Genomic DNA, 115,343 nt, shown 5'->3' with positions numbered 1-115,343 from the left:
ACCACCCAAGGCGCGAACGATCGTGCGGTCCGCACCGCCAGACGGTGCAGCTGCCAAGCGTTCAGCAGCCCCAACGCGGGCAGGATGCCGGCGCGATAGAGCGATGATTGTAGCCGATCGTCCTCGACATAGACGATGTCGAGTTCGGGATGATCGCGGGTCATCTCGTCGCGGACCCGTGCATGCGCGACCTGCCGCACCCGATAACCCATGGCCCGCAGCTCGAGATGGATCTGCAACGCCTTCAGCGCCTCGCCCCCCATGTGGCGCGAGAGATTGGGCGCAACCAGCAGGATGCGCTTCGCCTCGTCCTCGCCCGGCCGCCGGGCGTCAGCCGACATCAGCCCCGGCCCAGCACTTTGTAGAGGCCGAGTCGCCGGGCGACCCCGCGGGTCCGCAGCTTGTTCTCGAACTTGCCGCGCGGGTACGGCACGAACGGCCTGACCGGCGTCGGTTCGACGTGCGTGCGCGGATCCGCGAACAACCCGTCGCGCTCGGCGTCGGCAAGCCAGTTCTTGGCGGTGCCGCCGGCATGGAAAGCCTTCACCGGCGCGAAATCGATCTGCGCGAGCGTCGCCGATCCGCTCCGCCCCATTCGGCGGGCGAGCCGGCTCGGCACCGAGTTGGCGAAGCAATGCCACGCCTCGGGATCGAGATAGCCACCGCCGACCTGCTCGGCGAGCGCCGCCCAGACGATCGATTCGACGTGCATCGATCGCGCGAACGGACGCGTGTCGATCGTCGTCAGCAACGCTTCGAGTGCTGCCAGATCGAGCGGTGCCCGGAACTGGCAGACTCCGATATCGGTATGGTCCGCCATCGGCACGCCGCGATCATACGCCTCGGTAACCAAAGGCTCGGGCAGCAGGCAGTTTGGACGCTGCCACATCAGCAGCAAACCCGTGGCCGGAGTTGGCTCGAACGCGAAGCGATTGGGAAAATAGACGTCGGGATCGATGATGATCACCTCGTCCCCGATGGCGGCGTAGAGCGCCGGATCGGTAACCTTGCGCCAGCACGGATGGCCGTGGCGGAACTCGGCGACCGCCGGAAACGCCGCATAGCGTTCCCCGGCCAGCGCGTCGGCATGCGCCTGGTCGTGCACCGTCAGCCGGTGACGTCCATCGACGAACAACGGCTCCAACCGCTCGCGCATCGTTGCCGCATCCTCGGCCGAATCGGTCAGGATGGTCAGCGCCAGCGGGTCGACGCTGTTGCGGGCCAGGCTGGCGAGACACGGCACCGCATAGCCGAGCGATCGTACGCCCAGCACGCAGTACACGGTCCGTACGGGCCGTTGGTCGCTCATCCCTGTATCCGCCGCAGTCGGGCCGCACTCGGCCTAGTTGTAGTAATCGGCGTAGGCCTTGCCCTTGCCGTAGCCGAACCCGTAATCGCCCCCCGCAAACCCCTTCACGTAGCGATTGAGGACCGTACCGAAGCACTTGTCGGGGCCGAGCAGCCGCAGCGAATCGCGCACCTGCTTGGCGGTGGTCACCCCGTCCTCGACGACCATGATGTAGCCATCGATATGCTCGCTGACGATCATGCTGTCGTCGTTGGCGAACACCGGCGGCAGATCGCACAGATGGACGACCGGGCCGGGCATCGCGCGCATCGCATCGACGAGGCCCGAAAAGCGCGCGCTCGCCAGCAGTTCGGACGAGCGCACCCGCCGCGCCGCGGTCGGGTAGATGGTCAGCCGCTGCCCTTCGATTCCCCAGGAGAGATCGGCAAGATTATCCGCCGTCCCATCCAAATATTCGGCAGTTCCGACCTCGACCGGAATGTCGAAGCGCTCCGCCACCGATCCGCGACGCAGATCGAGATCGTAGAGGATCGTCTGCATGTCAGGCAGGCGCGACATCGACGCCGCGAGGTTGCACGCGATGAAGGTCTTGCCGACCTGCGGTGTCGCCGACGTGATGCCGATCACCTTGGCGCCGCTGGCAACCATGCGGATGATCTGCGTACGCAGCAGGTTGAACGACCGCGAACGTTCGTCGCGGCCGCGAAAACCGACGATCGTGTCGCTGACGTTTTCGGCCGGCGCGATCGTCGCCGGGGTCGCGCTGATCGTCAACGCGCCGGTGCGCGGCGGCGGAACATAGTTCATCGTTCGTCCTATCCTTAGCCGGCGAGACCGGGCTCGGGGTCGTCGTCGTCGCGGCGCCACGGCAACCGAAACCGACGGCCGCGTGGGTCGAGATTCGGCACGATCACGAGTGGCGGCTTGCCGATGATCTGCTGCAGCGAACCCACGCCGCGGATCGGCTGCATGATCAATTCGAGCAGGAAGGCGAGGACCACCCCGATCCCGAGCCCCGCGGCGATGCCGCCGAGGATCAACACCGGCCGGTTGGGCGAACTCGGCTGATCGGCTGCGACTGGCGGATCGATCACCGACAGGCGCTCGCCCTTCTGCTGCTCGCTGAGCTTGGCACTGCCGCGTGCGCCGATCAGGCTCGTCGCGACCGTCTGATAGTTTGCACGCAGACCATCGGCGCGCGACTGGAGCTGCGCGATCTGCTCGTTCACCGCAGGGCCGCGGGCCTGGGCGGTCATCACCGCACCGGTCCGTGCCTGCTCCGCGCTCTGCGCTGCGGAGAGGTTTGCGATCGCGGCGTTGTTCGATGCGATCTGCTGCTGGATCACCGAACCCGGGTTGAACTTCTTGTTGTTCGTCGCAGCGAAGCGCTTGGCTTCGGCGAGACGCTGTTCGGCCAGGCGGACATCGGGATGATTGTCCGAATAGACTGCCCGTGCACCCGCCAGCTGCGCCTCGGCACCCGCCACCGCCGGATCGCGATCGACCGCCGTCGCCTGCAATCGCAGCTGCGACTGAAGCTGCGCGTTCTCACGCTGGAGACCCGCGATCTGCGACTGGAAGCCGCCACTGCCACCGAGCATCATCGTGTTCGAATTGGACAGGACCATGCCGTTCGCGGCCTTGATCCCCGCGATCTGGCGTTCCAGCGCGGTGATCTGGGTCGACAAGCCGTTGGCCTGTTCTTGCAGGAACTCGACGGTGCCGGTCGCCTGCTGCGCGGTCTGTGCGGCGTCGAGGCGGACCAGCCGTTCGACGAAATCCTGCGCGACGAGCTGCGCCTTTTGCGGATCGGGATATTCGAAGCTCAGCGAAAAGGCGATCGTGTTCGATCCCTTGCCGTTGCCGCCTATATCGGCGCTGACCGGCGAGATGCTGGTCGACGACCGCATCTTCTCGATGATCTCCGACAGCGGCTTGTCCTGCCGCTCCTCGCTGTACAGATTGTTGTTCTCGATCAGCTCGATCAGGTCGGGACGGCTCAGCACCTGCTGGCGGACCTTCGCGATGCGCTTGTCGATCAGCCCGGTCTCGGGCGACCCCTCGACACCGGGCTGCAACTCGGGCGTCTCGACCAGCAACGTCGCGCTCGACCGGTAGGTCGAGGGCAGCAGGAACGCCGCCGCCAGGCCGGCGATCGTGCACAGCACCAGCGGCACGATGATCCACCAGCGCCGCTGCCACAGGATCGACGGCAAATAGGCGATGATCCCGCCGCCGCCGTCGCCGCCGGGGACATCCGTTTCCGTGCCATATGCGTCGTTCATTGACGTCCACCTACCGTCAGCGCGAGCCCGATGCGGCCGCCGAGATCCGCACTGGTCGGTACGCCAAGACCGTTTACGTCGCGATAAAGCGCCGTCGCGAACGCCGACAATCGCCGCGCGAGCTGCTGGTTCACCGTTGCCGATGCGTTGATGTAACCCTGATCGCGGCCCGACGTGTCGGCCGGCGACACCGAGATGCCGTTCGATACCCGCTGGTAGCTGGCATTCGCCGACAGGCTGGTGCGCTCCGCGAGACGATAGGAATAATTCGCACTCACGCTGGTCTGGTTGCGCGCGCCCCCGAAGGCGCTGACGCTCGGCTGACGCGCGACGAGCAGGCAGAAATTTCCGCGCTCGCTCGATCGGCACAGGGATCCGTTCGCCGACGGCGTGACGTTGCTGCTGAACCCGTCGTCGACATAGCTGACACCGACCGCGAGATTGAGCGACCAGCGCTCCGCCAGCAGCCTGCTGTAAGTCACCTGCGGATTGACGAAGCGCGAGCTCGGCACCCGTGCATAATCGACGACCGTGCCCGAAACCTGGAGCCCGACCGAGCTACGCTCCGAAAGGCTGCGCGTATAGCCGGTGTTGACGCCGTAGGAGCGCGAGCTGATCGCCAGGCCGCTGCTGTCCGGATAGGAATTGCGCGACACGTTGGCGCCGAAGTTCCAGCTCGATACTTCGCTCGGCCGGAAGCTGCCGAAGATGCCGGCGTTCAGGCTGTTGCGACGCTGGCGCAGGCCGATCAGCCCGATATCGCCACCGATCACGCCCGGATCGATGATGACCGGGTTCGTCGGCACCGGCACCACTGGCACCGCGCCGGTCGTGCCACCGGTTACGGGGTCGGTCCCGACACCGCCGATACCGCCCGCCCCCGTTCCGATCGTGCCCGGCAGGATCACCGGCGCGTTCGAGAACGCGCCACCCGCGCCGAGGATCTGGCTGTCGTAGCCGGCGAACACGCCGACCGACGTGCGCGTATTGATCGCGTGGTTGGCGCTGACGTTGACGCCGTAACCGTCATTGGCGTCGTAGCCGTTGAAATATTCGGTGCGGTTGTAGAAGCCCGAGATCACGCCGCTGTCGGTGTCGTCGATGATGTCGAGCCGCGGCGTCACCGTCACCTGCGCATTCGCGGACCCCTTGCTGTCGCCGCGACCGAGGAACGGGTTGCTCGAATAGCCGCCGCCCACCGTGACGGTGGCGGAGGGCACCAGGTTCTGCGCCGCGACGGCGCTCGGCAACGCACAGGCGGCGGTCGCGACCGCACCGATCAGAAGATGCTTGCGCACCATTGTCATGGCATGATCACCGTGTCGCCGCTCTGCAGCTCGGGAAAGCCGTTCGCGGCCAGATCGCGCGAGCTCGGATTGCCCTTGATGGCATCGTTCAACCGGACCCGCATCGTCACCAGCGAGCCGTTCTGCTTGCGTAGGATGAGCACATTGGAGGTATCCGCGAACTCGCCGGGGCCGCCGGCCATGCCGACCGCCTCGAGCACATTGACATACTTGCCCGGGGTGAAGACGCCCGGCGACCGGACCTTGCCGATCACCGAGAACTGGAACCCGCTCGGGTTGCGCACCGACACCGTCACCTGCGGCACCTGGTCGCGGAACTGCGCCGACAGCCCCTTGGTGATCGCGGTCTCGATATCGGAAGGCAGCTTGCCCGCCGCCTCGACGCGCCCGACCAGCGGGAAGGAGAAGCTGCCGTCCGGCAGGACGCGGATGCCGCGCTGCAAGCGCTCCTCGCCCCAGACATAGACCTCGATCTCGTCGCCCGGGTTGATCCGATAGGCGGGGAGCTTGTTCGCCCCGCCCTGCTGCGCCACCGCCTGGGGGATGGCAACCAGCGATCCCGTTGCGCTGGCCAGCACCGCCGCGCACGCAATTGCCACCTTCATTGTGTATCCCCCGAAAGCCTACTTCATAGCGGATGTTGCTTTAATCGCGCTGGCTTGCAAAAGCCATATGCTTAGATGCTGCATAGCGGCAATTTCGGGACGCCTGTGGTTTCCAGGATCATCGCCGGACGGTTCGATGCGTCGCCGAAGGGCGGATCGAGACGGCAAGCGACCGAATAACAGGACGATGGCGAGATGACGACCATGACGAAGCCGCGCCGCCGCCACCCGCACATCCGGCTGGCGGCGATCGCGCTCCTGCTGGCAACCACCGGCTGCGCCTCCAAGCAGGAACGCGCGGCGAACGCGATGAACGAAGGCGTCCAGCTCGCCGCGGCAGGGCAGTATGCGGCGGCGGCGGAGAAGTTCAACCTCGCGGTCAGCCTGCGCGACGACATCCCCGCCTTGTGGATCGCGCGCGCGCGCAACCAGGTGCAGCTGAAGGATTACGGCGGCGCCTTCTCCTCGTATCGCAACGCACTCGATCAGGATCGCACCAATCGCGAGGCGCTGGACGCGGTGTCGCAGCTGGCGCTGGCGACCAGCGATCTCGACCTCGCCAAGGACTATGCGACCCAGATCCTCGCGCTCGATCCCAACGACGTCAACGCGCAGCTGGTCAGCGGAACGATCTCCTATCGGCTCGGACGCCTGGACGAGGCGATGACGACCGTCGACAAGACGCTGGCGCAGGACGCGACCAACGAAGCCGCACGCGTCCTGAAGAGCCGGATCCTGCTGCGCCAGGGCGATGACGCCGCCGCACTCGCGCTGATCGCACCGATCTTCGCGGCGGGCGGCGGCAGCCCCGATCTGCGCCGCCAGCTGGTGTCGATCTACGAACGCACCGGCGACGGTGCCGGGCTGGCGCGCGTCGCGCAACGCAACGCCGGCGAGCAACCCCGCGATCCCACCACCCAGATCGAATGGGCGCGCCAGCTGATCCTCACCGGCCGCGTCGCCCCGGCGGCGGGCGTGCTTGCCGCGATCCACCGGATCGATCCGAGCGATGCGACCCGCGCGCTGACCGTTGCGATGCTGCTCGACGCCGACGTCGCTGGCGCGGACACCGCCCGGCTGTTCGCCGGCGCCAATGCCGAGCCGAGCCTCGCGGTTGCGCTGGCGCAGCACGCGCTCGCGGTCCGCGATCCTGCCACTGCGGTCGCGCGGCTCGCGCCGCTCGCCGCGGCGCGCCCGCTCGATGCATCGACGACCGATCTGCACGCCGCCTATGCGCTGGCGCTGGCGCAGATCGGTCGCGGACCCGATGCCGCGCGGCGAGCGGCCGCAATACTCGCGATCGACCCCGCCGAGCCGATCGCGCTTGCCGCGCGCGCGATCACCGCAATCGGCGCCCGCGACTACGACGCCGCGATGCGCGATGCGCGGGTGGTGGCGCGCGACAATCCGGGCTCCGCCAACGCAGTCGCGTTGCTCGCGCAGATCTACCGGCTGCGCGGCGACCAGCTCGCGGCCGAGGCGACGATCAACGGCGCGTACAACGACAACGAAGAGGATTCGGCGTTCCTCGCGCTCTATGTCGCGCAGGCACTGGGCAGCAGCAAGGCCGCGGACGTGCAGAGCGAAGTCCGCGCCTTCACGATTCGGCACCCCGCATCGGTGCTCGCCTGGCGGCTGCGCGCGCAGCTCTGCGCCGCGTTGAAGGATGGCGCCTGCGTCTCGCGATCAAGGGCGCTGATCGCGCGACTTCACGGCCAGCAGATCGCGCTGCCCCCGGTCCCGCCCGAGGAACAGACCGCCGAACGCGATCAGCGGACCGCGGCGTCGCAATGACCCGCTCTGCCCGTCGCGACTATCTCGGAATCGCGTTCGATCCGCTGCCGCTCGACGAGATCGTCGCGACGCTCGACGCGCGCGATCCGACGGCGCGGTTCGCCTATCTCGTTACGCCCAATGTCGATCACCTCGTACGATTGCATGGCGAGCATCGCGCCGATCGCGAGGCGATCTGGGCGGCGTACCGCGAAGCGGACTGGTGCACCTGCGACAGCCGCATCGTTGCAGCGCTGGCCCGCCGCGACGGGGTCGACCTGCCGGTCGCACCGGGTAGCGACCTGACGATGATCCTGCTGACCGAGGTCGCGCGCGCCGGCGACCGGATCGCGATCGTCGGCGGCACCGCGGAGACCGCCGCGGGGCTGCGCGCAAAGCTGCCCGCGCTCGACATCGTCCATCATGCGCCGCCGATGGGGCTGCGCACCGACCCCGCCGCGCTGGCGAACGCGGCGGCGTTCGTCGCCGCGACCCGCGCGCGCTTCACCTTCCTCGCGGTCGGATCGCCCCAGCAGGAATTGCTCGCCGCCGCGATCGCGGCGCGTCGCGATGCCACCGGGATCGGCCTGTGCGTCGGCGCGGCGGTGGAATTCGTAATCGGCGAGCGCCAGCGCGCACCCCGGATCATGCAGCGGCTGAGCCTGGAATGGGCGTTCAGGCTCGCCGCGGAGCCGCGCCGCATGTGGCGCCGCTATCTGGTGACCGGCCCTCGCATCTTCCTGCTCGCACGCCGGCACCGTTACGGAACGGGGCGCAACGAGGGGCGCGCACCGGGCGATTGACCCGGCGCGCGCTCCTCATCGGCCGGCTTACTTCGCCGCTGCGCCACCGCCGACCGCAGCGGTCGGGGTGAAGCCCGGCTGATATTCGATCTTCGCCGCATCGCGGGCCTGCTTGACCTGCTTCTTGGCGATGTCGGACACCGCGTCGCGACGGATCGCCTGGGTGGCGAGCTGCCGCGCATCGTCGCCTTCGAGCGGCTGGACGCGCTTGTCGGCGATCACGCTGACCACGACGCGACCACCCGACGCGAGCACGAATGGCTCGGTGGGCGGCAGTGCGCTGATCTGCTTGATCAGGCCAGGCGGGGTCTGCGCGCTGTCCATCGCGCCCTTCTGACGACCGAACTTGATCCCCATCTGCGTGAGCGTCGTCGCGACCTCGTCCAGGCTGTGATCGGCTTCGAGCGCCTTCAGCTTGGTGCGATCCTCGGGCGCCGGAAATTGGATCTGGTCGAGCGCATAGATGGTGCGCTGTCCGAACATCGCGGGGTTGGCAGCGATATAGCGATCGACGTCGGCGGTCGACGGCACCGGCACGTTCTTGGTGACCTGCTTGCCGAGCATGCTGATCATCAGTTCGTCGTTCAGCCGGCGCTGCTGCTGCAGATATTCCGGATCCTTGTCGATCCCGCGCTCACGCGCCTGCTGGACCAGCAGCTTGCGGTCGATCAGCCCCTGCAGCGCGGCGGCCTGGACCGCCTTCTTGTCGCCACCCTGGGCACCGGCGCGCTGCAGCTCGCCGTTGAGCTCCGACAGCGACACTTCCTCGCCATTGACCACCGCCACCACCTGGCCGGTCGCCGCCCGCTTGCAGCCCGACACGGTCAGTGCCGAAGCCAGAAGCAGGATCGTCAAAGTTTTCGATTTCATAACGGCCTTTCACTAGAACCCATCGTCCACTAACCGGGACGCCGCGGCATGGTCGGAAGTCGCGTATAAATCGTTACAACCCCGCGGGGACATTGGGAAGGAAGTCTGATGCAGACAGTCTATGATTGGGTCACGGTGGCGTTCTTCGCCGGCCTTGTCGTGTTGCTGCTCCAGCGTTCGATCGGGCCCGATGAGAGCCGTGACTCCCTCTATCATTATATAGTTCCCGCAGGCGGTTGCGCGGTGACCAACTATCTCGGCAACAATGGCTACGATGCCTTCGCGATCCTGACCTTCGTCGGCGTCATCGCGTACACGATCTATTTCCTGAAACCCTTCGCGCGGGCCTGATCGGGCCCGTCGATCGGGTTGCGTCGCAAGCGACCCGATCGACTCGGCAGCCGCCGGGCTGCCTCAGTGGGGACCGATCAACAGGGTGCGGGCCTGACGATCGACCGAGCCGACCAGCGTCCGCACGAAATCCTGCAGCGTCTTCATCGCCTCGTCACGATCGTTGCCGATCACCGAAACCCGCGCGAGCATGCCGTCGGGGATGTACCCCTTCAGGTTCGCCTTCGCCATCATCAGCCGCTGGTCGAACCAGCGAGTCGGCACGTCAGGCCCGACGCGGGTCCAGTACAGGATGAACTCGCGCCGCGCACCGCGATCGGCGATCAGGAACCGCGCTGGCAGCGTGAACTTGTCGTTGATCTTGACCTCGGTCGGCTCGTTGTCGAGGATCGCAAAGCCCGACGCGGGATAGCAGACCTCGGGCCGATGGACCTGGAGCCGACCTTCCTGGATGCTGCTATAGGCGAGCACCATCATCACCGGATCGGCATCGCCCGACGCGTAGGTGCGCGTCAGCAGCTGTTCGTACAGCGTGCGCGACAACTGGTCCTCGGGCGGCAAAATCAGCCCCGACGCGGTCAGGTAGCTCCACGGCCCGATCGTCGTCGGGAACATCGCGGTGAACGATTTCTCGGTCAGCCGCGGCATGCTCCGCTTGGGTACATACAATTCAGACAGCGCGACCGTGCCGGCCAGCGCCATGCCGATCATCATCTTGCGCCGCGACAGCGGATCCTGTGCCGACGAGGCCATCAGGCGGCCTCCGTCCGCGATCCGAATCGGTAGAGCAGCGCGCCGACGATCCGGTCGATCAGGAAGATCATCAGCACCGCGACGACGAACATGAACAGCCCCGCGAATTCATGGAGGAATCCCTGCGCCACCGCCTCGCCGCCATAATAGGTCAGCAGCACCAGCATCAGCACCCGGATGAAGTTGGCGAACACCGCGATCGGGAAGATCGCCATCACCAGGATCAGCGTGTAGCGCCAGCTCGCATTGTGCCGCAGGTAGACGTAGAAACTGCCGATCGCGGTCAGGCTGATCAGCGAATTCAACCCTGCGCAGGCGGCGGCGATCAGCAGCTCGAACTGGCCGATATAGATACTGACGCCAGAGGTCGCGACCGGATAGCCGAGCGCCGACAACAGCCCGACCACCGTCTTCGAGATCGCCAGCTTGATCGGCTGGGTGCCGACGTCGATGAAGGTCTCCGGGATCGGGATCAGGAAGATCGAATAGAGGATCGGGAACCACAGCACCTTCAGCACCGGAACTCCGCCGACCGCGTAGAGCACCGCGATGATGCTGAGATAGGCGGCTAGGCCCCGCACCTCGAGCAGGCCGGTGATCCGCGACGCGGCGTAGAGCAGCAGCAGCGGCGCGAGCAGCAGCACGGCGCGCCACGCGGGCGGCGGCACCGCGGCGGCGGCGGCCTGCCGCGCACTGCGCGCGAAGATCCAGATCGCGGTGGCGAATACGATCGGCGCATGCGCGGCGGCGTCGGTGCCCCAGCCGCGCGACGCGAGGTCGAGCAGCGTCGGGATCGCGAGCGCGGCGATGCCGAGCCAGAAGATCGGATTGGCGCGGAACGAATGCCAGATCGCCAGCCCCATCTCGCGCCAGGACGGCGTCGTGACGTCGCGGGCGTCGATCGGCGCGGCGCGCGGAGTCACCGCCGGCGGCGCGTCGGTCGCGGGCGCCATCCCGGACGACTCATCGGTCGCCGTGTTCTTGGTCGGGATGGTGATGTCCATGATCGATGAAGTGACTAGCCCGCAGCGGTTAAGATCGTCCCAAGGGCGTATGGCCGAGGCCGCGTCATCCGCGACAGCAACAAGGACATGCGAGACGCATTGCGCCCGCCGATCCGGCATCCACCCCCTGCCGATCCCATATAAGTCGGCGCCATGCTTGGCAACTGATCGGGCGCAGCCTCGCTCCCGAACCGGGACGGGCCCTGTACCCCGCCCGCCGGCACCTATAATGACGGCGGGAGAACGCGGGAACGGGGGCGGCATGACGAGCGCACGACAGGGCAGCGACGGATCGATTCGGCCCTGGCCCTGGCCCTGGACGCGGCGATTGCGGCTGCGTCACGTGCTCGCCGCCTGGAGCATCGCGGTGGCGCTGGTGCTGCTGTGGCAGTTGCTGGCGTATCGCGGCCTGATGGCGCTCGCCGCGGAATGGGAATTCGACGCGTTCGGGCGCTATTATCCCGCGCTGACCTATCTGCTGTTGGTCATCCTGCTCGGATCGCCGATCCTCTGGCTGCTCCGCGGCCGCGCGGACGAGGACCTGCCCGGCCGCACCTTCATTCGCGCGCTGCTCGGCATCGCGATCGGCTGCGCGGTGGGTAGCGCGATCGCGGTCGCGACGGTGATCGCGCAGCCCGCCGACAGCGGCAATCCGTCCCGCATCGTGATCGGGACACCGAGCGCGGACGGGAAGGTTACCGGCGCCGCGACGCTCGTCGGCGACGTGATCGAGCAGCGGGTCGCCGGATTGAGCGAGAACCTGTTCGTCGCCCGTCGATCGTTCCGGTTCGCGCCGATCGTGTCGCCCGGCAACCGCGGCGGCGGCGAGACGGTGCGCTATTTCGTCGAGATCGACGGCCGCAACACGCTGGCCCGCGCGCGCACCGACGGCGCGCTGCGTGGTATCCTCAAGCCTAAGGCATTGCCCGGCGAGCTGGTCCGACTGTTCCGCTACGCCGGGACCGACGTCGCGCGCGATTACCAGGTGCTGTTCGCCACCCGCGACAGCCTGACCTGGCCGTACCGGGTGATCGCGGTGGAGCTGCTGCTGGTAGCGCTGCTCTGTGCGATCGCGGCGTTCGGACTGCACCTCCACCGCGAGCGACGCCGGCAAGCGGGCGGCAAGATACTGCCGGATTAACCAAGATCCGCCACCTGGATTTCAGGACTGCCGGCTAATCTTTGCCGATGTTGAACATTCTCAAGCCCCTGACCCCCGCCATCGTGGCGATCATCGGCTTCGTGTCGCCGAGCGGCGGCGAGCAACCCGCCCGCGTGACGCCGGCCGTCATCGCACCCGCCGTGGAAGCGTCGTCGGACAACGTAACGCGAGCGCACAAGGAAGCCGACGGCCTGTTCTACGTCATCGCGCACGTCAACGGCACACCGATCCGCTTCGTCGTCGATACCGGCGCGAACGTGGTGGTCCTGACCGGCAGCGACGCGCGCCGTGCGGGGGTGACGAGCGGCGTCGGTTCCGAACGGATCGAGACCGCCGCGGGCGGTTCGACGATGCGCTGGGCGATGCTCGATCGCGTCGATCTGGCGGGCAAGCGCCTCACCGCCACCCGCGCAGCGGTGGTCGAGGACGGGCTGAAGATCTCGCTGCTTGGCCAGAACGCGCTGTCGCAGATGAAGTCGGTCACGCTGGTCGGCGAACGCCTGGAACTGCGCTGACGGGCAGATCTCGTCCGCACGCATGACGCTGCACGCAATTCACGCCGTCATCCCCGGACCCTTCGACTTCGCTCAGGAGAGCCTTGTTCCGGGATCCACCGTCCCGCAGGAGCATGCGTCGTCAATGTCGCGGGTCGGAGGATCCCGGAACGTGTCCGGGGTGACGGGCTTAGTTGATGGCGTGATGCTTCTCGCCGGCGCCTTTCCCAACGGCAGGCAAAATCGTCACCGGCTGATTGGCCGCAGCGTCTTGCCCGGACGCCACCGCATCGCCCCGCCGACCAGCGCGAAGCCCACCAGCAGCATCGTCCAGGTCGACGGCTCCGGCACCGGGGTGACCGGATCGGCGCTCGTGGCCGGGGTTTCGGTCGTCGGCAGCGGCTCGGACGTCTCGAACGGGTCGGGCGAGGTCGTCGGCCAGTCCTCGGGCGGCGGCTGGAGCATCGGCCCTTCCACGATCGGCGGCTGGTAGGCGACGTCGATCGGCGCGGGCTCGCTGCCGGTCGGCGCCGGCACGGTCGCCACGTCGCCCGGGATCGGCGTCGTCGTTGTGGGAGGCTCGGTGCCGGTGGCAGGCGCGGGTGTTTCCGCAGGGGTCGGAGCCGTGGCAGCGGGCGCGCTGCCCCCCGCCCCGCCACCGGCCGCACCACCGCCGCCACCACCCGCACCGCCGCCGACTCCCGAGGCATAACCGCCACCGGTGCTGGCATAGACCGGCCCGGGCAGGCTGCCGACCGGCGCCGGCCCGGACAGGCCCAGCGCGTCTGCCGTGAGTGGCAGCGCATCGATCGGCACCACGGGGCCGGCAAAGCCGTCCTCCTCGGGCATGCTGCTGCCGCCGAGCGTACGGCGGCGCGGAGCGAGCGGCAGGGTTGCGCTGCGCACCGGGGCGAAGTCGCGGGCGAGCACGTCGCGCGGCACCCAGCCGAACCGCTTCAGCGATCCGACCGGCGGCGGCGACAGCGCGAGCGCACCGAACGCCTTCGGATCGCGCGAGCCGTCGACGAATAGCGCGCGTTCATTGCGCGCGACCAACGCCCCCAAGGCGAGGACCATCGCCAACCCGCCAGCCACCAGCAACTGGACGCGACGCTCGCGAAAGCGCAGCGCCACTGTCGTTTCCGTCATGTCGAAACCCCCCGGTTCACATCCATATAGGCATAAGCGCGGCCGATTGGCGCGCGGTTCGCGACAGCCTGCGCCCGCGCGCTTGCTTTTGCGCGGGCGGCCGGCAAAAATGCCACAGCCCGGGCATCCTCGCCCGTCGGCTCGACGTCACGAGCGCGGGGGATGCGATGGGTTCCGGGGTCAGGCTGCCGCGCGCACGGCACATGCTCGCCGCACTGGTGCTGGTGTTGCCCAGCTGCACCGGCACGCCGATCGACGACGACGGCCGTATCGTGCGCGCCACCCTCGCGCTGCTGGCCGAAGGGCGTACCGACGACGAACCGCTCTGCGTCGACGATCGTACCCGTGGCGAGCCGCTCGCGATCTACCGCACGATGCGCGCGCAGGCCGCGGAGGGCGACCGTCATTGGCGCCATCCCGCGCCGCTCCGGGCGCTCGGCCCGGTCTCGCAGCGCGCGTTGTTCGAGGATGCGATCGGCCGCAACCGGCTGCGGATCGCGGAGCCGCAGTCCACCGCGGCGGCGCTGCCCGCGACCGACCAGCGCCGGCTTGACGCCTCCGCGACCTCGCTCGCCCTGGTCGGCCAAAGCGATGCGGTGACGATCGGCGTTGCCGAGGCGGTGCCCGGCGTCTCGGCGCGCTGGTGGCTGTTCAATCGCCTCCGCGCGGGCTGCGAGCGCCGCTACCTGCTGTCGCGGGTAGTGCGATCGGGAAGCTCCGGCTTCGTGACCGTGACAGCGGACCATTGGGGCACGACCTACGCGGTCGAGCGCAACGGCGGGACGTGGCGCGTCGTCGCGCAGTGGAACAGCTGGCTCTACTGATCCGGCGCTATCGGCGCGGCTCAGCGGAGCACCGCATGCGCGACCGCCCCGATCGCGACCCAGGGCGCGACCGTCGCGACCGCCAGGATCGGACCGCGCAGCCGACGGATACGCTGTTCGAACGGATCGAGCGCGGGATCCCCCGCGATGCCGGCCGGAACGGTGCCGAAATCGGCATGGACGATCGTCTCGACGGTCTGCGCGCGCTCGATCTCGGCGACCGCGACGGCGGCGTCGAACTCGCAGCCATAGCTGCTGCCGCTGCGCCGCACGACCCGCGCCTCGCGCCGGCCGATCCCGGAGATCCCGACCGAGATCGCGTCGCCGAGCGACAGCGCCTCGATCGTCGTCATCCGGAAGCCGCCCGCGGACAGGTCCTCGATCAGGATGTCGACCGGGCGCTGGTCCGGCTTGCGCAACGTCGCGTCGAGGCTGACCGGCTGCCGATCGGCGGTGCGTTCGTCCCGGTAGAGCTTTGCCGCCAATGCCATGTCAGTTCCTAAACGCCTCTGCGGCGGTCATGCGCCGGATCAGGTTAGGACGGCGTAAACGTCACGAGGCGCCGACGCCGGCGATCTGCGTCAAATCGGAACAGCAGGCGGCGGCGGAGGCGATCAGCACGGGTGAAACTGGTTGCGGCAGCGCTTACCACATCAGTCGATCATGACGCCCGTTACCATCCCCAAGCCGATCGAATGGACCGCCGAGGCGACGCTGTTCCGCTGCGAGGACGGAACTGACTGGCGCGGCGTGCTGTGCGGCCAGCTCCACACGCTGGTGCAGGCGATCGCCGCAGCGCATGACGATCCCTGGAACTTCTACATCCAGACGGTGGATGGCGCGCAGTTCGTCGGCAACGAGATCCACCTGCTCGCCCGCGACGCCACCAGGCCCCTGCCCGACGGCGATCGCTGACGGCGGGGCAGCGGTTTCGCTGCCCGGTTGACCTGCTCACGTCACCCCGGACCTGATCCGGGGTCCCGCTGAGTCGCACGAGCAAACGCCCGTTGCTTTCGCCGCCAAGCGTCACCCCGGATCAGGTCCGGGGTGACGAAGGAGGGGATGCGGCGCTCCCATTCCATTGATCCCGCACCAAGCAAAAGGGGCCCGGACCATCTCGGTCCGAGCCCCTTTCCATACCCGGATCGTCGCGCTCAGCCGGCGGTCGCGATGCGGCGGACCTTGTCGGTGAAGCGCTGCTCCGACGTGCGGATCGCGCGGCGCATCGCCACCCCGACCAGCGCGAAGCCGGCGAGCATCAGCGCCCAGGTGCTGGGCTCCGGCACCGGTGCGACGGTCTTCAGCGTCACGCCGCCCAGCTTGAAGCCGTCGATCTTGTGGTCCGCATTCTCGAAGTTCGCGCCGATCAGCCAGAAATTGCCCGCCGCGGTGCCGAGATCCAGCGCCCGCGATCCGCTCGACGCGTTGCCGAGCGCGTCGGCGCTACCGGCGAACAGTTTCGCAAGCGCCTTGCCATTGGTGTCGTCGAAGGTCAGCCCCTGGTTCCAGACGCCGGCGAGCGTCCCCCATGCGACCGTCGCATCGCTGTCGGCGACGCGGTTGAGGCCGACCTTGAAGGTATTGAACACCGCCGAGGTGAGCGACACGGTCTGGTCGAACTGCAGCAGGATGAAATCGACGCGGTTCTGGTTGTCGACGACATGGGTGTTGAGCAGGCCGAGTTCGTCGCCCGACGTCACGCCGAGGCCCGAACCGTAAGCGCCGAGAAACGAATCGCGCACCGTGCTGCCGTCCCAGCTCCACGCAGTTGCGCGGACGTTCACCGTCTGCGCAGCGTCGGTGTAGGTGCGCGCGTTGCCGTCCTTACCGATGATCGCAGAGTTGCCCGTGAAATTGATCGTCACCGGTGCGGCGATCGCCGGAACCGCCGTAAAAAGTGCCGCAACCGCGATCGCACCCAACATCTGCTTCATTGTTCGTCTCCCTCTTGAATGATGGAGACCTTATCGAGATGAACGATATGTTCATCAATATCGTATGAACGAGACCTAGTCTCTCCTCGGAACAATAGTTGGTTAATTAACGGCCGTTCATCATCTTCGGTGACGGATATGGTGACTTGGCGGAATGACGGATCGCTAACAATATAGTTAACCCGTTTCACGTCCGATTCGCGAGTTCCTTGTTGATACCGAGCGCAAGCAGCGTCCCGATCGCACCCGACAGCAGGTACGCACCCGCCGCGACCAGCCCGAACCGGCTCGCCAGCACCAGCGCGACCAGCGGCGCGAAGCCCGCGCCGACCAGCCAGGCGAGGTCCGACGTCAATGCCGCACCGGTATACCGCCGCGCGGTCGCGAAGTTGGCGGCGACCGCACCCGACGACTGCCCGAAGGCGACACCGAGCAGACCGAAGCCGACGATCATGAACACCACTTCGCCGATCTCGCCGCCATCGAGCAACTGCGGTGCGAAGCCGCTGAACACCGCGATACCCGCGGCCGATGCGCCGAGCACGTAGCGGCGCCCGACCCGATCGGCGATCAGCCCCGACGCGATCACCGCGAGCACCCCGACGAAGCCGCCGATCACCTCGATCACCAGGAACCGCGCGACCTCTTCCTTGGTGAACAGATACACCCAGGACAGCGGGAACACCGTGACCATGTGGAACAGCGCAAAGCTCGCGAGCGGCGCAAAGGCGCCGATGACGATGTTGCGCCAGTCGCTACGGATCGTGTCGACGACACGCGACGGCTCGAGTTCGCGGCTCTCGAACAGCGCGGTATAGTCCGGGGTCGACACCATTCGCAGCCGAGCGAACAGTGCGACGACGTTGATCGCGAAAGCGACGAAGAATGGATAGCGCCAACCCCAGCTGAGGAAATCCTCGGGCGACAAGGTGGTCACGAAGAACGCGAACAGCGCGCTCGACACGATCAGCCCGAGCGGCGCGCCGAGCTGCGGGATCATCGCGTACCAGCCGCGCTTGTTCTCGGGCGCGTTGAGCGCGAGCAGCGAGGCGAGTCCGTCCCAGGCGCCGCCGAGCGCGATACCCTGCCCGATCCGGAACAGCGCCAGCAGCACCGCGGCCCAGCTGCCGATCGTCTCGTAGCCCGGCAGGAACGCCACCGCCGCGGTCGATCCGCCGAGCAGGAACAGCGCGATCGTCAGCTTGGTGCCGCGCCCCAGCACCTCGTCGACCCGCAGGAAGATGAGCGACCCGATCGGTCGCGCGATGAACGCGAGCGCGAAGATCGCGAACGAATAGAGCGTGCCGGTCAGCCGATCGACATAGGGGAAGATCAGCGCGGGAAAGACCAGCACCGACGCGATCGCATAAACGAAGAAGTCGAAGAATTCCGACGTACGGCCGATCACGACGCCGATCGCGATTTCGCTCGGCGCGATGTCGCCGTGCCGCGCGTTGATGGCCCGCGCGTCGCGTTCGGCATTATGGGAGGCGGTCTTGGCGGTCATCGGTCACGTCTTTCTCAACGCCCCGGATCCTGGGCAACGCGGATCCGCGGCTCGCGAACAGTCTATGCCCTCCCCGGCGCGCCGTCGACATTGGACAAAATGTCCACTGTCGCTGCACCGCAGCAGAGCCTAATTACCGCTCATGCCAGCCATCGGTTCCCCTTCGCGCCTGTCCGCCGCCGTCCGCGCTATTACGGTGCTCGCCTTGGCCGCCTCGCTCGCCGGGTGCGACATGGTGGTCATGAACCCGATGGGTGACGTCGCGCTGCAGCAGCGCAACCTGGTGATCATCGCGACGGTGTTGATGCTGCTGATCGTGGTGCCCGTGATTGCGGCGACCGCGCTGTTCGCGTGGCGATATCGTGCGAGCAACGAAACGGCGCGCTACGAGCCCGATTGGGATCATTCGACCCAGCTCGAGCTGCTGATCTGGGCGGCGCCGCTGCTGATCGTCATCTGCCTAGGCGCGGTGACCTGGACCGGCACGCATCTGCTCGATCCCTATCGGCCGATCGGTCGGCTGTCGAAGGGGCGCCCCGTTCCCGCCAACACCAAGCCGCTCGAGGTGCAGGTCGTTGCGCTCGATTGGAAGTGGCTTTTCATCTACCCCGAATATGGCTTCGCGACGGTCAACGAGCTTGCCGCCCCGGTCGATCGTCCGATCCGGTTCAGGCTGACCTCGTCGTCGGTGATGAACGCCTTCTACGTGCCGACGCTTGCGGGGATGATCTATTCGATGCCGTCGATGGAGACCAAGCTCCACGCGGTGATCAACAAGCCCGGCAATTACGAGGGCTTCTCCGCCAACTACAGCGGCGCTGGCTTCTCGCACATGCGCTTCCGCTTCCACGGGATGGACAATGCCGGCTTCAACGCCTGGGTCGCGCGCAATCGCGGCGCCGGCGGCACGCTCACCCGCGCCAACTATCTGCAACTCGAACGTCCGAGCGAAAAGGTGCCGGTGATGCGCTTCGCCTCGGTCGCGCCAGGCCTGTTCGACGCGGTGGTCAACCAATGCGTCCGTCCCGGAACTACCTGCATGGCGGACATGATGCGCCATGACGGCGGCGACACCGCGGCGATGAAGCATAGCGAAGAAAGCGGCACTCCCAAAACGCCGCAACCGCAATCCCCGCTGACCACCGGCAATGCCGGCGGCGCACCGCCTGCCAGTCCGGCGCAAGCCAAGCAGCGCAGCCCGATGGCGCCCGAGAAGTCCACCGTCCCCAAGCAGAACGTTCTCTAGATGGCCGATATCATGCAAGCCCCCGCTTCCCTCGCCGTCAGCCCCATCTTCGGTCGGTTCACGATCGAATCGCTGCCGCTCCACGAACCGATCGTCGTCGCCACCTTCGCGGCGGTCGCGCTCGGCGGAATGCTCCTGCTCGGCGCGCTGACTTACTTCAAGCTCTGGGGCTATCTGTGGACCGAATGGTTCACCAGCGTCGATCACAAGAAGATCGGGATCATGTACATGATCCTTGGCCTCGTCATGCTCGTCCGCGGCTTTTCCGACGCGATCATGATGCGGATCCAGCAGGCGATGGCCTTCAACGGGTCCGAAGGCTATCTCAACGCCCACCATTATGATCAGGTGTTCACCGCGCACGGCGTGATCATGATCTTCTTCGTGGCGATGCCGATCGTCACCGGGCTGATGAACTACATCGTCCCGCTCCAGATCGGCGCGCGCGACGTATCGTTCCCGTTCCTCAACAATTTCAGCTTCTGGATGACCGCCGCGGGTGCCGTGACGATCATGATGAGCCTGTTCGTCGGCGAATTCGCGCAGACCGGTTGGCTGGCGATGCCGCCGCTGTCGGGGATCAGCTACAGCCCAGGCGTCGGCGTCGACTATTACATCTGGGCGTTGCAGGTGGCCGGCGTCGGCACCCTGCTGTCCGGGGTCAACCTGATCGCCACGATCGTTAAGATGCGCGCGCCCGGCATGACCATGATGAAGATGCCGATCTTCTGCTGGACCGCGCTGTGCACCAACATCCTGATCGTCGCCGCCTTCCCGGTGCTGACCGCGGTGCTCGGGCTGCTGTCGCTCGATCGCTACGCCGGCACCGCGTTCTTCACCAACACGCTCGGCGGCAACCCGATGATGTACGTCAACCTCATCTGGATCTGGGGCCATCCGGAGGTGTACATCCTGATCCTGCCGATGTTCGGCGTGTTCAGCGAAGTCACCTCGACCTTCGCGGGCAAACGGCTCTTCGGCTACACCTCGATGGTCTACGCCACGATGGTGATCACGCTGCTCGCCTATCTCGTTTGGTTGCATCACTTCTTCACGATGGGATCGGGCGCGAGCGTCAATTCCTTCTTCGGCATCACCACGATGATCATCTCGATCCCGACGGGTGCGAAGATCTTCAACTGGCTGTTCACGATGTACCGTGGCCGCGTCAGGTTCGAGCTGCCGATGATGTGGACGATCGCATTCATGATCACCTTCACGCTCGGCGGGATGACCGGCGTGCTGCTCGCGGTGCCGCCTGCCGACTTCGTGCTCCACAACTCGCTTTTCCTGGTGGCGCATTTCCACAACGTCATCATCGGCGGCGTCCTGTTCGGCGCCTTCGCCGCGATCAACTATTGGTGGCCGAAGGCGTTCGGGTTCGTGCTCGACCGGTTCTGGGGAAAGGTGTCGTTCTGGTGCTGGGTCAGCGGCTTCTACTTCGCGTTCATGCCGCTCTACGTGCTCGGCCTGATGGGCGTGACCCGCCGGCTGCGGACCTTCGACGATCCCAGCCTGCAGATCTGGTTCATCATCGCCGGCTTCGGGGTGTTCCTGGTCGCGCTCGGGATCGCCGCGATGTTCATCCAGTTCTTCGTCAGCATCCGCAATCGCGAGGGGCTGCGCGACGCGACCGGCGATCCGTGGAACGGCCGCACCCTCGAATGGTCGACCTCGTCGCCGCCGCCCGACTACAACTTTGCGTTCACCCCAGTCGTCCATGATGGCGACGCCTGGGCGGACATGAAGGGGCGCGGTTACAAGCGCCCGATCGACGGCTATCGCGACATCCATATGCCGAGCAACACCGGCGCCGGGGTGATCCTGGCCGGTCTCAGCGCCGCCTTCGCGGTCGGCATGATCTGGTACGTGTGGTGGCTCGCGGGGTTGAGCTTCGTCGGGATCCTGGTGGTCGCGATCGGGCACAGCTTCAACTACAAGCGCGACCATCACATTCCGGCGGCGACGGTCACCGAGACCGAGGGCAAGCGCACCGCCGCGCTCACCGCGGGAGCCGCCGCATGAGCGCCGTCGCCGACTATGATCGCGACCTCTTCCACCTGAAGGAGGAACCGCATCATCCCGAGGGGTCGAGCACCATGCTCGGCTTCTGGATGTACCTGATGAGCGATTGCCTCATCTTCGCGATGCTGTTCGCGACTTACGGGGTGCTCGGCACCAGCTATGCGGGCGGTCCCGGCCCCCGCGAGCTGTTCGATCTGCCGCTGGTCGCGCTCAACACCTCCATGCTGCTGTTCTCGTCGATCACCTACGGCTTCGCGATGCTGGCGATGACCGACGGCAAGCGCGGCCAGATGCAGGGATGGCTCGCGATCACCGGCCTGTTCGGCGCGGCGTTCCTCGGCATCGAGCTCTACGAATTTTCGCACCTGATCCACGAGGGCGCTGGGCCGCAGCGCAGCGCGTTCCTGTCGTCTTTCTTCACGCTGGTCGGCACCCATGGGCTGCACGTTACCTTCGGGCTGATCTGGCTGGTTGTGCTGATGGTCCAGGTCCAATTAAAGGGGCTGATCCCCGCCAACCGCCGGCGGCTGATGTGCCTCAGCCTGTTCTGGCACTTCCTCGACGTGATATGGATCGGCGTCTTCACCTTCGTCTACCTGCTGGGAATGCTGCGATGAGCACCGAAACGCATGATCGCCACGTCGCCGATAGCCACGATCACGCGCATGACGACGAGGAAGCGCACGGCTCTCGCAAGGGCTATGTGATCGGCTTCCTGCTATCGGTGGTGCTGACCGCGATCCCGTTCTGGATGGTCATGACCAAGCCGCTCGACGGCCAGGCCACCGCGCTGATCATCATGGCCTTCGCGGTCGCGCAGATCCTGGTCCACATGATCTACTTCCTCCACATGAACCGTCGGGCGGAGGGGGGCTGGTCGATGATGGCGCTGCTGTTCACGATCGTCGTCGTCGTGATCTCGCTCAGCGGATCGCTGTGGGTTATGTACCACATGAACGCCAACATGATGCCTGCCCAAGACATGAGCCAGATGGGGTGACCGCGCGCGCGCGCGCCGCGATCGGGCTGGCGTGGCTGCTGGCGGTCGCGGCGCTGCTCGCGCTTGGCACGTGGCAGGTGCAGCGGCGGGCGTGGAAGCTCGATCTGATCGCGAAGGTCGAGGCGCGGATCCACGCCCCGCCCGTCCCCGCCCCCCGTACTGCCACCGGCGACGACGCCTATCTGCGCGTCGTCGCGCGCGGCACCTACCTCGCTTGTAGCAACACCTTCGTCCAGGCGTCGACGATACGCGGACCCGGCTGGTGGGTGCTCACCCCGCTGCGCGAAACGACGGGCATCACCGTTCTGATCAATCGCGGCTTCATGCCGACACGCACCGCCCCGCCTCCGCCCGGCCCGGTCACCGTCACCGTCACCGGCCTCCTCCGCGTCAGCGAACCCGGCGGCGGCTTCCTGCGCAGCAACGATCCGGCGCGCGACCGCTGGTATTCGCGTGACGTGACCGCGATTGCCGCCAAGCGCGGAGTCGCTCCGGTCGCGCCCTATTTCATCGATGCCGACGCCTCCCCCAACGCGCCCGGCCAGCCGGTCGGCGGGCTTACTGTCGTCCAATTCGCGAACAGCCATCTGGTCTACGCGATCACATGGTACACGCTGGCCATCATGGCCGCTGCTGGCTTCCTATATTGGCTCCGCCTGACGCATGCGGAGGATGCCGCGTGATCGGCGACCTTCCCGCGCGCGCCGGGCACGACAACATGCTCCAGCTCGTCCAGCTGCGCTGGCTGGCGGTCGCCGGGCAGCTGGCGACGATCCTGCTCACCCATTTCGCCTTCCGCATCGATCTGCCGCTGCCGCCGATGCTCGCGGTGCTGCTCGGCCTGGTCGCGCTCAATGTCGCCAGCATCGCGCTGCTGCGGCTGCCGCGGCGGATTACCAATGCCGAGCTGTTCGGCGCGCTGCTGCTCGACGTCGCCGCCCTGTCGGCGCAGCTTTACCTCAGCGGCGGCGCGACCAACCCTTTCGTCTCGCTGTTCCTGCTGCAGGTCGTGCTCGGTTCGGTCCTGCTCGATCGCTGGTCGACCTGGGTGATCGTGGTCGCGACCAGCCTCGCCTTCGCGGTCCTCACCTTCGCCTATCGCCCGATCGCGCTGCCGCCGGGCTTCGGCGTGACCCTGTTCAGGCTCCACGTCCAGGGCATGTGGGTATGCTTCGCGCTGGTCGCGGTGCTGCTGGTGCTGTTCGTGACCCGGATCAACGGCAACCTCCGCGCGCAGGACGCCCGCCTCGCCGACATCCGCCAGCAGGCCGCGGAGGAGGAACATATCGTCCGCATCGGCATGCTCGCCTCGGGCGCCGCACACGAACTCGGCACCCCGCTGTCGACGCTGTCGGTGATCCTCGGCGATTGGCGGCGGCTGCCGACGATCGCGCGCGACGCGGAGCTTCGCCAGGAACTGGAGGAGATGCAGGCCGAGGTTCAGCGCTGCAAGGCGATCGTCACCAGCATCCTGCTGTCATCGGGCGACGCCCGTGGCGAAGAATCCGCAGCGACCACCGTCCGCGTCTTCCTCGACCGCGTCGTCGCAGACTGGCGCGCGGCGCGTGGCCACGCCAAGGCGGATTATGTCGACGCGTTCGGCCCCGACCTGCCGATCGCGTCGGACATCGTGCTGCAGCAGGTGGTCTACAATTTGCTCGACAACGCGGCCGAGGTGTCGCCCGATTGGATCGGCATCCGCCTGAGCCGCGACGGCGACGAGCTCGTCTTCACCGTGAACGACAGCGGTCCCGGCTTCGCCGCCGATCAGCTCGCCAACCTGGGCAAGCCCTACAACAGCACCAAGCCGCGACTTGGCGCCGGGCTCGGCCTGTTCCTGGTCGGCAACGTCATGCGCAAACTTGGCGGCAGCCTCGTTGCGCGCAACCGCGCCCAGGGCGGCGCGGAGGTGACGCTGCGCCTGCCGCTCGCCTCGATTGCGCTGATGGAGCAAGACGATGGCCGATAAACCGACCCTCTTCATCGTCGAGGACGACGCCGCCTTCGCGCGCACGCTGCAACGCTCGTTCGATCGTCGCGGCTACGACGTTGCGGTGGCGGCGAGCCCGGCCGATCTCGACCTGCTGTTGGCGAAAGGGACGCCCGACTATGCGGTGGTCGACCTCAAGCTCGCCCAGGCTTCGGGCCTGACCTGTGTACAGACGCTGAAGGCCGCCGATCCCGGCACGGTGATCGTCGTGCTGACCGGCTATGCCAGCATCACCACCGCGGTTCAGGCAATCAAGCTCGGCGCCACCTCCTACCTCGCAAAGCCCGCCAACACCGACGACATCGAACGCGCCTTCGGCATGACCGACGGCGACGCTGGGGTGCCGATCGAAGGGCGCCAGACGTCGATCAAGACGATGGAATGGGAACGCATCAACGAAACCCTGGCGGAGACCGGGTTCAACGTGTCGGAGACGGCGCGGCGTCTGGGGATGCACCGGCGGACGCTGGCGCGAAAGCTGGAGAAGCGGCAGATCAGTTGAGGAAAACTCTCGTTCCAACCTCCGTCATCCCGGCGAACGCCGGGACCCATGGACGCGCGGAGCAAGCGTCGGTGCACGACATTCGAGTTCACCGCAACCATGGGTCCCGGCGTTCGCCGGGATGACGAGAGAGGAAAGCCCCCTCAAGCCGCGATCGCCGTCTCCACCGCCAGCATCGCCGCGATCCGGCTGCCGTCGATCGGACGGCTGAACAGATAGCCCTGGATGTTCCCGCAGCCCTCGCCGCGCAGGCAGGCGAGTTGTTCGGTGTCCTCGACGCCTTCCGCGGTCGTCTCCATGTGCAGCGCGTTCGCCAGGTCGACGATCGCGCGGACGATCGCGGCGGCGCTGGGATCGTCGTTGATCGCGCTGATGAAGGACCGGTCGATCTTGATCTTGTCGAACGGGAAGCTGCGCAAATAGCTTAGCGACGAATAGCCGGTGCCGAAATCGTCGAGCGCGACGCGAATGCCCATCGCCCGCAACTTGTGGAGCAGATCGACGACCGGCCCCTCGCCTTCGAGGAACACCGACTCGGTGATCTCGATCTCGAGCCGCCCAGGATCGAGCCCGCTGCGCGCGAGCGCCTGGAGCACGATCGCCTGGAATCCCGAATTGCGGAACTGCAGCGGCGAGACGTTGACCGCGACGCGGATGTGCCCGGGCCAACTTGCGGCCTGGTGACACGCCTCGTGCAGCGCCCATTCTCCCATCGCGATGATCAGCCCGGTCTCCTCGGCAATCGAGATGAAGTCGTTGGGCTGGACGAGCCCCCGGAGCGGATGTTCCCACCGCATCAGCGCCTCGAACCCACCGATCCGGTCCGCCTTCAGGTCGAACACCGGCTGGAAGTTGAGGACGAACTGCCCGCAGCGGATCGCCTCGCGCAGGTCGAGCTCGACCTGGCGGCGCTTGCGCGCGGCGGCGTCGAGCGCGGGTTCGAAGAAGCGGAACACGCCGCGCCCGTCCTGCTTGGCGCGGTACAGCGCGAGATCGGCGTTCTTGAGCAGCTGATCGGCGTTGTCGCCGTCGGTCACCCCGATGGCGATGCCGATGCTCGCGGTGGTGACGACGAGATGCTCCCCCGCCACCACCGGATCGCGCAGCGTATCGAAGATCGCCTGAGCCAGCGCACGGGGACGATCCGCGTCGAAGCGGCCCGAAAGGATGATCGCAAACTCGTCGCCGCCCAACCGTGACACCAGCGCGTCTGGCGCCAGCCGCGACAGGATGTCGCCTACCCCGACCAGCAGCGTGTCGCCGACCGGATGACCCAGCGTGTCGTTGATCACCTTGAAGCGATCGAGATCGAGGCACAGCACCGCCACCGCGCCGTCCGCGCGCAGCACCGCGGCGAGCGCCTGGTCGAGCGCTTGGCGGAAGAACGCCCGGTTGGGCAGCCCGGTCAGCGTGTCGTGGAACGCGAGATGGGTGATCCGGTGCTCGCGCTCGACGATCCCCGCAGACATCCGGTTGAAGCTCGCCGCGAGCCGGCCGATCTCGTCCTCGCCCTCGACCATCGCGGTGGCGCGGCTGCCCTCCTCCAGCGATCGGGCGGCGGCGTCGAGCGCGGCGATCGGCCGCGCGATCCCCGCCGCGAGCCGGCGGCTGCCGACGATCACGAGCGCCAGGCCGAGCAGCCCCGCGCCGCCGACCCCGATCTGTAGCGGGACGAACGGCGCGAGCGCGGCATCATAGGGGTAGCGGATCAGGATTGCGGCGTGCGGCAGCACCTCGATCCCTGCCAGCGGCTTGACGAGCGCGAACGCCCTGCCCTCCGGCAGATCGAGCGTTTCGAGCGTGCGGCCGTGCCGCGACTGGTGGATCAGCGCATCGATCGACCGATCCGACGCGATCGATCCATCGCTCGACGCCCAGCGCCCGCCGCCGCGATCGTACATGACGGTCGCCACCAGCGGGATCGCGGATAGCCGTTCGAGCGCCCGCATCTCGGCGGCGTCGACGCGGATCGCGAGCACCACCCAGCCGACCTGCATCGGCGCCATGATCGGCGATCGCACCAGCCGGTAGACCTGGTTGCGGACGACCACCACCGCGTCGCGACGTTCGTCGAGCGCGGCGAACTTGCGCGCCGCGCCCGCCAGCGGATCGCGCCGCCCGAGCACGCTTCCGTCCTCGACCACGACATAGGCGGCTTCGACGCCGGCGCGGTCGCGGATGTTGGCGAGCGCCGAGGCGATGGTCGGCGCGTCGCCGCTGGCGACCGCGGCGCGGAAGCCGAAATCATGCGCCAGCACGTCCGCTGACGCGGTTAGCGACTGCGCCTTCAACGCCCATAAACGGTCGTAGACGCTGCCGCTGGTCGCGAGTTCGGCCCGCACCGAATCCGCGGCATAGGTACGGATCATCGCCTGCGCGACGATCGCGAGCATGATCAGCGCGACCGCGAACAGCGCAGCGTACAGCACCGCCAGCTTGGTGCGCAGATGCCGAAAGGCCGGATAGCGCCAGCGCATCAGCGGTGCAGGGCGAACACGGTCGCGAAGCCCGACGCGCCGACCGCGATCGGCTGGCTCGCGGTCCCGCCCGGCGCGCGGATCGACGGATGCCACACGGTGACGCGCGCACCGCCCACGGGCACATTGGCGATCGACACCTTGCCGGCGGCATCGGTCAGCGCCGCGAACGGCGTCGCGGTAACGTAGACGAAGCCGCTCATCGAATCATGGATGTTGCAGCCGAGCGCGACCACGCCCGGCTGGTCGAACGTCACCGATCGCGTCTCGTCGCGGCCGTAGAGCTTGAGGTCGATCTTCTTCGGTTTCGAAAACGAATAGACGTGGTGTCGCACCTTGTCTCGGTTCGGAAACGCGACGACCGCGCCGACCGGCACGATCAGGATGTTCGGCTCGAACTGGATATTGCGCTGCTCGATCTGATACGCCGCACGCGGCGAAATCGTCACTGGCACCGGCCGCGCCGCGTCGACCGTGACCACCGCGCCGGCGAGCGGCCGGCCGTCGATCCCGCGCACCTCGATCGACACCGTCGCGGCATCGGCCACCGCGGGCGCGGCGAGCAGGAACAGCGATAGTGCGCAGCGCAACGACATCGTGCAGGGCTAGCGCGCTAGTCTTTCGGATCGATGAAGACGCAGCGTTCCCCGGCCGGCACCTTGGAAAACCCGGCCTTAACGCTTGTCGCGTAGTGCGAGCGACGATGTCGATACGCTGCCCGATGCGCCTGATGGCGCTGTTCCTGACGATGCTGGCGCTGGCCGCCCCCGCCATCGCCGGGGAGGCCCGCGCGGGCGGCAAGCTGCTGCTCACCAACGGGGTCGCAACGATCGAGGGCAGCTCTGGCGGCGGCGTCGCCACCTGGGCGCTGATCGCGGGAAACGAGAGCGCGGACGGCGTCGGCGGCTCCGCACACGTGACCGCGATCGCGCTGCCCGATTATGGCTGGCGCAGCTACGGCGCCGCGATCGGCGTGCGCGATCGGCTCGAGTTGAGCTACGCCCGACAAAAGCTCGACACCCGCGCAGTCGGCGCCCGGCTCGGCATCGGCCGCGGCTACACGCTCGATCAGGACGTGTTCGGCGCCAAGCTGAAGCTCGCCGGCGACGCGGTCTATGGCAGCTCCTATCTGCCGCAGGTCGCGATCGGGGTGCAGGTGAAGCGCAACCGTGACGCGCCAATCGTTGCGGCAGTCGGCGGGCGCAGCGCCAAGGGCACCGACGTCTATCTCGCCGCGACCAAGCTGCTGCTACGCCAGAGCGTCATGATCGGCACGACAGTGCGCTTTACCAAGGCCAACCAGAACGGGCTGCTCGGGTTCGGCGGCGATCGCGGCGCCCGACGCACGATTCAGGTAGAAAGCTCGATCGGCTATCAATTTTCGCGCCGGCTGGTGGCGGGGGTGGAATACCGCTCCAAGCCTGACAATCTGGGCTTCGCGCGCGAGAACGATTGGAAGACGGGCTTCGTCGCCTATGCGATCGATCGTCACCTCACCGCCACCGCCGCCTATCTCGATCTAGGCGCGATCGCGACCGCACGGCACCAGCGCGGCGCCTTCTTCTCGCTCCAGGCCGCCTTCTAGGAACCCGCCGATGTCGCTCGCTTCCCTGCTACTGTTGCTCGCCCAGGCCACCCCCGCCGAGGAACCGGTCGCGCCCTATGCGGTCAGCGACGCCAACGCGGGCGCCCGCCCCTTTACCGGCAACGGGATGGCGACGGCGTTCCACGGCCAGGCGGGGATCGCGCGGATCGTCGACGATCTGGTCGCAACCAATCAGCGCGATCCCCGGATCAGCGACATCTTCAAGGGCCAGGACCTCGTCAGGCTACGCCGCGTCCTGAAGGAGCAGTTCTGCTATCTGCTCGGCGCCGGCTGCGGCTATACCGGCCGCGACATGACGGCCGCGCACAAGGACATGGGCATCCAGGCCAACGACATGAACGCGCTGGTCGAGAACCTCCAGGCGGCGATGCACCGCGAGGGCGTGCCGTTTGCGAACGCAAACGGGTTCCTCGCCAAGCTGGCGCCGATGCGCGGGCACATCGTCACCCGGTGACGGTCGGCTTCCCGCGCAACGCGGCGTCGAGCCGCTCCGCGTCGAGCGCCCCTTCCCACCGCGACACGACGACCGTCGCCACCGCGTTGCCGATGAAGTTGGTGAGGCTGCGGCATTCGCTCATGAAGCGATCGACGCCGAGGATCAGCGCCATGCCAGCGACCGGCACCGACGGCACGATCGACAGCGTCGCCGCCAGCGTGATGAACCCCGCCCCGGTCACGCCCGCCGCGCCCTTCGAACTGAGCATCGCCACGCTCAGCAGCAGCATCTGTTCGCCGAAGCTCAGATGCACTCCCGTCGCCTGCGCAATGAACAGCGCGGCGAGCGTCATGTAGATGTTGGTGCCGTCGAGATTGAACGAATAGCCAGTCGGCACGACCAGCCCGACGATCGACTTGGGGCAGCCGGCCTGCTCCATCTTCTCGATCAGCGACGGCAGCGCGCTTTCCGATGAGGACGTGCCGAGCACCAGCAGCAGCTCCGCCTTCAGATAGGCGATCAGCCGAAAGATCGAGAAGCCCGCCAGCCGTGCCACCGTGCCGAGGATCACTGCAACGAACAGGAACGACGTCAGGTAGAAGGTGCCGACCAGCGCCGCCAGGTTGGCGAGGGTGCCGACCCCGTATTTGCCGATCGTGAACGCCATCGCCCCGAACGCCCCCAGCGGCGCCGCCTTCATCACGATCGATACCAGCTTGAAGAACACGATGGACGCATCCTCCAGCAGGTCCAGCATCCGCGCACCGCGGTCGCCGATCAGCGCCAGCGACACCCCGAACAGGATCGACACGAACAGCACCTGCAGGATGTTTCCCTCGGTCAGCGACGACAGGAACGTGTCGGGGATGATCCCGGTCAGGAAGCCCGTGAGCGTGCTCTCATGCGCCTTGGCAGCATAGTCGGCGACCTTCGACGCATCGAGCGTCGCGGGATCGATATTGAGCCCCGCGCCCGGCCGAACGAGATTGGCGACCGCCATCCCGACGAACAGCGCGAGCGTCGAGAAGAACAGGAAATAGGCGAACGCCTTGCCTGCGACCCGACCCACCGAGGCGAGGTCGCGCATCCCCGCGATGCCGGTGACGATGGTCAGGAAGATCACCGGCGCGATGATCATCTTCACCAGCTTGATGAAGGCATCGCCGATCGGCTTCATCGCCTCGCCCGTCGCCGGCGCGAAATGCCCCAGCAGCACGCCGGCGAGGATCGCGACCAGCACCTGGAGGTAGAGGTGCCGATACCAGCGGGTCGGCGCGGGTGGGGGCGCGGCAGGATCGGCGATCGGCAGCATCATCGTCAGTCCATCCTCTACGCAAGCGACGCTCCCGACGTCCGCCAGCGCGCGCCGGAATGCAACCCGCGCCGGCGCCTTACCCGCGAGGCTTGGCGACCTGGATCATCTCTCCCCTGTAGCCGGTTGCCGCCTGCGCGCCGTCGCTGCCGGTCGCGGTCTGCCCCTGCGCGATCCACTTCACCCGCAGCGTCCGCGTCGCCGGCATGCCGTCCCAGCCCGCGCCTTCGCGCTTGCCGATCGTCACCGTGCCGGTGCGATCGTCGTAGCGGATCGGGATGCGCGAGAACGCACCCGTCTTGTACGCGGTCGATCGCCCGTCGTCCTCGTAGAGCGAGAAGCTGCCATCGGCGCCGGTGTAGATCGCGATCGTCAGCGGCGCGTCGCGACGCTGGTCGACATATTGCGTTACCGGCCCCATCGGCACGATCGCCCCGGCGCGAACGAACAGCGGCAGCCGCTCGGCCGGCGCCTCCACCGTCGCGGCGGCCCCGCCCGGATAAGCCTTGCCGGTGTCGAAATCGTACCACGGGCCGGTGCCCGGAAAATACACCTGCCGGCTACGCGCCCCATAGGCGGTCACCGGCGCGACCAGGAACGCGTCGCCGAACAGATACTGGTCGTCGATCCGTCGTGCCTGCCGATCCGCCGGGAAGTCGGCGGCGAGCGCGCGCATGATGCTGCCGTCCTTCATATAGGTGTCGGCGCCGACCGTGTAGATATACGGCATCAACCGGTAGCGGAGCTCGTCGTAGCGGACCATCGACGCGCGCATCGACGAGCCCGCCGGGCTGATCTCGTAGATCTCGCGATACGGATATTCGCCGTGGCTGCGGAACAGCGGGCTGAACGCGCCGAACTGGAACCAGCGCAGGTTGAGCTCGCGCCATTCCGCCAGGTTCGCCGCGGTCGGCGTCTTGGTCGAGAACCGATCCTCGAGCGCGAAGCCGCCGATGTCGTGCGTCCAGTTGGGAATGCCCGACATCGACGCGTTGACGCCCGCCGAAATCTGCGCGCGCAGATCGTACCAGCGGCTCGCGACGTCACCCGACCAGATCGCCGCGCCATAGCGTTGCAGGCCCGCGAACCCAGACCGGGTCAGCAGGAACGGCCGCACATCCGGCTTGTACGCGGTCCAGCCATCGTAGAAGGACTTCGCGTTCATCAGCGAATAGCTGTTGAAGAACTTCGCAGCGGGACCCATCGCAGTCGGCCCCATCGCGTCCAGCCGCTCCTCGATCGACAGGTTCGAATGCGGATCGGGCTCCGACGCGTCCGCCCACCACGCGTCGGTGCCGAGCTTCGCCAGCCGATCCTCGATCTGCTTCCAGAAGATGCGCCGCCCGTCCGCCGAATAAGGATCGTAGAAGGTGCTGGCATAGCCCGGTCCGACCCAGTCCTTGTTCCCCTGGCGCAGATTGCCGGGATAGACCGCCCCCGCCGCGGCCAGCTCCTTGTAGTTGTCGGTGGTCGGGTAGAATTTCGGCCAGACCGAGATCATGAAGTTGGCGTGATCGGCATGGACGTCGGCGATCATCTTGCCCGGATCGGGGAAGCGGGTCGGATCGAACCGGTGGCTGCCCCATTCGGGATCGCGCCAATAGCGCCAGTCGAGCACGATGTTGTCGAGCGGGATCTTCAGCTCGCGGTAGCGGTCGACCACGCCGGTCAGTTCGGCGGCGGTCTCGTAACGCTGTCGCGACTGCCAGAAGCCATACGCCCATTTGGGCATCATCTCGGACTTGCCGGTGACCTGCCGATAGCCCGCGATCGCGGCGTCGATGCTGCCGCCGGGGATGAACCAGTAATCCTTGGCTTGCGCTACGTCGCTGGTGAACCACACCGAGTGGCGATCGGCATCGGGCAGCGGATCGCTGTGGAAGAACGCCATGTAGCCCGCGTTCGGCTCCCATTCGATCCGGATCGCGACCGCCTTGCCGCGCACCATCGGCAGGTCGAAATTGGCGTACCAGGGATTCCAGTTCTGCCGCCAGCGATCGAGCACCAGCTTCCCGTCGGCATAGACCTTGTAGTAGCTCGATCCGTAGAGCTGGAACTTGTGATTGCCCGTCACGGTCGGCATCACGTCGCCAGACCATACCACCGTCTGCTTCTGGACGGCATTGCCCGCGGTGTTCTGCCCGCCGGTCGCCGCGACCGTCCGCGCCTTCGCCGCCTCGGGCCATTTCGACTGATCGTTGATGTATTGATAGTCGATCGTCGCTTCCTGCCGGGTGACCGCTGCCTTGCCGTCGAGGAAATACTCCGCGCGCCAGCCGGGCTTGCCGCCGCTCGTGACCTTCATGCCCAAGCCGACGAAGTCGTAGGGCTTGGGATTGCCGAAGCGGGTGAAGGAGTTGTTGTCCCACAGCAGCCCGTAGCCGCGGGTCGACACGACGAAGGGCACGCCGATGTCCATGTTGTGCTGCGCGAGTTCGACGTCCTCGCCGTTGTAATCCATCTGCGAATTCTGATGCTGGCCCAGGCCGTACAGCCCCTCGTCGGTGCCGCGGTTGAACTGTTGCGAGACGGTGGGCGACGGCTTGCCCTCGACCCGGGTGGACCCGAATGCGGTGGGTGCGGCTTCGGCGAGCAGCGCCTTGCCGGTCGGGTCGGTGAAGCGGACCAGCCCGGTCGCCAGCGCGATCTCCGCGATCGCCTTGGCGGTGCGTACGCGCACCTGTCCCTTCGCCTCGGTCACGTCGAATGGCCCGGCGGCGGGCGGATCGGCGACCATCAGGCTCGGCGTCGGCGGGCGCTGCGATGCGCCCTTGGGCGTCGCGACCACGTGCATGATGCCGTCGCCATGGACCCGCAGCTCGACCGTCGCCGCGCTACCCCCGGCCGGCGTGACGACGACGCCGTCCGCGGTGCGCTCGAACCGCTGCGCGTCGGCCGCACCGATCGCGGTGCCCGCCAGCAGCAGCGCCGCCGTCGTTCTGATGATCATCATTCTCTCCGAACCCATATTAGCGGTAGTTGCCCATGGTGACCTTCAGCACCTGCGGTCGATCGACCAGGTTGATGCCGTAATCGGTCTGGTCGCCGTTCCAGATGCGGCTCGTCACCCAGCGGCCATCGACGAAGCCGCCCTCCTCGACCCTCACGACGATGCCGTTCGCCGCGGCATCCGCAGCGCCGAAGTCGACGCGGACATGATCGCCGATCAGCAGGAACTCATTCTCCGACAGTTGCGCCACCGCCAGGCCGCCGATCGACTCCTTTGCCCAGGGCACCGGATCGGACTTCAGCCACGTCCAGTCGCTCATCCCGAACTGCCACGCCGCCCAGCTCGCCTTGATCGTCCACTTGCCCATCCGGGTCGACTGCGGGGTCGCGTCGTCAGGCTTCGCCATCCCCCAGGTCGGCCGCTCGAACGCGATCCGTGCCCAGTCGCGCATGATCGACCCGATCATGCCGTAAGCCAGCGCGAGCGGCTCCAACGTCGCGTCGCTGAGGTCGCGCGCGCCCAGCGGATAGTTGAAATAGCCGCTCGCATCGAGGCCGAACGGCGAATAGCCGATCGCGCCGCGCCCGAGCGCCGCATAGACATAGCGGTGGAATTCGCGCGCGTTGCCGATCTCCGGCACCATCAGCGCGTTGTCGGGGCGCGCATATCTGTCGAGATACTGCACCACATTGGCGCTCGCCCGGTCGTAGATGTCGGGGGCCGCGAAATCGATGTGCGGCGCCGCCGCCTTCCAGATGTCGAGCACGTCCTGCTGCGGCCCGCCGCTGGCGACGCCGTTTGGATCGGGGACGTTCGACGGCCCGGCCAGGCTCGCATTCACGTACATCGGCAGCGGCTTCACCGCCTTGCCCGCCGCCGCGATCGCATCGACATAGGACGCCACGTACCAGGTGTTGAACGCGCGATCGGCCTGGGCGCCGAACGCCTGCGACCAGGTGCCGCGCTTGCCGACGCGCCGGGCGAGCTGTGCCGGCAGCTGCTGCTCGAACAGCCGGGTCGCCGCCGCCGAATAATCGCGCGGGTTGCGATAGCTGCCGGTCTCGTTCTGCGGCTGGACCAGGATCACGGTGTTCTGCGGATCGTGGTCCCGCAGATATTCCATGACCTTCACGAACGCGCGGGTATCCGCCTTCAGCGTCTCCGCCCCGTGCGCGCTCAGCACGTCGTGGTTCTTGCCATCGCGCGTCTTCATCCGTGGGAACCGGCGGTTGTCCAGCTTGACCCAATCGGGCGTGTACGAAAGCGACGTGTTCTTCCACGTTCCGAACCAGAGCAGCACCACCCGCTTGTCATGCTGCCGCGCCTGATCGAGCAGCGATTGCAGGAACGACAGGTCGAAGCGTCCTTCCTGCGGCTCAACCTGCTGCCAGGCGATCGGCACCTCGACCGTGTTGGCATGGACGCGGTCCAGCACCGGCCACGCGGTCTTGAGGATCTCGGGATAGTTGGTCGAATTGTTGACCTGCCCGCCGAGGATCGTGAACGGCGCCCCGTCGACGATCAACGCGTGCCGTCCGCCGCGGGTCTCGATATGCGGGATAGGTGTCGCGGTCTGCGCCGCCAGCATCTGCGGGACCGTCGTGGCGAGCGTCGCCGCAAGAAGGATGCGTCTGATCATCGTGTCGTGTCCTCCGGATCACCGCCGACGGGATCAGGAAAGATCGCGTGCGATGTTCATTGGCGCGACGTGTTTTCACCAGAGATCGTGTCGATGCAAGCGCCACGTTCAGCCGCAGCGCGCTCGACAGCGTCGCCGCCTGCACAAGGATTCCGACGACGACTGGAAAATGGTGCGCCCGGAACGATTCGAACGTCCGACCCTCAGATTCGTAGTCTGATGCTCTATCCAGCTGAGCTACGGGCGCCTCTTGGAGGGCGGCTATTAGAAGCCAGTTCCGGATCGCGCAAGTGCGTTGCGCGACATATTATGCGGGCGTAGGCGGAGGGCATGTTCAGGCACGCCCCCCTATTCGCAACCGCGTTCCTCCTGCTCGCCGGGTGCGCCCGCGAACAAGGCAGCTATCCCTCGCTCGCGCCGCGCCCGATCGAAAAGCTCGGATTCGCGGAGCCGGCGGCAGCCGCCCCCGCCGTTGCCATCGCCGATCCGACCCTAGAAGCGTCGCTCGCCGCGATAGCGAGCCGACTGAAGACGGTCGGCACCGGCTTCGACGCCGACGCCGCCAAGGCGCAGGCGGCGGCGCGCCGCGCGAAAGGCCAGTCGGTCGGCAGCGACTCTTGGCTCGACGCACAGGCCGCGTTGGCGGTGCTCGACGACTGGCGCGCGCAAGCCTCGACGATCGTCACCGATCTCGATTCGCTTGCATCGGCACGCGCCGCGCAGCTCGCCCCCGATTACCCCGCCCTCGCCGCGCTCCGCGACCGCGCGCAGGCCGAGGTGGATCGGCAGGCCGGGCTGATCGAGTCGGTCCAGTCGGCGCTCCCAGACGCCTGACGCGCGCCTACTCCTTGGGCGCGGCACGATCCCGCCAGGCGACGCTCTTGCGGAGGATGCGCGACAGCTGCTCGATCGAATAGGGCTTGTGCAGCAGCTCGAACCCGTGGGTGCCGTTTTGCGCCAGCACGTGGCTATAGCCGCTGGTCAGCACCACCGGCAGCCCGGGGTGACGCTCGCGGATCCGCGCCGCCAGATCCATCCCGCTCATTCCCGGCATGACCACGTCGGAAAACACCACGTCGAACCGCGCACTGTCCGCCTCGAGCTCGTCGAGCGCGGCATTGCCGTCCGACGCCAGCACGCTGTCATAGCCGAGCTGCTGGAGCGCGTCGGTCGCGAACTGCCCGACCTGCTCGTTGTCCTCCACCACCAGCACGCACAGCCCGTCGCCCTGCGTCGATCCGCGCGGCAAGTGGTCCGGCCCCGGCTCGGCGGCGATCTCAGTCGCGCGGGGAAGGTACAGCGTGAAGGTCGCGCCGGCACCGAGCTGGCTGTCGACCCGAATATCGCCGCCCGATTGCTTTGCGAAGCCGATCACCTGCGACAGCCCGAGCCCGGTGCCTGCGCCGACCCCCTTGGTCGTGTAGAACGGCTCGAAGATCCGAAAGAGATCCTCGGGCGCAATCCCCGCGCCCGTATCGCTCACGGTCACCGCGACGAAGTCGCCGACGACGGGCGCGTGGCCGCGGATCGCGGGGATGCCCGATACCAGCCCGACCCCGATCGTCAGCTTGCCTTCGCCGGCCATCGCGTCCCGCGCGTTGATCGCCATGTTGACGATACTGGTGTCGAACTGGCTGCGATCGGCAAGAATGGTGCAGGATACGCGCGGCAGATTGACCGCAAGGTCCAGCCGCGAGCCCGCCAGCGTCTGCACCATCTCGGCCAGCCGCCTCAGGCTCTCGCCGACGTCGAAGATCTCGGGCGTCAGCGATTGCCGCCGCGCAAACGCCAATAACTGTCCGGTCAGTCGTGACGCGCGCTCCGCGGTCTCGCCGATCGCGGATACGTAGCGCTGGCGGCGCTCGGGGGTCAGGTCGTCGCGCGCCAGCAGCTCGACCGACCCACGGATCACGGTAAGCAGGTTGTTGAAGTCGTGCGCCACCCCGCCGGTCAGCTGCCCGACCGCCTCCATCTTCTGCGCCTGGCGCAACTGCTCCTGCGCGGCTTCCAGCGCCACCGCCGCTTCCTTGTCGGCGGTGATGTGGCGGCCGCTGGCATAGACCAGCCCGCCCTCGGGTGCCGCGACCCAGGAGATCCAGCGATAGCCGCCGTCGGCGTGACGGTAGCGGTTCTCATAGGGTTCGAGCTCGTCCGCGGTTGCGATCGCCAGCGCCTGTTCGCTCGACGGGTGATCGTCGGGGTGGATGAAGTCGAGATAGCTGCGCCCGACGATCTCTGTCGCGCGATAGCCGAGGATGGTCTGCCAGGCGTCGTTCACCGCCTGGAACGAGCCCGACGCATCGAGCACCACCTGCAAATCGCGCGAGTTCTTCCACGCCCGGTCACGCTCGCGGGTGGCGCGTTCGACGCGTTCCTCCAGCGTCCGGTTGAGCTCCGCCAGCGCCATCGCGGCGACGCGCCGGTCCTCGACGTCGGTGTTAGTGCCGACCCAGCGCACGATCTCGCCGCCCTCGTCGCGCAGCGCCACCGCGCGCGCCAGATGCCAGCGATAGGTGCCGCTGTGATGCCGCAACCGGAACTCGGTCTCGTAATCTTCGCCGGTCGCCAGCGCACGACGCCAGCGTTCCAGCGCCGGCTCGACGTCGACGGGATGGACCAGCCGCGACCAGCCGTCGCCGGCCCATGACGATTGGCTGCTCCCGGCGTAATCGCTGGCGCGGCCGTTCACCCAGTCGATCAGCCCCTCGCGGGTCGCCGACCAGACCTGGTTGGGCACCGCCTCAGTGAACGCCCTGAACCGCGCCTCGCTCTGGCCGAGCGCACGGGCCGCCTCGCGCCGGTCGGTCACGTCCTGCACAACGCCGACGAGGCGCACCGCGCGCCCGTCGGCATCGTTTTCGAACTCGGCACGGCGCGCGATCCAGCGGGTCTCGCCGTCGCTTGCGCGCCGGATGCGATATTCGGTGACCAGTTCGATGGTGGCGTCGCTGCGCGCGCGCGCACTGGAGATTCGCCGTACGTCCTCCGGCAGCACCAGCGCCTCGATCGCCCCCGCCGCCAGCGTCGGGCGCTCCTCCAGCCCGAAGATCCGGCAGAACTCGGGGGATGCGGTGAGGACGTTGCTCGCGACGTCGATCGAAAACACGCCGACCCCGCCCGCGCTCTGGGCGCGTAGCAGCATCTGCTCGGACTGGCGAAGTACCTCGGCAGTGACGTGCTCGGCGGTACGATCGCGCAGCACCTTCACGAAGCCGAGCAGTTCCCCCTGGGCATCGCGGATCGGGGTGGTCTCGCCGCTCGCCCAGAACCGCTCGCCCGACTTGCGGATCCGCCACCCCTCGCCGACGCCGCGCCCCGCCGCGGCGGCGGCGCGCATCTCGAACGCCAGCCGGTCCGCGGCGCGATCCTCTTCCGCGAAGATGCAGGATGCCGATCGCCCGACCATCTCCGCCTCGGTCCAGCCGAGGATCGCTTCGGCGCCCGCGTTCCAGCGGGTGACCTGCCCGTCGGGATCGAGCGCGATGATCGCGTGGTCGGTCGCGGCGTCGAGGATCTGGCGGTTCCAAGCCTCGCTACGGCGCAGCTGTTCACCGGCCGCCTGAGCGTCGGTCACGTCGGTACCCTCGACGAAGATCGCGATCACCGCGCCGTCCGCGGCGCGAACAGGCTGATAGACGAAATCGAGGAAGCGGCGTTCGGGTCCGGCGCCGCCGCCGCGATCGAACAGCAGCGGCACCGCCCGCCCGACATGGGGCTCGCCGCTCGTGAAGACGCGTCCGAGCAGATCGAGGAATCCTTGGTCCGCGACCTCCGGCAGCGCCTCGGCGACCGTACGGCCGATGACCGCGCGGTCGCCGATCAGACGCTGATAGGCGGGGTTCGTCGCGACGAACCGATGATCACGCCCGCCGAGCACCGCTGCGAAGCTCGGCGATTCGGCAAACAGAGCATGAAACTTGGCTAGCTGGTCGGAATATTGCGCGCCGGTACGGCCGGGATCTTCCCTCTCGAACATGCTAGCGGATTAGCTGCATGCGACATCGCCGTCGAGCGGTTCGGAACGGTCGCAAGATGCGAAGCCGCCGGCTCATTGGTCGAGCGAGAAGATGATCGGCATCCGCACGCCTTCGCATGCCAGTGCGCCCTCCGGCCGGAACGAACTGGAAAATCGCACGATCTTGGCAACGCCGACCGCAGCGTCGTCGAAGACGAACGGCGGATAGGAGATCGTCGCGCGCTGCGCTGCGGTCCTGCCGTCCGGTGTGACATCGGCTTCGGCCATTACCCAGCCCTCGAACCCCAACGCCCGCGCCGCCATCGGATAACCGCTCGACTGCGACCCGGTCGACCGCCGTGCCGGACTGAGCCCCAGTTGCGCGCATTGCTCGCCAGTCAGGCCGGTCCGCCCGAACGCCTTCTGCGCGCCTGCAAGATCGCCCTTCGCGGCCAGCACATTGGCCTGCCCGAGCAATGCCGCAATCCGCAGCGGATCGGTCGGCGCCAGCGACGGATCGTCCGCGACCGCCGCTTGCAGCGCTGCAGCATCCGGCGGCGGCGACGATTTCTCACGCGGCGCCGCCAACAACAGGCGTACCGTGTTGGCGCTTAGCGCATCGGCGGCGAAACCCGGTTGTGTCAGCAGGGCGCGCAGGTTGCCCCGGTATTCGTTGGTGCTCTGTGCGCTAGCCTTGAACACCGCAAGAAGATTGCGGACGGGTGCCGTCGCGCCCGCCGCAGCGGCGGCAGCGACGGCAGCGTCGAGCAGCGGCGCGCCCTCTTCTTGGTCGACCACGCCATTGACGTAGAGCGCAAGCGCCGCCCGCGCGATCCGCGCCTGATCCCCCGCCGCGCGCGCTCGGTCGAACTCGGCGCGCTGCAACGGCAGTGCCGCCGCGTCCGACAGGTCGTCCCACGGTGCGGGGCCTAGCTTGTCCACGAACCAGGATTGCGCCGCCTCGCTCAACGGCGCCATGATCCCGTTGCTCTGCAGCGCCTTGCTGCACCGCAACTCGACTCGGGTAGCATAGCGGAAGAAGGCCGGGATCTTGGCCACCGTGTCCGTCCGCCACGACCAGCCCTGCACCGCACCGGCAAACGCAATGGCCGCGCGACGGCCCCCAGTCGCGTAGATCGGGTAGACCCCGGCCACACGCCCGTCCTTCTCGATCGAGAACTCGACGATCGCCATGTCCGCGGGGGTGAGACCGCCCTCGCCGCACGCCGGCGCGGCCATCACCGCCGCCCGGCCAAACGGCGCATCTTGCATCCGGCCCGCGCCGGTATAGGCAAGGTACAGCCGTGCATCGTCGGCGCGCTTGTTCAGCAACGCTGCGATCGCAAGGTCGGATCGGGTGGCGACGTCGGCTGAACTGACCGTCGTCGTCAGCCCGCCGCGCTTCGCGAGGCTGTCCTTCAAAACGGTATAGGCCTCGGGGAAGCGTCCTTCGTTGAGAAGGACACGCGCATATTGGCTCTGGACGATGGCGAGGTCCTTCTTACCATAGCCAGTATCCTGCACCGCCAGCCCGCGCGCTTCGTCGGCGGCGGCGAGCGCGCGGCCGTCATGGTCGAACATCGTGACCTGCGACAGCCGCAGCAGCGGCACGATGCGCGCGCTGCCCTTCACCGCAGCGGCGGCGGCCTGATACTCCTTGATGGACTCGTCATAGTCGAGCCGTGAGGCTGCGGCGTCGCCGATCGCCAGGTGCCCCGAAGAGACGTCGCCCGCAAAGCTTTCGCCTTTGGCTTCGAGCGCCGGCAAACCGCGCCTGATCGCGGTGACACCCTCGACGGTACGCGCAAGGCGTACCAGGCAGCGCCCCTTGCGGACATCGACCGCAGCGCCGAGCAACGGATTGCGCTTGCTCGCCGGCGTGCCTTCCAGCGCCTCGAACGCGGCGACGGCGTCGACGCAGCGCCCGGCCTCGACCGCGGCGGAGGCGGCGTCGAAGCGCTGCTGGTTCGTCGTCGCCGCCGCCGCCGCCGGTCGAGCTTCTTTCGTCGACGTCGCTTGACCTGCGGCGACCAGCGCGAGCAACGTTGCGATCATGATTTCCCCCATCTTTCGATCAAAAGACCACGGCCGACGCCCGATGTCGAGGGGGTGGGCGCATCGCATCCTACGGGCGCGGCGTAGTTTTTTCTGGCTTGCGCTGGCGACGCTCGGCGCAGCGGATCAGCGGCAGGAGAGCATCGAGCTTCCGCCCGGCACGTTGCTGCTGCTGGTCGCGCCATGGTGCGCGCCCTGCTGGGGCGAACTCGCGCATGTCGATGCGCTGGCGAAGGCCGCCGCCCCGCTGAACCTGCGCGTCTTGACGATGGAGGACAGCGCCCGCGCCCGCGCGATGACAGCGGGCCTGCCGCCGGAACGCCAATGGACACCGCGCGCCGCCGATCGTGCCAGCGTCCGCGCCGCGCTCTGGTCGGTAACCCCCGGCTTGCCCTTCAGCGTCGCGACCGACGCCAAGGGCAGGATCTGCGCCCAGCATGGCGGTGGCCTCACCGAAGCACGGGCGCTGCTGCTCGTGAAGCAGTGCGGGTGATCCCCTCGATCATGACGGTCTTTTTCACCGCCGACACGCATTTCGGTGATCACCGCACGATCAACGTATCGCGGCGCCCTTTTGGCAGCGCCGCGGCGATGGACGAGGCGCTGGTCGCGCGCTGGAACGCCGTGGTCGGTCCGTGCGATATCGTTTGGCACCTGGGCGATGTCGCGCGGCGACCGGCGCACGTCGCGAGCCTGCTGTCGCAGCTGAACGGAACCAAGCACCTGCTTCGCGGCAACAACGATCCCGACGAGAGCGCGGCCGCATACGGCTGGGCGAGCGTCCGCGAGTATGCCGAGATCGATCTTGACGGGCGCATGCTGGTGCTCTGCCACTATCCGTTCAGAAGCTGGAACAGCCAGCATCGTGGCGCGATCAACCTGCACGGACATAGCCACGGACGGCTGAAGCCAGTTCCGCGGCAGTTCGACGTCGGCGTCGACGTCCACGACTTTGCGCCGGTCACGCTCGACGCGCTGCTCGGCTGAACCGTCGCAGCGCCACGCAACCCCAACGCTCCTCGATCATTCAACGCGCTGAGAAACGATCCGGAGACGCACGATGAAGACCCGCAAGCTCGGCAGCCAGGGACTGGAAGTATCGGCACTCGGCCTGGGGTGCATGGGCATGTCGGACTTCTACGCCGGCCGCGACGAAGCAGAGGCGGTCGCGACGATCGACCTCGCGCTCGATCGCGGCGTCACCTTTCTCGATACGGCGGACATGTACGGCCTAGGTGCGAACGAGGAGCTGGTCGGCCGCGTGGTGCGCGAGCGGCGGCAATGGGTGGTGGTCGCCACCAAGTTCGGCATCGTCCGCGGGGAGGACGGCAGTGCGCGCGGCGTCAACGGCCGCCCCGATTACGTCCGCAAATCCTGCGACGACAGCCTGCGTCGCACCGGGCTCGACTTCATCGACCTCTATTATCAGCATCGTGTCGATCCCCAGGTGCCGATCGAGGAGACGATCGGCGCGATGGCGGAACTCGTGGCCGCGGGCAAGGTCAAGTATTTGGGCCTGTCGGAAGCAGCGCCCGAGACGATCCGGCGGGCCCACGCGGTGCATCCGATCACCGCGTTGCAGACCGAATATTCGCTTTGGAGCCGCGACCCCGAGGACGCGATCTTGCCGACCGTCCGCGAACTCGGCATCGGCTTCGTGCCATACAGTCCGCTCGGCCGCGGTTTTCTGACCGGCGAGATCAAGACGCCCGAAGACCTCGCCGCCGACGACACCCGCCGCAACCATCCCCGCTTCCAAGGCGAAGCGTTCGCGCGCAACCTCGATCTGGTCGCCGCGATCGGCACGATGGCCGCCGACAAGGGCTGCACCCCAGCGCAATTCGCGCTCGCCTGGGTGCTGGCGCAGGGCGACGATATCGTTCCAATCCCCGGCACCAAGCGCCGCCGCTATCTGGAGGACAATCTCGGCGCGCTGGACGTGACGCTCGGCGAGGACGATCTCGCCCGCATCGACGAGATCCTGCCGCCGGGCGCGGCGACCGGCCCGCGCTATCCAGCCGCGAACATGGCGGCCGTCAATCGGTGAGGATCAGCCGCTGAACAGGCGGATGAAGTCGGCCGGCGGCGGTGCCTCCGGCCAGCTCGGGACCGCGTCCGATATGGTGACCCAGCGTTGCCGATAGGTGGTGAAGATGTGAGCGATGCAGACGATCTCCTCGGATCGATCGAGCGTTCCCGCCCGTACAACCGCGACGCCCGGCCGTCGCGTGTTGGTGTTGTACAGGCGCGTGTGGCAGGTGCCACAGAAGCGCTGCGTCGAGGTTCGATCCTCGGTGACGATCTCGTAGGTGATGACCGGCCCGGTGACGGCGAGCGCAGTTTCGGCGACGAGCGCCTGTAGACTGAAGGCGCTTCCCGACCATCGCTGACAGACGTGGCAATGGCAGGCGTAGACCGCTGGCAACGTGTCGATCTCGATCCGGTAGTTGCAGGCGCCGCACCGGCACCGTCCCTCGATCGCCATCGCTCGTTCTTCCCGTCGGGTGGATGATCTCGCCTTGAGAGATGTTTATAGGCCGTGGGTTTGGTGGGGGACAAGCCTTGCTCTTCTCGGAGAACAGGGCGTTTGCGACCCCGCCCACTCCCCCGCTCCTCAAGGGAAGAATTAAAGTGATTCCTCCCTCGCCAGGGAATGCGAGCCGAAGGCTGACGAACGGGAAATGAGAACGGGAGCCTTGGTAAGCCCGCCCCCTATCGCAGCTTGTCCACATTGATCGACCGGTTCCGCCCGCCCCGTTTCGCCGCGAACACCGCACCTTGTGCTTCGGCGAGGAACAGCTCCCGACTGTCGCCGCGTTGCAGTGCCGCCGTGCCGCAGCTTACCGTCACCGACAGGTCGTTGGCGCCGCCGAAGGTGAGCTGTGCCACGCGGGTGCGCAGCCGTTCGGCGCAGGCCATCGCCTCGTAGGAGGTGGTCGCCGGCAGGATCACCGCGAAGGTGTCGCCGCCCAGCCGGCCGACCACGTCGCCGGTGCGCAGCGAGCCCCGAAGACAGGAGGCGACGCGTTCCAGCACCTGATCGCCCATCCGCCGGCTGCGATCGTCGTTGATCGCGCGGAAATTGTCGATCGCGACCACGACCAGCGCACAGGGTTCGCCATTCTCCTGAGCAAGCGTCAGGTTCTTCTGGAGGGCATCGTTGAAGCCCTGCCGGGTGAGCACGCCCGTCGTCTGGTCGCGCACGCTGGCGCTTCTCGCCTCCAGTTCGCGCACGACCAGTTCGGCGAACTGCTTGAGCAGCTCGATCTGGTCCTCGTTGAAGGTACGTCGCTTGACGTCGATCACGCAAAGCGCGCCGAGGTTGAAGCCGTCGGGGGTTTCCAGCGGGACGCCCGCATAGCTGCGGATGTTGGGCGTGCCCTTCACCAGCGGGTTGTCGGCGAACCGCGCGTCGGCCCTGGCGTCCGACACGATCAGCACGTCCCTGCCTTGTATCGTGTGGTTGCAGAACGCGTCGTGGCGCGACATCTGCTTCATCTCGAGGCCTTGAATCGCCTTGAACCATTGCCGGTCCTTGTCGATCAGCGACACCGCGCAGATCGGCACCTGCAGTACCGATTTAACGAGACCGGTGATCTTTTCGAACGCCTGTTCGGGTTCGGTGTCGAGCACGCAATAACGCTTTAGCGCGGCGATGCGGCCTTCTTCGTCGTTCAGCTGAGCGTTTTGCACGTGCCTTCACTCCCCAAGATGTTGATGTCCGCACACAGGCGTTCGACTTCTTGCTCCAGCCGGCAGACCGGCACCGCTTCGTCGCCGCCGGCGACGCGTGCCTGGATGAAGCTGGCGTCGCTCCCGCTGCCGGCCCCGCCACCGGCGCCGCCGCTGCCCCCGCCCCTGCCGCCCGCGCGTGGCGGCATGTCCTGCGCGACGGCACGAACGATCGTGTCGAGCTGGTCGACGATGAAGCCGGTCGAGCATTCGTCGCCGGCGACAATCAGGATCGATCGGGTGGCGATCCGCACCGCAGGCACCCGCGCCGCCGCGACCGCGCCGTCGCCGGGATCGTCCGCGACCACGCCGACGCTGCTCAGATCGACCAGCGCCACGGGCTTGCCGGCATGGCTGACGAACCCGCAAAGCGGCGAGGCGGGGGATGAGACGCCGCGATGACTGGCCGGCAGCGGGACGATCTGGCTGATGTCCGACAACAGGCAGGCCCGCCTTCGCGTACCGGTGCGGAACACCAGATAGGATTGCTGCTCCGCCCCGCGCCCCGACGCGCCCCTGCCCGCCGATCGCGACGGATCGGCCGCGGGGGCATCGGGCTTGCGGTGGGTCAGTGCGGCGATCATCCGCAGCGCCTCGTCCGCGACCAGCGCGGTGGAGGACAGCAACAGGCTCTGCCCGCCGCCGCCGTCGCCGACCGCGCCGGTGAACAGCGGCAGCCCGTCGCCCATGCCCGCGGGGAACGGCCGGATGTCGCGTTCGTGGACCGGCATGATCCGGTGGACCTGGTCCGCCTTGATCCCGAGCAGTTGGTCGTCGCCCATCCGGACGATCACTACCAGCGTACTCCGCCCGTCGCCGGCGCGCCCCGACAGGCCGAGCAGCGCGATGTCGTCGATCACCGGCACTTCGAGATCGAGATAGTCGACGACACCGACCCACTGGTCACCGACCCCCGGCGCGGCGCGCACCTGCGTGCCGGGCACGGTCGCGACGACGAACGATGCCTCCAGCGCCAGATCCGCGCCGGCGACGCTCAGCACCAGCAGCCGGGTCTGCCCGACCAGCATCGCGTGTCGCTCGGCGCGCGCGATCTCGCGGACCCGCGGCACGCCGGGCAGCGCGAGGATCGCGGCGATGTCGACCATCCCGACCAGCCGGTCGTCGAGCGCGAAGCTGCTGGAGACCACTTGCCCGCCCTTCGCTTCTGCGAAGAGATAGGGCTGGATGTCGCCTGCGCGAACGCTCGTCAGTCCCGACACCGCATGCACGAACAGCCCGACCAGATCGCGATCGCGGCGCAGGACGACTACCACGCCGGGGCCCGCCCCGGCTTCCTCGAAGCCCAGCAGCCGCGCGATGTCGACCACCGGGATGACCTGCCCGCGGACGATCACCGATCCGGCGAGCGCCTCGGCATCGGCGAAGGCGGGCTGCAGCCGATCGGGCAGCGGCACGACCTCGCGGACGTGATCGGCCGGCACCGCCAGGTCGCGTCCGCAGAGCCGGACCAGGCCGACATGGATCGCGCGATCGGGTGGAACGGGATCGTCGGGGCGATATTCGGCCGCCGCGACGATCGAGGTGACCGCGTTCACGCGGCGACAGCGTGGGTGGAGCTCACCATGTCAGCGATGATGTCCGACACCTGGATCGAGACGCCCTCCTGTACCGCCGCGGATTCGGAGATCTGGTGGATCGATGCCGCGGTGTCCTGGACGCTGCGTGCGATCTCCTCGAACGCGTTGCGCGCGCTGTGCGACCGGTCGGTGCCGGCGGCGACGCGGGCGCTCGATTCCTCGATTAGGTCGGTGATCTCGGTCGCGGCCTTGGCGCTGTGTTCGGCGAGCTTGCGCACTTCCTCGGCCACGACCGAGAAGCCCACTCCCTGTTCGCCCGCGCGCACCGCCTCGATCGCGGCATTGAACGCGAGCAGGTTGGTCTGGCTGGCGAGCTCCCCGATCACGGTGACGATCTTGGCGATCTGCTTGGACGACTTGCTGATCAGGTCGATCGCCTCGATCGCGTTGTTGATCGCGTCGCTGCCGTCGCGAGCGGCGTGCTGGGTCGCCGCGGCCAGTTCCGCGGCGCCGCTCGCGCCGGTGGTGATCGCCCGGATCGAATCCGCCAGCTCGGTGATCTTCGCCTGCATCTCCTGGCTCTTGGCGGTGACCTTCTGCTCCAGCTCGACCTGCATCGTCACGTCATAGGCGTGCTTGATGACCCGCATCGGCTTGCCGGACAGATCGAGGATCGGCCCGTAGCTCGCCTGAATATAGACGTCGCGACCGAACTTGCCGACCCGGTGGAACCGTCCCGAATGGGTCTTTCCCTCGTTAAGGTTGCGCCAGAAGTCGCCATATTCGCGGCTCTTCAGATAGGTAGAGTCGCAAAACATGCTGTGATGCTGGCCGACGATCTCGCGGAGCGTATAGCCCATCACGCTCAGGAAATTGGTGTTGGCGGTCATGACGTTGCCCGACAGGTCGAACTCGATCGTCGCCTGGCTGCGATCGACCGCGGCGACCTGGCCCTCGAACTCGGCGGTGCGCAGCCGTTCGCTGGTAACGTCGACCGCGAACTTGACGATCTTGACCGGCTTGCCCGCCAGGTCGAGGATCGGGTTGTAGGTCGCGCGGATCCACACGGTCTTGCCGCCGCGCCCGACCCGCTTGAACTCGCCCGAATGATATTCGCCGCGCGACAGCGTGTTCCAGAAATCCTGGTACTCCCGGGTCTGCACGACCTCGGGCTCGCAGAAGATACGGTGATGCTTGCCGCGCACCTCCTCCAGCGAATAGCCCATGATGTCGAGGAAGGTCGGGTTCGCTTCCAGCACATTGCCGTCGAGATCGAACTCGATCACCGCCTGCGCGCGTCCGATCGCCTCGATCTTGCCGCGATAGTCGTTGTTGATCCGCCGTTCGGTGGTGACGTCGAGCGCGTATTTCACGACCTTCCACGGCTTGCCGTTGAGGTCGAGGATCGGGCTGTAGCTCGCCTGGATCCAGCAATCGCCGCCGCCCTTGGTGACCCGCCTGTATTCGCCCGAGTCATGCTCGCCACGCGACAGCTTCTGCCAGAACCGCAGATAGTCCTGCGACCCCGAATAGCCGGGATCGCAGAACATCCGGTGATGCTGGCCGACCACCTCCTCCGGGCTGTAGCCGAGCAGCTGGCAGAAATTGTCGTTGGCGCCGAGGATGGTGCCGTTCAGGTCGAACTCGATCACCGCATGCGACCGCGAGATCGCGAGCACCTTGCCCTCCGCCTCGGCCGCCGCCTGCCGCTGCGCGGTCATGTCGGTGGCGTATTTGACGATCCGGGTCGGCCGGCCGCGCAGGTCGAAGATCGGGTTGTAGGTCGCCTGGATCCAAACCTCGCGACCGCCCTTGCCGAGCCGCTTGAAGGTGCCGCTATGCACCTCGCCGCCGCCGAGCTTGTCCCAGAAGACGTCGTATTCGCCGCTGCGGCCATATTCGGGCGTGCAGAACATCCGGTGATGCTTGCCGGTGATCTCCGACAGCGCGTAGCCGGTAATGTCGAGGAAGATGTCGTTGGCGGTGATGACGTTGCCCGACAGGTCGAACTCGATGATCCCCTGCGCCCGGTCGATCGCGTTCAGCAGGCCCTCGTGGTGCAGGCTCTCCTGCTTGGCTTCGGTGACGTCCATCGACAGCGCGATGACCTTGGTGACGACGTTGTCGGTGACGACCGGGTAGTACCGTCCGCGCAGCCACAGCTCGCGCCCGCCGCGCCCGATGCGCTTGAACTCGCCGTCCTTCGCGTCGCCGGCGCGAAGATCCTGCCAGAAGCCGCTGTAATCGGTGCTGGCGGTGTAGCTGGGTTCGCACAGCATGCGGTGGTGACTGCCCACGATCTCTTCCTGCGGGTAGCCGGTCAGTTCGAAAAACAGATCATTCGCGCGCAGAATCTCGCCGTCCGGCGCGAACTCCACCACCGCGTGCGCATGCTCTAGCGCAAGCCCCAGATGCGCGAGGTTCGCCTCCGCACCAGATTTCGCCTGATCGTCCGCTGGAAGTGGCTTGGTCATAGGTCGCGTCTTCCCCTTGGCAAATGGACCGGTAAGGAACCTTCAGGTTCCATCCGGTACGCCCAGTCATCATGGGATGTTCGACGCCCGACCGGTCACTAAAAGGCGGGAAAATGGTAAATATTCGCAGGATGGGGCGGGAGCGGGTCGGAATCGGCCACCGATGATCCAGCATCGTGTTCGTGCGACCATGCAAACTGTGCGTGTCTTTGGATCGTCGCGCGGTTCGTGCATGAAACGCGGATGGTAGCTGCAACTTCCGATCAGATCTCCACGTCGCACGGCCCGGTCCAAGGCGTGCGCGAAGGTGATCTCACCGTCTTTCGTGACGTTCCTTACGCCCGACCCCCGATCGGTGGAGGGCGGTTCGCCGTTCCGACCGCGGCGGAGCCTTGGATGGAGCCCCGGTCGGCACCGCGAAACCAAACCTCCGCGCCACAGCGGACGCGGGCCTTGCCAGGGCTCGACGTCGCGCCGTTGATCGGGACGGGGTGGTCGGGGGATCACGATTACCTCACGCTCGACATCTGGCAGCCTGCGGCCGCCACTGGCGCGTTGCCGGTATTGGTGTTCATCCATGGCGGCGGGTTCGTGGTCGGCAGCAAGCAGGCGTCGGTGCAGGACGGCGCGAGCTTCGCGCGGGACGGCATCCTCTACTTGGCGATCAACTATCGGCTCGGTGTCGAGGGGTTCCTGCCGATCCCCGGGGTGCCGACCAACCTGGGATTGCGCGACATGATCGCAGGGCTCGAATGGGTGCGCGACAACATCGCCGCGTTCGGGGGCGATCCCGCCAATGTCACCGTCTTCGGCGAGAGCGCGGGGGGCATGGCGATCGCGGACTTAGTGACGTCACCGCTTGCCAAGGGGCTGTTCCGGCGCGCGATCGTGCAGAGCGGGCATGGCGGCATGACGCGGCACGTCGAGGTTGCGCAGCGACTGGTCAAAAAGCTCGCCAAGCTGCTGGGCGTTTCCCCCGATCGTGCCGGGTTCGAGAGCGTCGCGCCGGGGGACCGGTTGCTCGATGCGGTGGAGAAGGTGTCGCTACCGACGACGCGGCTCGACCTGCGCGGAGCCGACGGCCGCGAACCGGTCTTCGGGATCAGCCGATTCGTCCCGGTCCATGGCGACGACGTGCTGCCGGTCGAGCCTCTCGAGGCGCTGAGGCAGGGTGCGGGCAGCGAGGTCGACCTGCTGATCGGCAGCAATGCCGAGGAGATGAACCTCTATCTCGTGCCAAGCGGGGTGCGGAAGAAGGTCGGCAGGTTCCTCGCCTGGTTCGTGCTGCGCAAATCCCAGCCGCGTGCCTGGGCGGTGCTGAAAGCCTATGGGCTGGGCAAAGGCGGCGGCACTGCGGGAGACGTGCTCAATCGCGCGCTGACCGATCTCGTATTCCGGTGGGCGGGGCGGCGATTTGCGGAGGAGCATCGCGGACGAACCCATGTCTATGAGTTCGAATGGCGCTCGCCACGGTACGACGGGGAGCTCGGCGCGGCGCACGGCATGGAGCTGCCGTTCGTGTTCGACAGCCTCGCCACCTGCACCGGCGAGGAGGGTCTTTGCGGGACCGCACCGCCACAGGAGCTCGCGACGCGCGTGCACCGGATCTGGGTCGACTTCGCGCGCGACGGGTGGCTGCCCTGGGAGCCGTTCGATCGCAACACGCGGATCGTCTACCGGCTGGCGGCCGGCGAAGCGCGGTTCGAGCCGCCGATGCCCGCCGCCGCGTTCCTTCCCTGATCGGAGCATCGCCATGTACCTCGACCGCCTTCGCCTGGATGGACGCAGCGCCTTCGTCACCGGCGGCGCGCAGGGCATCGGCTATTGCTGTGCCGATGCGCTCGCCGAAGCCGGTGCCCGGGTCACGATCGCGGACCGCGATGCCGACGCGCTCGGCGTCGCGATCGAAACGCTCCGTGCCAAGGGCCACGCGATCGAGGGGGCGATCCTGGACGTGATCGATTCCGCCGCGGTCACCCGGATCGCCGAGCAGGCGGGCGCGATCGACATCCTCGTCAACAATGCGGGGATCGCACGCAGCGAAACCGCGGCGGAAGATGTCGAGGACGAACACTGGCTCAACGTGCTCGACGTCAATCTCAACGGCACCTTCTGGTGCGCGCGCGCTTTCGGGCGGCACATGCTCGCCGCGGGCAAGGGCAGCATCGTCAACATCGGCTCGATGTCGGGCGTCATCGTCAACCGGCCGCAGCCGCAAAGCTATTACAATGCGTCGAAGGCAGCGGTGCATCAGCTCACCAAGAGCCTCGCGGCGGAATGGGCACCGCGAGGCGTCCGGGTCAATGCGGTGGCTCCGACTTATATCGCGACCCCGCTCAACGCCTTTGCCGACCAAGAACGCGAGATGTACAAACGCTGGATCGACGGCACGCCGCAGGCACGACTGGGCCAGCCACAGGAGGTGGCATCGATTGTGCACTTCCTCGCTTCCGACGCCGCAAGCTTGATGACCGGCAGCATCGTCATGGCCGATGGCGGCTATAGCTGCTGGTGATCGGCCAACCATCCGTGCCGATCTGCATAGTCGCGATACCTTTCCGATAGGTCATCCTCAGCGCATAACCTTTCTGACAGGTGGGCAGAGACCCATCCGCTTCAGAGAGGATCACCCCATGCGCCTTCAAACCCTGCTCGCCACCTCCGCCGCGTTCGCGCTGATCTCGCCCGCAGCGGCGATCGCGCAGACCACGGAGGCGCCCAACGTCACCGACACCGCGCCGCCGGGACAAGCAACTGGCGCGGCGCCGCAGACCGGTGATCAGGACATCATCGTCACCGCGCGCAAGCGATCGGAAACGCTCCTCGACGTGCCGATCGCCGCCTCCGCGATCAGCGGCAACACGCTGACCGAACGCGGGATCAATTCGGTCCGCGAAGCCGCGGCGCTGACACCGGGCCTGAACATCGCGAGCGACGGAGCGGGCCGCGCCTTCGTGTCGATCCGCGGCGTCGGCGTGACGCTGGTGCAGAGCGTCCAGCCGGGCGTCGGGCTGTTCATCAACGGCATATACCAGCCCAACACCTCCTACCTGAACAACCCGCTGCTCGATGTCGATCGCATCGAGGTCCTGCGCGGACCGCAGGGCACGCTGTACGGCAAGAACACTCTCGGCGGCGCGATCAACGTCATTACCCGCCAGCCGTCCAACGCGATCGAGGCGCGCGGCAACTTCAGCTACGCCGGACCCGACGACAGCTTCCTCGCATCGGCGTCGGTCGCCGGGCCGATCATCAAGGACGTGCTGCAGGTTCGCATCGCCGCCGGGCATCGCCAGCAGGACGGCTTCCTGCGCAACCGACTGCTCGGCACCGATGCCAGCCCCTTCAAGACCGATTCGCTGAACGGCACGGTCCGCTTCATCCCGACCGGCGACGTCGTGCTGACGGTCAATGGCTATTACGACTGGGTGAAGGGCGCCAACACGCCCTATGCGCGGGTCACCGGCCCGACCGACTATTCGCGCAACGTGCAGTTCAACACGCTGTCGCGGGTCGAATTCCGCTACCGCGGCGTTAATGCGCGGCTCGAGACGCCCATCGACGCGCTCAATTCGAAGTTCACGCTGGTCGGATCCTACGACGCGCGCAACAGCGTCTCGCCCAACAGCGACGCCGACTTTGGTCCGCTCGACATCGCCCGTGCGGTCGGCACCGATCAACTGCGCACCAAGACCTTGGAGACCCGGCTCGACACCGAACTCGGCAGCACGCTGAGCACGCTGATCGGCCTCTTCTACAGCCGCGAGACCACCGGCGCGACCGACACGACGCGGATCATTCCCGCCGGCATCACCCGCTTCACCAAAAGTGCGACGAAGGCGGACACCTACGCCGCATTCGGCACGATCTTCTGGAAGCCGACCTCGGCCTGGGAGGTCGCGCTCGGCCTGCGCTACGATCACGAGGATCGCCGCGCGGCAGGCGACGTGACGCTGGCGGCGGGCGCGCTGACGCTGCCGACGACCTTCAGCAACGCGCAGCTGAAATCCAATCAGGTAGAGCCGCGGCTGTCGATCACCCGCCATTGGTCGGACCAGTTGATGACCTATGCCTCGGTCGCGCGCGGCTATCGCGGCGGCGGCTTCAACGCGCCGACCGCGCCGATCCGCCAGTACAAGGGCGATTCCGCCTGGACCTACGAGATCGGCTCCAAATACGTCTCGCCGAACCGCGTCCTCAGCCTGTCGGGCAACGTCTTCTACAACGACTATTCCGATTATATCGGCCTCAATTCGATCGCGCCGGCGACCGGCGGCGGTCTGGTCACGGTCGATCTCAACAGCGGCGACGTCGAAAGTTACGGCGCCGAACTGGAGGGGACGCTGCGTCCGGTGACCAACTGGTCGATCAACGGCAGCGTCACCTACGTCCATGCCCGGCTGACCGACTCCTCGCCCTATACGCTGGTGACGGGGCGGACGCTGTCGTCGGACCGGCTGACCTTCCAGCCTGATTTCACCGGCAACATCTACACCGACTACACCATCCCGCTCGGTGGCACCGACACGCTGACGCTGACCGGCGGGGTCGTCGCCAAGGGCAGCCGCCTCGCCGCGACGCTCAACCAGACTACGCCGACCTTCCTTAAAGGCTATGCGCTCGTCAACGCGGCGATCACCTATCGCAGCGGCCCGCTCGAGATCGCGGCGTTCGCCAACAACCTGCTGCAGAAGGACTATTTCGACGCCTATATCGAGAAGACGACGCTGGCACTCGCCGGGCTGCCCGCGTCCGATCTCGGCATCATCGGCGATCGCCGTCGCATCGGCGTCCGCCTCGGCTTCCGGTTCTGATCCGATGCACCTCGGCATGCCCCCAACCCGCCCGCTGCTCGATCCCGCCTTTGTCGAGGCGCTGACGACTCGCTTCGGCACCAGCCTGCATCTGTCGGACGCGATGCTCCGCCAGCACGGATCGAACGAGGCGCATTTCGATGTCGTCCTGCCCGACGCGGTGGTCTTCGCACGATCGACCGAGGATGTTGTCGATCTCGTGCGGCTATGCGTCGACGCCGGTGTGCCGATCGTTCCGTTCGGCGCTGGCACCTCGATTGAGGGCAATGCGGTGCCGGTCCGCGGTGGCGTCAGCGTCAACCTGGGCGAGATGAACGAGATCGTCGCAATTAACGCCGAGGATTTCGACTGCACCGTCCAGGCCGGGTGCCGGCGCGAGCAGCTGAACGAGCATCTGCGCGATACCGGGCTGTTCTTCCCGATCGATCCCGGCGCCAACGCGACGATCGGCGGGATGGCGTCGACCCGGGCGAGCGGCACCAACGCGGTGCGCTACGGCACGATGCGCGAGGCGGTGCTGAGCCTCAAGGTGGTGACGCCCGACGGCAAGGTGATCACCACCGCGCGGCGCGCGCGCAAATCCGCCGCTGGCTACGACCTGACCCGCCTCTACGTCGGCAGCGAAGGCACGCTGGGCATCATCACCGAGGTGACGCTGCGGCTGCACCCCATCCCCGAGACGATCTCCGCCGCGGTCTGCGGCTTCGCGACGCTGGAAGGCGCGATCACCACCGTGGTCCAGTCGATCCAGGCAGGCGTGCCGCTCGCGCGCGTCGAGATCCTCGACGACATGCAGATCAAGGCGGTCAACGCCTGGTCTAAGCTGACGCTGCCAGAAGTGACGACGTTGTTCTTCGAATTCCACGGCTCGCCCGGTGGCGTCGCGGAGCAGGTCGAGATGGTCGGCCTGCTCGCCGCCGAAAATGGTGGCGGTACCTTTGCCTGGTCCAACCTGCCCGAGGAACGCGCGAAGCTGTGGAAGGCGCGGCACGAAGCCTATTATGCCGCGGTGGCGCTGCGCCCCGGCGCAGTGGGCTGGGCGACGGACGTCTGCGTGCCGATCAGCCGGCTGCCCGAATGCATCACCGAGACCAAGCGCGACCTGGCGACTGCGACGATCCCCGCGACCATCCTGGGGCATGTCGGCGACGGCAATTTTCACGTGATCTTCGCGATGGACCCGATGTCCGCGGATGAACTCGCCGAAGTGAAGGCGATCAACGCCCGGCTGGTCAAGCGCGCGCTGGCGATGGACGGCACCTGTACCGGCGAACACGGTATAGGGCTCGGCAAGCAGGATTGGCTGGTCGAGGAGCTCGGCGACGCGGTGGACGTGATGCGCACGCTGAAGCGCGCGCTCGATCCGCGCGACCTGTTCAATCCCGGCAAGATCTTCAGCCTGTGACGACCGCAACGCCGCCGTTCGCCCGCTCGCTGCTGCCGCTGTTCGCGCTCGCGCTGGCGATGATGCTGGGCTTCACGATGCTGGGTTCGTTCGGCACCGTGCAGGAAGGCGCAAAGACCGAGCTGGGGCTGAGCGACTATACACTGAGCCTGATCCAGGGATTGAGCGCGGCACTGCCGCTGGCGCTGTTCTCGATCCCGATCGGGATCCTGGTCGATCGACACAACCGGGTGCGGATCATGATCGCGCTGGTCGCGGTGTTCGTCGCCGGCACCGTGCTGACCGCGGTCGCGGGCAGCGTCTCGCTCTTGTTCGTCGGGCGGATGTTGACCGGGATCGGGACCACCGGCGCGCTGACCGCGGCGCTATCGCTCAGTGCCGACCTGTGCCCGCCCGCTCAACGCGGCCGTGCGCTGCTGGTGGTCAATCTGGGCAAGTCGCTGGGCCAGGCGATGGCGTTCGGGCTGACCGGCGCCCTGTTCGGCCTGTTCGTCCATGGCGGCGCGCCAACGTGGTTCTGGCATGCCGCACCGTGGCGCAGCGCGCACCTAGCGCTGGCGCTGCTCGGGGCGCTGCTGACGATCCCGCTGCTCTGGCTGCGCGAGCCGGCGCGACACGAGGTCGCGGCGAGCACGCATGCGCCGTTCCGCGTCGTCGCGGGCGAGCTCTGGAGCCGGCGCGCCTTCCTGCTGCCGTTGTTCATGGGCCAGGTCAGCGTGGTCATGGCCGATGCGGCGGCGGCGATCTGGGCGGCGCCGGTGCTGTCGCGGAGCTTCGGGCTCGGCCCGGACCAAGCCGCGATCTGGATGGGGCCGATGATCTTCTTCGCCGGGTTGATCGGCGCGGTGATCGGCGGGCTGTCGGCGGACTGGGGGCAGAAGAGCGGGCGCCAGGGCGGATTGCTGATCGGTGCGGTGATCGCAGCGGCGGTCGGCGTTCCCGCTGCGCTGTTCCCGGTCGCGCCGTCGGTGCCGTTGCTGGGTGCGGCGCTCGGCGTTTTGCTGCTCTGCGGAGCGGTGACGGGCGTGGTCACCTCCGTCGCGCTGACGGTGCTGATCCCCAACGAGCTGCGCGGGCTGTGCATCGGTGCCTTCATCGCGATCGCCGGGCTGATCGGCTTCGGCGTCGCCCCCACCCTCGTCGCCGCGGCGAGCAGCCTGTTCGGGGGCGAGACGCACCTCGATCAGGGGCTGGCAACGGTGGGGGCGGTGACCAGCACGATGTCGCTCGTCGCGTTCTGGGTCGCGATGCGTCGGGCACCAGCTTCAGCAGTCGAAGAACCTATCTGAAAGCTATTGCAAAGCTATCCGATAGGTATATGATCCGCAGAACGGGAGAGGGATCATGAAGACGCGGATCGACGTATCGCCGGAAATGGTGGCGTTCATCGGACCGGGACCGGTGCCGGCGGGGGATTGGCCGCACCGCTCGATCGGCTTCGGCTACCGGCTCGGCCGCGCAACGATGGCGTTCCATCCCAAGCCGAGGCCCGGCGACGATCTGGCAGGCGCGGACATCGTCTTCGTGGTCATGCAATCGGCCTGCAAGCGCATCTTCGGCACCGTGCCCGCCCAGCTCGCGACCTGGCATTTGCCGAGCGAGATCCGCGTCATCGCGCAGGCCGTCGAAGACTGCCGGACCGGTGGGATGGCGGGCACCACGCTACGTGCCGCCAAGAGCATCGAACTGCTATGCGTCACCTTCGAACGGATGCTCGACGGCAGCCTGATCCCCGCCGACGGCGCCGGCGCGCTATCCGCCATCGAGGCCGAGCGGATCGCCGCGGCGCGCAGCCTGATCGACGACCATTGGCACGAGAAGCTGACGCTCGATTCGATCTCACGCGCCTGCGGGATCAATCGCGCCAAGCTGACCCGCGGCTTCCGATCGATGTTCGCGATGAGCGTCGCGGATGCGATCGCCGACCGGCGGCTCGGCGGGGCACGGCAGATGCTGCTCGCGACCGATCTGCCGGTGTCGTCGATCGGCTATCGCTGCGGCTATCTCAACAACGCAAGCTTCACCCGCGCCTTCTCGCGCCGGTTCGGACAGGCGCCGAGCCAGCTGCGCAACGCCCGGCTGGCGGCATGAGCACGCCGCTTGCCGGATCGCTGGTCGACCAGGCCGTGCGCCGGGTCCGCGACCATATCAGCACCCGCGACCTGAAGGTCGGCGACACGCTGCCGGGCGAAGGCCATTTCGCGACCGATCTCGGTGTCAGCCGCGCGGTGATGCGCGAGGCATTCGGTGCGCTTGCGGCGCTCCGCGTCATCGACGTCGGCAACGGCCGCAAGGCCCGCGTCGCGGCGATCGACGGATCGGTGATGGCGGCGTCGATCGACCACGCGGTAGCCACCGCGCAAATCACCACCGCCGACGTCTGGGACGTTCGCCGCACCCTCGAACTGCGCACCGCCTCGCTTGCTGCGAACCACCGCAGCGACGACGACGCGCGCGCGATCGTGCATCACGCCGCGCAGATGTCGATGCATGTCGACGACCTCGACCAGCTGATCGGCCACGATATTGCCTTCCACCAGTCGATCGCACGCGCCGGCGGCAACGCGCTGTTCCACCAGATCGTGCGTTCGTTCGAACAGCTGATGCGCGTCGCGGTGCCGACCGCATGGCATACCCGCGAGACCGTCGACCAGCGTCAGGCGGTCTTCGCGATCCACCGGGACCTCGCCACCGCGATCGCCGACCGCGCCCCGGACGCCGCGGTGACGCTGATGGAGGCGCATTTCGACAAGTCGATCAGCGACGTCTTCGACACGCTGCCGCCGCGGGGGTGACGGCGGGGGTTTTTACGCGGCGTTAACCAAGCTCTCCCATAGACGAGCGTACAAGCTTGGGGGGACACGCGGTTGGAACTGCAACACCGGCAATTCGCGCTGACGCCGGCGATGGCGCCGCAGGTTCCCGACGTCTCGATCGTCATGCCATGCCTAGACGAAGCCCAAAGCCTGCCGCATTGCGTCGGCAACGCGCTGGAGGCGCTCGCGCGGTTGCGCACCGAGCTCAACCTCAGCGGTGAGATCGTCATCGCCGACAACGGCTCGACCGACGGCAGTCAGGCGATCGCCACGATGCTCGGCGCCCGCGTGGTGCCGATCGCCCGCCGCGGCTACGGCGCTGCGCTCGGCGGCGGCTGCGAGGCGGCACTCGGCCGCTACATCGTCATGGGCGATTGCGACGGCAGCTATGACTTCACCGAGGGCGTCGCGATGGTCGCCAAGCTGGAGGGCGGGTTCGACCTCTGCATGGGAAGCCGCTTCAGCGGCGGGATCGCCCGCGGCGCGATGCCGTGGAAGAACCGCTACATCGGTAACCCGGCGCTAACTGGCATCCTCAACCTGTTCTTCCGGTCCGGCATCAGCGACGCGCATTGCGGTCTGCGCGCGATCCGAAAAGACGCCTTCCAGCGGTTGCGGCTGACCGGTAGCGGAATGGAATTCGCCAGCGAGATGGTCATCAAGGGCGCGCTGCTGAACCTGCGCACGACCGAAGTCCCCGCAACGCTGCTGCCCGACCTGCGCGGGCGCCCGCCGCATCTGCGCCCGTGGCGCGACGGCTGGCGACACCTGCGCTATCTGTTCATGCTATCCCCGACCTGGGTGTTCGGCGTTCCCGGATCGGTCGCCCTCGCGGCCGCCGCGGCGATCCTGCTGGTGGCCGCGCTGCATTCGCTTGGGGTGCTGCAGACGGTGCCGTTCGGCGAGAGCTGGATTGTGATCGGCGCGCTGCTGGCAACGGTCGGGCATATGGCCGGCGTGATGGCGATCGCCTCGCACATCCACGGCGTGCGTGCGGGATACCGGCTGCCCAAGCCGTGGCTGTCCAGACGGCGGCGGCTGCTGACCCTGGAAGGCTGCGTGATCGGCGGCCTTTCGATGATCGGCACCGCGATCGCGACGATGATGGGAGTGGCGGTGTATTGGGGGGCGGCCAGCTTCGCCGCCCTGCCTTCGATCCTGCCGGTAGCACTTGCAGGGGTCACCGCGGCGATCGGCCTGCAGACGCTGTTCGGCGGGTTCCTGCTGGCGGTGATCGGCGGCAACGAAGCCAGCTTCCTCGGCGATGGCGGCGAGCGCCGGGCGTGACCTTCTTCATCCGCCGCACCCTCCGTTACACCCTGGTGTCGATCGGCTGCGCGCTGCTGCACAACGTGGTCCTGATCGTCATGGACGCGTCGGGGGCGAGCGTGATCGGATGTCAGGTGGCGAGCGCGGCGATCCTGCTACCGGTCGGCTTCATCCTACAATCGCGCATCACCTTCGCCTCCGAACGCAGCTGGCGCGGCTTCTTCCGCTATGCCGCTGCGCTATTGACCAATTTTCCGGTCGTGCTGGCGGTACTGTGGCTGGCGCGGGATCAGGCCGGACTGTCGATGTGGATGGCCGCGCCGATCTCGTCCGTCGTCCTGTTCTGCTGGAATTACATGACCAGCACATGGGCGCTGGCGCCGCGAGCAAAAGGACTTCCCGCCCATGTCTGAGCCAGTGCGCATCGGCGTCATCGGCCTCGGCTGGGTCGGCCAGGCGCGTCATCTGCCGACGATTCGTTCCGACCGACGCTTCCGGTTGGTGGGCGTCGCCGACCGGCGAGGCGAGCGGGCGCAAGCCGTCGCCGGGCGCATCGCCGGCCTCCGATCCAGCGAGGGCTCCCGCCTCGATCAGATCGACTGGATCGGCGATGTCGACGCGGTCAGCATCGCGACCGCCCCGATGGCACATCATGATCTGGTGCGCGAAGCGCTCGATCGGGGCCTGCACGTCATCACCGAAAAACCGTTCGCGATGTCGGTCGGCGAAGGCCGGGCGATGCTGGCCGACGCCGAGCGTGCACAACGTTGCCTCGCCGTGGTCCACAATTTCCAGTTCGCGCGGTCGATGCAGCGTCTCAAGCACGATCTGTCAGAGGGCAAGCTCGGCGCCATCCGTGGGCTGCGAGCAGTCCAGCTCGGCAATCCCGCGCGCCGCTTGCCGACCTGGTTCGAAACCCTGCCGCTCGGACTTTTCTATGACGAAAGCCCGCATTTGCTCTATCTGCTGTCGACGATCGCCGGCGACCTGTCGCTGGTGAAGGCGGTCAGCGCGGAAAGCCGCAGCGGCAGCAGCACCCCGGCCCAGATCGACGCCTGGTTCTCGGCGCCCGACGCGGACTATGCGATCACGCTATCGTGCAACTTCGAATCCAGCCTGTCGGAGTGGTATGTGGCCGTGCATGGCGAGCACGGTGTCGCCATCGTCGACATCTTTCGCGACATCTATCTGTTGCTGCCGAACGACGGCGGCCACGGCGCCCGCGAGGTCATCCGCACCAGCGCGAGCGCGACGTTCCAGCACTGGTGGCAGCACATCGCCAGCGGCATTCCTCACCTCGCGGGCAAGCTGCGCTACGGCAATGACGAGGTGTTCGGGCGCTTCGGCCGCGCCGTCGCCGGCGACACCGCAGCGCTGACGCCGATCGCCGCGACGATGGCCCAGCGCATTCTCGAGTTGCAGCATGCCATCATCGATGGCCGCGAAAGGGTATATGCATGAAGATCGACCAGGAACTGCTCGGCGACTTCGTTTCACGCTATCCCGCACAACCGGCGACGGCCTTCTGGCGCGGCATCGAGATCGATGTGCTGGCGAATGCGGATATCCCCGCTGGCCTCGGGCTCGATCTCGGCTGCGGTGACGGCATCCTGACCGACATCCTGTTCCAGCGTATCGGCCGGATCCCTAATCTGGTCGGCATCGATCCCGATCCGCTGGAGACCGCTGCCGCGCGCAGATACGACTTCTATGCGCGGCTGCACACCGTAGGCGGCGACGCGATCCCGGAGCCGGATGCGACGTTCGATTACGTCATCTCGAACTCCGTGCTGGAGCATATCCCCAACCTCGAGCCGGTGATCCGCGAGGTCGGCCGGGTGCTGAAGCCCGGTGGGCGGTTCTTCTACACCGTCCCCTGCCCCGCTTTTCACGACAATCTGGCGGGGTCGATCTTGCCCGGCGCCGACCGCCGAGACTATCTCGCCAAACTGGACAAGCGACTGGCGCACTTCAACTATTTGACCGTCGACGATTGGCAGGAGCTGTGCGGTCGTCACGGCATGCACGTCGACAGCATCACCGGCTACCTCGGGGAGAAGGCAACCCGCCGCTGGGAAACGCTGTCGCGGATGACCGGTGGGCTTCTGCATTCGCTGAGTTTCGGCCAACGCCGGCCGATCGAGATCCAGCGTGCGCTGAAGCTGCGCGAACTTCAAAACCGCGGTGGCTTGCCGCGTCCGCTGGCATCGGCGATCTCGGCGGTAATCGGCGCGGGTCTCAACGGCGAAGACGATGCCACGCAACCGTCGTGCCTGCTGGTGGTAGGCCAGCGCCGATGCGCATCCTGACGGTATCGGCTTTCTACGAGAGCCATGGCGGCGGGATCGAGATCGTCGCGGGTGCGATGGCGCGGGCGCTCGCCGGCCGTGGCCACCAATGCCGCTGGGCGGCTGCCGGGTTCGACGTTGCGCCCGCCGACGCGACGATCGCTGCGGTGCCGCTGCCAGCGTCGGATCCGCTCGAACGATTGACCGGGCTACCCTTTCCGCTTCCGCACCGCGGTGCCTGGGCTGCGCTCGAACGCGAGGTCGTCGCCGCAGACGCGGTGATCGTCCATGACGCGCTCTATGCGAGTTCCCAGCTTGCCGCGCGGTTCGCCCGTCGCCATCGCAAGCCGTGGCTGCTGGTCCAGCACATCGGAGTGATTCCCTACACCAACCCGCTGCTGCGGTTGGCAATGGGCACGGCCAACCGGCTGGTCGCCCGACCGCTCGTTCGGCGAGCACCGCAGGTCGTCTTCATCAGCGATCTCGTGCGTCGATACTTCGCCGCGGACGTGCAGGAGGGGCGGCACGGTCTGCTGTTCAACGGGGTCGACCACCGGCTGTTCCATCCGCCCGAAACTGGGGAGCGCCCTTCATTGCGGCGACAGCTGGGCATCGCCGAGGAGCCACGCCAGCTGCTCTTCGTCGGTCGCTTCGTCGAGAAGAAGGGGCTGGCGACGATGCGCGCGCTGGCGGCCGCGCGACCGGATTGGGAGATCCGGCTGGTGGGCGGCGGCCCGATCGATCCGGTGGCTTGGGGCCTGCCGAACGTCCGCGTGCTCGGCCGTCGATCCCGCGCCGAGCTTGCCGAAGTCTATCGCGCCTGCGACGCACTGGTCCTGCCGTCGGTCGGCGAGGGTTTTCCGCTCGTCGTCCAGGAGGCGATGGCCTCCGGGCTGCAAGTCTTCTGCGGGATGGACAGCGCGGGCGCCGATCCCGCCGTCCAGGGGATGCTGCACGGCGTTCGCGTCGATCCCGCCGACGCTCCCGGTACCGCGGCGCGGTTCGTCGACGCAATCGCGGCCGCACCGAATACCGTGCAGCACGATGCGGCCGAGCATGCCCGCCGGCACTATGATTGGGATCGAAACGCCGAACGGCTCGAGCAGCGGCTGACGCAGCTTACCGGCTGACCCGCGGCCCTCAGCGCCGCACCGGCCTCACGCATTCCCGGCCGATCAGCGTGGCGACCCGGCGGTCGAAGCGGGGGCTCTTCTCGGGCAGATCGAGCGCGAACCCGGCCGCGTGGAAAAAGCCGTGATGGATCAGGGTGACGGTGCCCCGGTCACACAATCGGATCAGTAGCACCGGCGTCATCCGGTCGCTTGCGAAGGTCAGCGGTCGGTTCGACAGATCGGGGCGATTGTTGACCTGATCCACCGCGCTACGCGGCTCTTCGGTATCGATGATGGCGAAGTCGGTCGACTGCCGTTCGATCAACGTCGCCAATCGGGCATAGGGCTGCACGAACAGGTGCGTGGTGACCAGCAGCCAGGCGATGATGGGGACGGTTCCGATCGCCAAGGTTGCCGCCAGCCCATCGGCCCGCGGCCGATCGCTTCGTGCCAGCTCGCAATAGCCATATCCCGCCAGCAACAGGATATTGCCGAGCACGCCGTGCAGATAGCGATAGCCCCAGCCATGGCCCTGATACGGCAGCAGGAACGCCATCGCCCCGATCGTCAGCATCAATCCCGCGAAGAGCGCCAACGCGACGCCATCCCGCCGCCGCAGCGCGGGTGTCGCCAGGATCATGAACGGAACGACGTACGCAGCGTTCCAGCCCACGCTGCGCAACAGGTTATAGATCATCAGCCCGATCGTGCGGGGATCCCGATCCAGCAGCAGCGGCACGACCCGCGTCGCCAGGAAACTCCCTGCCCCGCCGGTGCTGCCGCCGCTGCTCGCGGTCAGCCCAGCCGCGGCCACCACGATCTGCGGCCATTCCAACCAGAACAGCAACGCGGCCGCATAGACCCCTGCATAGAGCGCCGACAGCGCCCGTCGGCGCCGGATCAGCAGCAGCACGACGAAGGGGGCCGCGAAGAACGGGTGGAACACCACTTGATGGATCCCGACCGCGATCGCCCCGACCAGCATCGCCAGCGCGTGGCTCCACCAGCGATCGCGCAGAAAAAGCAGCAGCCATGCCAGGTTCAGGACGAGGTGCGCGGTCATCGCATAGCTGGTCATCGCGTTGACGAGGATCTGGGCGGAGAGGACGTAGCCACCCACCACCACCCATTGCGCGCCGGGGAGGTCGGCAAACAATCGTCGGGCGACGCGCTGGAGCAGGATGAGGCCGATGCCGGCGAGCAGTGGATCGAGCAGAGCCGGATCGGCGATACGGCCGAACGCCGCGCGGGTTGCCGCGTTCACCGGCATGTATGACGACACCAGCGCCGCGTGGCCCGGCACGTCGAGCAGGAAGTCGGGCACCAGCGCCGGCACGAAGTCGCGCCACTGCGCCGCCAACGGCATCGACAACCGGCCACTCCCGTAGACCGCACCGTCGAACGCGACCATCAGCTCATCGCGGGTCAACGGGAAGTCACCCATCACCGCATAGGTGCCCCACCATAAAAAGAGTGCCAGCGCGACGGCCGCCGCGATCACGCCCGACGCGCTCGGCGGCGTCGCGGGAAGACGCCAGTGCCGGCCGAACCGCATTGCGACGAGCCACAGTGCCAGCATCCCGACACCCGCCTGCGCATCCTGCACGACGAAATACCGTCGCGTGACGATCATTTCCTGCGGCGCCGCCAGGATTGCGAGCACGACGGCAAGGCAGATTGCTGCTCGCTTCAGCGCCGCGTTCGCCGGATCGAATGGGCTGGACCTGATAACGCTGACGGGCATGTGTTCAGATAAGCAAAAACGAGAAATACTGCCGGTGTCGTGATTGGGGCCTTCGTGCAGGGGCCCCCAACTTCGAGCTTCGGGTGCAAGTAACTAGCCCATCGACCACCAAGGCAACCACGGAGATGGCGATTGCCCAATATAGTGGCGTCAACACTGCAACAGCTACGATGTGCTTGGCTTTCATCATGTCACCCATCGTGCCATCGACCGGCAAGCGCAACGAGCTTGAACACGCTAGCGGCTTTCCAAAAAGGCTCATGTCGCATCTAGTCGGCGCACGCCTTGGTGACAAAGGGAGTGTCCGCATCTGGGCGGAAGCGGACTGGCCGCTTTCGGGCCCGGCTTGATCGTGTCGTACAATGCTGAATTTCTAACGTAACGTTTGTCGCGGCTTCTGCGGCATACGGACCGTTGAGTCTGATGGTTCGCAGCCGCTCTTCGATGGTGGTACGCTGGATCGATGACCGCAATCTACGAACACCTCTCCGACTTTTTCAAGGCGGTGATTGCCGAGGAAGTTCTGCTTCCGGGCTCGGCTTCTGCCGACACGAAGATGCGGCAGCTCATTGCGCTGACGCAGAACAGCAACCTGTCAAACCGGGACTGGGCGACGACGCTTTCAGGATCGGAAGAAGCTGACACGCCCGAGATACGGCAGGCCCTGTTATCGGCCGTATTGCTCGACCTGTAATGAAACGACCGGCAGTCTAGCGCCTTGCCGATCGCCTCGGCGATTACACTTGCGCTGACGCCCTCCTCCAACGCCGGTTCATCGGCTCGGCGCGTGACCGATCTTGTGATCCGCCCAGGCGATGAAGTGGTTCATGTTCGGGGCGTCAGTGTGGCCACCCTCATGTTGCCGCCAGGCGAGCTCACCGTCGAGCAGGTCAGTGCCCTGAGGCGGCAGCATCGCCGTGCTGTAATCGTGGCCGCGGCCCAGATCGTGCGCGCCGAGCAGCGTCCACGCGCGACCGGCGGCGATGGTCGCCATGTAGCTGCCCTGCTGATCAAGCCAGTTCGCGTCACCCTTCTCAGGCACTCCATAGCTGACGAAGGCGAGCCGCGGTGCCACCAAAGCCAGCAGCTCGTGCGCGTCCACCGGCAGATCGGCTGCCGTCTTGCGGCCGAGCCGTCCCCGTTCGGTGCCGTATTGGAGGAAGTTGCCTGCCATCCAATGGTAGCCACCGGTCCCCGTCAGATTTTCAACCGCCTCGCCGAAATTGCGCCGGTGTGGTTTGACGCCGCCCTCCCCTGACGACCCAATCAGAACCATCGCGAAGCGCTCGTCGAACGCAGCCGTTACCAACGCCGCCTTGCCCCAGCGCGACACGCCTTCAATGCCGACATGCGAGACATCGACCTCCGTACGGGTGCCAAGATAGTCGAGCAGCCGGCTCGCCCCCCAGCCCCAGGCACGCAGCGCCCCCCATTGCTCGGGCGTGCGCGGCGCACCTTTGTTGACGAGGCCGATGATCCCCTCGCGCAGCCCGGCGCCGGTATCGGGCTGGATGCTGGCTGTGTCGAGCAGCGCGACACCCCAGCCGGCGGCGATCAGCTTGGTCACCCGGTCGTCGTCAGGTGGCGGCGAGAAGAAGCCGCCCGGCTTGACGAACTCGAACCCAGGATGCGCGGCAAAGATCGAAGCGAAAGAAGGATCACGCGCGATCAACGTCGCCTTCAGCGCGCCGTCGAGCCGCGCTGCCTCCGTGGCGCTGGGCTGGGTGGGCGACGGATAACGTGCCGGTCCGAACATCACCAGCAACGGCACGGCGGCCTTCGCGTTGGCCGGCAGCAACAAGGTCACGCGGATATCGACCGCGATCGCCGGCGTCGCACGATCATCGACATGGCCGACAAGCTGCTCCGCCACCACTGGCCCGCCGCCGAAATACTCGTGATCTGTTGTGTCGATCCGCCAGGTTACGCTGGGTACGCCCGGTGGAATGCGGCCATAGACATCGCGTTCGAATAGCCGAATCAGCTCGGGCCGACGCTGTTGCCGCCACATCGCCGCGGTTGTCACCGGGCGGCCATCCGTCATCTTCAGTAGCTCCGGCCAAACGGGAAAAGGGTTCGCCTTCCCCGGGTCATAATTCGCCGCATCCGGCGCGATCGGATCGCCGTTCGCTCCAGGGCGCAGCTGCGTAATACCCAGCTGGTGCATCATGTCGGCATGATCCTGCTCCGCCGTCCAGGGCTCCGCCGCAAACGATGTCGCAGCCAAAAATGCCGTGAACGCTGCACCACAGACACGCCTGCCGATCATAGCCGCCTCTTCGTCGCTGCATCGATGCCTGGTACTGGCGATGCTACCCACAGCTATCGTACAGCGCGCATCAAGCGGCAAGCGTGAGCGTTGTCAGTCACGCGGCGACTGGATGCCGTAGATGCCAACCGTCGGCTCGCGACGCGGTCGTCGAACGGTCAGAGGCCGCTGCGACCCACAATCCGCCATTCAGGGCGTGACATGCCCTTCCCTACACCGGTCACTTGTTCATCTCGGTTTGACGACACGTTGAGGTCACTGATGGGCAAGCTGAATTAAGCGGGAGGGCGAGCTTCAGATAGCCAGCACGGAGGTGGCCATCCTGAGTGGAAGACATCGCCGTTGCAGTAGGTCGCACGGGCTGGCTGCTCACCTAGAACGAACGTTGCGGCTTTGCTCACGCTCAAGCCGGCTCCAGCGTGCCTCGATAGGCTACGATCATTCCGATCAGCGGCACCACTATCTCGACGTTGAAGGCGAAGGTTCCGTCCTGGTCCATCTCGAAGCTGTCGCCGCGCGGCAGGAGCCAGTGCGGCATTGGCATCCCTGCTAGTGACCAACGCCTCGGGACGAACAGGAGGCGTCCCTCCTCGATCACCAACGCGAGGGCGAACGAGGCGACGCCGAACCGCTCCACCAACAGATGCTGGTCCTTACCGGTGCCGCATGTCTGCTCGGACGAGAAGGATTTGCCTCCAAACGTCCGCGTCCAGCGCTCGACGCCGTCCGATCGACCAAAGGTGACGGAGACGGGCACGCTCGATTCGGCCCGGGGAAAGCCGATCAGCGCCGCGACCAGCCTCGCCAACGGATTGCGACCACGTCGGATGCTGGCAACCCCGTTCCACCGGTCGCTCTCGGTGCTGTCATGCAGTTGCCGGACGCGGGGCGGCAGGTCCGTGAACACCGGACCCAAAATTTGCCGATATAGCGCGTCAGCGGGTTCGTTCTGCCGGAAGCCGGTAACGATGCGGCGTCCGGCAAACAGCGCATTGTAGTCGGCAAGCTCCAGCGCCCGAACGCCCGAACGTGCGCCTGCCGCGGGACGCTGGCCCGCCAACAGCTTGCGGACGATCGCCTCCACCGCCATCGATGGGATGAAAGGGCCATCATCGCCTTCGGCCAGGAGGTGCCAGCTACGCTCGATCGACTTGCCGTTCGCGGTGCCTTCGGCGCGAACGAACATGCCGCCGCGATGCTCGCCGAACCGCATCCTGTTGAGCACGGCATAGAACAGGCGGGAGAACGGAACCATCGTTGGGAGACGGAACCGTGCCCTTGCTCGCGCCAGAACATTGAGGACGCGGTGCAGGATCTCGGGGACGGGCCCGGCCCCCATCCAGATGTCGGTCATCGTCGGGTATTCGGGTGGGATGACCTGCAGGTCAGGAACGTCGACCAGCGAGAAGTGGATGTTGCGCAGCGGCAACCGGCCGGGCACGGCAACGGTGTAGCGCATGCTTTCCGCCAGTCCGGTGCCGAACGCCGCCTTTCCCCCTCGCTGCAGTTTCACCGGCGCGCCGGCATAGCCGATCACCGCGCGCATGACATTGAGGCCGATCCCGGCATACGGCGACGGCGCGATACCTCCCTCGACAGAGGTAATGTCCATCGTCTTCGTCATTTCGCGGAGAACAGCCGCGGTGAGCACCGGAAAGCTGCTGACTCCCGAAAGCGCAAACACACCCGCCGTCTTGGCCCTTTCCTTGAATTCCGGCACGCCGACGACGAAATCGGCGGCGTCGGCGAAATCCAGATAGTCGACGCCGGCATCGATACAGGCCGAGATGACCAGGTAACCATCATTCCCGTAATCCTGGAACGGTCCGGATGCGTCGACGATGAGATCGGGACGCTGGGCCTGCAACCCCGCGACAATGTCGGCACGGTCGAGCGCAAGTGGATGCACGCGTGCCTTTCCCGTCCATGCGGCGCAAAATGCCTTCGCACGACCAAGGTCACGACCGCAGATGCCAAGATCGATTTCGGCGAGATCGGACAGCAGCGTGGCCAGTCGACCGCCAAACACGCCATAGCCGCCCAGGATCAGAATCCTCATCGGCGCGACCAGCTCAGCGTGTTCACAACAGCCTGTCTCGAAAGTGCGGTGACGGCACCCAACATGTCGCCCGTTTGCCGAACAGGCGATAGCGATTGCGCGCTACCCAGCGGTACACGTAATCGCGAAGAAAACCCGGCACTAGCCGCAAGACGCTCAGGATGCGCCAGGGCAGACCGAGGCCTTCATAGATGGCAAGCACAGCGTCACTGTCTTGGCGAACCCGACTTCCCTCAATCAACAGAATGCTGATCGGGTGACGCGGGTCCATCCCGTGCTCACGGTACAAGGCCGAACCAAGCTCGCCCTGCATAGACGCCAGGCGAAATATTCCGGCCTTGTCATGGCTCAACACGAACTGCGCATTGGTGGAGCACAGCACGCATTCAGCATCGAAGAGGATGATCGGGCCGCCTGATGGGTTGAGCATCCCGCCTCACTAGTTGAGTTCGCCGTAACTTTCCATTCGCAGCGATCCTGCGCCACAGCACCGGATGAGCCAAGGCTTATACAAAGGCGAATTGCCCGCCTCGGCCGACGAAGATTGACGATCGCATCCCGGAAGCCGCTTTCCGGAAGCCTGTTCGTGCTTCCGCTGTGACCCATGATCCGTCATTCGCGGAGCCATTGCGGGCGCCCATCGCCAAAACTTAACCATCGTCCAAGGCTTGCCTGGAAGTTGCGGCTTGTTCACCATAGGGGCATGGCCTTCCTTGACCGATCGTCACGAAATTGGGGCGCGCTCGTAGCGACCGTCTGCGCGATCCCAACAATGTTTGTCTGGGTGCTTGTTGAGATGGTGGGCGGCAGCCTGGCTTGTGAAAGCATTGATGGGCCATGCGCAGCGACTCTCGCCGTTTTCTTTGCTGGTGTCGTAGCGATTGGAGTGATCGGATCCACTCTAGGCTGGACGATCAACTGGATCGTTAAATTGGCACGTCGCGGCCGCTAGCTAAGCAAGCGTCGACACAGGACCAGAAGCCGAGCTCCCTTCCTACCACCCCTGCCCACCATCTACGCCTGCCAAGACAGCTTCGGTCGCCGCACATGGTCGCCCTGAAAGGGTCCTGCCCGTCAGCCTTAATAAAGAGGGGGTGTCAGCCTGATCAGCACGCTGCAATGTTAATTCCACCACGTGGAAGCTCGTGACGAAGTCGTGGCGTTAGTACCAAACGGCGGTCCTATACTTGAAGATATACGCTCGACCAAATTGGTGATGCGGCAAGCCTTTCGATCGTTCATCTTTTACATCAAAAGGAATGAACTTCTCGCCTACATCTGCGACGTCGAGTTTCTGCCTCCGAGATTCGGTCGCCACTTCGTAAAGATCGTGTAGCGAGGTGACATCCGAGCGAGCTGGGAGAAATGACACTCGCGGTCCTGCGAGCGGTGCTGGTTGCTTCGACGCGCCGCCGTTCGCGCTCCGCAATTGGAGCTGAACAATGCCGTTTATTTCCGTTAGCGAAGCCAATGCCCGTCGTGCCAAAGCAGCCGCAGCAGCCCAGGTGGATCAGCAAAATGCGACACCGCTCCCAAACTCATCAAACCGAGATGGAGAGCCAAACCAATCGTCTGAACCTTCCTCCATGCAGCCCGCAAAGCGTCGCGGCCATGCCCTCAAGAGTGATGACGGAAAGTGGCTGCCAACCGGCCCTGGACCTGGCTGGTGCAATCCGCCGCTTGAAAGCCGATTCCAGAAGGGCGGCAGAGGCGAGCCCGGCCGACCCAAGGGATCCGTCAGCCACGATCGCGTGATGAAGAAACTCCTCGTGCAGAAGCGCACCGTGCGTGTCGATGGGAAGGAGACGAAGATCGCGGCTCACGAACTAATTGTCATGACAACGGTAAAGGCGGCTGCCGAAGGCAAGGACCGCGATGCCCGCAAATACGTGCTTAGCGAGGCAGCGAGGCTGTTAAGCGAGGGCAAAAACCGCGCCTGCGCATCAAGCCTCTGAGCTCAACGCCAGTGATGCGCTTTCGCTCGCAGAGCTTCGCCTTGAAATCTGAGAGGACGTGCTGCGCGAGCTGAGTAAGGAACAGGGAGGTGAGCAATGATCTCTCCCGCTCTCCTGCACAAACAAGCCTTCAAGTACTTCGTCCGTGCAGTCTTTCGCCAACTTCATCCCAATCAGCCGTCATTGGAACTCACCTGGTACATGCAGGCGATGTGTCACGCGCTTGAGCAAACAGCCTCGGGCGCTTGCCGGCGTCTCGTCATCAACGTGCCTCCACGGCACGGCAAATCGATCACCGCCGCCGTTGCGTTTTGCGCCTGGATCCTTGGCAAGGATCCGTCGGCCAAGATCCTGGTCGGCACCTACAATGAAGACCTTGCCCGGCCTCATGATCGTCAGCTGAAATCGATGATGGAGAGCGCAGAATACCGCGCCGCGTTTCCGGCAACCGTCATCGATCGCAAAACCACGCGCCAGCTCGAACTGCGCACCACCGCTGGCGGCTTCAGAATGGCAGTGACAACAGGCGGAAGCGCAACCGGGTTTGGCGGCGATTACATCATCCTCGACGATTGCATGAAAGCGCAAGATGCGGGGAGCGAAGCAGAGCGGATCAGGGTTCGGGATTGGTATCGCGGAACCATCGGTACACGCCTCGACAACAAGGGCGAGGGCGTCATCATTTCGATTCAGCAGCGGCTGCACGAGGATGACCTCACGTCCTAAATTCTCGACGCGGGCGCCACCCACTTGAACCTCCCTGCGATCGCGCAAAAACCAGAGCGTATCTTGACCGGCCTGAGCAGCTATCATGACCGCCAACCTGGCGATCTGCTTAATTCGGAGCGCGAGAACCTGGAGACGCTGAACGCGCTTAGTCGCGAGCTTGAGTAATCTGTTTTCGGGCCACAATGGCTGCAAGACCCATGACCACCTGAGGGTAACATCGTTCGGCTTGAATGGTTTTCGCGATACGACGCGATGCCGGAGCGGCACCGCTTTATCAAGGTCGTACAAAGTTGAGATACGGCGTTCAGCGCCGAGCCTGGAAGTGCGTATTCTGCCTGTACGACATGGGGGTATTGCGAGGGGCGCTGGTATCTGCTCGAAGTTACACGCGAGCGTTTAGAGTATTATGATCTAAAGCGACGATTCATCAGCCTCTACCGCAAGTGGAAGCCTGACCGCGTCTTGATCGAAAAGGCATATAGCGGCGAGGCGCTCGTGCAAGATCTACGGGCCGAGGGTCCGTTCCAACCAATTTTGTGTAAGGTGAGAGGGTCCAAGGAAGAGCGTCTGCGCGCGCAAACTGGCCAGATGTAATCGGGTAAGATCGTGCTGCAAAAAGAGGCCGTCTGGCTCGAGGAATACCTACCCGAACTTTATGGTGCACCTAGTTGCCGGTATTGGGACCAGGTTGATAGGTCCACCCAGTTTCTTCATTATGCGCAGACACGACAGGGCTGGATCGATCAAGACGTCGACTCGGTGAGCGGTCGAGAGCTGACGATCAGACGACGGCAGTCGATCAATCGGCGATAATTGTAGGATGCCAAGTGCCGCGGTGTGCGATTAGGCGCGGCATGCTCAAGCGGCGGGACGTGGCGGTCGCTACCCCGATGTGATGGCGGTGACGACCACCTTGCGAACATTTAGAGCCTGTTTGCCGCCGTCCGCAACCTGCCACCCATTCATACCGGTTCCGCCCACCCGCCTGCCGCTAAAGCGGCATCTCGTTGCCGAAAGGTTGAACGGCAAAAGCGACCAAGCATGCAGTAAGACGTCGCAAAATTGCCTCTGAATTTGCCGGTTCGGCGGGCGATATTTACGACACCGGCGTCACCTGACGATTCCGCGCTCGTCCGTTGTGCAAATATCAGCACATTTGTCACCAGCTTGCCACAGATGTGGCAGTACTAGATCATTGCGGGAAGGTACGAGCTCTTGCTACCTAGCTGACGCCCGCTTTCCACCGGATGCTGGCATCTCTCTCATGGACACTACGCAAAATATTACGTGTTTCACATGGACCAAGTGGAACTCTGATCTTGGGGTCGAAGATCTTTTCTCCACGATCGCGTGTATTCTTGTGGTGTGACATACCGCTAATATTGCTCTGCCTCTAGTCTATCACTTTGGGCAGTCAATGGTTCGCTTGGGTCAGCGCGCTTGTTATTTGTAGGCCGCAACAATCGCCTATCGAGTCGACGATTTGCGTGAATGAAGTCACTGATAGGCTGGCGGTTCCGACTAGCAGCCCGTCAACGCCTACCACGCGGCCGATCAACCCCGCGCTGGCCGCATTCACCGAACCACCATAGAGGATCGGGATCGGGTCTGCCTCACTGGGATACAAGGCAGAAAGCGTGGATCGGATCGCGTCCGACATTGCATTGATCTGCTCGTCGGAGGGCCTGACGCCGGATCCAATCGCCCATACGGGCTCGTAGGCGATGACAATCGATGTTCCGGCAAGTGGGCGCGGCAACACGCTGCGAAGGCTTTCGCGAACGGCCTGCTCAGCGACGCCTCTCGCCCGCTGGTCGGCTGTTTCGCCGCAGCAGACCACCACCGTCAGCCCCTCATCGGCCGCGCGCAGAATACTGGCCGCGAGCGCGGCGTCCGTGTAACCGCTTCGCGAGCGCTGCTCGCTATGCCCCAATATCGTGAAGCGCGCGCCCGCGTCGCGGACCATCTCCGCGGATACGCTGCCGGTATACGCGCCGGACACCGCCTCATGAACCTCCTGGGCTCCGATGATCAGGCTGGGTGCCGCGGCATGCGCCGGGGCGATCAACGTGTGCGGGACCGCTATCCCGACTCCTACGTCTCGCGTCTGGTTGGCGAGCGTTGCGACCGCGGTCAGTATCGGCAACATCGCCTGAGTGCCGTTCATCTTCCAGTTGCCGATTAGGAGCTTGCCGCCCCTGCCGGTGACGTCAAGCCAGCCTGGCGTCGCGCATGCGGGAGCGGCTCCGGCGTTCACGTTCTACGGATCGCCTCGGCTTCGGCCGGGTCGAGCAGCCGTGGCCTCTCGTTGCGCAGCAGGAGCATCAGTCGGGCCGTCTGCTCCAACTCCTCGATCGCCCATCCCGCCGCTTCTAGAGACTGATCCGCCACGACGGGCCCATGGTTGGCGAGCAGAATCGCACCGAATGCACCGTCCAGCGATCGCAGGGCGTCGGCGACCCGCGGATCGCCTGGTCGGTAATAGGGAACCAGTGCTGTACGGCCAACCCGCATCAAAGAATACGCGGTAAGCGGCGGGAACACATCCGCATCATTGATGCCGGGTAGCATCGACACCGCCACCGAATGAGTGGAATGCAGATGAACGATCGCCCGTGCCGAACGCCGCGTCCGGTAAACCGCTTCGTGAAGCGGCATCTCCTTGGTGGGAGCTGGACCTTCGATCAAACGTCCGGAGACATCGAACACGCTGAGCGCGGCAGGATCGAGCGCCCCGAGAGAAACGTTGGTCGGTGTCACGATCATGCCGCCGTCATCGAGCATCACACTGATGTTGCCCGACGCCCCGTGCGTGTAGCCGCGATCGAACAGCGAGCGTCCTACCTTGCAGATTTCCTCGCGAATCGATGAAGGGTTCATTGACGGCCCTCGATTACAGCCAGCGCATCTTTGAAGAAGTCCTCGCCACCAAAATTTCCGGATTTCAACGCCAGTGCCAAGTCGCCCGCATAGAGCAATGGCACGCCGGGGGCGATAGATCGTCCGACCGAGAGAGGTCCGGGTGCAAGTCGTTCGACGACGGCACCCGATGTCTCGCCTCCCGCCACGACAAGGCGCCGCGTCCCCCGCGCCACTGCGTCCGCTGCCAGATCGGCGATCAGTCTCTCGACCATAGCGGCGACTATCCCGGCATTGCTCTCGTCACGCGTCAATCCGGCGGGGGCGACGGTCGAGTAGATCAGCGGTGCCGCAGCGGCGTGCCGCACGGCGAAGGCGCGGGCCTCCTGGTCGACCGGTTCGCCTGCCATCAGACGCTCCACGTCGATCGCATGGGATGGCGCGTCGGTCGCGTATCGCGCCACCTGGGCGTTGGTAGCTGTCGAACAGCTACCCGCCAACAGGATGGCTGGGCCGCTCACGATGCGGTCGTCCGCGACGGCCGCTCCGATCATGCCAGCTTCGCGAAAGTTATCAGGCAGGCCTTGCGCGATCGCGGAACCGCCAGTCACCAACGGTGCGTCCCGAACGGCACGCCCGATCGACCGGAGGTCCATGTCGTCGATCGCATCCACGACTACCAGCCCCTTGACCTCGTCCAGCGCGCGTCGCACCGCATCGGCACCTTGTCGCACGGTCGCGAGCGCAACATGCGCGATCGCCCCGCGCGACTGTGCCGCGAGCCATCGGCGGATGTCGCTGTCGGTCATCGGGGTCAGCGGGTGGTGGCGCATCCCGCTCTCAGAGAGTAGTTGATCGCCGACGAACAGATGCCCGTGGTACAGCGTGCGCCCGTTGGCAGGGAAGGCTGGACAGACCACGACGCCGCGCGCGCCCAGCGCCAGCGCCAGTGCTTCCGCCACCGGACCGATGTTACCCTGCGCCGTCGAATCGAAAGTCGAACAATATTTGAAGAGGATCTGACGGGCTCCCGCGGCACGCAGTGCCTCAAGCGCCGCAAGCGATCGAGCCACCGCTTCGGCTACGGGAACCGACCGCGTCTTCAACGCGACCACGCCGGCATCTTCGCGGCACGCGGCCACGTCTTCGATCGTCGGCAGCAGCGCCGTCCGCATCCCAGCACCAGCAAGTATGCCGGCAACGTCGCCTGCCCCGGTGAAATCGTCGGCGATGACTCCCAGGATCATGCCGCCACGCTCCATGCCGAGATCGCTTCGGCGACGGCTTGGGGCGCTTCGAGTGGTAGGAAATGCCCGGCGTCCCGGATCATGGTCAATTTGGCATTCGGTCCGCTGGCTGCGGTAACGTAACGCTCATGGGGACAGAAGCGATCGTTCTCGCCGGCCAGCACGAGCAACGGAACGGGCGAGTTCTGGGCGACGCCGCGCAGGTCCGGACGCGCGATGTTCATCTCGGCCTGCATCGCATGTGCATCGTGCCCCGTCGCAACCGCCATGTCACCGACGAGCTTGCAGATGGATGGATCGTCACTGTCGCTCCACGACGGCCAATGCTCCGCGACGTATTCCGCCATGCCTTTTTCCTGAGCCTCGGCGACCCGCGCTCGGCGAAGTGATGCTGCCTCGGGTGCGTCGGGATGCGCGTTGCCTGCGATCAACACCACGGCCTCTAACCGCGCTGGCGCCCGCCGCAACATCTCCAGGACGACGAACCCGCCGAGAGAGAAGCCCACCCCTATGAAGTGCGGCGGTGCGGCGGCGAGCGCCTCATCCGCCAGTGCTTCAACCCTGGCGTGGCGTCCAAGCTCGACAACCTGCGCGCGCATGGATGGAAGACGGGCGCGTAGCGGCCCGAACAATCGCCCGTCACACAGGGTGCCGGGCACCAGCACCGCGTCGCCGATCACCGCTCCACGGATCCGCGCGCCTGTGTCACCGCCCTCATCATCGCCGCCCGCAGCAGGGCTGCGTCGTTGCCAGGGGTGACTAGATCGAAGCCCTCCTTCACCCGGCCCGCCGCCGCCGCGCCGTCGCTGCAGAAGATCCCGGCGATCAGTCCGGCCGCGACGGTTTCCTCCCGAATGTGCTCAATCGCGTCGCGGACGATCGGCTCGCGTGTTTCGTTGGCGGGGGCGTGACCCAGAGCGAGCGCAAGATCGTTGGGTCCGACGTAGATGCCGTTCAGACCCGGCGTCGCGAGGATAGCGTCGAGATTCTCGAGCCCTTCGCGGGTTTCGATCATCGCGAGCACCAGGATCTCGCGATTGGCGCCGGCCAGGTAATCGGCACCACCGTACAGCAGGCCGCGCGCAGGACCGAACGATCGGCTTCCCTCGGGCGGGTACCGACAGGCGGCGACCAACGCACGCGCGTCGGCCGCAGTCGAGATCATCGGACAGATGATCCCGTAGCTGCCTGCATCAAGCCAGCGCATTATCTCGGCGGCATCGAGCGCAGAAGGCCGCACGAGTGGAATGGCCGATGTCGTCGATATCGCCTGAAGCATCGCCAGCGCAGTCTCGAAGCCGACCATGCCGTGCTGCGCGTCGACGGTCGCGGCATCGAAACCCTGATGGGCGATGGACTCGGCGGCATAGGCCGATCCGATTGACAGCCAGGCGTTGACGATCGGCTTGCCTGCGGCCTTAAGGCTACGAAGCGAGTTGGTGCGCATCGCTCAGGCAGCTGGCAGGAGCGCGACGGGCGCGAGGTATCCGTTCGGATCGTGAGCGATCCCTGCGGCCCTCGCGGCGACGACGATGTCGGGGTGCCAGTCTATTACCGGTCGCGCATCTCCTGCGGTCGTCACGCTGACGAGAACCTCCCCGCGCTTCGACGCGCACAACGTGCGCCAGCAGTCCGCGGGGATCGAGAAGGTTGCCCACGGTTCGGCCACAGCCGATGTCGCATCGTCGTCTAGGCCAAGCTCGACCTCAAGGGCGCCTTCGCGAACGATCAGCACCTGCTTGGAGGCGAGCCGGAATGGCCCGACCTGGGCGCCCGCTGGTATGCGCAGCCATTCGAGCGTGAACCCGTGGGGGTTTGTGATCTTGGCCTCGGCGTTGCGGTCCTCGGACATGCCCGCGCCGATCACCGGCGCAAGCATGCTGGAGTGCCCTGGCAGTACGTGGTCGAGGAGCGCGTGCTCCGACCAGACTAGTTCGTCCTGCGTGACCATCCGCGCGCGCATGTCGTCAGGCGAATAGGCCCGCATCGTCGCGATCACCTCCGACGAGAGCGGCACGATGAGATCGTCTCCGCCGGGCTTGGGCGCTCCCAAAGCCGTATCGACCATCATGTTGTCGCGGGTGAGATACAGTCCGTGAGCCGCAGCGGTCTCCAGGATGTTCGGGTGCCACACCACGCCACCCGACTCGTCGCGGCCGAGCAGCGTGAAGATCCAGCTGTCGTCGGGTCCTGTGTTGGTGAACCCGCGGAAGATCCAGGTCGGGATGGACAGGACATCGCCTGCTCTCCCGGTGATCTCGCCATCACGACCGTCCGGTCCCCAGCGGAACACCCATTCCCCGCGGTACACCATGAACACCTCGGCGGTGTAGTGCATGTGCAGATTGTTGGTGACCCCGTGGGGCATCGCAGCGACACCGAGGGCGAACCCATGCGGCTCGGCCAGATTGACGAACTGCTCGCTCGACTGGGTCACGCCTGCGCCAATGATCGAGTAATTGACCTTGCGGTCCGATCCCGGGATCTTGCAGTCGATGAAGGCCAAGGAGCAAGGCACGAGGTCCTCGTACCGGATCAGTCTGTCCGCCGCGACCGGCACGCTCGTGTTCATTCCAGCTCCGACCTCTCCGGTCGCCGCACCGCACGACAACCTTGCTAGGAACTATCAGTGCATTCGGATGCACACAAGCCGCGTCGTTCCAAAGATAGAGGAATGACCTATATGCTGCTGCGGAGGCGGGAACGGTGATGGCGCGCAGGTCGACGAAGATGACGGAGGAGCGGCCTACATCGGGCGTGGGCACGACGGTGACGTCGTACGATGTCGCGCGGCATGCAGGCGTCTCGCAATCGGCCGTTTCACGCTGCTTCACGCCGGGGGCGAGCGTATCGCCGCGCACGCGCGATCGGATCATGAAGGCGGTCGACGCGCTCGGATATCGGCCGAACATGATCGCACGGTCTTTGATCACGAAGCGCTCGAACTTGATCGCCGTGATCGTCGCCAACCTTGGGTTCAATCCGGAATTCACCGGCACCCTCAGCCGCCTCTTCGCGGCGCGCGGCCTCAATCTTCTGTTCTACACGCTTGATCGGGAGGACGATGCCGACAGGGTGATCGAGCAACTTTGGCAATATCGGGTAGACGGCGTCGTCAGCGCGGCGCGCCTTTCGGAACGCCACATCGAGCAGATGACCAAGCGGGGCGTGCCGGTGGTCTTTCTGAACCGGGTCTACGACACGATCCCGGTCAACAGCGTCTGCTGCGATCAGGCCGAAGGCGAGCGGTGGCTGGTCGATCGACTATGGGCGGCCGGACATCGGCGCTTCGGCATCGTCGCGGGCCCCGACGCCTCGATCGTCAGCAGGCAGCGTGTGACTGGAGCAAGCGACCGATTGGCGACGCTCGGTGGCGATCCGCCCCGGCTCGCAATCGGCGACTTCACGTACGATGGCGGCCGCGCCGCCCTGCGTGCTCTTGCGGTAGGGGGAAGCGGCATGCCCGAGGCGGTCATCTGCGCCAACGACATGATGGCGCTCGGCTGCATCGACGAGGCCCGTCATGGATTTGGGCGACGGATCCCTCAGGACCTTTCCATCGTGGGCTTCGATGGCTCAGCACCGGGTCGATGGGCCAGCTATGATCTGACGACCGTTCGCCAACCTACCCACGTCATGATCGAGGCGGCGATCGACATGCTCGTAACTCGCATAGAGGATCCCTCCACGCTGACTGAAAAGCGGGTGTTCTCTGGCGAGCTGGTGATTGGCGGCTCCGCAACTATCGCCTGACGCTTGACGGCTTCCCCGCTTCGCCGCATTCGGATGCAACATGCCGAAGGATAGCAAATGACCGTCTTCGATCCGCTCGCCGACCTTGACCCTTCCGCTTATGCGCCGTTCCGCGACCCTCGCGACTACATCCTGAGCTGGACCGACCAGATCTGGATCGAGAAGGGTCTCGGCCGTCTGGGCGAGCACTATGCCGACGACATCAAGGTCCACACGGCGTACGGCGAGACCTACGACTTTGGCCATGTTCTGATGAACAGCGTTCAGAAGATGAGTGCCTTTCCCAACGGCGGCGGCGGATCGGGCGAGGACGTCGTCTGGGAACAGCGCGGTCGTGGCGGCTTCATCAGTTCGCACCGGGTGCTGAAGACGGGGACTCATCTGGGCTATTGGAACTACGGTCCCCCGACGGGCCGCAACTGGGTGTCGCGGACGATCGCGCACTGTCTCGTGCAGGACGGCAAGGTCGTCGAGGAGTGGCTGGTTCGCGACGAGTACGCGGTGCTCCAGTCCCTCGGGATCGATCCGGAGCAGGTCGCCGCCGACATGGCGAGCGCTTCTCCTGTCACCGGCGAGACGATGGCGATCGCGGACGACGCCGGACCCTTCGCCGGTCGCTACCCCGACCCCGCCCGTGTCGGCGTGTCGGGGGCCCGCCCGGAGCGGTTCGATGACCTGTGCAACATGATCGTCGCGATGTACGACGAGGTCTGGAACCGCCGCCGCTTCGACCGTGTGCCGGCGTACTGCGATCCGAAGGTGGTCTGCCACACCGTCAGGCTGCACCGTGCGCAGGCCATCGATGCCTACCAGCAGCAGATCATCGATCTGCTCGCCGTGTTTCCCGACGGACGCATCGAGGTCCGCGACCTGGTAGTCTGTGACTCCCCGGAGCTCGGCACCCGCATCGCGGCGATCTGGGTCCTGCACGGAACGTATTCGGGCGTGCCGCTCTACGGCCCCCCCACGCGGACGCCGGTGAAGGTGCTCGGCGCGACCCACTTCGAGATGCGTGACGGGCGCATCCTGCGCGAATGGCGCCTGTTTGACGAGATCGCCGTCATGGCGCAGATCATCGGCGCGCGCGGCGCGTCGGCGTAGCTCATCCGCAACCGGGGCGCCCTCGACGAAGGCGCCCCTCTTTCCCCCAATTACGTCATCAGAAGTTGAACTTGAGGCGAACACCGTAGTTGCGCGGGAGCCCCCAGTTCGCCTGCTGCAGACCATCTCCACCGGTCTGCGTACGCTGGTTGAGCATCTCGTCCTCGATGTTCTCGACGAACCCCTCGAGGCTCCAATTACCCTCAGCGGGCGAGAAGCCGACGCGAACGTCGGTCTGCGTGAAGCTCGGCTGGAACCCCGACCTGTCGTAAGGAAGCCCGCCGTGTGCGAAGTAGGAGTCGCTGTAGCGCATCTGCACCTGCGGAGTGATCGTCCCGAAGCCGACATCCAGCGCGTAGCTGGTCGCGACGGAGAAGGTGAACTCGGGCGTGTAGGGAGGGCGCTGGCCGCGGAGGTCGATGAAGCGGTTGGCCGGCACCGCGCCGTTGAAGACCTGGAAGCCGCCCGGCAGGTTGATGCCGAAACGCCCGTAGACCGCATCGATGTACGAACCGCCGAACGAGATCCGCCAGGCTTCGACCGGTAGCAGCGCGCCTGACACCTCAACGCCGCGGGCCTTCAGCACGCCGCCATTGGACGATAGCGTGATGAACGAGCCGACGTTCGCTGGGTTCGGTATCTGGAAGGTGGTCGCGAGAGCCGAGTAGCGGACATCGTACACCGCGACGTTCAGCTCGGCTCGGCGTTCCCAGAAGCGGCTTTTCAGGCCGCCTTCGAAGGAGCGGGACTTCTGCGGCTGGGTGACGGTGCCGTTCTGGTTCATGACGCCCGACAGGAAGCCGGTCGACGCGGTGCCGTAGAGCAGCACGTCATCTGCGACGTCGAACTCGGCCCCGGCCCGCCAGGTCACGTTGTTGAACTTGGCGCGAACCCGGCTCCGGGCGGTCGCGGTGAGATCGTTGTACGGGAAGACGGCCGTGGGCTCGTCGGGCGGGCTGGCCGGGTTGATCGGCCCGACATAGGCCGCGTTGCCGTTCAGCGCGCGCTTGGTCTCGGTATTGTAGCGAGCGCCTCCGATCACGCGCAGTCGGTCGGTGATCGACAGGGTGGCCTCGCCGAATGCGCCGATGTACGTGCTGGTGATGAACTGGGTGTTGTTAGACGCCGAGTTGATGACGTTGGCGAGCGACACCAGCGGCGTGCCGATCTGCACCGGCAGAACGACCCCGTTGGTCGATGTCGCCGTGGGCCGTGCCGCGAGATTGTCGAGCGTGTGCCGGAGCGAGGAATAGGAGAACAGGATCTTGTCGGTCGAGTAGTAGCCGCCGACCGTCGCCTGCAGCGGCCCCTGCCACTTCGATTGCAGCTGGACTTCCTGCGAGAAGGACTCGTTGTTCTCTTCGACCCATTCGCGTCCATGCGGGTTCGCGCTGTAGTCGGAGTCATTGCCCAGCAGCGAGGTGAAGTTGGTGTAGGAAGTGATCGACTTGAGGCCCACCGGCCCCAGATCTGCGTTCCCCTCCAGCGTGATGTTGGTCTCGCGCAGCCGGTCGTCGTTGACGAAGTCGCGATACACGGTGCGCTTGTCCTTGTTGGACAGCCCCGCCTTGCCATCGATGAGGTCGAAGCGCGGCGTACCTCCCGAGCCGCGGCGCGGGTTCTGGCAGTCGGTCACCGGTCCTAAGGGATCGGTCAGGCCGTTCACCGCCGTCGTCCGGCACGCCCCCTGGATCGCGAACATGCCGGCCGGATTGCCGTTCTCGCGAATGTGCGTGACCCGCAGAACGAAGCTGACGTCGTCGCTCGGCTTCGCCAGCATCGAGCCGCGTAGCGACAGCGTGTCTGCCTGCCCTAGATTGCGGCCGATCAGATTCTTCACCCAACCGTCGCTGCTCTGCGTCAGGAGCGCCAGGCGCATTCCGAACTCGTCGCTCACGCCGTAGTTCACGACGCTCTCGTTGCGGAAGTCGTTGAAGCGGCTGTACCGCGAGTCGACGGATCCCGTGATGCCCGGTTTCGAGAGGTCGGGTCCGTTCGTGTAGAGGTTGATCGCACCGCCGAGCGTGTTGCGGCCATACAGCGTGCCCTGCGGCCCCCGCAGGACCTCGATGCGTGACACGTCGAAGAAGGCGCGCGACTGCTGCGATGCGCGCGGCTTGTAGACGCCGTCCACGAAGACGCCGACGATCGATGTGTTGTCGGCGAACGTGCTGTTCGAGTTCGCACCGCGCAGCGCGAGCTTGGCGTCGTTGCCGCTCTTGGCGAACACGATGCCAGGCGCCAGTTGCTCGAGGCGGGAGATGTCGTTGATGCCGGATCGGGCGAGATCCTCGCCGGTCAGCGCCTGCACGGTTCCACCGACGTCCTGGACGCTCTGCTCACGGCGGTTCGCCGTGACGATGATGTCGCCCAGACCGACCTCCGCTCCGTCTCCCGCATCCGCTTGCGGCTGCGGTGGCTGAGGGTCCGTCGGATCGGTGCGTGGATTGGGCTGCACCGAGGTGCCGCTGGTCGGCCCGACTACCTGTGCTGCCGCCGGTATGGTCCACAACATGGCAATCGTGAGCAGACTGACGCCGCTAAGACCTTTGCTCGTGCAGATCATGAGCTTCCCCTGTTATCCAAGGCCGCCATTCCGGCCGTGTCCCTCCCGATTTTGTAATCCGAATGCAATATTGCGGCAAGCGTCTAAATAGCGATACGTCCAGCTTCCCTCCTCAGCCGAATACGCAAGATCCACACTGCCGGCGTACGCCTAGCGTGGCTCGTCACCAATCAGAAAGAAGATGCTTGCATCCGCAATCAGCCCAACGCAGGTTGATTACGAAGGGGTTGCCGAATGCCGACGATCGTTCAACGGGAGGTTCTCCCGCTGCGTGCGGAAGATCTCTCCTTGCCGCGGCGGTTGGCGGCTTTGGCGTATCTGGCACTCGCCTACATCTTCTACTCGTGGGCATGGAACACCGTGGATGTCCTCCGGCCATACATCGCGGCTGACCTGAGGCTGACGCTGACCCAGGCTGGATCGCTCTACAGCGCCCAGGCGCTAGGCGCCCTGATCGGCGCGGTGGTCAACGGGCAACTCGCCGACCGCTTCGGCCGTCGCAACGCTCTGATGGTCGTGATGGTCGGATACGGCACCCTGCTGATGCTCGGCACGGGCGTGAGCAGCTATCCGCAGATCCTCGCGCAGCGGCTCGTGCTCGGCTATTTCACCGGCTCGATGTACCCGATCACCGTCGGGATCTACGCCGGCCTGTTCGCGACAGGGGTGCGCGGCCGCGTCGCCTCGGTGATCATGGGCTCCTCCTACCTGGCAATCTCCCTCCTCGGCGTCGCGTCGAGCGCGATCTTCGATCGTGGCCTGGACTGGCATCTGCTGCTCTGGGTCGGAGCGATCCCCGTCGTGTTGTCGCTGGCGGCGCCGCTGATCGTGCCGAACGACCGTGCGCTGATCCCCTACGGCGGCGCACCGACGACGTCGACGGCCAAGGGTAAGCTGCCCATCGGCGAGCTGTTCTCGGCCCGGTATCGCCGACAGACGATCATGTTGACCATGGTCTCGGGGTTCAACTTCTTCGCCTACCAGGCGTTTAGCGGCTGGGCGACGACCTACCTGAAGACCATCCGCGGCTTCACTGATTCGGCGATCGGCGTGTCGGTGACGTGGATGTTCGCGGGCAGCGTCATCGGTGGCTTCTTCTGGGGTTGGGTGGGCGATCGCTATGGTCGCCGCGCGTCGGCGGTCGGCTTCTTCATCGCCGCGGCGCTCATCCTGGTCTACCTCTACGCGCCGATCAGCGCGGCGACGCTCAACGTCGTCGCCTTCGGGTACGGCGCGTGCCTGGCGTGCAGCGTGGTCTGGGGGCCGTGGCTCGCCGAGCTCTATCCTGCCCATCTGAAGTCGACCGCGGCATCGATCTTCAACTGGGGACGCGTGTTCAGCTTCTTCGCCCCACTGATCACCGGGCAGATCGCCGAGGCCTTCGGCCTGGCCGCCACGATGACGATCGCCAGCGCCGTCTTTTCGATCGCCGCGTTGATCTGGCTTTCGCTGCCCGAGACGCTGAACCGGGGGGATACGACCTCCCCTGCAGCTGAAGGACTGCCTGCGACGTGAGCTCCGACCAAAGCATCCTCACCCTGTCGTGCGAGGACGGCATCGGCATCGTTGCGGCGGTGTCGGGTTTCCTCGCTAGCCGCGGTGGCTTCATTCTCGAGTCGCAGCAGTTCGCGGATCTGGCTACCGGTCGATTCTTCATGCGCGTAGCCTTCCGGCAGGGTGACACGGGCCTGGATGCGCTGCGCCTCGACTTCGCCGCCGTGGCCGATCGTTTTGCCATGGAGTGGGCCCTCACCGATGCAGCCGCGCCGATGCGAGTCGTCATCGCCGTCTCGAAGTTCGGCCACTGCCTGAACGATCTGCTCCACCGCTGGCGAACCGGGACCCTGCCCGTCGAGATCGCCGCGGTCGTCTCCAACCACGAGGACTTCCGATCGCTCTGCGAGTGGCACGGGCTCCCATTCCACCACGTACCCGTCAACAACGGAAGCCGCGAGGCGCAGGAGCAGCGGATCTTGGACCTCATCTCGGAGGAACGCGCCGAGCTGCTGGTGCTGGCCCGCTACATGCAGGTGCTGTCGCCCGAGCTGTGTCAGGCGCTTGCCGGCCGCTGCATCAACATCCATCACAGCTTCCTGCCGAGCTTCCGTGGCGCCAAGCCTTATCACCAGGCGCATGCCCGCGGGGTCAAGCTGATCGGCGCCACCGCGCACTTCGTGACGCCCGACCTGGACGAGGGGCCGATCATCGAACAGGCGATCGAGCGCGTCGATCATGCGACCACCGTGGAGACGATGGTGAACACCGGGCGCGATGTGGAGAGCATCGTGCTCGCACGCGCGGTGACCTGGGCCGCCGAACGTCGCATTTTCATGAACGGCGGCAAGACGGTCACTTTCAGGCGCTGACCGGATCAGTTCTCGACGAGATCGTCCGCGACCGCGCGTAGCAGATCGATGATGTAATCGTCGTAGGAGCGGGCATGACTGATCCGCCAATCATCGCCGCGCCGCCACAGCAGGATGGTCACCTTCCCGAACAGTGTCCGCGTGCAACCGCCATCTGGCACCGCGTCGAGATCTAGCGGGCAGCCCCCGGCGAGGAGGCCGGTCGCGCCGGGACCCGATAGATCGAGCGTACTCGATCGATCCGAGATGTCGACCAGGGAGTACGCGACCGGCGCCGCGCCCAAACGCGAGATCACGTCGGTGCCGGTGCCCGCCGGCCCTACCAGGAGCCACTCGTCGGGGGAGAGATGCAGCGAACTCCAGCCCCCCGTCTTCGCGCTCGTCAGGGTGACGTCCGTCAATTCGACGCCGCAGCAGTTCGCCAGCGCCGCGCGGTCGCCAGGATCCCCGTGGAGCAAGAGTTGAGTGTCGGCAGGCGGCCGGCGCAAACGTGTCGCGCCGAATGACAGGATCGGTTCAGACATCGAGACGTGCTCCCGCCGGATCGTACAACACCGGATCCACCACTTCGGCCTCGACGGCTTCGCTACCATCCACGACCGCCAGCCTACTGCCGATGCGCGAACGCCCGCCACGCACCATCGCGAGTGCGAATGGTCGACCGAGCGTCTCGCTTGCATAGCTCGATGACAGGTGTCCGATCGATCGTGATGCGTCGACCGGATCGACGACCTGTGCGCCCTCGTCGAATGCACGACCATCGACGCTCAGCAACGCCACCAGCTGCTTGCGTTCCGGCGCGCTCATCGCCGCTCGCATCAACGAGCGCTTGCCGATGAAATCCGGCTTCTTGGTAGCGACCATCTTCCCCAGGCCGACGTCGTCCGGCGTGGTCGTTCCGTCGGTTTCCTGCCCAACGATGATGTAGCCCTTCTCCGCCCGCAGGATGTGGGCGGCTTCGGTGCCGTAGAGCCCGCCCTCATGCTCGGCTAGTCGGGTCGCGAGCAGGTCCCAGATCGCAAGCGCACGACTTGCCGGGACATTGATCTCGTAGCCGGTCTCTCCTGTGAAGCTGACCCGGAACAATCGAACCGGCACTCCCGCAATTACTGCCTCGCGAACGGACATGTGCGGGAAGGCCTCGGTGGAGAGATCGAGGTCCGTCAACGACGCCATCAGCAGCCGGGCCCTCGGGCCAGTGATGCCGATTACGCCATATTGCTCGGTCGTGGAGGTCAGCCAGACCTTCAGCTCCGGCCATTCGGTCTGGCGGAAGTCCTCCATCGTCGACAGCACCGAGGCCGCCCCGCCGCTAGTCGTGGTGACGTGGAAGCGGTCGACCGCGATCCGGGCGACGACGCCGTCATCGGTCACGAAGCCGTCCTCGCGCAGCATGAGCGCATAGCGGCAACGCCCAATCTCCAGCGTCGAGAGGCGGCCCGTGTAGATCAGGTCGAGAAACGCTGCCGCGTCTGGGCCGACGACCTCGATCTTACCTAGCGTCGACGCATCGAACATGCCGACCGCCTGCCGCACCAGTCGGCATTCGCGCGCGACCGCGGCCGCCATCTCCTCGCCGTCCGCGGCGAAGTAGCGCGCACGCTTCCATTGGCCGACGTCCTCGAAGACCGCACCGGCTTCGATCGCGCGGTGGTGCATGGGCGTCTTCCGCACGGGATCGAACAACGGTCCGCGGGTGAATCCCGCGAGCGTGCCGAAAGTGGTCGGTGAGTATGGAGCCCGAAATGTCGTGAGTCCGGTTCCCGGGATCGTCTGGCCCATCGCCTGGGCCGCGATCGCAAGCGCGTTGACGTTCGACGTCCTCCCCTGGTCAGTCGCCATGCCGTTGGTCGTGTAGCGCTTGATGTGCTCGACCGACCTGAAGCCCTCGCGCACCGCCAGCCGGATGTCCTTGGCGGTCACATCGTTCTGGAAATCGACGAATGCCTTGCGTCGCGCGCCTTCGCGGTGACGATCGGGTTCAGCCGGCCCCTGCCCAACGTCCTGACGATCGACCGCGCGAGGCGCATCGGCGACCGACCCGCCACCCGCCTCCCAACCTCGCCTAAGGCATTCCGTCAGCGATCCGCGGCCCTCGCAGGCCCCCGCCGATACGAGCGCCTGGGTCGTCGCACCCGGAACAAAAGCGGCGAGATCCTCATCCCAGGTCACCTTCCCGCCGGATTGCGAATGCAGGTGGACACTCGGCGTCCACCCGCCGGCCATCAGGACCGCGTCGCAGCGCATCCATCGTGGTTGCCCAGCTGCCGAAGACGCCAGCGCGATCCCAGTGATCCGCAACCTGCCGCGCGTGTCGACCGCGATCATGCCGGGCAGTACGGAGAAGCCGGCTTCTTCGGCAGTCGCGAGCAGATCAGGCGCGATTTCCAGCCGCCTATCGGCGACCGTGACCGTCGCTCCCGCGCGCGCGAGGTCGGCCGCTGTCCTGTAGGCGCTGTCGTGCTGCGCGATGATGACCACGGATCGACCCACCAGCACGCCTTGCCGATGCAGGAAGCTGGACGCTGCCGATGCGAGCATCACGCCCGGCCGATCGTTGTTCGGAAAGACGATCGGACGCTCGATCGACCCGATCGCCACGACCACCCGAGCCGCGCGGACCATCCATTGACGTTCGCGGGTCCGCGGGCCGCCCGCATCCGCACACCGCTGGGCGAGCGTCACCAGATTGCCGAGACCGTAGTGAAACGCCGTGGTGCGCGGCAGCAGCCTGACCCTCGCATCTTCCAGACGGCGCCGGGCCTCGGAGATCCATTCTCCCGCAGGGATGCCATCGATCACCGCATCGGGCGCGTCGCGCATCCGACCGCCGAACGTCTCCCCCTCGTCGCATAGCATCACGCGACCGCCTGCGGCCGCGGCTGCCAGTGCGGCAGAGAGGCCGGCGGGGCCGGCCCCGATGACCAAGGTCTCGCAATGCGCCCAACGCTGCGCGTACCGGTCGGGGTCTGCCAACTCTGGCGGTCTGCCGAGCCCGGCGGCGCGACGGATGACGGGTTCGTATATCTTGGCCCAGAAGCAGCGCGGCCACATGAAGGTCTTGTAGTAGAAGCCTGCTGGGATGAACGCGGACGCCACGTCGTTCGCCGCACCGATGTCGCGCCTCAACGACGGCGATCGGTTCTGACTTTCGATCACCAACCCCTCAGCGATCGGGACCAGCGTCGCTCGCTGGTTCGGTTCGAAACGGCCGGGACCACGCGTGACGCCGACGAGTGCGTTCGGCTCCTCGGTACCTGCACCAAGCACACCGCGTGGACGATGATATTTGAACGACCGCCCCATCAGGTGGATGCCGTTGGCAAGGAGCGCCGAGGCCACGGTGTCGCCGGGATGCCCCTCGATGCGCTTGCCGTCGAAGGCGAATGCGATCGTGCGGGATCGGTCGATCAGGCTGCCGCCGCCGGCAACGCGGTACCCGTTCATATCTCACCCCCTGCCGCTGCACGCGCGTGCCCTGCAGGATAGGTGTCGATCATCCGATCGCTCAGCGTGTCACGAACGACGTTGAAGAACTGCCCACAGCCGTGCGTGTGTCGCCAACGCTCGGCATGTTCGCCCCGCTTGTTGTCGCGCCAGTAGAGGTAGGCCGCCCACGTCAAATCGTCGCAGTCGGCTTTGGGGCGCACCATGTGGGCCTCGCCGGCATAGCGGAACTCGATCTCGGCACGAGTTCCGCAGTGAGGACAATCGATCTGGAGCATGGCGCCGTCCTAGTGCGCGACGGCGGCGGCTGCCGCCTCGTCGATGAGCCGGCCGCTGGCATAGCGGTCCAGCGAGAAGGGTGCTGCGATCGGATGAGGTTCACCGGTGGCGAGGTGATGTGCGAACAGGTGCCCGGAGCCCGGCGTCGCCTTGAACCCGCCGGTCCCCCACCCGCAGTTGACCAACAGTCCCGGAACCGGGGTCGCCGACAGAATGGGGGAGCGGTCCGGCGTCAGATCGACCGTGCCGCCCCAGCTGCGCAGCATCCGCATGCGCCCGAACATCGGGAACATCTCGCATATCGCCTCCACCGCCAGTGTCAGCTGGTGGACGCCACCGGTCTGGCTGTACGAGGGGTACTGATCGGCCCCCGCGCCGATCACCAGCTCTCCCTTGTCAGACTGGCTGACGTACGCATGCACCGTGTTGGACATGACGACGCATGGCAAGCACGGTTTGACGGGTTCGGACACCAGCGCCTGAAGCGGGTGGCTCTCGAGCGGCATGCGGACGTCGGCCATATCCATGATGGTGCTGGTCGCTCCGGCGGCGGCGACCCCCACCTGCCGGGCACCTACATAGCCACGACTGGTCTCGACGCCCGCGACCGACCCCGTGGCGTCACGACGGATCCCGGTGACCGCACAGTTCTCGATGATGTCGACGCCCATCGCCGACGCGGCTCGTGCATAGCCCCACGCCACCGCGTCGTGACGCGCTGTCCCGCCCGACTTCTGCAAGGCCGCCCCGAGGATCGGGTAACGCGCCCGCGTCGAGATATCGAGCGGCGGGCAGAATTCCTTCGCCTGATCTGGGCTCAACCAGACGTTGTCCACGCCGTTCAGGCGGTTCGAATGAACGTGCCGCTTGGTGATATGCACGTCGTGTAGGGTGTGCGCGAGGAGCATGACGCCACGCGGACTGAACATCAGGTTGTAGTTGAGCTCGCTCGACAAGCCCGGCCACAGCGCGAGCGCATGGTTGTACAGCGCCGCGCTCTCGTCAAAGAGGTAGTTGGACCGGATGACGGTCGTGTTGCGGCCCGTATTGCCGCCGCCGATCCATCCACGCTCCAGGACCGCGACGTTGCGCACGCCGTGAACCTTGGCGAGATAGTATGCGGTCGCGAGCCCATGGCCGCCGCCGCCGACGATGACGACGTCATAGGCTGCTTGGGGCTCGGGCGACCGCCATTGCCGGTCCCAGTGGCGATGCCCACTCAGCGATTGGCGAAGCAAGTTCAGTCCGGAAAACTTCATCCCTGTTCCTCCGACAAGATCTTGGCCGAAGCAGATGAGGGCGACTTGCACGCCGCGGACATTTTCTGTCATTGTTGGGACATGCCGGAAACACCCTCACTTTCGGTCGGCATCGTTCCGATGCCCGACTTCACGATGCTGGCGCTGTCCGCCTTCGTCGACACGTTGCGCCTCGCCGCTGACGAGGGCGATCGCAGCCGCCAGATCCGATGCCGGTGGCGCGTCATGAGCGAGCAGGGACGACCGGTGCGCGCGAGTAACGGCATCGTCATCGATAGTGACGGCGGATACGTTGCCGAGACGTTTGACTATGTGGTCGTCGTTGGCGGGACCCTTCACCGCGGTCCCGAGATCGGCGACGAGACCAGGGCCTATCTGCAGAGCGTGGCAGCTCGAGGCATGCCGATGATCGGCTTGTGCACCGGGAGCTTCGTGCTGGCGCGATTGGGCCTGATGAACGGCCGTCGAGCGTGTGTCAGCTGGTTTCACAAGGCTCAGCTCGAGGCCGAGTTTCCGGAGTTGCGGGTGATCGCCGACGCCCTTTACGTGCTTGATCGGGATCGGATCACCTGCGCTGGAGGTACGGGCGTGATCCATCTCGCGAGCCATCTGATCGATCGACATCTTGGGGCCGGCGAGGCAGCAAAGGGCCTGCGGGTCATGCTTGAATCCGGATCGCGGGCCGGAAGCTCGCCACAGCCTCCCCCCGCGCTCGAAGGCTTCGGCGCGGTGGCCGACCCTCGCGTCCTACGGGCGATGCTCGCCATCGAGCAGACCCTCGCCAGCCCGATCGAGCTTGAGAAGATCGCCGAGACGGCGGGCGTCACGACCCGCCAGCTGGCGCGACTGTTCCAGCGCGCGATCGCGATCTCGCCTCGTGCCTTCGCGGCTCGTCTGCGAGCCGAGCGCGCCCACCGGATGGTGGTCGGCGGGCGTGCGTCGATGACCGCGGTCGCAATTGAATGCGGCTATTCGGATGCCTCTCATTTCGCCCGTGCCTATCGTGGCCGTTATGGGAGAAGCGCCACCACTGCACGTGCCGAGGCGACGGATCGAGCCTCGCTCTGAGCTGGGAGTCGACCGATCGGGCGCGATCGTGAAGCGCACTCCATCTAAGCCTCGCCTCAGTCGATCAAACGCGACATCCTTCTACTTGCGGATACGATCAAACCACGGCTCGCTAGCGGGGCCACCGCTGCCTGCAGACGGTTTCCTGGAAGCTGCCCGGTGTATTCGCATCGGAAGCGATGGATCAGCCGATGGTAGGCTGCATGTACGCAGGTCCATGTGAGCCGAGCGCCAGCCAAGGCGAACACGCTGCCTTCCACCAGTAAGTACCGACCCGCTCGCTTGCGCAACCATCTGAAGGAACGACCAGTCACCTGGTCTGAGCGCCCCTGGGTCGCGACTATCGACAGTTCACAAGCTGGTCTGCCGTGGAAATCGTGGGGGTCTTGCCACGGCGGTGGGCGGCAGCTGAGCTGCGGTTCGCAAGTCACAAGACGTGCCTGATCACGCGTGGGTTGGCCATAGGCGGGCCGCACCGCGCACGCCGGATGCGTCGCCCCAGCGGGACCGTGCTATCCGACCCTCCCACTGATCGGAGAAGGCGTAGCGGTGGACGACGTCGGGTAGCCCGACGTAGATTTCCGGCACGTTGGACATCCCGCCGCCGAGCACGATCACGTGGGGGTCCAGTAGATTGACCGCCAACGCCAGCGTACGTCCGAGCCGGTCGACATAGATGCTCAATGCGTCGCAGGCAGCGGCATTGCGGGCGCGTGCCGCAGCCACGATCTGCGGTGCGGTTAGCGAAAGGCCCTATTCCGCGGCCGCGGCTCGGGCGAAGCCGGTGCCCGACACCCAGCTTTCGACGCAGCCCGGAAGTCCGCACCAGCATGTGGCAGGATCAGTCTCCGCACCGACCGGCCAAGGCAGCGGTTGGTGCCCGATCTCGCCAGCTACGCCGTGCGCACTGTCATGGACCACGCCTGCCAAGGCGATGCCGCCACCAACGCCTGTGCCAACCACTAGCGCGAACACCGTGCGTGCTCCTGCGGCTGCACCGTCCTTCGCCTCCGATACGGCTAAGCAGTTGACGTCGTTGGCGATGATTACCGGACGCCCCAGCGCGGCCATCAAGTCAGCTCGGAACGGGCGGCCATTGAGGTACAAGGAGTTGCTGTCGCGCATCAGGCCGGTCCGGGGCGACAGCGGGCCCGGGGCACCGATGCCGATCGTAGCTGGAGCGCCGCTCGCAGCGTCCCCTTCCGCGACCAGCTGTGCGATCGCTCCGATGGCAGACCTGTAGGATCCGGGATTGGGAATGCGTTGCTGCCAGACCTCCCGCCGGTCGGGCGTCAGCAGAATGGCTTCGATCTTGGTGCCCGCAAGATCGAGGCCGACCGCCAACGCTGGTCTTGATCCGGAGGGCATTACGGAATCCTGCATCGATCGTCTCTCTCGCTTATGCATCGATGACGCCTTGACCATGAGGCGCGCTGGCAGATTTCGTGCGATCAGGTGATCGCAGGTATTCCGGTCATTGTGACGAGCTGGCGGGTGCCGTCGTATGCGACAGTTCTTCCCGCATGCCCGCCTTTCCCATCGATTATCGTCACCTCAAACCGCTGCAACGGCCGCATTCCGGGAAATCGTCCGACGCGTTCGCCGATGTCCAGGGTCGATGAGGCATCGTTCCACGCGAGCGAGACCCTCATCGATTCGCCATGCAGATGGCCAGCTCCGTCGCCCGCGTCGTCGTACAGAAGAAAGGTCCCGTCATGACCGGCGTAGATCCGGAGCTCGATCGCGTCAGCCAGGCCGCCGGTCCGATCGCTTCTCGGCGCCAGCGGCAGGATTGCGCCCGCGCGGACGAAGAGGGGGTGGGTCGCTAGTGGCGTCGCGATCCGCGCGACATCGCCGCCCTTGAAGCGGATGCCGTTTCTGAAGTCATACCAGTCTCGGCCAGCAGGTAGGGCTACCACCACTTCCGCGACCTTCGGCAGACGCTGCCGTGCGCGGATCGATGGCGTGATCCACTCCAGCCACAGGCTGACCGCATCCGCCGTGACTTGGCGCTGCTCCAGCGTAAAGTCATAGGCGCGCCCCGCGACGAGATCGACGTCGAAGCCGTAGAATGCGTCGCCTTCGTGCCCGCGGAATGACACGCCGCCATTCGCGCCATCGGCGACCGACGTGCCGGAGTCACCCTTCACCACCGTCTTGCCGTCGAACATGAAGTGTATGGCACCCTTGCCGATGAGGCTGATGCGCGTGGGCCCGCTCTCCTGCGCGACGATCCTTCCCGTCCAGCGCAGCGAATAGGGCTTGCCCGCAAGTGCCGAGGGCAGATCGCCCGCCCAGCTCATCTTGATATCGTCGGTCAGTCGCTTCGATACGAAGCGATCGAAGTCGGCGCCTTCATAATATTCGACCGTCGCGGCAGGGGCCAAAACTCCCTGGACGGCGCTATTCGGCAGGAATTCCTGAATGTTCTCGCTGGCATGGAACATCGGTCGATCGACCACGCGGACAAGGAGGTCGCGCCCGAACGAGAACGTCGCGGGCTGATCGCGCACGTCGGCATCGTCCGGATAGTCCATCGCCAAGCCGCGGAGCGGCGTGTCGCCGTCATGCGCGGCTGCTGCCGCGAGCGAGTAGATGTAGGGCATCAACGTGTAGCGCAGCCGCAGAGCGCTCTCCAGCGCATCGTAATAGGGATCGCCGGGTGAGCCGAACTGCCACAGCTCGCGCGGCACATGGGTGCCATGCGCACGAAACACCGGCAGAAAGGCGCCGAACTGGAACCAGCGAACGTACAATTCCTTGTACGCCGGATCGCTCAGCGCGTCGGGATAGCGGTGGAAGACCAGGAACGCGCCGATGTCGCAGGTCCACCACGGATTGCCCGACATGCTGAAATTGAGGGCCGCGGTGATCTGGTTGGTCAGCGTCCCCCAGCTGGCGAAAATGTCGCCGGACCAGGTGATCGCGCCGAATGCCTGCTGACCTGCATAGGCCGAGCGGCTGAGGATGACGGGGCGCTTTGCCGGCGAGTCGCGCCGCATCGCCTCGCTCAGCCCTTTCGCCTGATACCAGGAGAAGGTCAGCAGGTTCTCGTCGATCGGACCGGCGGTGATCCGACCATTGGCGGCATAGCTGGCGCTGGTGCCGTAGCGTTCCCCGGTGGAACGCAATTCGGGCTCGTTGCCGTCGGTCCACAACCCGTCGACGCCGATGTCGATCAGGCCCTTCTTGATCGCTCGCCAGTAGATCTGCCGCGCCGCCGGAGAGGTGACGTCGAACACCTTGCCGCCGGACCAGTGATCGCCCGGCAACACGTGATTACCCGCCGCCATGTCGCGGTAAAGCGTCGTGGCAATGCCGAAAGCGGGCCAGATCGACGCGACCAGATGGACGTCCGCAGCATGGACGTCCTGGATCATCGCGCGCGGATCGGGAAAGGCTGTCGGATCGAACTTCATCCCGCTGAAGTTCGCGTTGCCGCCCCAATATTTATAGTCGAGCACGATCGCATCGAGCGGCAACCCGCGGCGGCGATATTCCTTAACGACCTCGATCAGGTCGACTTGGCGCGCATAGCTCTCCTTGCTCTGCCAATATCCATAGGCCCATCGCGGCAGCAGCGACGCTGCGCCGGTCAGTGCGCGATAGCCGCCGATCACCGCATCCATGTCCTGCCCGAGGCATATATGGTAGCGGATCGCCTGCCCCGCGACGGAGTGGTAGCCGAGCCGGTCGCCCCGCGACCGTAAATAGGCCGCAGTGCCCGTATCCCATAGCAGGCCCCAGCCGCCGCTCGAGATCAGGAACGGGTTGACCGCATCGCTGTTGGCCTGCGCCAGGAACACGTCCTTGTCGCGGTATTCCGCATGCGGCTCGCGGAACTGACCGAGGCCGTGCAGCCGCTCGCGTCGGCCGATCCGAAAGCCCTGCCGCCGACTGGTGACGACGCCCTCCAGGGTTACAGGCGCTTCGTCCTCGGCGATCCGGCGCTCGCCCTCCGGCGTAAGGAAGCTCAGCCGCCCGGTGCGCTTGTCCAGCGCGACGACGATGCCGTCTGCGTGTGCGCGCAGAACCTGCGCATCCTCGTCGAAGCGGATCCCGCCGGGCAGCGGCAACTGCGCCGCGAAGTCGAGACCGGGACGGATCGAGCTGGCGGTCGGCTGCCGCAAGACGCTCGCCACCCCTGGATGAGCGATACGGACATGCGTCGCCTCCGGCCCTGCGATAACGGTGAAGCCGTCGGATCGCCGGACGATCCGATCGATCGGCACCGGCGAAGACGCGGATACCGGCACCGTCGCGCCCGTCAGCGCACCCGCGGCAGCGGCTCCGGCGAGCAGGTCGCGACGGGTCGGCTGAATGGAGTCGTTCATTCGCATCCTCCGGGCCACCGGCCGGCCCATGGCTTCTACTACCCGAAAATGCCTGCCGGCCTCATTGCGAGACCGGCAGGCCAGTAGTGGCTCGGGGGGAGCCTACCACGCTCGAGGAGGTCGAGCGGGGATCAGTTGCGGATGCGGATGCCGAAGGTCAGCCGCCGCTCGAAGATGTTCTGCTGGTAGTAGAGGTTCTTGAACTGCGCATATTGCTCGTCGTTCGAACTCGTCAGGTTAGTGCCCTGTGCGAACAACGTGACGTCGGGCGTCAGGTCGTAGCTCGCCGACGCATCGAGATACCCGACCGGCCGGGAATAGATCGCCAGCACGTCGTTGTCGGCGACGCCATTAACGGACTGCAGGCCCGCGAAGCGCTTCGAGCGCCAGTTATAGGCGACACGCGCCTGCACCGCGCCCTTCTGGTAGAAGCCGATCAGGTTGTACTGATACTTCGAATTGTCCGGCACCGGCAGTTGCTTGCCGAACAGGTCGTTGTTCGAGCTCTCGCTGTCGGACAAGGTGAAGTTCGCGTTCGCTCCGAAGCCGCTGAGCAGACCGGGCAGAAAATCGAATTGTTGCTGGTAGCCGAGTTCCAGCCCCTTGATCTTGCCACCCGTGCCGTTCCCGGTCGTCGAGATCGAACCACCCGCGCGGACCACGCCATCCGCATCGGCGATCGGCTGGATGGTGTTAATCGACTGCGGGAACGACTTGATGTCGAACAGGAACACCGCGGCGCTCAGCAATCCGCCGCTGCCGAAGTAGAACTCGTACGAGGCGTTGTAGGTGTTCGCCTGGTAGGGCTCCAGGTTGGGGTTGCCGGAATTGCCCTGCAGGAAGACCTGCAAGGTCGAAGGCAGGTCGGGGTAGCGCCCGTTGTTGGCGCCGTAATAGAGCACCTGCCCCGCACCGAGATCAAACAGGTTGAGCTCGCCGACGACCTTCGCGGCGGCGAAACGCAGCTTCTGGCGATCGTTGATGTCGAGCGTCAGATTGGCCGAGGGCAGCCAGCGATCGATGTTCTTGCTGGTGACGTTGGTGCCGAGGTTCAGGAACACGCCGTTGTAATTGCCGCCGGTGCCGATGAAGCGGTTCGGATCGGTGGTGTTGGAATAGACCAGCCTGCGGGTCGTCGTGTAGCGCAGGCCGACGTTGCCCGACAGGCCGAACGAGCCGAGCGCGCCTTCCTCGGTGCCGAAGTTGACCTGCCCATAGGCCGTGCCGGTACGCTCCTTCACCCGGAAGCTGCGGGTCGGATCGTTATACGCCTCGTTGCCGGGGTAGAGGCTGTTCTGGAACGCCAGCGGCTCCGACATGACGTTCGGATCGAGGGCGGGGATGCCCGCCGATGGCACGCCGCCGAAGATGAAGTTGTTGTAGTTGCGCACCGAGCTGCCGAGCTGCGCGAAGCTGTAGATCGGCAGCACCGACCGGCCCTCGATCGCCGGGTTGCCGGTATGGCCGATCCCCGCATCCTTGAAGAAGTAGAGATCGCCCGGGCCGCTGAGGGTGCCGAGCCCGTCGACGGTGACCGGCGCCAGCAACTTGTATTCGGAAACCGCGATGTCGCGGGTGTTGTAGCGGATGCCGACGTCGACCGACTTGATGAAGCCACCTACGGTGTAGCTGCCGTCGGCGCGGAACGCGTCGGTGTTGGCGCGGCGTTCGTCACCGTAGCCCCAGGTCGAGAACAGCAGCCAGTTGGCCGGATTGCTCACGTCGGTGCCGAAGCCCAGCGTCGGGTACTTGGTCGTATAATCGATGCCAACGTTGACGGATTGGAAGCCCGCGGGGTTCTGGAAGCCCGTGCACGCCGCCGGCGCGGGCGTGGCACGGCAGGCAGCGGTCGTGCCGCGCGTGATCGTCGGGCCGGTCACGGGCTTGGAATCGGCCTGCGAGGAGTCGGATGATCGGCGCGCGTCGCCATGCACCCACCGAACGGTGCCCTTGAACACGCCTTCGTTTTCGTAGGTGAGCTCGAGATTGGTGTTGTAGGTCCGCGACCGGCTGTTGGTCGCCAGGCTGTTGGCGGCAAAGCCCGGCAGCGCGAAGTTGCCGACCGTGACGACGCCATTGGGATCCACGACCGAACCCGTCTGCAGGGGGCGCGGCGCATATCCGCTGTTGAGCTGGATGTTCACCGCGCGGATGCTGTCGTCGAGCTTGGTATAGGCGACGTCGCCGGTCAGCGTCAGCCGATCGGTCAACGCATATTGGGCGGACCCGTTGATCCCGTAGCGCTCGCGCTCCGTCGTCCGGTTGGAGCTGCTGACGACGGCAGGCTGGTAGACATAGTCCTTGTCGGCGAACTTGTTGCTGTCGGTGATGTCGCCGTCGCCGCGCAGGTCGCGGCCCGACAGCACATCGGTCGACACCAGCCAAGAATTCCCCGTGTCGATACCGATGTTGGCGAGACGCGCCTTTGAATAGGAGCCTGCCACCAGCAGCCCGAAGCGGCCGTTCTGATAGCCCAGCAATCCGGAATAGAGCTGGTTGAACTTCTTGACCCGCGAGCCGTACGCGCCTTCCGCCGATCCGGTGACGGTCAGCCCCTTCTTGAGGTCGAACGGACGGCGGGTCTTCAGGTCGATGATGCCGCTGACGCCGCCTTCCAGCTGGCGCGCGCTCTGCGACTTGAACACGTCGACACCCGAGAACAGCGTCGGCGGAATGTCGGTGAAGTTGGGCTGCGCATTGTCGATGCTCTGGCCACCGAGGAACTGCTCGCCATTGAGCGTCACCAGAACCTGACCGAGGCCCCGGACGTTGACGCTGGACCCCTCGCCGGCCGACCGGCCGATCTGGATGCCGGGCACGCGCTGAAGCGAATCCGCGATGGTCGCGTCGGGGAGCTTTCCGATGTCCTCGGCGACGATGCTGTCGACAATCAGCGCGGAGTTGCGCTTCAGATCAACGGCTGCCCGCTGCGCACCGCGGACGCCGATAACGACGATCTCGCTCGTATCGCTCGCATCCGCGGTCGCGACATCCTGCTGCGGCGCCTCTGACGCCGCTGCTCCTGCCGCGGGCTTGGTTCCGGGTGCTGGTTGAGTCTCGATTCCGCCCTGTGCGGCGCCCGAGGTCTGCTCCTGCGCAAACGCCGGCGACGCCGTGATTATGGTCAGCAACGAAGCCGCTGCTAGCGATCGCGTGCGGACTCCGAACCTTAAACCAAGGCGATGGATCATTTCCTGCTCCTCATAATCGTCCGCTCGTGACCGGCGGATCGATTGCGTTTCACCGCGGCATGTCCGCGATTGCTGCGCTACAGTTTGGCCCTGACCGACGAGAGGAGAGATCCACACAACCACGGTTAGTAGCTGCGGTGCTCTCGCCTCGAAGGCCGTCCAGCTGCTGGCGACGGGAGCGCTATCAACTGCGTGAGGAAAGCAGTCAACTAATTAAAGCAATATGTATTAATTATTAGCCGGGGCTTGTCGAATATGGCGCTGCGGCTTTTGCCGAGCCCCAGGCCGGGTTCGGACGCGGCCCCATCGTGTACGATAAGATGCCTCCACCCTGCAGCATCTCTCGCGAAAGCCACGGCTGATCGTGCACCTTGCCGTTGAACCGAGCGGACTGGATGTAGATGTTCTCGGGGCTATTGTTCTGCGCCTGGATCGTCAGCGTCTTGCCTCCCGGCATCGTGAGCCGGACCTCGCGGAACAGCGGGCTGCCGATCGCGTATTGGCCGACCGCCGGCGTGACCGGGTAGAAGCCCAGTGCTGAGAAGACGTACCAGGCCGACGTCTGGCCATTGTCCTCGTCGCCGGGGTAGCCGTCCGGGGTCGCCGAGTAGAGCTTCCTCATAATCTCACGGACATGGTACTGCGTCTTCCACGGCGCACCCGCCCAATCGTACAAATAAGGCATGTGCTGGATCGGCTGGTTGCCATGGGCATACTGGCCCATGTCCACGATCTGCATCTCCCGGATCTCGTGGATTGTTTCCCCGTAGTAGCTATCGTCGAAGATAGGCGGCGTCACGAAGATCGAATCCAGGCGCCTCACAAACGCCTCGTCGCCGCCCATCAGGTCGGCGAGGCCGCGCACGTCCTGCATGACCGACCAGCTGTAGTGGAGTGCATTGCCTTCGGTGAACGCGTCGCCCCACCTGTAGGGATTGAACGGCGTCGACCAGCTGCCGTCTTGGTTTCGGCCGCGCATCCACCCGCTTCGGGCGTCGTAGAGCTTGCGGTAGTTCTGCGCGCGCGCGGCGAAGAGCTTCGCGTCCTCGGTCTTGCCGAGCGCTGCGGCGAGGCGTGAGAGCGAGAAGTCGGCAGTGGCATACTCGAGCGTCCGAGCGGCGCTCTCGTTGATGCCGACGTCGTAGGGTACATAGCCGAGGCGGTTGTAGTGCTCGACGCCCTCGCGGCCGACTGCACTGATGACCTTGCCCCCCTTGTCGACTGGCCGGCCCTGCGAGGTCGTCGCGTTCTTCACCAGCGCCTGGTACAGCGTCTCGACGTCGAAGCTGCGCACGCCGTTCAGATAGGCGTCCGCGATTAGGTTGGCCGAGTTCGACCCGATCATCACGTCGCGATGTCCTGGGCTCGCCCATTCGGGAAGCCAGCCGGACTCTAGGTAGGTGTTGACCAGCCCCTGCATGATCTCGCCATCGCGCTCCGGGTACATGAGCGCGAAAAAGGGGAAGACGGCGCGCCACGTGTCCCAGAAGCCGTTGTCGGTGTAGAGGACACCGGCGTGCACCTTGCCGTCATAGGGGCTGTAGTGGACCGTATGATGCTGCGCATCGACCTCGTGGAACATGCGCGGGAACTGCAGCATGCGGTACAGGGCCGAATAGAACACGCGGCGGTTGTCGAAATTAGGATCCTTCACCTGGATGCGATCGAACTCGCGCTGCCAGATCGCCTTCGCCTTGGCCTTCGTTCGATCGAAGTCGTCGTCGCCGATCTCGGCCCGCAGATTACGCTCCGCCTGATCGTGACTGATGAAGGACGAGGCGACCTTCACGTTGACCGCTTCGCCCTTGCGGGTCTTGAAGCTGACGACTGCACCGACATGATCGCCTTCGCGGGTCAGGAGCGCGGCTGCCTGCCCAGTGTCGTCCCAGGTTCTGCTTACCGCGAAGTCGTGATCGAATTCGGCGACGAAGTAGTTGTGGAAGTTGTTCGGGACGCCGCCGTGATTGTTGCGGACGTACCCAGTTATCCGGCGGCGCGTCGGATCGATCGACACCTTCGATCCTCCCGCATAGCCATCGAGGATGATGTGCGCGTCGTCGGCTTGTGGGAACGTGAAGCGGAATTGCGCCGCCCGCTCCGTCGGAGCGACCTCGGCGCTGACGTCGTAGTCGGCGAGGTAGACCTTGTAGCTGTAGGGGTGGCTCTCCTCGGCCTTGTGGCTGAACCAGGAGGCGCGCTCGTCCTCCTTCACCTTCAGCAACCCGGTCGTCGCCATCAGCGAGAGGGCGGCATAGTCGTTCATCCACGGGCTCGGTTGGTGGGTCTGCTTGATGCCGTTGATCTTGTTTGCGTCGTAGGTGTAGCCCCAGCCGCTCCCGGTCTTTCCCGTCACCGGCGTCCAGAAGTTCATCCCCCAGGGCACGGCCACGGCCGGATAGGTGTTGCCGTACGACAAGGTGTAATCCGAGTCGGTGCCCATCAGCGGATTGACGAGATCCACGGACGGCGTCGGCCGCTCCTGCGCCGACGCCGCCTGTGCATCGATCGGCGTGGGTGACATCAGCGCAGCGCTTGCGATCACCGCCACCATGGCGCGCAGTGCGTCTCTGGAATTGCTGGTCAAATCGCCGTTCCTGCTGATTGCCTCTTGCGTCACTTCGGGGGGGTGCCTGGACCAGCAAGTGGGTGCGGCCTCACGCCCTGATCGGTCATCACCACGGGTTCGATATGCCCGTCAGCCGCGAATACCAGCCGGTCGATCGCGATTTGCCGATGTTCACCGCGGTCGGTGCCGAGCGGCCGGCGGTGGTAGACGATGTACCAGTCGTCGGTCCCCGGCACGTTCACCACCGAGTTATGTCCAGCGCCGCGAGCAATCCGCAGGTCCTGCGACAGGATCTTGCCCATCGGCTTGAACGGACCGGTCGGGGTCGGCGCCGTTGCGTAGCCGACGCTGTAGTCCGGCCCGGTCCAGTCCCCCTCCGACCACATGAGATAGTAGACGCCGTGCCGCTCGATCATGAACGAGCCCTCAACATAGCCCGGCGGCGTCACCTCCTTATACGTCGTTCCATCCGCGGACGGCACCGGTCGTGTCAGGTCGGCGCTGAGGCGCACGACGTTGCAATGCTTCCAGCCGCCATAGAACAGGTAGACCTGTCCGTTCCGGTCACGAAAGGCGAAAGGATCGATCGGCTGCGCACCGTTGTGAAACGCGCCGATAATCGGCTTGCCGAGGGCGTCACGGAACGGGCCGCCGGGATAGTCGCTGACGGCAAGTCCGATGCCGCCGCGCTCACGGTCGCTCTGGATGTCGTTGGCGCTGAAGAACATGTAGTAGCGCTTGTTGGCCGCCAGCACCGAAGGAGCCCAGATCGCGTAGGCTGCCCACGCGGCGTTTTGCACGTCGAAGACGTGCTCGTGCTTCGTCCAATGCACCAGGTCGGGCGAGGAGAAGGCATTGAAGAACGTCTGCATCTTGTAGGAGGGTCGTAGCGAGCCGCGCTGCCGCGCCTCTTTCTGCTGCGCCGAGAAGCGTTTCGAGACGTCGCGCTTGGCACCATGATCGGAATAGGTGGGGTATAGCCAGTAGCGCCCAGCGAAGATGCGGATCTCGGGATCGGCATACCAGCCCGCCACCACGGGATTGGATGCGGCGGTATGGGTCGACATCAAAACGGCGACCGCTGCTACCGATCTCAATGCAGCTCTCATCAAGGCTCTCCTGATCGCGTGACCCCATTGTACGTTGCGTTGAAGCCTTGCGCGAGAACAAGCGGATATACCGTTAGTTCTGGCCGCTTGGATGTCGCCGCCCGGTTCAATGCGCAAGCGGGCGGCGGCATGGCGGTGATCCGGCGGAGCAGCGACTTCTTGCCGACGCTGCCGTGTGCCGCGCGAGGGTGAGCGGAAGCGTTTCGACGACCTCGAAGCTGATCGTCATGCGCCCTGGCCCATGTTGCAGGTCAGCCCACCGTCGAGCGTGAAGGTCGATCCCGTCGCGTAGCTGCCGCTCGCTGATGCAAGGTAGAGCACGAGTTGCGCTACCTCGTCAGGCTCAGCGGCACGCTTCAGCGGGATGCTCGCGACCTGCTCCGCCAGCTTTTCGGGATCGTCGATCGCGTCCTGGTTCATCGGCGTCAGCACCATGCCCGGCGCGACATTGTTCACTGTGATCCCGCGAGCGGCGAGCTCCAGCGCGAGGCAGCGCGTCAGATTGCGCAATCCACCCTTGGATGCGCAGTAATCGGCAGCGCCCGACCGCGGCAGATCCTCGTGCACTGAGCTGATGTTGATGATCCTGCCGGCGGCATTGACGCGCCCCGGATGAAGGCACGGGCGCACAAAAATGGACCGATCAGATTTGTGCGAAGCACCGCCTCGAACTGTGCCAGTTCCATGTCGGCAACCGGGATGCCGGAAGCATCTACTCCAGCCGAGTTCACTAGGATCGTCGCCGGACCGAAGGCCGCCTTAACCTGATCGAACGCCGCCGCGACCGCGTGCTCGTCCCCAACGTCTGCCGCGGCGGCGATCGCCCGCCCGCCCGCGGCCTCAATGGTTGCGATCATGTCGTGAGCGTCGGCGTCGATCTCCTGCACCAGGATCGCCACCGCAGCACCTTCGCTTGCGAAAAGCTTAGCGGTGGCAGCGCCGATACCGGAGCTTCCGCCCGTAACCACTGCGACTGCGCCGTCCAACTTGCCCATCCGATCGATCCTTTCGTGATGCACGCGCACGTTGCGCTGCTGTGCCTGCACCACGAATTCGGGCGAACGTTGCCGGCGGTTACACCGCCGCGGTTACCAGCGCAGCAGGCGCGGGCCGAGCAATGCGCCAGCAGCGGCGGCAAGGCCGATACCCAGCGTGTACCAGGTCAGCACGAACAGCGCCGACACCTCCGGACAGTGCAGACAATAAAGCGTCGCCGCCCAGCAACCGGCGGCCAACCCGGCGGCGCCGCCCGCCGCGGCCAGGCGGGTCGGCGCAAGACGCCGGAACGACCACAGCAATCCGACGAAGATCGGCGCAGACAGCATCAGCACCAGCCAGGGGCACTTCTTCCAGGTCTTGCCGAGCCACATCGCGAGCCAGTCGCCGGTCGGTACGTGCGCCATCTCGGCGGCGCTGACGATCGCCAATACCGCGAACGGGATGATCAGCGGCCAGAATCGACGCAGCTTCACGGGCTCGGGTCTTCCCAGCCGCCGCACCAAGATGAGCGCCCCGATACCGAGCGAGATCGTATATGCCCATTTTACCCAGAAGGCGGCGCCACGCATCGCGAGGCCGAGATCGTGACGAAAGCCCAGTGTGATCGCGATCAGGAGCAGGGTCGCCACGCCACCGCCAAGGATCCCCGTCAGCAAGCGGCGCCCCATCGCGCGACGCGCAACCGGCTTCAAGTCGGCCGCGAGGGAGGCGATCAGCGTCTCCATATTCATCGCAATTGCCCCTGAATACGGGCAACCAGCGCTTTCAATCCGCGGTGGACCGACACCTTGACGTCAGATTCGCCGATACCCGCCGCCGATGCCGCGTCGGCGATGCTGCCGCCTTCGAGGCGTGTCTGCCGGATCAAGCGCGACTGCTTTTCGGGCAGGTGCTGGAGCAATCGGTCGATGTCCATGCGTGCGCCGGCTTCGGCCTCGAAACCCGGCGAGACGAGCAGATCCTCGACCTCCTCGATCGGGCACGTCTGCCGGGTGCGGCGAAAATGATCGATCATCTTGTACCGCGCGACCGCGAACAGCCAGGCGGTGAACGCCCGTTCGCGGTCATAGGTTATGCGACGCGTGTGCACGGCGATGAGGGTCTCCTGCACCAGATCTTCGATGGCGTCGGCGTCGCCGACACGGCGGCAGTAGAATGCACGCAAGATCGGCACCAGCGCGCGTAGCAGCGCTGCATGGGAACTCGCGCTCCCGTCGAGGCCATCCACCATCCATGCCCTGAGCTGGTCTTCGCTGGCCCGCATTCATGCTCCTGACGGTTCATTCGTGCAGAAAGCTGCTTCGGTTACACCATTTGGGTGATCCGCGCGAAAGCCGTCCCGACGACGCTCGTAACCGATCGCGCCGCGATCGCGAATGCTCATCCATGAAACGGATCATTCCTTGGCCAGCGATGCTCGCCGCCGTTGTCCTCGCCGCTGCCGTGATCGGCGTTGCGCAAAGGACGGCCGCGGTTAGTGCCGCCTCTTCCGCACTTCAATACGACGCGTCCGGACGCCTGATGGTGCCGCGCAACTATCGCGAGTGGGTTTTCCTCAGCGCCGGTATCGACATGCGCTATGGCGACGGCACCGCTCCTCCGACTGATCACATTTTCAGCAACGTGTTCGTGCCAGAGGCTGCGTACCGGGCGTTTCAGGCGACCGGCACCTGGCCCGATCACACGGTGTTGATCCTGGAGAACCGGACCGGTTCCACTAAGGGCTCGATCAACAAGGCCGGGCACTTCCAGGCAGGCCGGCTGGGGCTGGAGGCGCATGTCAAAGACGTCACGCGCTTGCGCGAGGGGTGGGGCTTCTTCGCCTTCGATGGCGAGCAGCCGAGCCAACGGATCGATGACAAGGCCGATTGCTATTCCTGTCATAGGGCAAACGCAGCGGTCGATACGACCTTTGTGCAATTTTACCCGACGCTGCTGCCGACCGCGACGAGGCACGGGACGCTCAGCCGGTCTTACCTCGCCCACGAGCGACATGATGCCGCGGCTCACCGGACCGGGGTGTCAGGTCGATAAAAGCGCGATCGTCTGTAACCAAAACCGGCGCCGGAACGAACCTTCTTCAACAGCGAGGCGACCGCGCCCGCTCACTTGAGAGGCCGACACTGATGCTCGATCTTCGATCTCGCGCGCTGAAGCTGGCGGCGTCCGGCGCAATGGCAGTTCTTGCCGGCTGCGACTCCGCCCAGGCGGGCGCAGCCCCCGGTGGATCCGCTGCTCACCCAATCGTGCTCGAACTGTTCCAGAGCCAGGGCTGCTCGTCCTGCCCCCCGGCCAACGCCGTGCTGAACGGTCTTGCCGATCGGCCCGACATCCTCGCGTTGTCGTTCGCGGTGACATACTGGGATCAGCTCGGCTGGAAGGACAGGTTCGGCTCGCCGCGCTTCACCGCGCGACAGCGGGACTATGCCGCCGCAGGCCGCGGCCAGGTCGCAACGCCGCAGTTGATCATCAACGGCGCTCACTCGATCGTCGGCAGCAACGGTCGCGAGGTCGCAGCGACCGTCGCGAAGGCCGGGGCGCCGCGCGGCGGCCCGCAGATCGACCGGACGGGCAACGGCGTCCGGCTTGGCGCACTTGCGACTGGGTCGCGCTCGACCGTGTGGCTGGTTCGCTACGATCCCGGCACGCGCAACGTCCCGATCAAAGCCGGCGAAAACGCCGGGCGGACGCTCCCCCACCGCGATATCGTCCGCGAGCTGGTGAAGCTCGGCGACTGGAGCGGGTCGACAGCCTCCTATCGGCTGCCGGCGCCATCCGAGGGGGGTCTCGCGAGCGCCATCCTCGTTCAGCAAGGTTCGGGCGGGCCGATCACCGCCGCTCGCCGGATCTGACCCTCATCACCCGGCCGACGACGTCGCGGCCACTTTCCATCACGACGCCATACCCAAGGAACCGACCGATGCGCCTCTCCACCCTGCTTGCTCTATCCGCCCTGTCACTCGCCGCTGCTGCTCCCGCCGTCGCGCAAGACGCGATGATGAAGGACAACATGAAGTCCGGATCGATGATGAAGATGTCGGCCGCGGACACGAAGAAGATGAAGTCGTGCAACGCTATGTCGCACGACAAGATGATGAAGAACGCCGGCTGTGCCAAGATGATGAAGATGCACCCCGAAATGATGAAGCACGATGCCATGATGAAGGGCAGCTGACGCCACTCCCCGACGTGAGGCGCCGTTGGCGTCTCACGTCCGACCCGCTTCGAACGCGAAGGGACGCGCTTCATGGCCTTTCAAGCAAGCATAGCGCCACAGGGCGGCGATCTGGTCTACCGTCAGCGTCGTCCCGTACGGCTGTGGCATTGGCTGAACGCCTTGTCTGTCATTGTCATGCTGATGAGCGGCCTGATGATCTTCAACGCTCATCCGCAGCTATATTGGGGCCAGTACGGCGCCAACCACGAGCGACCATGGTTGCAGATCGGGAGCACGGACGATCGCGGGTTCTTGCGCCTCGGTCCGATGACCATCCCGACCACGGGCGTTCTTGGCATCTCGAAGGGAGAAGAGCGGGCGTTCCCCGCTCTTGTCACGATCCCGTCCGGCTATGACCTGGCAAGCGCCAGGCAGTGGCACTTCGCTTTCGCCTGGCTTCTGGTCGTCCCCGGCATCCTGTTCTGGCTGTGGAGCTTGATAGGTCGGCATCTCCAGCGCGATCTCGCGCCCACCGTCGACGAACTCAGGCCACGCAATCTGTGGCGGGACATCAAGGACCACGCACGCCTGCGCTTCCACACCGGCGAGGCTGCACGGCGCTACAATATTCTGCAAAAGCTGAGCTACCTCGGTGTGCTGTTCGGACTGCTGCCGGCAATGGTGCTGACCGGGCTCACCATGTCGCCCGGCATCGACGCCGCATGGCCCTGGCTACTCGACCTGTTCGGCGGTCGCCAATCGGCGCGTTCGATCCACTTCATCTGCGCCGGCCTGCTTGTCGGCTTCATCGTCGTTCACTTGTTGATGGTCCTCCTCGCAGGTCCCTTCAACGAGCTGCGCTCGATCGTGACCGGCTGGTATCGCTTGCCCGAGGAGAAGCCGCGATGACCATCCTCACTCGACGTCGGCTGATCGGATCGATTGCCGTCGGTGGCAGCGGAATGCTGCTGTCGGGATGCGATCGTATCGTCGCATCTCCTGCCGTGCAGCATGTGCTTGGAGTGGGCGAAAGCCTCACGCTTGGGTCTCAGCGCCTGCTGATGGACCGCGGGGCGCTCGCGCGCGAGTTCGCCGCCGCTGACATGTCGCCGGTGTTCCGCACCAACGGCAACACAATGCCCGGCAGCGACACGTACCAGGCGCACGTCGCTGACCACTTTGCCGATTGGCGCCTCGTCGTCGATGGTCTCGTCCGGCGACCGCAAGCACTCTCACTCGCCCAGATCCGGGCGATGCCGGCGCGGACGCAGATAACGCGGCACGACTGTGTCGAAGGGTGGAGCGCGATCGGCAAATGGACCGGTTTGCCCTTGAAGCTCCTGCTCGACGCCGCCGGGCTACTGGCTGCAGCGCGCTATGCCGTATTCCACTGCGCGGACGACTTCGACGGAGACCCATATTACGAGAGTATCGATCTAATCGACGCGTATCATCCGCAGACGATCCTGGCTTGGGGCATGAGCGATCAATTGCTGAGCGTCGGCCACGGCGCCCCGTTGCGTCTCCGGGTCGAGCGGCAGCTAGGCTACAAGCAGGCGAAATACGTCATGCGGGTCGAGCTGGTCGATCGGCTAGAGAAGATCGCCTCCGGTAGAGGCGGCTACTGGGAGGATGCGGCAGGGTACCAGTGGTACGCTGGTATTTGATCATCGCGGCTAAGAATGCCGCCGGGAATAACGATACTTTCATTTCAGCGATCGCCCTAGCTTGACGAAATCCGCCAGCCTCCCAGCTGGCGAATTCTAAAGCTCGCTTCGTCTCAGGCGAACGAAACGCGGCTGCTCTTACGGCGATAGCGGATCGCCGCCCCCATCAACCCGAACCCGAGGATCATCATTGCCCAGGTCGCGGGCTCCGGCACTACGCCCAGCTGCCCGCGAATCTCCCCGCCCGGATTAACTGCAGTGTGGATGTTGAGGTACGCAAGCCCGCCGTTCAGCCCGGTAATGAACGCCATGCGCGCACCTGCTCCGGTTCCTCCCGATGCGGTCAAGAACGCGCCGTTGTAGATGCTCATGTCGAGCAGATTGTATGTACCCATAATCGTGCCGGCAACGCCGCCCGGCACCGTGAAGCCGATAGCGACAGAAGCGTTACTGCCGATCGGCGCGCAACAGTGAACGTGACCTGCAACGGCAGTTGAGCTGAGCCCGCTATAAGTGATCGTCACCGAGAAGCTGTTCATGTCGTCGGACAGAACCAACTGACCTAAGCCGAGCCCTGCGCTTGCGACCGGCGGGTTTTCGTTAATGCCCTGCATCGTTGTTGAGAACGTCGTCACCGCCGCTGCCGGTGTCGTCAGCCCAAGCGACAGCCCTGCCATCGCCAACGTCGCGGATGCTCGTCTGATGCTCGTCATTTGCATGTCGTGATCCTCCGATCGCCGCGCGCTTGCCGAGCAGTCACGTTAACCATAGCAGAAAAGATCGGGCGACGCTTATACTTCGCGACGGGATCTCAGACAGGCGATCAGCAAATCTCATATTGCGAAATGGAAGCTGAGGGCTGCTTCGACCCAGGTCCGGACGCTCGGCATTGCATTGGAGGTCCTCAAAACCGGACGTTTTGTTCGGTTTAGTTCGACGGCCGCTATCGCCCTGATCAAATCACTCCACTCATCATAATCGGTTCTCGACCACAACCTGTGTCGGTCGCAAACACGCATCTCAGACTTCGCTTGCTGAAACAGCGTTAGGGGATGCGCCGGCGTGCGGCAGCCGTTGGACCGATCCCGCCAAGCAATCTAGATGTGTGCGATGCGCGATCCCAAGCCACCACGACTCAACAAACGCGGCCTGGAAATCTGGTTCAGAGAGGCTGATGGCGAAAATGGCTATGCTCCGGTTCACCGCAAGGGCTGGATCGCCTTCATCCTGGGCTTTGCATGGGTAATGTTCAGCGGCGGCATTGGCATGACGATGATCGTCTTGTGGGCCTTCTTCGACTTACCTCTCCCTATCGCCATCATCTCGCCATTCGTCATTGCCGCGCCCGGCCTGCTGCGGCTGGCCAAGACCGTCCGCCGCCACTCGTGACGGTTGCTCGGGAACACTTAGCGCGCGGCCTTCTCCCCCGCAGCGACGGCGTTGTTGGCGGCATCTCTGGCCGTATCCTGACGCTTCTCGTGCGCGTCCCGCGCTGCCTCTAATGCACGCTGCCGCTCGCCAAGCAATGCCACCACCTGATACCGTGGCGGCAGCTTCTCTCCGCGTTTGGCCCTTGCGTCATAGGTGGCAAGGGCACCCTGCGTCTCGCGGTTGATGATGCCGCCGGTGCATTGCACGAGGTAGGTATAGGCCGCACCCGTCGCGATCGAATTGCCCGCCTGCGCCAGCGTCGCTCGCACCCGATTATTAACCAGCCGCGTCTGCTCGGCCAATTCGCGGTCGAAACCGTCGTCGTCGGTGACGTTGACGAAGCGGCCGCCACCCGCGCCCGCGACAGCCTGCAGAGCTATTGCCTCGCCCTTCGGCAGGCCGAAGCCGATAATGTTGACGACCGCGCGGGTGCTGCCGCGGTTGATGTCGCGTGCGACGGATACCGGATCGCCGCCGCACGTCTCAATCCCGTCGGACACGACATAGATCACCTGTTCGCCGGGGACGGATGACGGGCCGAGCTGTTCCCGGGCCGCCGTCAGGCCCGCTGCGAGTGGGGTCCATCCGACGGCGCGTACAGCAGCCACCGCGCTGCGCAATTGTGCGCGGTCGGTCGACATTGGCGCCAACAGATTGACGTCCTTGCAGGATTTCGACTTACCGGCCTCGCTATTGTTGCCCTGTTGACCGAACACCGCAAGCGATGCTGGAACGCCAGGCGGGAGGCCGTCGATGAAAGCCTTGGTAGCCGTGCGGGCAAGTTCGAGTTTGGTGCGGCTGCCAACCCGGCCCGCCATCGACCCCGAGCCGTCGATCGCGATCGCGACCCGAATGAGCGCCGGACCGTCCGGCCGCTCGGCGGACGCCATATCGACCCCTTTCAGCTTGGCCATGCCGAAGCATTGCGACTGATCGGTGCGAATGAAGGGCGCAACGAACGTGCGTGCTGCGATAACGTCGCCCAGCTTACCACCGCCGTCCAGCAGGGCCTTCGCCCCTGGTGACAACGCCACGTTATGCTTGCTCCCCTGCGCTGTTTCATTCGCGGATTGGCCGCCTTGGGGCGTTGCTTCGCAGCCAATGAGCACCAACGGGAGCAGCAACAAACAACGGGATCGGCGCACGCGTGATCTCCATATGTTGATTTTGAGACTATTAAACGCGGCAAGTCTGCGATCGCTGCATTGATTGCTGATTGCACGAAGCCAAAAGCAGATCTGCAACGCGCGGTTCGGAGACTGGTTAAGCCATGAGGCCACTACCGCATTGTTTTCTGCCGGGAGATGCATGGCGGGATGGACCCATTCCGTCCGCTTAGAGTCTGCGAGACGCCGCCAGAAAACCGCCGCTCGTTCAGCACCACCGACGGACGCTCAACCTCATTTCCGAACCGTAGGTTTACCGCGCCTCCGTAGTCTCGATTGGCTGATCCGGTTCGATGGAGATGGTCGATGGGTCACTCGTCGATGCACCCCGCTTTTCACGAACTTCGGCCTTGGAACGAAGGCCGGCTCATCGGTGCGAAGCGGACGCTTAAACGGCAACAGGTCTGGGCCATTCGCTTCTGGCTCGACCAACATAGACGATTGCGCGACCGAGCGCTGTTCGATTTCGCTATCGACAGCAAACTGCGCGGCTTTGATGTCGTCAAGGTGCGGATCGGCGATGTAGTTTCCGGCGGGCGCGTCCGTGACCGCGCCGTTGTGATTCAACAAAAGACCAAACGTCCGGTACAATTCGAGCTGATGGATACGGCGCGAAAGACGATGCGGGCATGGTTGGAGCGACGCCGCGGGACGCTAAACGACTACGTCTTCCCGAGCCGAAACGACTACATGGCCCAAGATTAGCCGTTCTGGTGGACGGCTGCCTGAGCGCGCTACTACGCAGGATCACGCGCCCTCTTGCTTCCACGGTGCTTCCAATGGCCAGCTGCACGGCACATGAAAAAGCCGCTATGTCGTTGATATAGCGGCTGAATTTGGTTGCGGGGACAGGATTTGAACCTGTGACCTTCAGGTTATGAGCCTGACGAGCTACCGGGCTGCTCCACCCCGCGGCGGTCCCTGGTGGGACTGTCGGCGCCCGTTTGGGCGTCGGAGGAGACATGTGTGAATGGGTTCTTGCTTGATCCTGGTTCCGTGCATGTTCTCGCGCACCGGCTACAATGCCTGGCGACGACCTACTCTTCCATCGCTTGAGCGATAGTACCATTGGCGCAGTCGGGTTTCACGGCCGAGTTCGAGATGGGATCGGGTGGGACACCGACGCTATTATCACCAAGCAATGAAGCCGGTGCGTGAGGCGCGTACGGGGGGATCAAGGTTCTTGTAAATCGATGTGCAGTTTCGTTGCTTGTACCACATGTATCTGGCGTCGAGCATGATCATCCACGTCGCCGACGAGCTGGTCTGGTTGCCCAGGGCTGTCATTGATGGTGGGACTCTCAAGCGCGAATAGGACAATTAGTATCGGTTAGCTCCATGGATTACTCCACTTCCACATCCGATCTATCAAGGTCGTGGTCTCCGACCGTCCTAAGAAATCTTATCTCGAGGGAGGCTTCCCGCTTAGATGCTTTCAGCGGTTATCCCGTCCGTACATAGCTACCCTGCTGCGCTCTTGGCAGAACGACAGGTACACCAGAGGTACGTTCAACCCGGTCCTCTCGTACTAGGGTCAACTCCTCTCAAATTTCGACGCCCACGGCAGATAGGGACCAAACTGTCTCGCGACGTTCTGAACCCAGCTCACGTACCACTTTAATTGGCGAACAGCCAAACCCTTGGGACCTGCTCCAGCCCCAGGATGTGATGAGCCGACATCGAGGTGCCAAACAACCCCGTCGATATGAGCTCTTGGGGGTTATCAGCCTGTTATCCCCGGCGTACCTTTTATCCGTTGAGCGATGGCCCTTCCACGAGGGACCACCGGATCACTATGACCGACTTTCGTCTCTGCTCGACTTGTCAGTCTCGCAGTCAGGCTGGCTTATGCCATTGCACTCTAACAGACGGTTTCCAACCGTCCTGAGCCAACCTTTGCGCGCCTCCGTTACTCTTTAGGAGGCGACCGCCCCAGTCAAACTACCCGCCACAGAGGGTCCCTGAACCAGTTTCATGGTTCGAGGTTAGACATCAGAAAACAACAGGGTGGTATTTCACCTATGGCTCCACATCAGCTGGCGCCGATGCTTCAAAGCCTCCCACCTATGCTACACAGTTCTTTCCTAATGCCACTCTGAAGCTGCAGTAAAGGTGCACGGGGTCTTTCCGTCTAACCGCGGGTACTCCGCATCTTCACGGAGAATTCAATTTCGCTGAGCATGTCCTGGAGACAGTGGGGAAGTCGTTACGCCATTCGTGCAGGTCGGAACTTACCCGACAAGGAATTTCGCTACCTTAGGACCGTTATAGTTACGGCCGCCGTTTACCTGGGCTTCATTTCAGAGCTTGCACCCCTCCACTTAACCTTCAGGCACCGGGCAGGCGTCAGGCCCTATACGTCGTCTTGAAGCCGACTTAGCAGAGCCCTGTGTTTTTGCTAAACAGTCGCTACCCCCTGGCCTGTGCCCCCCAACAGAGCTTGCGCTTAGTTGGGGCCTCCTTCTTCCGAAGGTACGGAGGCAATTTGCCGAGTTCCTTCAGGACACTTCTCTCAAGCGCCTTGGTATACTCTACCTGACCACCTGTGTCGGTTTCGGGTACGGTCTATACGGTGGGGCTATTTCCTGGAACCATTTCGAAGCCATCCCAATCCGATAAGGGATGACAACACACATGATCCGTCACACACCACCAGGCCCACGAATATTAACGTGGTTCCCATCGACTACCCCCTTCGGGCTCGTCTTAGGGGCCGGCTCACCCTGCGCGGATTAGCCTTGCGCAGGAACCCTTAGTCTTTCGGCGAGAGGGCATCTCACCCTCTTTATCGCTACTCATGTCTGCATTCGCACTTCCGATACCTCCACGACCCATTACCAGATCGCTTCATCAGCTTACGGAACGCTCCGCTACCGCGTACTCTTAAAAGAGCACACCCTAAGCTTCGGTGCGTGTCTTGAGCCCCGTTACATCTTCGCCGCAGAATCTCTTATTTAGACCAGTGAGCTGTTACGCTTTCTTTAAAGGATGGCTGCTTCTAAGCCAACCTCCTGGTTGTTTTGGAAATTCCACATGCTTTCCCACTTAGACACGACTTGGGGACCTTAGCTGTAGGTCAGGGCTGTTTCCCTTTTGACGACGGACCTTAGCACCCGCCGTCTGTCTCCCGAGTAGTACTCGTAGGTATTCGGAGTTTGGTTAGGTTTGGTAGATCTCGCGACCCCCTAGCCCATCCAGTGCTCTACCCCCTACGGTATTCGCTCGAGGCACTACCTCAATAGTTTTCGCGGAGAACCAGCTATTTCCCGGCTTGATTGGCCTTTCACCCCTAAACACAACTCATCCGGTAACTTTTCAACGTTAATCGGTTCGGACCTCCAGTGAGTGTTACCTCACCTTCATCCTGGTCATGCCTAGATCGCCGGGTTTCGGGTCTAATACTTCAAACTTTGTCGCCCTATTCAGACTCGCTTTCGCTGCGCCTACACCTACCGGCTTAAGCTTGCTTGAAACATTAAGTCACAGACCCATTATGCAAGAGGTACGCTGTCAGGGCACAAGACCCCTCCAACTGCTTGTAGGCAATCCGTTTCAGGTACTGTTTCACTCCCCTCATCGGGGTGCTTTTCACCTTTCCCTCACGGTACTAGTTCGCTATCGGTCATATACGAGTATTTAGGCTTAGAGGGTGGTCCCCCTATGTTCAGACAGGATTACACGTGTCCCGCCCTACTCAAGTCCTGATATCTCACTTTCGCATACGGGACTGTCACCCGCTATGGTGCTGCTTTCCAGCAAGCTTCTGCTAGTTGAATATCAGGCACTGGCCTGGTCCGCGTTCGCTCGCCACTACTAACGGAATCTCGGTTGATGTCTTTTCCTCCAGCTACTGAGATGTTTCAGTTCGCCGGGTTCGCTTCACCAAAGCTATTTTATTCGCTTAAGTGATACCTCAACCATTTAACTCTCGATGAGCTCTCGCTCACAAAGAATTAAATGGTGAAGGTGGGTTTCCCCATTCGGAAATCTGCGGGTCAAAGGTTGCTCACACCTCACCGCAGCTTATCGCAGCGTGCCACGTCCTTCATCGCCTGTATATGCCAAGGCATCCACGAATTGCCCTTACCTCACGCTTGAGAGTCCGCACCACCAATGACAACGCTGGGCCAACCCTAAGGTCGACCAACTCGGCAGAGCAGCGCTGCACGGCATATTGGGCACCCATCAAAGTAATACTTTGATGGGACCCGTTGGTGCGGATGATTATAATCTCAGCCAGATTATTTAGTG

The 115,343-nt window shown here is 65.4% G+C and carries 93 protein-coding genes, 2 tRNA genes, 2 rRNA genes and 3 pseudogenes (1 of these 100 cut by a window edge); 47 read left to right on the top strand and 53 right to left on the bottom strand.

Going from position 1 to position 115,343, the window contains the following annotated elements; all coding sequences use genetic code 11:
- The 6 genes in view from ACT009_RS00515 to ACT009_RS00490 are tightly spaced (at most 33 nt apart) and all read right to left on the bottom strand, a layout consistent with a single transcriptional unit that may run on beyond the window.
- Positions 1-341, bottom strand: partial view of a glycosyltransferase family 4 protein gene (locus ACT009_RS00515; protein ID WP_445192462.1) — the 5' end (the start) only. Its footprint begins 928 nt before the window's first position; 341 of the gene's 1,269 nt are visible here — the first part of the coding sequence; the start codon lies at positions 339-341; its stop codon lies beyond the left edge, outside the window.
- Positions 341-1,309: a hypothetical protein gene (locus ACT009_RS00510; RefSeq protein WP_445192461.1), complete on the bottom strand. Its 969-nt coding sequence runs from the start codon at positions 1,307-1,309 to the stop codon at positions 341-343. Before ACT009_RS00510 ends, ACT009_RS00515 begins: the two co-directional genes overlap by 1 nt.
- A gap of 33 nt (positions 1,310-1,342) precedes the next feature.
- Positions 1,343-2,116 carry a CpsD/CapB family tyrosine-protein kinase gene (locus tag ACT009_RS00505; RefSeq protein WP_445192460.1) on the bottom strand — a complete coding sequence of 258 codons (774 nt, stop codon included), beginning with the start codon at positions 2,114-2,116 and terminating at the stop codon, positions 1,343-1,345.
- A gap of 14 nt (positions 2,117-2,130) precedes the next feature.
- A complete protein-coding gene (locus ACT009_RS00500; RefSeq protein WP_445192459.1) occupies positions 2,131-3,594 on the bottom strand; it encodes a Wzz/FepE/Etk N-terminal domain-containing protein in 1,464 nt (487 codons plus the stop codon).
- Entirely contained in the window at positions 3,591-4,901 is a 1,311-nt protein-coding gene (locus ACT009_RS00495) for a hypothetical protein (RefSeq protein ID WP_445192458.1), read from the bottom strand. The genes ACT009_RS00500 and ACT009_RS00495 overlap by 4 nt, the downstream gene beginning before the upstream one ends.
- Entirely contained in the window at positions 4,898-5,506 is a 609-nt protein-coding gene (locus ACT009_RS00490; protein ID WP_445192457.1) for a polysaccharide biosynthesis/export family protein, read from the bottom strand. Before ACT009_RS00490 ends, ACT009_RS00495 begins: the two co-directional genes overlap by 4 nt.
- 195 nt (positions 5,507-5,701) lie before the next feature.
- On the opposite strand from ACT009_RS00490, the gene ACT009_RS00485 reads away from it, so the two are divergent.
- Entirely contained in the window at positions 5,702-7,300 is a 1,599-nt protein-coding gene (locus ACT009_RS00485) for a tetratricopeptide repeat protein (RefSeq protein WP_445192456.1), read from the top strand.
- A complete protein-coding gene (locus tag ACT009_RS00480; RefSeq protein ID WP_445192455.1) occupies positions 7,297-8,082 on the top strand; it encodes a WecB/TagA/CpsF family glycosyltransferase in 786 nt (261 codons plus the stop codon). Before ACT009_RS00485 ends, ACT009_RS00480 begins: the two co-directional genes overlap by 4 nt.
- A 27-nt stretch (positions 8,083-8,109) precedes the next feature.
- On the opposite strand, the gene ACT009_RS00475 is transcribed toward ACT009_RS00480, so the two are convergent.
- Positions 8,110-8,952 carry an EpsD family peptidyl-prolyl cis-trans isomerase gene (locus ACT009_RS00475; RefSeq protein ID WP_445192454.1) on the bottom strand — a complete coding sequence of 281 codons (843 nt, stop codon included), beginning with the start codon at positions 8,950-8,952 and terminating at the stop codon, positions 8,110-8,112.
- A 108-nt stretch (positions 8,953-9,060) separates the two neighbouring features.
- Between ACT009_RS00475 and ACT009_RS00470 the strand changes: the two genes are divergently transcribed.
- Complete coding sequence (locus tag ACT009_RS00470) at positions 9,061-9,303, top strand: XrtV sorting system accessory protein (protein WP_445192453.1); 243 nt, start codon at positions 9,061-9,063, stop codon at positions 9,301-9,303.
- A gap of 63 nt (positions 9,304-9,366) precedes the next feature.
- On the opposite strand, the gene epsI is transcribed toward ACT009_RS00470, so the two are convergent.
- Both epsI and xrtV read right to left on the bottom strand, forming a co-directional pair.
- Positions 9,367-10,056, bottom strand: coding sequence for an exosortase-associated protein EpsI, V-type (gene epsI, locus ACT009_RS00465; RefSeq protein ID WP_445192452.1), 690 nt, complete (start codon positions 10,054-10,056; stop codon positions 9,367-9,369).
- The gene (gene xrtV / locus ACT009_RS00460; RefSeq protein ID WP_445192451.1) at positions 10,056-11,060 is read right to left on the bottom strand and encodes an exosortase V; all 1,005 of its coding nucleotides are present in this window, start codon (positions 11,058-11,060) and stop codon (positions 10,056-10,058) included. The genes epsI and xrtV overlap by 1 nt, the downstream gene beginning before the upstream one ends.
- Before the next feature lie 262 nt (positions 11,061-11,322).
- Here xrtV and ACT009_RS00455 point away from each other — a divergent pair, with 262 nt between their 5' ends.
- Both ACT009_RS00455 and ACT009_RS00450 read left to right on the top strand, forming a co-directional pair.
- Positions 11,323-12,201, top strand: a complete 879-nt coding sequence (locus tag ACT009_RS00455) for a hypothetical protein (protein ID WP_445192450.1) — start codon at positions 11,323-11,325, stop codon at positions 12,199-12,201.
- Between the two features lie 47 nt (positions 12,202-12,248).
- Positions 12,249-12,737, top strand: coding sequence for a retropepsin-like aspartic protease family protein (locus tag ACT009_RS00450; RefSeq protein ID WP_445192449.1), 489 nt, complete (start codon positions 12,249-12,251; stop codon positions 12,735-12,737).
- A 225-nt stretch (positions 12,738-12,962) separates the two neighbouring features.
- Here ACT009_RS00450 and ACT009_RS00445 read toward each other — a convergent pair whose 3' ends face one another.
- Positions 12,963-13,865 (bottom strand): PEPxxWA-CTERM sorting domain-containing protein, encoded by a 903-nt coding sequence (locus tag ACT009_RS00445; RefSeq protein WP_445192448.1) that lies wholly within the window; start codon positions 13,863-13,865, stop codon positions 12,963-12,965.
- 167 nt (positions 13,866-14,032) lie between these two features.
- On the opposite strand from ACT009_RS00445, the gene ACT009_RS00440 reads away from it, so the two are divergent.
- Positions 14,033-14,689, top strand: coding sequence for a hypothetical protein (locus tag ACT009_RS00440; RefSeq protein WP_445192447.1), 657 nt, complete (start codon positions 14,033-14,035; stop codon positions 14,687-14,689).
- Between the two features lie 20 nt (positions 14,690-14,709).
- On the opposite strand, the gene ACT009_RS00435 is transcribed toward ACT009_RS00440, so the two are convergent.
- Positions 14,710-15,180 (bottom strand): PilZ domain-containing protein, encoded by a 471-nt coding sequence (locus ACT009_RS00435; RefSeq protein WP_445192446.1) that lies wholly within the window; start codon positions 15,178-15,180, stop codon positions 14,710-14,712.
- A 172-nt stretch (positions 15,181-15,352) separates the two neighbouring features.
- Here ACT009_RS00435 and ACT009_RS00430 point away from each other — a divergent pair, with 172 nt between their 5' ends.
- Complete coding sequence (locus tag ACT009_RS00430) at positions 15,353-15,604, top strand: hypothetical protein (RefSeq protein WP_445192445.1); 252 nt, start codon at positions 15,353-15,355, stop codon at positions 15,602-15,604.
- A 239-nt stretch (positions 15,605-15,843) separates the two neighbouring features.
- Here ACT009_RS00430 and ACT009_RS00425 read toward each other — a convergent pair whose 3' ends face one another.
- Positions 15,844-16,623 carry a PEPxxWA-CTERM sorting domain-containing protein gene (locus ACT009_RS00425; protein ID WP_445192444.1) on the bottom strand — a complete coding sequence of 260 codons (780 nt, stop codon included), beginning with the start codon at positions 16,621-16,623 and terminating at the stop codon, positions 15,844-15,846.
- 187 nt (positions 16,624-16,810) lie between these two features.
- Positions 16,811-18,130: an MFS transporter gene (locus tag ACT009_RS00420; protein WP_445192443.1), complete on the bottom strand. Its 1,320-nt coding sequence runs from the start codon at positions 18,128-18,130 to the stop codon at positions 16,811-16,813.
- A 142-nt stretch (positions 18,131-18,272) separates the two neighbouring features.
- Between ACT009_RS00420 and cyoA the strand changes: the two genes are divergently transcribed.
- The 7 genes from cyoA to ACT009_RS00385 are packed head-to-tail and all read left to right on the top strand — an operon-like array spanning position 18,273 to position 24,893.
- Entirely contained in the window at positions 18,273-19,376 is a 1,104-nt protein-coding gene (gene cyoA, locus ACT009_RS00415) for a ubiquinol oxidase subunit II (protein WP_445192442.1), read from the top strand.
- 12 nt (positions 19,377-19,388) lie between these two features.
- The gene (gene cyoB, locus ACT009_RS00410; RefSeq protein ID WP_445193960.1) at positions 19,389-21,401 is read left to right on the top strand and encodes a cytochrome o ubiquinol oxidase subunit I; all 2,013 of its coding nucleotides are present in this window, start codon (positions 19,389-19,391) and stop codon (positions 21,399-21,401) included.
- Positions 21,398-22,018, top strand: coding sequence for a cytochrome o ubiquinol oxidase subunit III (cyoC, locus tag ACT009_RS00405; protein WP_445192441.1), 621 nt, complete (start codon positions 21,398-21,400; stop codon positions 22,016-22,018). The genes cyoB and cyoC overlap by 4 nt, the downstream gene beginning before the upstream one ends.
- The gene (gene cyoD / locus ACT009_RS00400) at positions 22,015-22,401 is read left to right on the top strand and encodes a cytochrome o ubiquinol oxidase subunit IV (RefSeq protein ID WP_445192440.1); all 387 of its coding nucleotides are present in this window, start codon (positions 22,015-22,017) and stop codon (positions 22,399-22,401) included. The genes cyoC and cyoD overlap by 4 nt, the downstream gene beginning before the upstream one ends.
- Positions 22,398-23,084: an SURF1 family protein gene (locus ACT009_RS00395; RefSeq protein WP_445192439.1), complete on the top strand. Its 687-nt coding sequence runs from the start codon at positions 22,398-22,400 to the stop codon at positions 23,082-23,084. The genes cyoD and ACT009_RS00395 overlap by 4 nt, the downstream gene beginning before the upstream one ends.
- Positions 23,085-23,119: 35 nt before the next feature.
- A complete protein-coding gene (locus ACT009_RS00390) occupies positions 23,120-24,370 on the top strand; it encodes an ATP-binding protein (RefSeq protein WP_445193959.1) in 1,251 nt (416 codons plus the stop codon).
- Entirely contained in the window at positions 24,360-24,893 is a 534-nt protein-coding gene (locus ACT009_RS00385; RefSeq protein WP_445192438.1) for a response regulator transcription factor, read from the top strand. Before ACT009_RS00390 ends, ACT009_RS00385 begins: the two co-directional genes overlap by 11 nt.
- 143 nt (positions 24,894-25,036) lie before the next feature.
- On the opposite strand, the gene ACT009_RS00380 is transcribed toward ACT009_RS00385, so the two are convergent.
- Both ACT009_RS00380 and ACT009_RS00375 read right to left on the bottom strand, forming a co-directional pair.
- A complete protein-coding gene (locus tag ACT009_RS00380; protein WP_445192437.1) occupies positions 25,037-27,370 on the bottom strand; it encodes a putative bifunctional diguanylate cyclase/phosphodiesterase in 2,334 nt (777 codons plus the stop codon).
- Positions 27,370-27,966 (bottom strand): methylamine utilization protein, encoded by a 597-nt coding sequence (locus tag ACT009_RS00375; RefSeq protein ID WP_445192436.1) that lies wholly within the window; start codon positions 27,964-27,966, stop codon positions 27,370-27,372. Before ACT009_RS00375 ends, ACT009_RS00380 begins: the two co-directional genes overlap by 1 nt.
- A 125-nt stretch (positions 27,967-28,091) precedes the next feature.
- Between ACT009_RS00375 and ACT009_RS00370 the strand changes: the two genes are divergently transcribed.
- Together ACT009_RS00370 and ACT009_RS00365 are read left to right on the top strand one after the other, a co-directional pair.
- A complete protein-coding gene (locus ACT009_RS00370; RefSeq protein ID WP_445192435.1) occupies positions 28,092-28,955 on the top strand; it encodes a DUF3034 family protein in 864 nt (287 codons plus the stop codon).
- Positions 28,956-28,965: 10 nt separating this feature from the next.
- Positions 28,966-29,430: a group I truncated hemoglobin gene (locus ACT009_RS00365; RefSeq protein WP_445192434.1), complete on the top strand. Its 465-nt coding sequence runs from the start codon at positions 28,966-28,968 to the stop codon at positions 29,428-29,430.
- Here ACT009_RS00365 and ACT009_RS00360 read toward each other — a convergent pair.
- From ACT009_RS00360 to ACT009_RS00345, 4 genes are all read right to left on the bottom strand, one after another.
- Positions 29,420-30,727 (bottom strand): dicarboxylate/amino acid:cation symporter, encoded by a 1,308-nt coding sequence (locus tag ACT009_RS00360; RefSeq protein WP_445192433.1) that lies wholly within the window; start codon positions 30,725-30,727, stop codon positions 29,420-29,422. The two genes, ACT009_RS00365 and ACT009_RS00360, sit on opposite strands and share 11 nt — an antisense overlap.
- Before the next feature lie 76 nt (positions 30,728-30,803).
- On the bottom strand, positions 30,804-33,677 hold the full coding sequence (locus ACT009_RS00355; protein ID WP_445192432.1) for a TIM-barrel domain-containing protein: 2,874 nt from the start codon (positions 33,675-33,677) through the stop codon (positions 30,804-30,806).
- 16 nt (positions 33,678-33,693) lie between these two features.
- Positions 33,694-35,313, bottom strand: a complete 1,620-nt coding sequence (locus ACT009_RS00350) for a DUF5597 domain-containing protein (protein ID WP_445192431.1) — start codon at positions 35,311-35,313, stop codon at positions 33,694-33,696.
- A 170-nt stretch (positions 35,314-35,483) separates the two neighbouring features.
- A tRNA-Arg gene (locus ACT009_RS00345) sits at positions 35,484-35,560 on the bottom strand.
- 83 nt (positions 35,561-35,643) lie between these two features.
- On the opposite strand from ACT009_RS00345, the gene ACT009_RS00340 reads away from it, so the two are divergent.
- Complete coding sequence (locus ACT009_RS00340) at positions 35,644-36,147, top strand: hypothetical protein (protein ID WP_445192430.1); 504 nt, start codon at positions 35,644-35,646, stop codon at positions 36,145-36,147.
- A 7-nt stretch (positions 36,148-36,154) separates the two neighbouring features.
- Here ACT009_RS00340 and ACT009_RS00335 read toward each other — a convergent pair whose 3' ends face one another.
- Together ACT009_RS00335 and ACT009_RS00330 are read right to left on the bottom strand one after the other, a co-directional pair.
- On the bottom strand, positions 36,155-39,289 hold the full coding sequence (locus tag ACT009_RS00335) for a PAS domain S-box protein (protein WP_445192429.1): 3,135 nt from the start codon (positions 39,287-39,289) through the stop codon (positions 36,155-36,157).
- Between the two features lie 72 nt (positions 39,290-39,361).
- On the bottom strand, positions 39,362-41,323 hold the full coding sequence (locus tag ACT009_RS00330) for a TonB family protein (RefSeq protein ID WP_445192428.1): 1,962 nt from the start codon (positions 41,321-41,323) through the stop codon (positions 39,362-39,364).
- 43 nt (positions 41,324-41,366) lie between these two features.
- Between ACT009_RS00330 and ACT009_RS00325 the strand changes: the two genes are divergently transcribed.
- The 3 genes from ACT009_RS00325 to ACT009_RS00315 all read left to right on the top strand — a co-directional run bounded on the left by ACT009_RS00325 (position 41,367) and on the right by ACT009_RS00315 (position 43,370).
- Positions 41,367-41,816 carry a TlpA family protein disulfide reductase gene (locus ACT009_RS00325; RefSeq protein ID WP_445192427.1) on the top strand — a complete coding sequence of 150 codons (450 nt, stop codon included), beginning with the start codon at positions 41,367-41,369 and terminating at the stop codon, positions 41,814-41,816.
- 11 nt (positions 41,817-41,827) lie between these two features.
- Positions 41,828-42,310 (top strand): metallophosphoesterase family protein, encoded by a 483-nt coding sequence (locus ACT009_RS00320; protein WP_445192426.1) that lies wholly within the window; start codon positions 41,828-41,830, stop codon positions 42,308-42,310.
- 73 nt (positions 42,311-42,383) lie between these two features.
- Complete coding sequence (locus tag ACT009_RS00315; protein WP_445192425.1) at positions 42,384-43,370, top strand: aldo/keto reductase; 987 nt, start codon at positions 42,384-42,386, stop codon at positions 43,368-43,370.
- 3 nt (positions 43,371-43,373) lie between these two features.
- Here the strand turns inward: ACT009_RS00315 and ACT009_RS00310 are convergent, their stop codons facing one another.
- From ACT009_RS00310 to ACT009_RS00295, 4 genes are all read right to left on the bottom strand, one after another.
- The gene (locus tag ACT009_RS00310) at positions 43,374-43,808 is read right to left on the bottom strand and encodes a GFA family protein (protein WP_445192424.1); all 435 of its coding nucleotides are present in this window, start codon (positions 43,806-43,808) and stop codon (positions 43,374-43,376) included.
- Positions 43,809-44,035: 227 nt separating this feature from the next.
- Positions 44,036-45,016, bottom strand: a complete 981-nt coding sequence (locus tag ACT009_RS00305; protein WP_445192423.1) for a sensor domain-containing diguanylate cyclase — start codon at positions 45,014-45,016, stop codon at positions 44,036-44,038.
- A complete protein-coding gene (locus ACT009_RS00300) occupies positions 44,998-46,611 on the bottom strand; it encodes a chemotaxis protein CheW (RefSeq protein ID WP_445192422.1) in 1,614 nt (537 codons plus the stop codon). The genes ACT009_RS00305 and ACT009_RS00300 overlap by 19 nt, the downstream gene beginning before the upstream one ends.
- Positions 46,608-49,067: a methyl-accepting chemotaxis protein gene (locus tag ACT009_RS00295; protein WP_445192421.1), complete on the bottom strand. Its 2,460-nt coding sequence runs from the start codon at positions 49,065-49,067 to the stop codon at positions 46,608-46,610. Before ACT009_RS00295 ends, ACT009_RS00300 begins: the two co-directional genes overlap by 4 nt.
- 243 nt (positions 49,068-49,310) lie before the next feature.
- On the opposite strand from ACT009_RS00295, the gene ACT009_RS00290 reads away from it, so the two are divergent.
- The 12 genes from ACT009_RS00290 (at position 49,311) to ACT009_RS00235 (ending at position 62,789) form a co-directional block, all read left to right on the top strand.
- Positions 49,311-50,807, top strand: coding sequence for a carboxylesterase/lipase family protein (locus ACT009_RS00290; RefSeq protein ID WP_445192420.1), 1,497 nt, complete (start codon positions 49,311-49,313; stop codon positions 50,805-50,807).
- A 13-nt stretch (positions 50,808-50,820) separates the two neighbouring features.
- Positions 50,821-51,582: an SDR family NAD(P)-dependent oxidoreductase gene (locus tag ACT009_RS00285; protein WP_445192419.1), complete on the top strand. Its 762-nt coding sequence runs from the start codon at positions 50,821-50,823 to the stop codon at positions 51,580-51,582.
- A gap of 118 nt (positions 51,583-51,700) precedes the next feature.
- Complete coding sequence (locus ACT009_RS00280) at positions 51,701-53,881, top strand: TonB-dependent receptor (RefSeq protein ID WP_445192418.1); 2,181 nt, start codon at positions 51,701-51,703, stop codon at positions 53,879-53,881.
- A 16-nt stretch (positions 53,882-53,897) separates the two neighbouring features.
- Positions 53,898-55,286 (top strand): FAD-binding oxidoreductase, encoded by a 1,389-nt coding sequence (locus tag ACT009_RS00275; protein WP_445192417.1) that lies wholly within the window; start codon positions 53,898-53,900, stop codon positions 55,284-55,286.
- Positions 55,283-56,575 carry an MFS transporter gene (locus ACT009_RS00270; protein ID WP_445192416.1) on the top strand — a complete coding sequence of 431 codons (1,293 nt, stop codon included), beginning with the start codon at positions 55,283-55,285 and terminating at the stop codon, positions 56,573-56,575. Before ACT009_RS00275 ends, ACT009_RS00270 begins: the two co-directional genes overlap by 4 nt.
- A 55-nt stretch (positions 56,576-56,630) precedes the next feature.
- Positions 56,631-57,377 (top strand): helix-turn-helix transcriptional regulator, encoded by a 747-nt coding sequence (locus ACT009_RS00265; RefSeq protein WP_445192415.1) that lies wholly within the window; start codon positions 56,631-56,633, stop codon positions 57,375-57,377.
- On the top strand, positions 57,374-58,081 hold the full coding sequence (locus ACT009_RS00260; protein ID WP_445192414.1) for a FadR/GntR family transcriptional regulator: 708 nt from the start codon (positions 57,374-57,376) through the stop codon (positions 58,079-58,081). Before ACT009_RS00265 ends, ACT009_RS00260 begins: the two co-directional genes overlap by 4 nt.
- A 72-nt stretch (positions 58,082-58,153) precedes the next feature.
- Positions 58,154-59,389, top strand: a complete 1,236-nt coding sequence (locus ACT009_RS00255) for a glycosyltransferase family 2 protein (RefSeq protein ID WP_445192413.1) — start codon at positions 58,154-58,156, stop codon at positions 59,387-59,389.
- Positions 59,386-59,784: a GtrA family protein gene (locus ACT009_RS00250; protein ID WP_445192412.1), complete on the top strand. Its 399-nt coding sequence runs from the start codon at positions 59,386-59,388 to the stop codon at positions 59,782-59,784. The genes ACT009_RS00255 and ACT009_RS00250 overlap by 4 nt, the downstream gene beginning before the upstream one ends.
- Positions 59,785-59,788: 4 nt before the next feature.
- Entirely contained in the window at positions 59,789-60,832 is a 1,044-nt protein-coding gene (locus tag ACT009_RS00245) for a Gfo/Idh/MocA family protein (RefSeq protein WP_445192411.1), read from the top strand.
- Positions 60,829-61,680, top strand: a complete 852-nt coding sequence (locus ACT009_RS00240) for a class I SAM-dependent methyltransferase (protein ID WP_445192410.1) — start codon at positions 60,829-60,831, stop codon at positions 61,678-61,680. The genes ACT009_RS00245 and ACT009_RS00240 overlap by 4 nt, the downstream gene beginning before the upstream one ends.
- Positions 61,668-62,789: a glycosyltransferase family 4 protein gene (locus ACT009_RS00235; RefSeq protein WP_445192409.1), complete on the top strand. Its 1,122-nt coding sequence runs from the start codon at positions 61,668-61,670 to the stop codon at positions 62,787-62,789. Before ACT009_RS00240 ends, ACT009_RS00235 begins: the two co-directional genes overlap by 13 nt.
- Before the next feature lie 10 nt (positions 62,790-62,799).
- Here the strand turns inward: ACT009_RS00235 and ACT009_RS00230 are convergent, their stop codons facing one another.
- A complete protein-coding gene (locus tag ACT009_RS00230) occupies positions 62,800-64,515 on the bottom strand; it encodes a hypothetical protein (protein WP_445192408.1) in 1,716 nt (571 codons plus the stop codon).
- A 463-nt stretch (positions 64,516-64,978) separates the two neighbouring features.
- Between ACT009_RS00230 and ACT009_RS00225 the strand changes: the two genes are divergently transcribed.
- Positions 64,979-65,209 (top strand): hypothetical protein, encoded by a 231-nt coding sequence (locus tag ACT009_RS00225; protein WP_445192407.1) that lies wholly within the window; start codon positions 64,979-64,981, stop codon positions 65,207-65,209.
- 78 nt (positions 65,210-65,287) lie between these two features.
- Here ACT009_RS00225 and ACT009_RS00220 read toward each other — a convergent pair whose 3' ends face one another.
- The 3 genes from ACT009_RS00220 to ACT009_RS00210 form a co-directional block, all read right to left on the bottom strand.
- The gene (locus tag ACT009_RS00220) at positions 65,288-66,784 is read right to left on the bottom strand and encodes a glucuronyl esterase domain-containing protein (RefSeq protein ID WP_445192406.1); all 1,497 of its coding nucleotides are present in this window, start codon (positions 66,782-66,784) and stop codon (positions 65,288-65,290) included.
- Between the two features lie 403 nt (positions 66,785-67,187).
- A complete protein-coding gene (locus ACT009_RS00215) occupies positions 67,188-68,843 on the bottom strand; it encodes a DUF4166 domain-containing protein (protein WP_445192405.1) in 1,656 nt (551 codons plus the stop codon).
- Between the two features lie 22 nt (positions 68,844-68,865).
- The gene (locus ACT009_RS00210; RefSeq protein WP_445192404.1) at positions 68,866-69,273 is read right to left on the bottom strand and encodes a thiol-disulfide oxidoreductase DCC family protein; all 408 of its coding nucleotides are present in this window, start codon (positions 69,271-69,273) and stop codon (positions 68,866-68,868) included.
- Positions 69,274-70,285: 1,012 nt separating this feature from the next.
- Between ACT009_RS00210 and ACT009_RS00205 the strand changes: the two genes are divergently transcribed.
- Complete coding sequence (locus ACT009_RS00205) at positions 70,286-70,798, top strand: DUF5681 domain-containing protein (protein ID WP_445192403.1); 513 nt, start codon at positions 70,286-70,288, stop codon at positions 70,796-70,798.
- Between the two features lie 96 nt (positions 70,799-70,894).
- Positions 70,895-71,524, top strand: coding sequence for a terminase large subunit domain-containing protein (locus tag ACT009_RS00200; RefSeq protein ID WP_445192402.1), 630 nt, complete (start codon positions 70,895-70,897; stop codon positions 71,522-71,524).
- Between the two features lie 1,417 nt (positions 71,525-72,941).
- Here the strand turns inward: ACT009_RS00200 and tpiA are convergent.
- From tpiA to ACT009_RS00170, 6 genes are read right to left on the bottom strand one after another with little or no spacing between them, the layout of a single operon-like run.
- The gene (gene tpiA / locus ACT009_RS00195; protein ID WP_445192401.1) at positions 72,942-73,784 is read right to left on the bottom strand and encodes a triose-phosphate isomerase; all 843 of its coding nucleotides are present in this window, start codon (positions 73,782-73,784) and stop codon (positions 72,942-72,944) included.
- The gene (otnC, locus tag ACT009_RS00190; RefSeq protein ID WP_445192400.1) at positions 73,781-74,407 is read right to left on the bottom strand and encodes a 3-oxo-tetronate 4-phosphate decarboxylase; all 627 of its coding nucleotides are present in this window, start codon (positions 74,405-74,407) and stop codon (positions 73,781-73,783) included. The genes tpiA and otnC overlap by 4 nt, the downstream gene beginning before the upstream one ends.
- The gene (gene otnK / locus ACT009_RS00185; RefSeq protein WP_445192399.1) at positions 74,404-75,648 is read right to left on the bottom strand and encodes a 3-oxo-tetronate kinase; all 1,245 of its coding nucleotides are present in this window, start codon (positions 75,646-75,648) and stop codon (positions 74,404-74,406) included. Before otnK ends, otnC begins: the two co-directional genes overlap by 4 nt.
- Entirely contained in the window at positions 75,630-76,313 is a 684-nt protein-coding gene (locus ACT009_RS00180; protein WP_445192398.1) for an alpha/beta fold hydrolase, read from the bottom strand. Before ACT009_RS00180 ends, otnK begins: the two co-directional genes overlap by 19 nt.
- Positions 76,310-77,080, bottom strand: coding sequence for an HpcH/HpaI aldolase family protein (locus ACT009_RS00175; RefSeq protein ID WP_445192397.1), 771 nt, complete (start codon positions 77,078-77,080; stop codon positions 76,310-76,312). The genes ACT009_RS00180 and ACT009_RS00175 overlap by 4 nt, the downstream gene beginning before the upstream one ends.
- 3 nt (positions 77,081-77,083) lie before the next feature.
- Positions 77,084-78,205, bottom strand: coding sequence for a hypothetical protein (locus ACT009_RS00170; RefSeq protein WP_445192396.1), 1,122 nt, complete (start codon positions 78,203-78,205; stop codon positions 77,084-77,086).
- Between the two features lie 137 nt (positions 78,206-78,342).
- Here ACT009_RS00170 and ACT009_RS00165 point away from each other — a divergent pair, with 137 nt between their 5' ends.
- The gene (locus ACT009_RS00165) at positions 78,343-79,386 is read left to right on the top strand and encodes a LacI family DNA-binding transcriptional regulator (protein WP_445192395.1); all 1,044 of its coding nucleotides are present in this window, start codon (positions 78,343-78,345) and stop codon (positions 79,384-79,386) included.
- A 57-nt stretch (positions 79,387-79,443) separates the two neighbouring features.
- Positions 79,444-80,487: an ester cyclase gene (locus ACT009_RS00160; protein ID WP_445192394.1), complete on the top strand. Its 1,044-nt coding sequence runs from the start codon at positions 79,444-79,446 to the stop codon at positions 80,485-80,487.
- Between the two features lie 58 nt (positions 80,488-80,545).
- Here the strand turns inward: ACT009_RS00160 and ACT009_RS00155 are convergent, their stop codons facing one another.
- Complete coding sequence (locus ACT009_RS00155) at positions 80,546-83,002, bottom strand: TonB-dependent receptor (protein WP_445192393.1); 2,457 nt, start codon at positions 83,000-83,002, stop codon at positions 80,546-80,548.
- A gap of 285 nt (positions 83,003-83,287) precedes the next feature.
- Between ACT009_RS00155 and ACT009_RS00150 the strand changes: the two genes are divergently transcribed.
- The gene (locus ACT009_RS00150) at positions 83,288-84,568 is read left to right on the top strand and encodes an MFS transporter (protein WP_445192392.1); all 1,281 of its coding nucleotides are present in this window, start codon (positions 83,288-83,290) and stop codon (positions 84,566-84,568) included.
- A 14-nt stretch (positions 84,569-84,582) separates the two neighbouring features.
- Entirely contained in the window at positions 84,583-85,419 is an 837-nt protein-coding gene (purU, locus tag ACT009_RS00145) for a formyltetrahydrofolate deformylase (RefSeq protein ID WP_445193958.1), read from the top strand.
- 5 nt (positions 85,420-85,424) lie between these two features.
- Here purU and ACT009_RS00140 read toward each other — a convergent pair whose 3' ends face one another.
- Genes ACT009_RS00140 through ACT009_RS00125 form a run of 4 tightly spaced genes read right to left on the bottom strand, consistent with a single transcriptional unit; the run spans position 85,425 to position 90,404 of the window.
- Complete coding sequence (locus tag ACT009_RS00140) at positions 85,425-85,943, bottom strand: sarcosine oxidase subunit gamma (protein ID WP_445192391.1); 519 nt, start codon at positions 85,941-85,943, stop codon at positions 85,425-85,427.
- A complete protein-coding gene (locus tag ACT009_RS00135) occupies positions 85,936-88,866 on the bottom strand; it encodes a sarcosine oxidase subunit alpha family protein (protein WP_445192390.1) in 2,931 nt (976 codons plus the stop codon). Before ACT009_RS00135 ends, ACT009_RS00140 begins: the two co-directional genes overlap by 8 nt.
- Positions 88,863-89,144 carry a sarcosine oxidase subunit delta gene (locus tag ACT009_RS00130; RefSeq protein ID WP_445192389.1) on the bottom strand — a complete coding sequence of 94 codons (282 nt, stop codon included), beginning with the start codon at positions 89,142-89,144 and terminating at the stop codon, positions 88,863-88,865. Before ACT009_RS00130 ends, ACT009_RS00135 begins: the two co-directional genes overlap by 4 nt.
- 9 nt (positions 89,145-89,153) lie before the next feature.
- Positions 89,154-90,404 carry a sarcosine oxidase subunit beta family protein gene (locus ACT009_RS00125; protein ID WP_445192388.1) on the bottom strand — a complete coding sequence of 417 codons (1,251 nt, stop codon included), beginning with the start codon at positions 90,402-90,404 and terminating at the stop codon, positions 89,154-89,156.
- Positions 90,405-90,485: 81 nt separating this feature from the next.
- On the opposite strand from ACT009_RS00125, the gene ACT009_RS00120 reads away from it, so the two are divergent.
- Positions 90,486-91,472 carry a GlxA family transcriptional regulator gene (locus ACT009_RS00120; protein ID WP_445192387.1) on the top strand — a complete coding sequence of 329 codons (987 nt, stop codon included), beginning with the start codon at positions 90,486-90,488 and terminating at the stop codon, positions 91,470-91,472.
- 444 nt (positions 91,473-91,916) lie between these two features.
- Here the strand turns inward: ACT009_RS00120 and ACT009_RS00115 are convergent.
- The 8 genes and pseudogenes from ACT009_RS00115 to ACT009_RS00080 form a co-directional block, all read right to left on the bottom strand.
- Positions 91,917-92,816, bottom strand: a pseudogene (locus tag ACT009_RS00115) (ROK family protein).
- A gap of 107 nt (positions 92,817-92,923) precedes the next feature.
- Entirely contained in the window at positions 92,924-95,806 is a 2,883-nt protein-coding gene (locus ACT009_RS00110) for a TIM-barrel domain-containing protein (RefSeq protein ID WP_445192386.1), read from the bottom strand.
- A gap of 131 nt (positions 95,807-95,937) precedes the next feature.
- A complete protein-coding gene (locus ACT009_RS00105) occupies positions 95,938-98,997 on the bottom strand; it encodes a TonB-dependent receptor (protein WP_445192385.1) in 3,060 nt (1,019 codons plus the stop codon).
- Positions 98,998-99,232: 235 nt separating this feature from the next.
- Positions 99,233-101,518: a GH92 family glycosyl hydrolase gene (locus ACT009_RS00100; RefSeq protein ID WP_445193957.1), complete on the bottom strand. Its 2,286-nt coding sequence runs from the start codon at positions 101,516-101,518 to the stop codon at positions 99,233-99,235.
- A gap of 92 nt (positions 101,519-101,610) precedes the next feature.
- Positions 101,611-102,630 (bottom strand): glycoside hydrolase family 43 protein, encoded by a 1,020-nt coding sequence (locus ACT009_RS00095; RefSeq protein WP_445192384.1) that lies wholly within the window; start codon positions 102,628-102,630, stop codon positions 101,611-101,613.
- A 267-nt stretch (positions 102,631-102,897) separates the two neighbouring features.
- Positions 102,898-103,667 (bottom strand): annotated as a pseudogene (locus ACT009_RS00090) (SDR family NAD(P)-dependent oxidoreductase).
- Between the two features lie 93 nt (positions 103,668-103,760).
- On the bottom strand, positions 103,761-104,402 hold the full coding sequence (locus tag ACT009_RS00085) for a DUF1109 domain-containing protein (protein WP_445192383.1): 642 nt from the start codon (positions 104,400-104,402) through the stop codon (positions 103,761-103,763).
- The gene (locus ACT009_RS00080; RefSeq protein ID WP_445192382.1) at positions 104,399-104,935 is read right to left on the bottom strand and encodes a sigma-70 family RNA polymerase sigma factor; all 537 of its coding nucleotides are present in this window, start codon (positions 104,933-104,935) and stop codon (positions 104,399-104,401) included. The genes ACT009_RS00085 and ACT009_RS00080 overlap by 4 nt, the downstream gene beginning before the upstream one ends.
- 122 nt (positions 104,936-105,057) lie before the next feature.
- Here ACT009_RS00080 and ACT009_RS00075 point away from each other — a divergent pair, with 122 nt between their 5' ends.
- The 5 genes from ACT009_RS00075 (at position 105,058) to ACT009_RS00055 (ending at position 108,495) form a co-directional block, all read left to right on the top strand.
- Positions 105,058-105,705, top strand: a complete 648-nt coding sequence (locus ACT009_RS00075) for a cytochrome P460 family protein (RefSeq protein WP_445192381.1) — start codon at positions 105,058-105,060, stop codon at positions 105,703-105,705.
- A 92-nt stretch (positions 105,706-105,797) separates the two neighbouring features.
- The gene (locus ACT009_RS00070) at positions 105,798-106,523 is read left to right on the top strand and encodes a DUF1223 domain-containing protein (protein ID WP_445192380.1); all 726 of its coding nucleotides are present in this window, start codon (positions 105,798-105,800) and stop codon (positions 106,521-106,523) included.
- A gap of 68 nt (positions 106,524-106,591) precedes the next feature.
- Positions 106,592-106,846, top strand: coding sequence for a hypothetical protein (locus ACT009_RS00065; protein WP_445192379.1), 255 nt, complete (start codon positions 106,592-106,594; stop codon positions 106,844-106,846).
- A 72-nt stretch (positions 106,847-106,918) separates the two neighbouring features.
- Positions 106,919-107,737 (top strand): cytochrome b/b6 domain-containing protein, encoded by an 819-nt coding sequence (locus tag ACT009_RS00060; protein ID WP_445192378.1) that lies wholly within the window; start codon positions 106,919-106,921, stop codon positions 107,735-107,737.
- Positions 107,734-108,495: a molybdopterin-dependent oxidoreductase gene (locus ACT009_RS00055; protein WP_445192377.1), complete on the top strand. Its 762-nt coding sequence runs from the start codon at positions 107,734-107,736 to the stop codon at positions 108,493-108,495. Before ACT009_RS00060 ends, ACT009_RS00055 begins: the two co-directional genes overlap by 4 nt.
- A 113-nt stretch (positions 108,496-108,608) precedes the next feature.
- On the opposite strand, the gene ACT009_RS00050 is transcribed toward ACT009_RS00055, so the two are convergent.
- Positions 108,609-109,214: a CHRD domain-containing protein gene (locus ACT009_RS00050; protein ID WP_445192376.1), complete on the bottom strand. Its 606-nt coding sequence runs from the start codon at positions 109,212-109,214 to the stop codon at positions 108,609-108,611.
- 391 nt (positions 109,215-109,605) lie between these two features.
- Between ACT009_RS00050 and ACT009_RS00045 the strand changes: the two genes are divergently transcribed.
- Entirely contained in the window at positions 109,606-109,884 is a 279-nt protein-coding gene (locus ACT009_RS00045) for a hypothetical protein (protein WP_445192375.1), read from the top strand.
- A 17-nt stretch (positions 109,885-109,901) separates the two neighbouring features.
- Here ACT009_RS00045 and ACT009_RS00040 read toward each other — a convergent pair whose 3' ends face one another.
- On the bottom strand, positions 109,902-111,050 hold the full coding sequence (locus tag ACT009_RS00040; RefSeq protein WP_445192374.1) for a VWA domain-containing protein: 1,149 nt from the start codon (positions 111,048-111,050) through the stop codon (positions 109,902-109,904).
- Between the two features lie 348 nt (positions 111,051-111,398).
- Between ACT009_RS00040 and ACT009_RS00035 the strand changes: the two are divergent.
- A pseudogene (locus tag ACT009_RS00035) lies at positions 111,399-111,785 on the top strand (tyrosine-type recombinase/integrase); the annotation flags it as partial.
- A 144-nt stretch (positions 111,786-111,929) separates the two neighbouring features.
- On the opposite strand, the gene ACT009_RS00030 reads toward ACT009_RS00035, so the two are convergent.
- From ACT009_RS00030 to ACT009_RS00020, 3 genes are all read right to left on the bottom strand, one after another.
- Positions 111,930-112,006, bottom strand: a tRNA-Met gene (locus ACT009_RS00030).
- Between the two features lie 110 nt (positions 112,007-112,116).
- Positions 112,117-112,231, bottom strand: a 5S ribosomal RNA gene (gene rrf / locus ACT009_RS00025).
- A gap of 161 nt (positions 112,232-112,392) precedes the next feature.
- Positions 112,393-115,189, bottom strand: a 23S ribosomal RNA gene (locus ACT009_RS00020).
- Between the last annotated feature and the right edge of the window lie 154 nt (positions 115,190-115,343).

The organism is Sphingomonas sp. Tas61C01, assembly GCF_052567495.1.
Note: the sequence above shows the minus strand (reverse complement) of the source record. Positions and strands in the feature narration are given on the sequence as shown.

What these genes read in the sequence shown, in the direction of transcription:
- ACT009_RS00160 (WP_445192394.1), top strand. Translation starts at nt 79,444, where the DNA reads ATGACCGTCTTCGATCCGCTCGCCGACCTTGACCCTTCCGCTTATGCG.
- ACT009_RS00420 (WP_445192443.1), bottom strand. Translation starts at nt 18,130, where the DNA reads ATGACCGCCAAGACCGCCTCCCATAATGCCGAACGCGACGCGCGGGCC.
- xrtV (WP_445192451.1), bottom strand. Translation starts at nt 11,060, where the DNA reads ATGGACATCACCATCCCGACCAAGAACACGGCGACCGATGAGTCGTCC.
- ACT009_RS00355 (WP_445192432.1), bottom strand. Translation starts at nt 33,677, where the DNA reads ATGATGATCATCAGAACGACGGCGGCGCTGCTGCTGGCGGGCACCGCG.
- ACT009_RS00495 (WP_445192458.1), bottom strand. Translation starts at nt 4,901, where the DNA reads ATGACAATGGTGCGCAAGCATCTTCTGATCGGTGCGGTCGCGACCGCC.
- otnK (WP_445192399.1), bottom strand. Translation starts at nt 75,648, where the DNA reads ATGGAGCGTGGCGGCATGATCCTGGGAGTCATCGCCGACGATTTCACC.
- ACT009_RS00105 (WP_445192385.1), bottom strand. Translation starts at nt 98,997, where the DNA reads ATGATCCATCGCCTTGGTTTAAGGTTCGGAGTCCGCACGCGATCGCTA.
- ACT009_RS00480 (WP_445192455.1), top strand. Translation starts at nt 7,297, where the DNA reads ATGACCCGCTCTGCCCGTCGCGACTATCTCGGAATCGCGTTCGATCCG.
- ACT009_RS00385 (WP_445192438.1), top strand. Translation starts at nt 24,360, where the DNA reads ATGGCCGATAAACCGACCCTCTTCATCGTCGAGGACGACGCCGCCTTC.
- ACT009_RS00140 (WP_445192391.1), bottom strand. Translation starts at nt 85,943, where the DNA reads ATGTCTGAACCGATCCTGTCATTCGGCGCGACACGTTTGCGCCGGCCG.
- ACT009_RS00425 (WP_445192444.1), bottom strand. Translation starts at nt 16,623, where the DNA reads ATGAAGCAGATGTTGGGTGCGATCGCGGTTGCGGCACTTTTTACGGCG.
- ACT009_RS00055 (WP_445192377.1), top strand. Translation starts at nt 107,734, where the DNA reads ATGACCATCCTCACTCGACGTCGGCTGATCGGATCGATTGCCGTCGGT.
- ACT009_RS00230 (WP_445192408.1), bottom strand. Translation starts at nt 64,515, where the DNA reads ATGCCCGTCAGCGTTATCAGGTCCAGCCCATTCGATCCGGCGAACGCG.
- ACT009_RS00085 (WP_445192383.1), bottom strand. Translation starts at nt 104,402, where the DNA reads ATGAATATGGAGACGCTGATCGCCTCCCTCGCGGCCGACTTGAAGCCG.
- ACT009_RS00390 (WP_445193959.1), top strand. Translation starts at nt 23,120, where the DNA reads ATGCTCCAGCTCGTCCAGCTGCGCTGGCTGGCGGTCGCCGGGCAGCTG.
- ACT009_RS00060 (WP_445192378.1), top strand. Translation starts at nt 106,919, where the DNA reads ATGGCCTTTCAAGCAAGCATAGCGCCACAGGGCGGCGATCTGGTCTAC.
- ACT009_RS00280 (WP_445192418.1), top strand. Translation starts at nt 51,701, where the DNA reads ATGCGCCTTCAAACCCTGCTCGCCACCTCCGCCGCGTTCGCGCTGATC.
- ACT009_RS00095 (WP_445192384.1), bottom strand. Translation starts at nt 102,630, where the DNA reads ATGTCGACCCATACCGCCGCATCCAATCCCGTGGTGGCGGGCTGGTAT.
- ACT009_RS00490 (WP_445192457.1), bottom strand. Translation starts at nt 5,506, where the DNA reads ATGAAGGTGGCAATTGCGTGCGCGGCGGTGCTGGCCAGCGCAACGGGA.
- ACT009_RS00450 (WP_445192449.1), top strand. Translation starts at nt 12,249, where the DNA reads ATGTTGAACATTCTCAAGCCCCTGACCCCCGCCATCGTGGCGATCATC.
- ACT009_RS00510 (WP_445192461.1), bottom strand. Translation starts at nt 1,309, where the DNA reads ATGAGCGACCAACGGCCCGTACGGACCGTGTACTGCGTGCTGGGCGTA.
- ACT009_RS00260 (WP_445192414.1), top strand. Translation starts at nt 57,374, where the DNA reads ATGAGCACGCCGCTTGCCGGATCGCTGGTCGACCAGGCCGTGCGCCGG.
- ACT009_RS00200 (WP_445192402.1), top strand. Translation starts at nt 70,895, where the DNA reads ATGATCTCTCCCGCTCTCCTGCACAAACAAGCCTTCAAGTACTTCGTC.
- ACT009_RS00430 (WP_445192445.1), top strand. Translation starts at nt 15,353, where the DNA reads ATGACGCCCGTTACCATCCCCAAGCCGATCGAATGGACCGCCGAGGCG.
- ACT009_RS00375 (WP_445192436.1), bottom strand. Translation starts at nt 27,966, where the DNA reads ATGTCGTTGCGCTGCGCACTATCGCTGTTCCTGCTCGCCGCGCCCGCG.
- ACT009_RS00360 (WP_445192433.1), bottom strand. Translation starts at nt 30,727, where the DNA reads ATGATGCTGCCGATCGCCGATCCTGCCGCGCCCCCACCCGCGCCGACC.
- ACT009_RS00220 (WP_445192406.1), bottom strand. Translation starts at nt 66,784, where the DNA reads ATGATCGGCAGGCGTGTCTGTGGTGCAGCGTTCACGGCATTTTTGGCT.
- ACT009_RS00215 (WP_445192405.1), bottom strand. Translation starts at nt 68,843, where the DNA reads ATGAGGATTCTGATCCTGGGCGGCTATGGCGTGTTTGGCGGTCGACTG.
- ACT009_RS00440 (WP_445192447.1), top strand. Translation starts at nt 14,033, where the DNA reads ATGGGTTCCGGGGTCAGGCTGCCGCGCGCACGGCACATGCTCGCCGCA.
- ACT009_RS00475 (WP_445192454.1), bottom strand. Translation starts at nt 8,952, where the DNA reads ATGAAATCGAAAACTTTGACGATCCTGCTTCTGGCTTCGGCACTGACC.
- ACT009_RS00320 (WP_445192426.1), top strand. Translation starts at nt 41,828, where the DNA reads ATGACGGTCTTTTTCACCGCCGACACGCATTTCGGTGATCACCGCACG.
- ACT009_RS00135 (WP_445192390.1), bottom strand. Translation starts at nt 88,866, where the DNA reads ATGAACGGGTACCGCGTTGCCGGCGGCGGCAGCCTGATCGACCGATCC.
- otnC (WP_445192400.1), bottom strand. Translation starts at nt 74,407, where the DNA reads ATGAACCCTTCATCGATTCGCGAGGAAATCTGCAAGGTAGGACGCTCG.
- cyoC (WP_445192441.1), top strand. Translation starts at nt 21,398, where the DNA reads ATGAGCGCCGTCGCCGACTATGATCGCGACCTCTTCCACCTGAAGGAG.
- ACT009_RS00210 (WP_445192404.1), bottom strand. Translation starts at nt 69,273, where the DNA reads ATGCTCAACCCATCAGGCGGCCCGATCATCCTCTTCGATGCTGAATGC.
- ACT009_RS00370 (WP_445192435.1), top strand. Translation starts at nt 28,092, where the DNA reads ATGCGCCTGATGGCGCTGTTCCTGACGATGCTGGCGCTGGCCGCCCCC.
- ACT009_RS00050 (WP_445192376.1), bottom strand. Translation starts at nt 109,214, where the DNA reads ATGCAAATGACGAGCATCAGACGAGCATCCGCGACGTTGGCGATGGCA.
- ACT009_RS00065 (WP_445192379.1), top strand. Translation starts at nt 106,592, where the DNA reads ATGCGCCTCTCCACCCTGCTTGCTCTATCCGCCCTGTCACTCGCCGCT.
- ACT009_RS00165 (WP_445192395.1), top strand. Translation starts at nt 78,343, where the DNA reads ATGGCGCGCAGGTCGACGAAGATGACGGAGGAGCGGCCTACATCGGGC.
- cyoA (WP_445192442.1), top strand. Translation starts at nt 18,273, where the DNA reads ATGCCAGCCATCGGTTCCCCTTCGCGCCTGTCCGCCGCCGTCCGCGCT.
- ACT009_RS00455 (WP_445192450.1), top strand. Translation starts at nt 11,323, where the DNA reads ATGACGAGCGCACGACAGGGCAGCGACGGATCGATTCGGCCCTGGCCC.
- ACT009_RS00175 (WP_445192397.1), bottom strand. Translation starts at nt 77,080, where the DNA reads ATGCGCACCAACTCGCTTCGTAGCCTTAAGGCCGCAGGCAAGCCGATC.
- ACT009_RS00170 (WP_445192396.1), bottom strand. Translation starts at nt 78,205, where the DNA reads ATGAACACGAGCGTGCCGGTCGCGGCGGACAGACTGATCCGGTACGAG.
- ACT009_RS00380 (WP_445192437.1), bottom strand. Translation starts at nt 27,370, where the DNA reads ATGCGCTGGCGCTATCCGGCCTTTCGGCATCTGCGCACCAAGCTGGCG.
- ACT009_RS00100 (WP_445193957.1), bottom strand. Translation starts at nt 101,518, where the DNA reads ATGTCACCCACGCCGATCGATGCACAGGCGGCGTCGGCGCAGGAGCGG.
- ACT009_RS00330 (WP_445192428.1), bottom strand. Translation starts at nt 41,323, where the DNA reads ATGATCGCAACGTTGCTCGCGCTGGTCGCCGCAGGTCAAGCGACGTCG.
- ACT009_RS00075 (WP_445192381.1), top strand. Translation starts at nt 105,058, where the DNA reads ATGAAACGGATCATTCCTTGGCCAGCGATGCTCGCCGCCGTTGTCCTC.
- ACT009_RS00275 (WP_445192417.1), top strand. Translation starts at nt 53,898, where the DNA reads ATGCCCCCAACCCGCCCGCTGCTCGATCCCGCCTTTGTCGAGGCGCTG.
- ACT009_RS00080 (WP_445192382.1), bottom strand. Translation starts at nt 104,935, where the DNA reads ATGCGGGCCAGCGAAGACCAGCTCAGGGCATGGATGGTGGATGGCCTC.
- ACT009_RS00445 (WP_445192448.1), bottom strand. Translation starts at nt 13,865, where the DNA reads ATGACGGAAACGACAGTGGCGCTGCGCTTTCGCGAGCGTCGCGTCCAG.
- ACT009_RS00505 (WP_445192460.1), bottom strand. Translation starts at nt 2,116, where the DNA reads ATGAACTATGTTCCGCCGCCGCGCACCGGCGCGTTGACGATCAGCGCG.
- ACT009_RS00310 (WP_445192424.1), bottom strand. Translation starts at nt 43,808, where the DNA reads ATGGCGATCGAGGGACGGTGCCGGTGCGGCGCCTGCAACTACCGGATC.
- ACT009_RS00150 (WP_445192392.1), top strand. Translation starts at nt 83,288, where the DNA reads ATGCCGACGATCGTTCAACGGGAGGTTCTCCCGCTGCGTGCGGAAGAT.
- ACT009_RS00485 (WP_445192456.1), top strand. Translation starts at nt 5,702, where the DNA reads ATGACGACCATGACGAAGCCGCGCCGCCGCCACCCGCACATCCGGCTG.
- ACT009_RS00340 (WP_445192430.1), top strand. Translation starts at nt 35,644, where the DNA reads ATGTTCAGGCACGCCCCCCTATTCGCAACCGCGTTCCTCCTGCTCGCC.
- ACT009_RS00365 (WP_445192434.1), top strand. Translation starts at nt 28,966, where the DNA reads ATGTCGCTCGCTTCCCTGCTACTGTTGCTCGCCCAGGCCACCCCCGCC.
- ACT009_RS00265 (WP_445192415.1), top strand. Translation starts at nt 56,631, where the DNA reads ATGAAGACGCGGATCGACGTATCGCCGGAAATGGTGGCGTTCATCGGA.
- ACT009_RS00240 (WP_445192410.1), top strand. Translation starts at nt 60,829, where the DNA reads ATGAAGATCGACCAGGAACTGCTCGGCGACTTCGTTTCACGCTATCCC.
- ACT009_RS00435 (WP_445192446.1), bottom strand. Translation starts at nt 15,180, where the DNA reads ATGGCATTGGCGGCAAAGCTCTACCGGGACGAACGCACCGCCGATCGG.
- ACT009_RS00120 (WP_445192387.1), top strand. Translation starts at nt 90,486, where the DNA reads ATGCCGGAAACACCCTCACTTTCGGTCGGCATCGTTCCGATGCCCGAC.
- epsI (WP_445192452.1), bottom strand. Translation starts at nt 10,056, where the DNA reads ATGGCCTCGTCGGCACAGGATCCGCTGTCGCGGCGCAAGATGATGATC.
- ACT009_RS00285 (WP_445192419.1), top strand. Translation starts at nt 50,821, where the DNA reads ATGTACCTCGACCGCCTTCGCCTGGATGGACGCAGCGCCTTCGTCACC.
- cyoD (WP_445192440.1), top strand. Translation starts at nt 22,015, where the DNA reads ATGAGCACCGAAACGCATGATCGCCACGTCGCCGATAGCCACGATCAC.
- ACT009_RS00470 (WP_445192453.1), top strand. Translation starts at nt 9,061, where the DNA reads ATGCAGACAGTCTATGATTGGGTCACGGTGGCGTTCTTCGCCGGCCTT.
- cyoB (WP_445193960.1), top strand. Translation starts at nt 19,389, where the DNA reads ATGCAAGCCCCCGCTTCCCTCGCCGTCAGCCCCATCTTCGGTCGGTTC.
- ACT009_RS00315 (WP_445192425.1), top strand. Translation starts at nt 42,384, where the DNA reads ATGAAGACCCGCAAGCTCGGCAGCCAGGGACTGGAAGTATCGGCACTC.
- ACT009_RS00295 (WP_445192421.1), bottom strand. Translation starts at nt 49,067, where the DNA reads ATGACCAAGCCACTTCCAGCGGACGATCAGGCGAAATCTGGTGCGGAG.
- ACT009_RS00155 (WP_445192393.1), bottom strand. Translation starts at nt 83,002, where the DNA reads ATGTTGTGGACCATACCGGCGGCAGCACAGGTAGTCGGGCCGACCAGC.
- ACT009_RS00125 (WP_445192388.1), bottom strand. Translation starts at nt 90,404, where the DNA reads ATGAAGTTTTCCGGACTGAACTTGCTTCGCCAATCGCTGAGTGGGCAT.
- ACT009_RS00350 (WP_445192431.1), bottom strand. Translation starts at nt 35,313, where the DNA reads ATGATCAGACGCATCCTTCTTGCGGCGACGCTCGCCACGACGGTCCCG.
- ACT009_RS00500 (WP_445192459.1), bottom strand. Translation starts at nt 3,594, where the DNA reads ATGAACGACGCATATGGCACGGAAACGGATGTCCCCGGCGGCGACGGC.
- ACT009_RS00290 (WP_445192420.1), top strand. Translation starts at nt 49,311, where the DNA reads ATGGTAGCTGCAACTTCCGATCAGATCTCCACGTCGCACGGCCCGGTC.
- ACT009_RS00335 (WP_445192429.1), bottom strand. Translation starts at nt 39,289, where the DNA reads ATGTTCGAGAGGGAAGATCCCGGCCGTACCGGCGCGCAATATTCCGAC.
- ACT009_RS00225 (WP_445192407.1), top strand. Translation starts at nt 64,979, where the DNA reads ATGACCGCAATCTACGAACACCTCTCCGACTTTTTCAAGGCGGTGATT.
- ACT009_RS00110 (WP_445192386.1), bottom strand. Translation starts at nt 95,806, where the DNA reads ATGAACGACTCCATTCAGCCGACCCGTCGCGACCTGCTCGCCGGAGCC.
- ACT009_RS00045 (WP_445192375.1), top strand. Translation starts at nt 109,606, where the DNA reads ATGCGCGATCCCAAGCCACCACGACTCAACAAACGCGGCCTGGAAATC.
- ACT009_RS00205 (WP_445192403.1), top strand. Translation starts at nt 70,286, where the DNA reads ATGCCGTTTATTTCCGTTAGCGAAGCCAATGCCCGTCGTGCCAAAGCA.
- ACT009_RS00235 (WP_445192409.1), top strand. Translation starts at nt 61,668, where the DNA reads ATGCGCATCCTGACGGTATCGGCTTTCTACGAGAGCCATGGCGGCGGG.
- ACT009_RS00130 (WP_445192389.1), bottom strand. Translation starts at nt 89,144, where the DNA reads ATGCTCCAGATCGATTGTCCTCACTGCGGAACTCGTGCCGAGATCGAG.
- ACT009_RS00325 (WP_445192427.1), top strand. Translation starts at nt 41,367, where the DNA reads ATGTCGAGGGGGTGGGCGCATCGCATCCTACGGGCGCGGCGTAGTTTT.
- ACT009_RS00070 (WP_445192380.1), top strand. Translation starts at nt 105,798, where the DNA reads ATGCTCGATCTTCGATCTCGCGCGCTGAAGCTGGCGGCGTCCGGCGCA.